Here is a 115,343-nt window from a genome sequence, read left to right on the forward strand (position 1 = left end):
GCTGTCGCCGGACGCGCTCGCGGCGCCGCCCGTTTCCAATGACTCTCCAACGGCGTGGGCGTGCACCATCGACACGCTTCGCGAAGGCAAGGAGTGTGTCTTCGAATCCGACGCCACGGCCAGCGCGGCCACCACCGAACAGGACACGGCGAACCGCAAGCTGCTCAAGGACATCTCCCGCGCGCTGTGCACGGAGTCCGTGGGCAACGCCCGCGACGGTCGCACCGACGCGACGCTCATCTCGCTGTGTGAGCGCCGCTATCTCACCGCGGCCGACCAGTGCGGACTCGGAGGCAACTCGCCCATCGTGGACGCGAAGGGCCGCTTCGCGCCGGGTGCCAGGACCTGCTACCGGGGCCTGTCCAGTGTCCTCCAGGAAGTGCAGCTCATGGCCACCGTGGCCGCGCCGTGCTGTGAGTGCGCCGCGCGCAAGGGCTGCCCCGGAGCGGCGGACCGGTGCTACGCGGACGTGTCCCAGCAACAGACCTCTCCCGCGACGCTCGCGTGCCTGAGCGAGCGCTGCGAGGACGCATGCTCCGTCGCGCTGCCCGCGCAGTCGGGAGCCTCCTCCGCGCCCACCGCCCATGAGCGGCAGCGCTCCTCGCGTTCCGGTTCCGCCTCGCTCTAGGAGTCAGCTCCATGCGCCACCATTCTTGGCCTCTTTCGACCTGGGCCCTGTTGGGCTCGCTCGCCGCCGGTTGCGGCGCGTCGCACTCCCACGTCACGTGGACGGAGGCCTCGCCTCGCGAGGAGGCCCCCCTCGTGACGAGCGCGCCGGAGGCCCCGCCGCTCCGCGCGTCGGCCGACCCCAAGGCCTTCGCCGCGCGCTATCCCAATCCGGCGCTGTGTGAGGCCGCCGCGCGCCGGCTCCAGGCGGAGTCGCGCGACGAGGGCTGGGCGGCGCTCAAGGCCTGCATCGAGCTGACGCCCTTCACCCAGATTCGCGCGCTGCTGGGAGGCGCCTGGGCTCAGGACCTCAGCGTGCGTCCCGACGCGGCCTCGCTCATCGCGCGCGTCGTCGCCCAGCGCGGAGGCAGCGTGTCCGGCGAGCTTCAGTATCTCCAGGAGCGCAAGATTCCCATCTTCTCGCTCGCGTCCGCGGTGGAGCGGCCCGACACGTACAAGGGCCGCTACGTCATGCTGCGCGCGCGCGTGGCGGATCAGCGCTCGGAAGGGGAGAAGCCCACCGTCTGGCTGGTGGAGCACACGCTGGCCTCGGTGGAGACGAACGCGCCGGTGGGCCTCGGTGAGACGTACGATATCTCCAGCATCTCTTCCGGGGACATGGGCGGGCAGACGCAGCTCACCGGGCCGGGGCAGTTGGGTGGCAGCGTGAGCACGCGGGAGCGCAGCAGCGTCACCACGACGCGCAAGCACTACGACAACATCTCCGACGAGACGGGCCGCGAGGCCCTGGGCAGGCTGCAGGGCGCGGATCCATTCCTGGAGGCCCGCCGCGACTACGTGTTCCTGGCGCGTTTCGACGGGGTGCGGCTCACGTCGGGCGGCACGGACGATGACGCCGAGGCGCCGCGCATCCCGGTGCTGACCATCGTCAGCTACCACTCGCCGCAGGCGCTCGTCGTCTACTGAAGGCCCCGGCGCTCCCGGCGCCGATAAAAAACGAGGCGCCGGGAACAGGTCCCGACGCCTCGCCTGGGGAGCTGGCCCCGCGCCAACCCCACCTGATTCGAAAACCCTCGGAGATACGGCAGGGCTTCAGCCGGTAGACCCCAGCACGTCGGGGTCGGCCACGGCTCCTCGTGGATTTCTTCTACCCGCGAGCGGGTTTGCCTGTGCGGTCGGGTGGGTGGAGGAAGGCGCGCGTGGGCCTACCGGGGCCGAGCACCGCTCACGACAGGCGAGAGCTTCCCGTCGACTCAGGGGCTGCCCGAGTCCAGCCCGTGCTTGCGCAGCAGTTTGCGCAGGTAGACGCGATCAATCCCCGCCTCGCGCGCGGCGCGCGACACGTTGCCTTCGCAGCGTTCGACGAGGTTGCGCAGGTAGTCGCGCTCGAAGCCCTCGATGAGCTGCTCCTTGGCCTCCTTGAACGGCAGGTCGAGCGTCAACGACTGCGTCGACTCCGGGTCCTCCTGCCGCGGAGGCACCGGCGCGGGCACGTCCGGGAGGTCCATGTCCGGCAGGGCCTCTTCACCCAGGCTCACCACGCGGTCCACCACGTTGCGCAATTCGCGCACGTTGCCGGGCCACGGGTACTGCGTCAGCAGCGCGCGGGTGACGTCCGACAGCGCGCTGGGCGGCTTGCCCAATCGCGACAGCACGGTGTCGATGAGCAGCGGGATGTCCTCGGGACGCTCACGCAGTGCCGGCAGGACGACGCGCAGCACCGCGAGCCGGTGGAAGAGGTCGCCGCGAAAGCGGCCCTGCTTCACCGCGCCCTCCAGGTCCTGGTGCGTGGCGGCCACGACTCGCACGTTGAAGGTGCGGTAGTCATTGGCGCCCACGCGCTTCACCTGTCGGCGCTCCAGCACGCGGAGCAGTCGCGGCTGCACCTCCAACGGAAGCTCTCCGACTTCATCCAGGAAGAGGGTGCCCCCGTGAGCCCGCTCGAAGGCCCCTGCGCGATCAGCCTGGGCCCCGGTGAAGGCGCCCTTCACATGGCCAAACAGTTCGCTTTCGAGCAACTGCGGCGGAATGCCCGCCAGGTCCGCGATGATGAACGGCCCCTTGTTGCGGGGGCCGTGTGTGTGGATGGCCTCCGCGCACAGCTCCTTGCCGGTGCCCGTGTCGCCTTGAATGAGCACGTCGGACTCGCCCTGGGCCAGTCGCTCCAGCAGCGTGAAGACCTCTCGCATGCGCCGGCTGTTGCCGACCAGTCCTCCGAAGCTGCTGCGAGAGGAGAGGGGAAGCGCCTTCGATTTCTCACCCTCCGGAACCAGCTTGAGCTCCGTGGTACCCAGGGTCAGGGTGGCCCCTGGACGAACCTCCAATTCGGAGAAGCGCATTCCCTCGCAGAAGGAGCCATTGCGTGATCCAGGGTCCACCGCGCGCACACCGTCCTCCCGGACTTCCAGGAGCAGGTGTTGCCGGGACACGGCGCGATCCGGCAGGACGATGTCCGCGGTGGCTTCCGAACCCACGCGATAACGCCCGGGGGCCAGCGGGTACACCTTGCCGGCGTCCGGCCCGGACAGCACCGCCAGCTTCACCCTGAAGCGGGGGCTCCGGAGTGCCGGCAGGGCATCGGTTCGAACCAGCGCGTCATCCCCGTCCTCGTCTCCCAGACTCGCCACGGCGCGCAACATAGCACACAGGGAGACCCAGGAAGTTCGGGCTCCCTGGAATGTGGGGTAGGTTGCGGATTGATATGGCCTTGCAGCCCGGCGACAAGTTCGGCCGATACGAGCTGGTGTCCTGGCTTGGTCGGGGGGGAATGGCGGAGACGTGGCGTGCCCGATGGATGGGCGACGCTGGCGTCACCAAGTCCGTTCTCATCAAGAAGGTGCTTCCCGAGTTCGCCGAGGACGACGCCTTCATCTCGATGTTCATCAACGAGGCGCGCATCTCCGCCACGTTGTCCCACGGCAACATCGCCCAGGTCCTCGACTTCGGGCGGGTGGAAGGCCAGTACTATCTGGCGATGGAGCTGGTGGATGGACAGCCGCTCCACCACGTCCTGAAGCGCGCGGTGAAGACGGGCCTGCAGCGGATGCCCATTCCCCTGGCCGTCTACATCGCCCTGGAGATGTGCCGGGGCCTGCACTACGCGCACACGCGCACGGATGACAAGGGCAAGCCCCTGGGCATCGTCCACCGCGACATCTCTCCGGACAACGTCCTCATCAGCTACGAGGGACAGGTCAAGATCGTCGACTTTGGCATCGCCAAGGCGGAGATGGCGCGCAACTTCAAGACCGAGCCCGGAGTGGTGAAGGGCAAGTACCACTTCTTCTCGCCCGAGCAGGCGCGGGGAAAAGAGGTGGATGCTCGCACGGATGTCTGGGCCACGGGCCTGGTGTTGTACGAGCTGCTGTGCGGGCAGCGCCCCGTCACCGGGACTCAGGCGGCGGTGATGATGCGCATGGCGCACGGGGAGTTCCCCTCACCCCGAGAGGTGCTCCCGGACCTTCCCGTCGAGTTGGATGAGCTCGTCATGAAGGCGCTGTCGGTGGACATCGAGGCGCGCTTCGAGTCGGCGAATGCATTCGCGGATGCGCTGGCGCAGTTCCTCTATTCGCATGCGCCCCGGTTCTCGACGATGAACCTGGCATACCTGGTCCGGGTGCTGTTCCGGGGAGACATGGCGGTGGAGGGGAGGGAGCTGTCGGTCCCCACCTCGTTCATCGACGAGCTGACGGTGTGGCGTGCGAGCGGGGCGCCGCCGGAGGTACCTGCGAAGAAGGAGCTGGCGAAGGAGGCCTCTTCCCGGGCCGAGACGGAGATGGAGCTGGATTTGAAGCCGGGTGCACAGCGGCCCACGCGCAAGCTGTTGCTGGCGACGGGGGCGGCGGACGACGCCCATCCCACGGTGGAGGCCCTGGAGTCGCACCGGCCCGCGACGAGCACGTCAACGCGTGGCGGCATGATGGGCTGGGGCGCGATGGCTGCGTTCGCTGCGGTGCTGGTGATTGTCTTCGGCACCTTCTATGCGTACGTCATCGCGCCTCCGAGAGCAGGGGGGCCACCCCCGCTGCCCTTGTCGAAGCTCGGACCGCGGGCTTCGGACGCTCCCGATTCACCGACTCCTCTTCTTGTCCGCCCGGAAGAAGATCCCCCGGGCGCGACCAAGGATGACGTGCGTCATGCCCGGAGATTGCTCGAGCGAGGCGATTACCAGTCGGCCTCCGCCATGGCGGAGAAGTGCCTGACTCTGGTGACGAACCATCCGGACTGTCTGTTCATCGCCGGTGCCAGCATGGCGCGCATGAAGAAGTTCGACGTGGCCGTCCAGCGATATCAAAGCCTCGCCACGAACCACCCCGGTCATCCTCTCGCGGGGGTGACTCGAACGTTGATAGAAGAGTACGAGCGGAAGCACGCGGAACAGGTGGCCTCCGCGCCGAGGACGACCTCCGAAAGCGCGCCATTGGACGCACACGATGTCGCGATTGTCGATGAGTGGGTCACCAAGTCGCGTGCACTCATCAAGAAGCAGAAGTACCGGGAGGCCGCGGCGATGGCCGAGCAATGTCTCAAGGTGTTCCCCTCGGTTTCCGACTGCCATCTGCTGATGGGGATCGCCAAGGCCCGGTTGGACAAGGTCGATGAGGGGGCCCGTCACTATCGACGGTTTCTCGAGCTGGCTCCGTCAGACCATCCCGCCCGAGGCGAAGTCGCCACGCTCCTCAAGCACTATGAGGACAGCAAGCGCGGGGGACGTTATTGAGGGACGGGTTCTCGCCGTCCGGCTGGGTGCTGCCCAGCGAGGCTTCCGAGCCCTCGCGGTACCGTCCGAGCACCGGCAGGCCTTTTGGACCAGTGCGTCATGCCCGGCCCGGCCACGGTGCACAACCGTCCACAGGGAGACCCATGAAGTTCGGGCTCCCAGGAAACTGGGGTAGGTTCCAGCTCGATATGGCCTTGCAGCCCGGCGACAAGTTCGGCCGATACGAGCTGGTGTCATGGCTCGGTCGGGGGGGAATGGCGGAGACCTGGCGCGCCCGGTGGGTGGGCGACGCCGGCATCACCAAGTCCGTCCTCATCAAGAAGGTCCTCCCCGCGTACGTGGAGGATGAGGCCTTCATCTCGATGTTCATCAACGAGGCGCGCATCTCCGCCACGCTGTCCCACGGCAACATCGCCCAGGTCCTCGACTTCGGGCGGGTGGGCGGTGAGTACTTCCTGGCCATGGAGCTGGTGGACGGGCGGCCGCTCCACCACATCCTGAAGCGCGCCGCGAAGACCGGCCTCAAGCAACTGCCCGTCCCCCTCGCGGTCTACATCGCCCTGGAGATGTGCCGGGGCCTGCACTACGCGCACACCCGCACGGACGACAAGGGCTCGCCCCTGGACATCGTCCACCGGGACATCTCTCCGGACAACGTCCTCATCAGCTACGAGGGCCAGGTCAAGATCGTCGATTTCGGTATCGCGAAGGCGCAGATGGCGCGCAACTTCAAGACCGAGCCCGGCGTGGTGAAGGGCAAGTACCTGTTCTTCTCGCCCGAGCAGGCGAGGGGACGCGAGGTGGACGCCCGCACGGATGTCTGGGCCACGGGGCTGGTGCTGTATGAGCTGCTCTGCGGGCAGCTCCCCGTCACCGGAACGCAAGCGGTGGTGATGATGCGCATGGCGCACGGGGAGTTCCCCTCACCCCGAGAGGTGCGCCCGGACCTGCCCGTCGAACTGGATGACATCGTCATGCAGGCGCTGGCGGTCAAACTCGATGAGCGCTTCGAATCGGCGAATGCGTTCGCCGACGCGCTGGCGACGTTCCTCTACGCCCACGCGCCCCGGTTCTCGTCGATCAACCTGGCGTACCTGGTCCGGGCCCTGTTCCGGGAGGACATGGCGGAGGAGGGACGCGAGCTGACCGTGCCGCCCTCGTTCATCAATGAGCTGACGGTGTGGCGTGCGAACGGGGTGCCGCCCGATGCGCTGACGCAGAGGGATCGGGGAAGGGTGGTCTCCTCGCGCTCCAACAAGGCGCTGGATCCTGACCAGAAGCCGGCGCCCAGGCGGTCGACGCGCAATCAGGTCCCCGTCGCGCCGGCGGAGGCCGCCAAGGCCGCGCAACCCGAGGCGACGGAGACGCCGAAAGCCAGTGGAGGGCTCCTGGGCTGGGGGGCGATGCTGGGGGGCGTGGCGGTGCTGGGGATCGCCGCTTTTGTGACCTACACGTACCTCATCGCCCCCAACATCCCCGCCGCGGGACCGCGCCCGCTGCCCGCATCGAGGCCCGGGCCGGGGATACCGCTTCGTCCCGTCACCCCGGACGAGAATCCCCCGGGCGCCACCAAGGCGGATGTGCAGAAGGCGCGCGCGGAGATAGAGCAGGGCGATTATGAGAAGGCCTCCGCCCTGGCGGAGAAGTGCCTGGCCGTCGTGCCGGACCATCCGGATTGCCTCATGATCTCCGGGGCCAGCCTGGCCCATCTCGAGAAGTTCGACGTCGCCGCGCGGCGCTATCAACGCCTCGTCGAGAAGCACCCCGGCCATCCCTTCGCCAAGACAGCGCGGACGCTGAGGCTGGAGTACGAGCGGAAGCACGAGCAGCAGTCCGAACAGGCCCAGGCCGATGCACCCGCGGCGCCACCCGTCGAGAGCCCGTCGACGACCACTCTTCCCGCCAATGTCACCGAACAAGGGAAGTCCCCCGACGTGAACGCCGAATCAAGGAGGCCCAAGATCTCCGACCTCCTCGGCAAGAAGGGCGGAATGACGTCGGAGAATGGCACGCTGTCGATGTCCGGTGTGTGGGTCATCCGGGCCAAGGACTTCATCACGAAGAAGAAATACCGCGAGGCAGTCGAGGTGGCCGAGGAGTGCGTCGCGACGTTCGCCACGACGCCGGACTGTCACCTGATGTTGGGTATCGCCAAGGCGCGGTTGAACAAGAACGTCGATGCGGCCAAGAGCTATCGCCGGTTCCTGGAGCTGGCTCCTCCCGACCATCCGAACCGCGAGGAGATCGAGAACATCGTCAAGGTCTACGCGGGGACCAAGAAGAGCCGGTGAGCTGAACTCCCCTGTCCTCCGGTAGGACCCTCGACAGCCCAGCCATGGCCCAGGACCGCAACGCACGCTTCGGTCGGTACGAACTCCTGGCCCTGCTGGGGCGTGGAGGCATGGCCGAGACGTGGCGCGCGCGACTGGTGGGCGCGGCGGGCGTCACCAAGCCCGTCCTCATCAAGAAGGTCCTCCCCGAGTTCGCGAACAACGAGGACTTCATCTCGATGTTCGTCCGCGAGGCCCGCATCTCCTCCACGCTGTCCCACGGCAACATCGCCCAGGTCTTCGAGTTCGGCCGCGTGGACGGCCAGTACTTCCTCGCGATGGAGTTGGTGGATGGCCAACCCCTCTACCGCGTGCAGAAGCGCGCGGCGAAGCTGGGCCTGTCGCAGTTGCCCGTCCCCCTGGCCACGTACATCGCCCTGGAGCTGTGCCGGGGGCTGCACTACGCGCACACGCGCACGGATGACAAGGGCACGGCCCTGAACATCGTCCACCGGGACATCGCGCCGGACAACGTCCTCATCAGCTACGAGGGTCAGGTCAAGATCGTCGACTTCGGCATCGCCAAGGCGCGCATGTCGCAGACCTTCAAGACCGAGCCGGGCATCGTGAGAGGGAAGTACCTGTACTTCTCTCCCGAGCAGGCCAAGGGCCACGAGGTGGACGCCCGCTCCGACGTCTGGTCCACGGGCCTGTTGCTGTACGAGCTGCTCTGCGGACAGCCCCCCATCACCGGCACGCAGGCCGCGGTGATGCTGCGCATGGCCTATGGCGAGTTCCCCTCGCCGCGACAGGTGCGAGCAGACCTTCCCGTCGCGCTCGATGAGCTGATCATGAAGGCGCTGTCGGTGGACCTGGGGAGCCGCTACGAGTCAGCGAATGCCTTCGCGGATGCACTGGCCGGCTTCCTGTACTCGGTGTCTCCGCCGTTCTCGACCATGGACCTGGCGCACCTGGTCCGGGTGCTGTTCCAGGAGGACCTCACCGAAGCGGGCCGCTCGCTGTCCGTGCCTCGCACCTTCCACGACGACCTGGCGGCCTGGCGCGCCCATGCCGCGAAGTCCCGCCCACCCCCGAAGACGCCTCCCGTTCAAACCGAGGAGCTTCCGTCCGCCCGGGACACCGCGCCTGCCTCGCCCCAGGACCCGGGGCGCAAGCGCAGACAATCGGAGGTCATGATTCCCTTGTCGGAGCGGCCCACCCAGCTCCACCTCGATGGCGCCACGGAGCTGCAACTCGAGAGCATTCCCCAACCCCGGCGCTGGAAGCGCATCGCGGCCCTCGCCGGGGGTGGCGTGGTCCTCGCGGGCCTCTGCTGGGGCGCCATCCTGGCGAGGAGCCCGTCCACGTCGTCCACGGGCTCGCCCGGCTCGGACGTGCGGGGCCGCTCGGAGCCCGGTGCGCTGCGTCCTCCCATCGTCATCCAGTATCCGGTGAAGGAGTTCCTGCTCGAGGCCGACCGCGACGTCATCATCGTTCCGCGGAGCCACAGGTCCTTCGGGCCGCTCAATCCCCAGAACACCTACGTCCTCTCCGACCTGAGTGCCGTCAAGCTGGGAGAGCCCGCCGTCCTCAGCCCCTCCTCGAGCGGGACTCCCACGGTCTTCTATCTCCTGTCCGGCGAGGCCTCGCGCCTGCCCGAGCAGGCCCGACTGGGAATGCTCTCCGGCGACCCCAGGACCTTCGAGAGTGTCCGCGAGCTGGCGATCTTCCGGCTCGGCCCCGGCAGCACCGAGGCGATGTCCGAGCGCTACCTCCGCATGACCGGAGCCGACGGCGCTGATCCGCAGTCACTCGTCTTCCACCCGGATGGGGAGGGACTGCTGTTGAAGCGCGCGCTCGTCCTCAAGGGGCTCGACCCGATGTCGACCTACACGCTCAATCTGGAGGCGACCGCCCAGGGCGCGTTCCTTCATGGGCGCGAGGCGGGCCCCGCCACCACGGTGGCCTGCGCGCAGTGGCTGCCGCCTCCCGAGGAGAATCCCTCCCTGCGGACGAGTCCCAGGGACCCGGACGCACTGATCCTCCAGTTCCTGCTCCGACAAGGAGAGGAGCGCCGCGTGCGGGGCGTCCTGGGACTGATGTGTGGCTTCGTCGACGACGGCGCCGATGGCAACTCGGGCGCGCTCCTCGTGCGCATCGACGCGGAGGCTCCGCCCAAGCGGCCTCCCCCCAGGAAGCCTCGCAACACGGACGCCACGCCCTGAGGGGCCGCCCTTTCGTGAGTGCCCTCCAGAACACTCACAACCGAACAACGCAGGGCACCTCCTGATGGAAATCGGGGGCGGATCAGGGCCGAAATGACGGCACGACGACGACACGCGCCGAGCGCCCGTCACGGGTTGCCCCCATGCCCCCTGATCCACATGAGAACCTTGGTCGCTACGAGCTCCTCACCCAGCTGGGCCGGGGTGGAATGGCGGAGACGTGGCGCGCCAGGCTGGTCGGCGCCGCGGGAATCACCAAACCGGTCCTCATCAAGAAGGTCCTCCCGCAGCACGCCCACGACGAGGACTTCATCGAGATGTTCATCAGCGAGGCGCGCATCTCCGCCACGCTGTCGCATGGCAACATCGCCCAGGTCTTCGACTTCGGACGGATGGAGGGTCAGTACTTCCTGGCCATGGAGTTGGTGGATGGGCAGCCGCTCCACCGCATCCTGAAGCGCGCGGCGAGGACCGGGCTCAAGCAGATGCCCATTCCGCTGGCGGTCTACATCGCCCTGGAGATGTGCCGGGGACTGCACTACGCGCACTCGCGGACGGACGAGAAGGGCGAGCCCCTGCACATCGTCCACCGCGACATCTCTCCGGACAACGTGCTCATCAGCTACGAGGGCCAGGTCAAGATCGTCGACTTCGGCATCGCCAAGGCGCGCATGCTGCGCAACTTCGACACCGAGCCGGGCGTGGTGCGAGGGAAGTTCCTGTACTTCTCTCCGGAGCAGGCGAGGGGCCGCGCGGTGGACGCCCGCACGGATGTCTGGGCCACGGGGCTGGTGCTGTACGAGATGCTGTGTGGCCAGCTCCCCGTCATCGGGACGCAGGCGGCGGTGATGTCGCGGATGGCCCACGGGGAGTTTCCTTCACCTCGTGAGGTGCGCGCGGAGCTGCCGTCCGCGCTGAATGAACTCGTGATGCGGGCGCTGTCCGTGGATGCCTCGCTTCGCTACGAGTCGGCGAATGCCTTTGGCGACGCGCTGGCCGCGTTCCTCTATCCCTTCGCGCCCCGGTTCTCGCCCATGAACCTGGCGTATCTCGTCCGTGAGCTGTTCAACCCGGACCTGCTCCAGGAAGGCCGCGAACTCACCGTGCCTCCCACCTTCGTCGAGGAGCTGAGTGCCTGGCGGGGAGTGGAGCCCGCTGCGCCTGTTCCCCCTCCCGAGCGGCGACGGACTCCGGGCCCCGCGCCCGCCTCATCCAAGGTGTCCCTCCCGAAGCGAGATGCGCTCCTGGCCCCCACCATGCGCATGCCCGCCGTCGCGAGCCCCCGGAAATCCCCCGCGTGGGCTCGACTGGCGCTGATCCTGGGCGGTGGGCTGCTCGTGCTCGTGGGCGTCCTTCACGACGGGCCCTCGACCGAGGAGGCGGCGCTTCAGCCCCCTCCTGATGACGGCGCTTCGCGGCTCGCGCGGTACCCGGAGCCGGGTGTCGTGGCCCCCCCCGGGGACTCGACACTGAAGGGCGCTGCCCCGGAGGTGGCCGTCGCGGGGGAGAGGTCCGCTCCAGGGGCCGGTCCCGAGGGCGCCAGCGAGGCCGAGCCCATTCCGGCATATCCCGCGATGACCACGTTCCGACTGGACTCCCGGCTCCATGTGCTGCGCGTACACGCGGACCTGGTTGCCTTCTCGCCGCTGGATCCGCTGGCCACCTACCGCCTCTGGGGAACGAACCCCATGGAGGGGGTGCCCCAGTCGTCCGCCATCCTGGAGCCTTCACCGAGCAGGGAGCTTCCGGTCTTCTTCCTGAGCTCCGGTGACTCCGTGCCCCCCGAGTCGCGCATGGGCACCGTCTCCCCTCGTCCCGTCTCCATCAGGGGCCCGCGGTCCATCATGCTGTTCACCCTGGGAGAGCCGACCAAGGACGACCTCGCGTCTCACACCGTCTACCTCAGGGAACTCAAGTCGAACACGGATCGTCGCTTCACCTTCCATCCCGAGCCCATGCGCATCTCCGGTCGCACGGGATTGCTCATCCGGGGCCTGGACCCGCGGCAGACCTATGGTTTGTCATTCAATCCGGTGGGGAAGGGCGTCTTCCTGCGCGGCCCAGGCGAGGGGCCCACGAGCCAGGTGGCCTGCCTCGAGTGGGATCCCCGGTCCACGACAAAGGGCCCGGTTTCGCGCGCCGCCACCGCCGGGAATCCCTTGCAGTTCCTCCTGACTCAGGGGCGCGACGTGAAGGTCCGGGGCATCCAGGGCCTGCGCTGCGGCTTCATCGACGATGCCGCCTTCGACAACGAGGGTGAGGCCGAGGTGAGCATCACCGCCTGGGAGCCCAGGCGCGCGAGGAGTCAGGGCGGCCAGGGGAACTTCCGCGTGCAGGAGGCCACGCGCCTGGCCACCCAGGCGCAGCGACTGGCCCGGTCTGGACAGCACCACGACGCGTTCCTCCTGGCCGAGGACTGTCTCTCCAACGTTCCGGAGCAGCCCGACTGTCTGCTCCTCTCCGGGGCCATGCAGCAGAGACTGGGCCGGATGGATGGCGCCCTGGATCGGTATCGCACCTTCGTCCAGCGCTACCCCAGCCATCCCCAGGCCGCCACGGTGACGACGTTCCTCAAGAGCCGGCAATAGACACCGCCCGGGGCCGCCGCTCATCGGCCGATTGGCTGACATTGAGTCCCGCATTCACGGAGCCCCCTTTTTGATCGGAATCCCCCGCGATACCCTACGCCTCAATGGCGAATGAGCAGCACGCACGGTTTGGCCGGTACGAGCTCCAATCCCGAATCGGCCGGGGGGGGATGGCGGAGACGTGGCGGGCCCAGTTGCTGGGGGCCGCGGGCGTCACCAAGCCAGTCCTCATCAAGAAGGTGTTGCCGGAGTTCGCCAACGACGAGGCGTTCGTCGCCATGTTCATCAGCGAGGCGCGCATCTCCGCCTCGCTGTCCCATGGGGCCATCGCCCAGGTCTTCGACTTCGGGCAGATGGACGGCGATTACTTCCTGGCCATGGAGTACGTGGACGGCCAGCCGCTCAATCGCATCATGAAGCGGGCGCTGCGCTCCAACTTCGCCAGCCTGCCGGTGCCTATCGCCACGTACATCGCGCTGGAGATGTGCCGGGGCCTGCACTATGCGCACACGCGCACGGACGACAAGGGCGAGCCCCTGCACATCGTCCACCGCGACATCTCTCCGGACAACGTCCTCGTCAGCTACGAGGGCCAGGTCAAGATCGTCGACTTCGGCATCGCCAAGGCGCGCTCGCTGCGCAGCTTCGACACCGCGCCGGGCGTGGTGAAGGGCAAGTACCTGTTCTTCTCGCCGGAGCAGGCGAGAGGCGAAGAGGTGGACGCGCGCACGGATGTCTGGGCCACGGCGGTGGTGCTGTTCGAGATGGTGTGCGGCCGGCTCCCGTTGGAGGGGCCGGAGTACGTGGTGATGCACAAGCTGCACACGCGCCAGCCCTTGCCGCGTCCGCGCGATATCAAACCGGACCTGCCGGTGCGACTGGAGGCCATCCTCCAGAAGGCGCTCGCGGTGCGGAAGGAGGACCGCTTCGAGTCCGCCCATGCCTTCGGCGATGCGCTGGCGGGATTCCTCTTCAAGGCGGCGCCGCGCTTCTCCGCGATGTCCGCGGCCTATCTCCTGCGGGAGCTGTTCCGTCCCGACCTGACGGAGCTGGGCAAGGACACCAAGGTGCCGCCGTCGTTCGTGGAGGAGCTGTCCGTCTGGCGCGCCACCACGAGCCTGCTGCCCAAGCCCACGGAGCTGTCCACCCCGGAGCTGCGCACGGAGCCGACGACGCTGGAGAGCGAGCCGGGGGACCTGCCGGACGGAGGAGAAGGCGCGGCGCTGGACGCGGACGAGGAGGAGGACGGCAACTCTCCGGACCGGGGAGGCTTCTTCGAGAACAGCTTCCGCATCTCCACGCACCACGTCGTGGTGACGGTGGGACTGCTGATGCTCGCGGGCCTGTTCTGGTCGTCCTTCGACAAGCTCAAGGCGGACTGGATGCCTCCCGAGCCGAAGGCCACCGGGCCTGTCAGGCCGCCGCTTCCCACGCAGCAGATCAAGGTCGCCGACGACCACCGCGCGCCGAACGGGGCCCCAGCCCAGCCCGTGCAGGAGCCGGCTTCGAGCAAGCCCTCCGGGGGCATGGATTCAGTGCATCTGCCGCTCGCGTCGTTCCGGCTGGAGGCTCGGAAGCACGTCTTCGGGGTGTCCTCCGGGCGCGCTGCGCTCGGGGCGTTGGATCCACAGGTGACGTACCGCATCTCCGAGTCGGGCCTCCTGTCTCCGGCGGATCGCGGCAAGCCCATGCCGAGCATCTTCTTCCTGCTGTCGGGGAAGGACGTCGCGGCGGACGCGGCGGTGGGACTGGTGACGCGCAGGCCAGAGCCGTTCCGAGGCGCCTCGGCGGTGATGTTCTTCACGGTGGGCGCGCCCACGCCGCAGGACGATCTGCCCGAGCGCATCGTCACGGTGCTGAACACCCGGACGAATGAAGAGCGCCGTCACACCATCCACCTGGAGTGGATGACCACGGACTTGAGCCGGAGTCTCTTCGTCGATGGGTTGAACCCGATGGAGGTCTACACGCTGACGCTGGAGCAGGTGGAGGGGGGAGCCTTCACCCGAGGAAGGGCCCAGGGCCCGGTGGTGACGGTGGCGTGCGTGCAGCAGGTGTCCGTGGAGCGGGATGGTCCGGGCACACCTCCCGCCCGGGCGCAGCGCTTCCTGCTGACTCGGGGCGAGGACATGAAGATCAGCGGCATTCATGGGCTCTACTGCGGGTTCATCGACGACGACCCGTCCGACAATCAGGGCGCGGTGGAGATCCGCATCGAAACGGCGCGGGAGCGGGAGGAGCGAGACAAGAGGGAGCGCGAAGAGGCCGCGACCGCGCAGGGCTCCGAGGAGACCATCCTGGAGCCCACCGATGCGGGGACTCGCCCCGCGGGCACGGGGCCGACGACGGTTCCCTCCAAGGTGACGACCGGCAAGCCACCGCCTCGACAGCCGGACCCGGTGGTGGCGCCGGACGAACCGCCCGACGCGAGCCGGGGGGACGTGGCGCTCCTGCAGGCGAAGAACCTGTTCAAGGCGAAGCAGTACGACGCCGCGAGGACGCGAGCGCGCGAGTGCGTCGCGATGGAGCCGGAGAACCTCGAGTGCCACCTGTTCCTGGGCTCGGTGGCGGCCAAGCTCGGGCGCAAGGAGGAGGGCGCGAAGCACTACCGCCTCTTCCTCGACCTGGCCCCGTCGTCCCATCCGCATGCGAGCGCGGTGATCAGGGCCCTGGAGGAGTACGAGTCCATGCGGAGCACACCCACGCAGCCGTAGGGAGCGCACCGGCTCGGAGGCCTGGACGCGCGGTCGCCGCGGCTCACTCCATGCGCTGGCCCTGGGCGCTGACGGTTCCCGAGGGAGGTGCCATCGCCCCGAGCAGCTCCCGGGCGCGCTCCGCCTGTCTCGGTGGAAGCGGAGGGAAGCCCCGCAGCGCCGCGTCCAGGTGAAGCCGGGCACCGTCCCGCTCGCCACTCGCCGAGGCGACGAGCCCCGCGACGTACTCCAACCTCGCGTGGCGTGTCCCCAGGCTCAGCGCGGCTTGCATCAGGGGCCGGGCCTCTTCCACCTTGCCCGCGCTGACGAGCGCATAGGCCAGCACCGCTTGCGTGAAGACATCCCGCCTGCGCGTCAGCTCACGCCGGGCGAGTTCCTCCGCCTGGGCCACATCCCGTCCCAGGTCCAGCAGCAGTCGCGCCTGTTCGCGGCCATCCTGGGCCGTGTCCTGGAGCGCCAGGACGTATTCCGCCTGGGCCTCCCGCTCGCGTCCCGCCGCCGAGAGCGCATCCGCCAGGAAGGCCCGGTGCCCCGCCTGAGGCCGCGCCGTCATCGCCGCCCGGTAGGCCTCGACGGCCGCGTCGGCCTGGCCTCGGGCGCGCAGGACATGGCCGCGTCCCGCGTGGGCCCGATCCAACTCCGGTGCATGGGTGAGCGCGACGGTGAAGTACTCGAAGGCCGTGTCCGGTTCGCCCTTCGCGAGGTACGCATCACCCAGCTCACACAGCGCCCGGGCCACCGTGTCTCCATCGCGAGGGTCCGCCGACGTCGCCGCGAGCTTGAGCACGGAGATGGCCCCGTCCACGTCCCCTCGCAGGAGACGCAGATATCCCACGCGGGTGTACGTGGCATGCGAGGGCTTCAGGTCCATCATCCGCGCATAGGCCGCCTCGCCCTCGTCGTAGCGCCCCAGCTCCAGTTCGGCGTCTCCGAGCAGTCCCTGGAAGAAGGCGTCGTGCGGGTACTGCTCCGTCAACCGCAGCGCGGCGTCGCGGAGGTCCTTGAACTGGTGGTCATGGTGGAGCAGCAGCAGCTCCACCTTGAGCGCATCCACGCGCTCGGGGTCCGCCAGCAACGCGCGCCGGGCCGCGACGCGCGCGTGCATCAGGTGCCGGGGATCCGCCGAGCGCAGCCCCTCTCGCATCCACTCCGTGGCGAGGCGTGCCTGCGCCGGAGCGTCGTCCGGCGGGGCCTCTCGCTGCATCCGGGCCAGTCGCTCCAGCGTGGATTCACGAGCCCGCGGGCCCGACGAATCCGGGCGCGCGGGAGCCAGCCACCACCGTGTGAGCCCGCCCACGGAGATCGCCACCACCGCGACGCCGAGGGCGAGCAATTGTCGAGAGGCCATGGCGCGGGGCTCAGGGGTTCGGATCGCCGGAGTGGGGCGGGGCTACATACGGGAAGGTGGTGAGGAACGCCTTGTCGTTGGCCGCCACACCGTCGCTGAGCCCGCTGGCCGCCGCCGCGAACGTGCCACCGCCGTCCGGAAGGATGGCGGGCCCGCCATCCGCGAACGTCGTGAAGAAGGCCCCGCCCACGGCCTTGAGCGCCACGTCCGTCACATCGTCGGTGAGCAGTCGACCATTCGGGTACGAGGAGTCCATGCCGGTGTTGATGTGCAGCATCTCGCCGGTGGGCTTGCCCTGGGTGTTGCGGGTGTAGATGGTGGCCAGGTCCGTGCGCGGCCCGGGTGGGGCCAGGGGGATGAAGCCCTTGGCCTGGAGGAGCTGGGGCAGCTCCGGGTTGGTGACGATGGCGACGATGGTGGGCGTGGCCAGGTCGTTCTGCGGCTTGGAGGCGTTGAAGAAGTCCTTGAACTTCAGGGGGACGACCACCTCGTTCACCAGGGGATTGCCCAACCGGGACACCTGCACCCAGGCGCCGCTCGTGTCCACGCCGCCATCCGCTCGGCGCGTGGTGACCTTCTGCCGGCTGGACGTGGTCCAGATGCCCAGGTGCGGGGAGCTGAACTCCGTCAGCGGCAGCTCGATGATGAGCGACAGCACGTTCAGCCCCGCCAGGTCATCGCGGTTCGGCTTGCCGTCGTAGTTGAGGAAGTCGAACGTCTTCGAGAGGTTGACGAAGAACGGGTCGTCCCGGGGGCCCGTGAAGACCTTGTACTTGGCCGCGGTGCCCAGGCCCGTCTGGATGGCGCTCTGGGTGATGGGGTCCAACGTGGAGCCCGTCGCCGTCTGCGGATAGGCCGGCGTCGTCAGCCGCCCCACGTTGTTGGGCGCCACCGGCGCATCCTTGACGATGACCTGGTTCGAGCCGCCCACCACCTTGGTGAGCGTGTACGTCTGGTAGCGGAGGATCTCCGGCGACGTGGCCGTCTTCACGCCCGCGAAGGCGTACAGGAAGGAGTCCTTGTACGCGTCATAGCCGGCCACCACGCCCACCGAGGGCAGGGGGCTCTGGCGAATCTGCGTGCGGAAGCGGAACTGGTAGCGGATGTCCGGAGCGCCGTCTCCCGTCTGGTCGATATTGATTTCGTAGAGGACGTTGTCGTCGAACAGGTAGAAGTTGGGGCCGCCGTAGGGAAGGCCGAAGGGCGAGTAGTTCGCCACCAGCACCAGGTTGCCCCCCTGTTTCCAGGCGTACATGTCCGTCCCGTCCGCCGCCGGGTCGTTGCTGATGAGCGGAGCCTCCCGATGGCTGGACGCCACCGCGACGCTGGCTGCGAGGAACAGCGGTACCGCGAGGAGACGCCACGCTGAATGGGGAGTTCTCATGCGTTTTCCTGTGAAGGGGAATCGCGAGCGCGGGTGCGGGACGAGACTGCGGGCTCGGTCGCCTGGGGGAGCCCTGAGTACCCAGCAGGTTGGGCTGGTGACTCCTGTCCCAAGGTACGAGGTGCCCTCCAGTGTCCACTGGGGGTCAACTCGGATTGTGATGCAGTGAGTCAAAAAGGTGTCGGTGGGGGGGTTGGAAAAGCGGAGGGGCCTCCCGTAGAAAGGCAGCCGCATGACGCACTCCCGCATCGTCCGTTCGCTCGCGCTTCCGGTGTTGCTCCTCTCCGCGGCCTGCGGTGACTCCGAGGACTCCATTCCCGTCCGGACCTGTGAGGTGACGCTGACGTACGCGCCACAGCAGTCGCTCCAGGGCACGGTGTCCCTCACCGGCGAATGGAATGGTTTCGCCAACAACCCCGTGGCCATGAAGGACCGGGGTGACGGCGTGTTCACCGCGCGCGTGGAAGGCCTGGAGCCGCGCGACTACGGCTACCGCTTCGTCGTGGGCAAGCAGGAGCTGATGGATCCGCAGAATCCATACTCCCGCTGGGTGCGCACGGAGGAGTACTCGCGCCTGACGGTGCCGGACTGCCGGCAGCCGGTGTTGGAGCTGCGGCGCTTCGTGGCCACGTCCGAGGGTGCGCTGGACGTCGACGTGGCGTACGTCGATGGGACGGACGAGGTGGGGCCGGACACCGACAAGGTGACGCTGTCGCTGGACGGAGAAGTCAGACAGGGCGCCTTCGACGCGAAGACGGGGCGCCTGCGGTTGCAGGTGGCGGGACTGGCCCAGGGCAAGCACCACGTGAAGGTGGTGGCCATGGACGCGTCCGGCCGCGCCGCGGAGCCGCTCTACCTGCCGTTCTGGGTGGAGCCCCAGAAGTTCCGGTGGGAGTCGGGGCTGATGTACTTCGCCTTCACGGACCGCTTCCTCAACGCGCGCTCGGAGAACGACGGCGCCGTGGCGGACGTGGACCCCATCGCCAACTACCAGGGCGGCGACTTCGCCGGCATCACCCAGAAGATTGAAGACGGCTACTTCGACGCGCTCGGCGTGCGCACCCTGTGGATCTCCCCGGTGGACCAGAACCCCGAGGGGCGCTTCATCGGCACGGGTGGCAAGTACTACGCCGGCTACCACGGCTACTGGCCCTCGGCGCCGCGCACCACGCAGCACCGCTTCGGTTCCATCGACGAGCTGCGCGCCCTCACCGCCGCGGCCCACGCCAGGGGCATCCGCGTCATCGCCGACCTGGTGCTCAACCACGTCCACCAGGAGCACCCGTACTGGGTCAACCACCGCAACGACGACTGGTTCAACACCTCCGCCAGCTGCGTGTGCGGCACCCAGGATTGTGACTGGGAAGAGAAGCGGCTGACCTGCAAGTTCACCGACTACCTGCCGGACTTCAACTGGCGCTCGTCGAACATGGTGGACCGGTTCATCGACGACACGCTGTGGTGGCTGGAGGCGGCGGACTTCGACGGCTTCCGCATGGACGCCGTGAAGCACATGGACCAGGTGGCGGGCCGCACCCTGCGTGGTCGCCTGCGCGACATCACCGCGATGACGGGCACCGAGTTCTACCTGGTGGGAGAGACCTTCGTCGGCGCGGATGGCCGCTCGCAGATCGCCCGCTACATCAGCCCGCGCGAGCTGGATGGCCAGTTCGACTTCCCCCTGTACTGGCCGGTGCGCGAGGCGTTCGCGGACGGCCAGGGCCTGGAGCGCGTGGACCAGGCGGTGCGGGAGAACGAGGTCTTCTACGCGCCGGGCACCATCAACTCGCCCTTCATCGGCAACCACGACGTGGCGCGCTTCATCTCCCAGGCGGCGAAGCAGTTGGACGGGGAGGGGGGAGACCCCTGGAGCAGCTCCCGCCCGTCGGCGACGGTGACGGACGCGGCGGCCTTCGAGAAGGCGAAGTTCGCCTTCACCTTCGTGCTGACGCAGCCGGGCGTGCCGCTCGTCTATTACGGCGACGAGGTGGGCCTGCCGGGCGCGGGAGACCCCGACAACCGCCGGCTGATGCGCTTCGGCTCCACGCTCACCCCGCTGGAGGCGGAATTGCTCACCGTCGTCCAGAAGCTGGGGCAGGCGCGCCGCGCCCATCCCGCGCTCCAGACGGGAGCCCGGGACACGCTGCGGATTGAAAGGGACTTGTACGTCTTCCAGCGCTCGCTGCCGGACGGGCAGGGCGCGATCATCGCCATCAACCGGAGCGACGTGGAGCGTCCGCTGGTGGTGGAGCCCCTGGGGAGCCTGGCGGCGAGCAGCGCCACCTACGCGGACGTCTTCAGTGGCCGCACGCTCCAGCTCGCCGGGACGGAGACCCAGATGGTGATCCCGCCGCGCAGCGTCGCCGTGTACGTGCCTGCCGCTGAGTAGTGCTCCCGCGGAGTCAAGGGAAGGGGAGGAGCCGCCCCCTTCCCACCGCGGCCCCGCGAACTACGGCTGCTGCGGGGGAGGCTGCTGCGCCGTCTTGTGCTTGTAGAAGAGCACGAGGGTGTAGCAGTGGAATTCGTTGTCGGACGACTGGGCCACCACGCGATCCACGATCTCCAGATCCGAGTTGCTCTTCATCCAACGGGTGACGTTCTCACCCAGCTCCTCGCGCTCCTTCGCCTTGGTGGCGGAGAAGACCTTCACGCCCGTGAACATCGCCTGCCACTCCTTGTGCGGTCCCGACTCAGGACAAGGGGCCATCCTCGCACGGCGTGTTCGGAGGTGTCAAAAACCCGGCTTCCTGGAGGCCAGGCCGGCGCGGGCCTCGCGACGGGGGTTTGCACGCGAAAGCGCATGCTTAGTTTGCTCAAGTCGCACCCGTTTGGGGGCGCTCGAGGCAGGGGCCACGAGTGGCGGCGTGTTGGGGAAGGGGGCAGGCCCGTGGACGTGAAGACCAAGAAGGATCTGGCGGTTGATTTCATCAACACCATCCGGACGATGGAGCCCACCGCGCTGAACGCGCTCATCGTCAAGGAGGCGGGGGAGGAGCTGGCGCAGTTCTTCCTGAACTACAGCGCCAATCTCATCTCCAAGGACCCGTCCCGGGTGCTGGAGAACACGTCCTCGCTGATGCTGATGGGGTACCTCATCCGCACCTACGAGGAGAAGAACACGCAGGCCAAGCAGGGGACCTTCCAGTCCTACGCCTTCGCCTGAGGGACGCAGGGGGGCAGCGCGGGCTCGACAGGCCCTGGGGAGCCTGTTAGGGAGCGGCGCCCATGCTCATCGACCTGCACGCCCATTCCCACCTGTCCAAGGGGTGCGAGTTGGACCCTCGCGCCGTGTTGGAAAGGGCCGCGCTGTTCGGCCTGGACGGGGTGGCCTTCACGGAGACCAATACCCAGGACGGCTGTGACGAGCTGTTCGAGATTGGCGCCAAGTCGAAGGTGAAGGTGTTCGTCGGGCTGGAGCTGGTGACGGACCGCGGCCAATACCTGTGCTTCTTCCCGAAGCCGGAGCTGGCCCCGGAGCCCGTGCAGATGTGGGGCAGCAACCGCGAGAAGCCCTGGAGCGCGGCGGAGTGTCTGCCCAAGGTGAAGGGGATGGGCGCCGCCATCATCGCGGCGCGGCCCTTCGACAGGGATTCGCCCAACCCGGCCATGGACTTCGTGCGCTCGCTCACCGTGCTGAGCGCCGTGGAGGGCTACAACGCCCGGGTGAAGCAGACCGCCAATGACCTGGCCGTGGAGGCCGCCGAGGCGCTCAAGCTGCCCTGCACCGGTGGCAGCGACGTGCGCGGCTCCCTGGACGAGATGGGTCGCGGCGCCACGTTCTTCAAGAACCCCGTGACGACGCAGGCCCAGTTGGTGGCCGAGCTGCTCAAGGGCGAGTTCTGGCCGGTGATGGCCGGTGAGCTGCCCCGCCTCACGCGCCCCGGCGAGGCCCAGGCGGCTCGCAAGCAGGGCGGCGGGGGTGGTGGCGGTGGTGGTGGCAAGCGCCGCCGCGGTGGTGGCGGCGGCGGTCGCCGGTAGTCGTTCAAAGCGGGCGCTACGGCAGGACGGAGGCGCCCGCCTCCTCGGCGCGAGCCAGGCGGCCATCCGAGATGAAGGCCTTGCGACGGCCTCCCGGATAGGTCCACTCCTCGTTCTTCGCGGTGCCCTCCAGCGTGCGCCGCACCAGCTCCGGCGGCCCCCAGGCCATGCGCACGGCGTCCGCGGACATGTTGGCCACCAGACGCTTCTCCTTCACGGCGTCGCGCACGGGCGGCGCCAGGGCCTCCAACTGGGCCTTGGGATTCTGGGGCGTGAGGTACTTCTCCACCTCCGCGCGGAAGTCGTTGGGCTGCTCCAGGTTGGGCGGCAGCACCAGCACGAGGGGCGGCGCGTCCGGCTTGCCGTCCTCGGCCAGGTAGATCCACGGCCAGGTGCGCGGCGTGTAGAGGACGCGCTCGGCCACCACCCACGCGGTGGGGAACTCCACCTTGGTGATGCGCAGCTTCGTGCCCACGGGCAGGGTGCGCTCCACGGCGCCGGGGTTGATGGGCTTGCCCTTGCTGTCATCCAGGAGGCGCACGTCGTCCGGCGCATAGGGCGTGAGCAGCCGCTTGGAGCCGTCCCCGAAGAAGGGGGTGACGTTGCCGGAGACGCGCAGGTACTGCTCCGCCTCCGGGCCGGTGAGCGTGCGTTGGAGCGACGCGCGGGCGTCCGGCGCCATGCGGGTGTAGTTGCCACAGCCGACCGCGACCGCGGCCAGCACGAGGAGGGACAGCGAGGAGAAGGGGTGTCGGGCGAGCATCGGGGCACCTTCCGCGACAGGGCGCGCGGGAAGTGCCTTGCTTAGCTCAGCGTGATGCCTGCGTCAGCGTCGTCGCGGCGGAGGCTTCCCGCTTGCCGCCACGGCAGCCTCGCTGTGGCGGACACACGGGCCCCCGGCCATGCGGGTCCGGCACCAACAGGAAGCGGCCGAGCCCTCGCGTATCCGTGAGCTCCGGGTGACCGCACAGAGCGCATTGGCGGGGAGGACGCTTGGAGGGGGGGAAGGGCACGGGGAGCGAGTGTGCGTCGCTCCCGGACCCCGCGCGAATTTTCCGCCCCTCCGCGTCCGACTACTTCTTGTCGCTCGAGGCCGCGGCCGGCGCGGGGGCGCTGCTCGGCGCCGCGGCGGCGGGCGTCGACGACGTGCCGCTGCTCGAGGAGCTCGATGAAGACGAGGAGCCGCTGGAACCCGAGGTGCTCGAGGAGGAGGACGAGGAGCCGTCCTTCTTCGTGGAGCTGTACAGGTCCGAGTACCAGCCACCGCCCTTGAGGACGAAGCTGGAGCGGCTGAGCATCTTGGTCAGCGGACCCTCGGCGCCGCACGTGGCGCACACGGCGGGCGGCGGGTCGGAGAACTTCTGCAGCACGTCGATGACTTTTCCACAGCTCTGACAGGCGTACTCGTAGATGGGCATGGTCGCGGTGCCTCTTCAGGGAGTTGAGGGGGGAGCGCCGGGGTAGAGCTGCTTGCGCAGCCCCTCCGCGAGCCCCAGGCGCTCGATGGCGCGGAAGATGAGCTCCGCGGGCGAGCCGTACTTGCGGCCCACGGAGTCGCAGAGTCCGTGCAGGTCCGTGGCGCCGGGCAGCTCGTCCCGCATCAGCCGCTCCAGGTCCTTGCGGAGCGACTCGTTGAACTTGCGCTGGATGCCCAGGTCCACGAGGTACTTCTCACGGCCCAGCAGATCCAACCGGTGCGTCAGGTGCGAGGTGGCCAGCGCCTCGCGGCGGAAGCGCTCGCGCAGCGCCTCCACGTCCTCGGACAGCCCCACGGAGGCCACCAGCCGCGCCAGCTCCGGCGGACTGACGCCCAGCGCCCAGCCCACCCGGCCCGTGGCGCCACGCTGCTGGGTGTAGGCGTCCAGGACCTGGAGCTTCTCCTTCTCCTTCAGCGCGTCGAGCAGGCCGTGATCGCGCAGCACCGTCTCCAGATCCACGAGCGTCAGGTCGCCGCGCGAGCCGTTGAAGCGGTGGGACATGTTGCGCAGCAGGGCGAAGCGGTGCTCGGAGCCCTCCAGGGAGGCCTCCAGGAGGTCCTTGCCGCCGGCGCGCGTCAGCTCCACGAAGGGCGTGCGGGGTGCCTCCACGCGGGTGAAGCGGCCCCGGGGACGGGGAAGGTCGCGACGCAGGAAGCTGGGCCCGTCATCCAGGGTCTGAAGCTCCTGCTCGGAGGGCGAGGTCGTCTCCTCGTCCACCAGGGTGGAGCGCTTCTTCGGAGCGATGCGCTCCTGGACGGTGGCCTCCTCGGCCGCCTTGGAGCCCTTCTTCGCCTTGCCGGAGGACTCGGCGGGCTTCGTGGCGGGCAGGGCGAAGGAGGGGATGGAAGGGTCCGCGGCCGGGGCGGGCTTGGGGGTCTTCTCCTCCCGCACGTAGGCCAGCTCGCGGGCCACGTCGTAGTAGCCACAGCTCTGACGCTGGGCGGCAACGGCGGGGGCGGTACCTCGGAGGATGTCCACGACGGCGAAGGGCCCCAGGGGGGTGGTCTCCGGCTCGGCGTCGGTGAGGGCCCGGACCCGGAAGTCGTCGTCCTCGAGCAGCAGGGCGAGTGCTTCACGGACTTCGGGAGCGGGTGCCGGCGACTTCGCGCGCCGGCAGAAATCCGAGACGGCAACCGCCACAGGGGTGGGGACGTCGTCGGGCTGTCGTCTTCTCTGCCAGGGGCTGGTCATGGAAAGGTGCGGAAAAATGCTCGTTTACGAGGGCCGATGCCTCTATCTTCGTGGCCAGACAGGTGTCAATGAGCCAGTCCGACTCCATTCTAAACAGTCAGCGGCTGCTGCAAGCCATGATACGGAGGCCGGCCAGGGGAGGGAGCGCTCCTTGACGCCGGCCGCTGGCGTTGCGGGCCGCGGAGGCGGGGGGTATCAGATGCCCCGCGTTCGGAGACCAACAGAGGTCGCTGACCGTTTACTTCGAAGATGAGCGGAGCTTGGGGGGGATGGGCGTGGGCGCGCGGTTCCGGGGCGCCGTTACAACAAGGATGAGAGGGCCAGTGCAGGGTTGGCCCCCTACCGAGGGATTTCATGCAGGGCCACGACCACGACCACGACGAAATCAAGGACAAGGACGAGGTGCTCGCCCGCTACATGGCCCAGCATGGGCTGAAGAGCACGCGTCAGCGCAGCCTCATCATCGACACCTTCTTCGCGGTGGGGGGCCACCTGTCCGTCGAAGAGCTGTGGAACAAGGTGCGGGCGCAGGACGCGAAGGTCTCCGTGGCGACGGTGTACCGGACCATGAAGCTGCTCAATGAGTGCGGCCTTGCCCACGCCCGGAACTTCGGCGACGGCCAGACGCGCTACGAGGCGGCGGCGGGGAGGGATCACCACGACCACCTCATCTGCACCCGGTGCGGCACCATCGTCGAGTTCGAGAATGATCGCATCGAGACGCTCCAGGACGCGGTGGCCAGGAAGCACGGCTTCACCGTGACGTCGCACAAGATGGAGCTGTACGGCCTGTGCCGGGACTGTCAGCGCGGCCTTCCCGTGGCCTCGGAAGCCTGAGATGGGCGCCGCCGCGCGAGCCCTGGCCTGCCTCGCCCTGCTGACGCTGGCCGGGTGCCGGGGGACGCGGCCGGTGGATGCGGGGCCCGCCTTCCTCCAGTCGCTGGCCCTGCCGTGGGTGGGCCCCACCCCCCACGACGTGCGCAAGCTCCAGGGCAAGGTGGTGCTGGTCTCCTTCTTCGCGACGTGGTGCTTCCCGTGTCTGGCGGAGATGCCGACGCTGGAAGCGCTCCAGCGCGACTATGGCGCCCAGGGGCTTCAGGTGATCTCCGTGGGGATGGACCTGGAGGGCGCCAAGGTGCTCCAGCCCTTCGCCAACCACTACGCGCTCAACTACCCGGTGCTGCTGGCCTCCCCGTGGATCATCGAGGGCCGCAGCCCCTTTGGCCCCATCAAGGGGCTGCCCACCACCGTCCTCTTGGATCGGCGAGGCCGCGCGGTGGCCGGCTGGCAGGGCGTGGAAGGGCATGACGACGTGGCGAAGGCGATCGAGAAGCTCTTGAAGCAGGACTGAGCGCCCCAACTCGCCGGACTTGCGTGGCGCGGCGCGTGCGCGCTCCCGGGTGCTACAGGTCTGGAGCGGATTTCTTGCGAGGGCGAGGCTCGCGGGTATCGTCGCCGCGTTCATGACGGCTCGCGGAAAGCTCCTGGTGGTGGCGGTCGGTGTGGCGGGGGCCTTGAGCCTGCTGTCGGTGGCGGATGCCAAGGGCTTCCGTCGCTACCTCTCCTTGCGACAGGACGTGGATGCGCTCCAGCAGCGCAACTCCTCCCTGTCCGAGCAGAACGAGGCGCTGCGACAGGAGATCGCCGCCTTGCGCAAGGACCCCGCGGCGCTGGAGCGGGCCGTGCGTGAAGAGCTCGGCTATGTGAAGCCGGGCGAGCTCGTCTTTCATCTGGAGTCACCATGACGTCGCTGAGCGCGTTTCCGTCGCCCGGAAGGTTGCTGCGTCATGTCGTGCGGCTGGTTCCCGCCGTCGCGGGGCTGGCCACCTTCCTCCACCTGGCGCGCGGCGGTTTCCGAGGCCTGCACACGCTGGGCTGGCCGGAGGCCGCGCTGGTGTTGTTCCTGCTGGTGGGCATCGCAGTGGCGGCGTGGCGCCGGGCCATGCGCGGCTCGGTGGGCGCCATCATCGACCTGCGGGATGACCTGGAGCTGGGTGGCGGGCTGGTCGCCGCGGGCTTCATCGTCGTGGCCATCGGGGGAGGGGAGCTGTTCCCCATCGTCTACCTCCTGATGGCGTTCCTGGTCGCCTTCCTGCCGCGCAACGCGGGGCTGACGCTCCTGGGCGTGGCGCTGGTGTTCGACGCGCTGGTGACGCTGGGCGGCCCGGTGCCGAACGCGGCGAGCTTCGCGATGCACTCGGCGTTCCTCGTGCTCTTCGCGGGCCTGTACCACCTGGTGCTGGCGTCGCGCATCGCCGTGGCGCGCCGGGCGGAGAACGACGCGGTGCAGAAGCGCATCCGCGAGGTGGAGGAGCGCGCGCGCACCTTCCGCCTGGTCAGCTCCGGCACTGCGGACAGCTTCAGCGGCATGAGCTCGGACGAGAAGTGGCTCGTCGCCTCGGTGAAGGAGATTGAGGGCGCGGTGCACGCGGCGCTGGAGATCGCCGAGACGGGCCTGCGCACCCACACCTGCGCGGCCTTCCTGCTCGCCTCCGACGACCGCAGCCTGAAGCTCTACGACTGCCGCTCCGGCTCCGAGCGCGTGCAGCGCGAGCGGTTCGGCGCGGGCGAGGGCATCATCGGCGGCGTGCTCAAGCGCCGCGCGCCGGTGCGGATGAACTCCGCCCAGGGCCTCAAGGGCGTGACGTACTACGAGGGCAGCGGCCCCCACGTGCAGGCCCTGCTGGCGGTCCCCATCATCGAGGGCAGCGGCCTGGTGCGCGGCGTGCTCGTGGCGGACCGGCTGGGCCATGAGCCGTTCAGCGACCAGGACGAGAAGCTCTTGAGCACCATCGCCGGCGAGGTGCTGCGCTCCATCGAAGTCGAGCGGGTGATGAGCTACATCCGCAAGACGCGCGACGAGAAGGACCGGTTCTTCAAGGCCATCGAGGAGCTCAACCGCGCGGGCAGCCCGGAGCAGGTCTTCGTGGCCGTGCTGGAGAGCACCCGGCAGCTCGCGGGCCTGGACTTCTGCGCGGTGACGCTGGTGTCGGAAGTGGACGGCAAGCGGATGCACCGCGTGGCGCGGATGACGGGCGTGACGGCGCAGGGCAAGGCGCTGGAGGGCCGCTCCTTCCCGGACAACAACGGGCTGGTGGCGAACGTGGTGCGCTACGGCGCGCCGCTGCCGGGACGAGACCTGAAGGCCATGGACCGCCAGGTCATCTTCGATGACGAGACGCAGATTCGCGGCCTGGGCGCGCTGAAGATCTTCCCGCTGGTGGCGGGCGACCGCATCCTGGGCACGCTGGTGGCGGGCTCGCGCAAGAAGGCGAACTTCGAGCAGGACGTGCTGCGGATGATCGAGGTCATCGCCATTCAGGCCGCGCAGGCGGTGCTGCGCGCGCAGCTCTACGAGCAGATGGAGCGGATGGCGACGACGGACGGGCTCACCGGCCTGTTCAACCACCGCACCTTCCAGACGAAGGCGGACGAGATTCTCGCGCAGGCGCGGCGCTACGAGCGCAAGTGCTCCGTCGTCCTCACGGACGTGGACCACTTCAAGAGCGTCAACGACACCTACGGCCACCCGACGGGAGACCAGGTGCTCAAGGGCGTGGCGCGCATCATCAAGTCCATGGCGCGCGACACCGACATCGTGGCGCGCTACGGCGGCGAGGAGTTCGTCATCGTCATGCCGGAGACGGACGCGAAGGGTGCGTTCACCATCTCCGAGCGGATTCGCGAGGCGGTGAAGGCGGAGGTCTTCCAGACGGAGATGGGGCCCCTGCGCATCACCATGTCGCTGGGCATCGCCACCTTCCCGGACCACGGGATGGAGAAGCAGCAGCTCATCGACCTCGCGGACCAGTGCCTCTACCACTCCAAGCGCAACGGCCGGAACCAGTCCGTCACCGTGGCGCAGATGCAGCAGGGTGGCCGGAAGCTCCAGGCGGTGGAGGCCTCGTAGTCCCCCGGCGCGGAGAGCCCCTGTCTTCGGGACTCCCCGAGCCGAAGTCGAACGACCCTGGCGGGTCGACGACTACAGCGACTGGAGGAACTTCAGCATCGCGGCGCGATCCGCGGCGTTCATCGCGGCGAAGGCGTTCTTCGCGGCGTTGCCCTCGCCCCCGTGCCAGAGGATGGCCTCCGTGAGGTTGCGAGCGCGACCGTCATGCAGGTACGCCTCGCCGCCGCTGACGCCGGCCGTCAGGCCGATGCCCCACAAGGGGGGCGTACGCCACTCGGCGCCAGAGGCGATGCCTTCGGGCAGGTTGTCCGCCAGGTCCGCGCCCATGTCGTGCAGGAGCAGGTCCGTGTACGGGCGGATGGTCTGCCCGCGCAGCTCCGCGTTCGGGTGGAAGGCGCTGGTGGTGAGCGAGGCCGTGTGGCACTTCGCGCAGCCCGCGTTGGCGAACAGCGTCTCGCCGCGCAGCGCCGTGGCGTCGCGCAGGTCACGCCGCGCGGGCACGCCGAGCAGCGCGATGTAGCGCACCATCTTGTCCAGGTCCGTGTTGTTCAGCTCCTGGCTCGATCCCGCGCACCCCTGCTGAGAGGGGCCGCAGTCACCCGTGGGGAACACGGCGCTGGTGACGCCGATGTCCCGGTTGAGGGCCTCGGCCACCTGGTGCTTGAGCCGGGCGACGCCGGCCTTCCACCCGAAGCGGCCCAGCCGCGTCTGGCCTGTCTCCGGGTCGACGACGGCCTGCATGCGGCCGGAGATGCCGTCACCGTTGCTGTCGTTCGGGTCGGCGAGCGCCGCGACGGCCGTCTCCGGTACCGCTTCCAGCAGGCCGAGGCCCACGAGCTGCGGGGTGATTCGCGCCGAGTGGTTCGTGGGGATGACGTTGAGGAAGCTGTAGTTGGGCCGGCGCAGCTCGTAGCCCGAGCCGTCCCCGTACTGGCCCGTCCGGGTGGTCCAGCTCGCGATGCGCACGTCCGCCTCCGGAGTGCCGCTGGTGCTGCGCGGCTGGAGACGGAAGCCCAGGAAGGGGTCCGCCGTCACCGTGGAGCCATTCACCCGTCCCACCTTGACGACGTAGTTGCCCAGGGTGGTGTTGACGGCGGGCGGCAGGCCGCGGCCGTTCTGCACGTGGCAGGAGATGCACGAGCGGGAGATGTAGTGGGGCCCCAGCTTGTTCACGGCCGACGACAGGATGGGGTTGCCCGGCTCCGAGTGGCTTCCGTCGCTGAAGTCGGTGTGGTGCAGGCGGCGGCCCTCGACGAAGGGCTGCGCGTTGACGGGCGCCATGTTCAGCGCCATCTGCAGGAACCGGTTCCTCGGCTCGTTGGAGTACGGGTAGTTCAGCGTGGTGCGGCCACCCGACCAGCCCGCCGCGGGCAGGGCGAAGGAGTCGTTGATGGCGCCCTGGCCCTCGAAGGGGACGATTCCCGCGCTGCCCACGATGTAGAGCATGGCGCGGCCGTAGTAGTTGAAACGCCCTTCCACCGGTTGCCGAAGGAAGACGCCGGCTTCAATCTCCATGCGGTCGCCCACGCGGATGGCCCGGCCTTCCTTGGCGTTGAAGTTGACGCTCGCGGTGTAGAGGAAGTCGTTCACCCGCTCGAACGTCCCGTTGTGGAAGTACTCCGCCACGGTGTTGAGGCCGCGGAAGAAGGCGCGGAAGTTCGTGCCGTCGTGCGGATAGACCGTGTGGAGGTTCACCCGGATTTGACTGCCGCCCTTGGCCACCTCGTCGAAGATTTCGAGCCAGAAGGTGCGGTTCTCGAAGTATCGCGCCAGGTAGTGGTCATACGCCTGGTATTGAGACTCGCGAGCGTGCCTGTCACGCACGCGGTCGCCTACGCGGGTGATGAGCGCGGCGGCCGTGTCCTGCGTCGTCGCGGGCTCCAGCGCGGTGCCGCTGTTGAAGAGGGGGATGATGTTGCCGACGTCGGGCGGGGGACCGGCGTCCTGGGGGCCCGGGCCAGCGTCCGGAGTCCCGGTGCCGGCGTCCGGTTGTTGCGGCGTGCCACCCGAGTGCGTATAGCGCGCCCACGCCGTATCAAAGGCGCAGTTACAGGCCACGTCCCAATACGTGAATGAGTAGTCGACGAAATCACCGGTGACGAGACCGCTCACCGTGAACTCGTTGCGGCCGCCGGTGACGACCATCCTCACGTTCTGCTGCAAACCGTTGTTCACCTTGAAGTGGATGTCTGCCCACGACGTGGTGTCGATGAAGAAGATGGCGGACGAGCCAGACGGCTGCGCGCCAGTGGTGGCGGCGCTCGCGGAACTGGCCGCGCAGGCCACCATCAACAATGCCACGGCCACTCCTGTTGCTCTTTTACTCATGCGTGTTCTCCAGGGGGATCCTCCGCATGGTGGCTTCGGCTTTCTCCACCATCCGAAGGAAGTGGAGTGTCAGCCGAGCAGCCAAGAATTCCTATGATGTTCGGAAAATTTATCTACTAGTGATATTTTCCGGACATCCGTGACAGCCCGGACTTGCGTCCTGATGCATTGCGTTGAATCGCGACTGGGGCAGGATGCGCGCCGCTCATGCCCCCCGTACCCCTGGCGGTGACGACCAGCACCAAGGTGGATGCCGCGCTGCTTCATGAAGCGCGAGCCGTGGCGGTGCGGTGGGGGCTGCCGTTCCTGCCGCGTCGCGCGAAGGAGGGCATCGCCCCCTGGCTCGGGACGAAGGTGGAGGCCCTGCTGGTGGTGGGTGGGGATGGGGTGACGCTGTGGGAGCCGGAGGGTTCCTTCGGGTTCCATGCGGGCATGGCGCACCTGCGGCTGATGCGCCTGCGGGCGGGGGAGCCGGACACCTTCGTGCGCGTGGCGGAGCTGCGTGCGGGGGACTCGGTGTTGGACTGCACGCTGGGCCTCGGTCAGGACGCGCTGGTGGCCTCACTGGCGGTGGGGCCGCCGGGACGCGTCGTCGGACTGGAGAAGAGCCTCGCGCTGTGCGTGGTGGCGGGGGAGGGGCTGCATCGGTACGAGCGCGGGGCTGACTCGTGCGCGGTGGAGGTGGTGCACGCGGACGCGCGCGAATACCTCAAGACGGTGCCGTCGGATTCCTTCGACGTGGTGTTCTTCGACCCGATGTTCGCCAAGCCGAAGAAGGCCCAGCCCGCGTTCGAGGTGCTGCGTCGCTTCGCGGAGCACGCTCCGCTGTCGGCGGAGACGTTGGAAGAGGGCCGCCGGGTGGCGCGCCGGTGGGTGGTGGTGAAGGGCGCGCGCTACACGGATGACCTGCGCAAGCTCGGACTCACTCCGGAGCCGCTGTCGCGCTTCTCCGATGTCGCCTGGGGGCGCGTGGCCGCGCATCCCCAGGCGAAGTAGTCGTTGCGCATTGCAACGGTGGGCCGTCCCTGTTTTCCCGGGCCCGCGCCAGATGGCGTCAATGACTCAGGGATGTTTTGCATTGCCACGCAGTGAGCCACCAGGACTTGTCGCGACGATGGACCCGGGCGAGTCTCGCCAAACCCATACATAGGTGAAAGCCCTTATATTGACAGACATGTGACGACTCCGCTGGCATGCGCGCGCTGTCGAGGCACGTTGGGATTGCTCAACAGCGTCACACCCCACACAGTTCGCAAGGAGTTGCCCCCGCAATGTCGCGTCCATTCAATGGATTGGCGGTGCTGTTGGCGCTGGTCGCACTGGGCCCCCCAGGCTCGGCGTCCGCGCGTCCCATGTTTTGGCCCAATGATCGGGTCGCGCTCGATGACGGATCCGCCGTGTACGGAGACACGTACACCCTGGATCAGATCTATTCCGAGGTGACCTACGAGAAGTACAGCAACTGCACCGGCGTGTGCCTTTCAGGCATGGAGGCGGGGGATACGGATGCCCACGTCTTCGTGGACGAAGGCGCGGATCCAGAGGCGTCGAACACGACGGAGCCTCCGGGCGTGCAGGTGAACCCCTCCACCGTGGACCCGGCTGGCCAACCCTTCAGCAAGGCATTCCACAAGGACTCAGGATTCGGAAACAGCCTCTTCGGCGCGGGCTACACCATCGACGCGACGTTGAATGGTGTTCCGTCCACACCCTCGACTGGCGCGACGCTCGACGCCGCGGCCGAGGGGAAGATCTGGGCGCAAGCCTTCGGCTCCGGCAAGCAGGATCTGTTGCGTGGCCGAGCCACCGCGAGCGGCCACCAGTCGGGGGCCTTCAACGCGGCGGCGAACGTCTATGTCCTGGGCACACAGATCTACGAGAAGAAGCTGTCGGTGGGCACGCTCACGCTGGTGGACGAAGTGCTCTTCAACCGCGAGTTCATCAAGGCGCAGAAGAGCTTCAACATCATGTTCATCACGGTGACGGTGAAGGCCGCGCTCGCGGGCAATGCCGGCGTCAAGGTGACGGCCTCCGTGGGCCCCACCGCGGCGAAGCTGCTGGCGACTCCCAAGGGTGGCGTCTACGCCACGGCCAGCGCGTCTGCTTCCGTCTTCGTGGTCAGCGTGGGCGTGGAAGGCAGTCTGACGCTCATCGAGGCCTCGCTGCCTGTCAGCGGACAGCTTGTCTCCAGCGGTTGCAGCACGCTGGGCTGGGACCTCAAGTCCTCGTTCTCGGTGACGACCCTCTCCGGGAAGCTGAAGGCCTTCGTGAAGATCAAACTGTTCTTCATCAAGAAGAAGGCCTCCGTCACGGTGGCCTCGTGGAATGGCAACCTGACGGGAAGCACCACGACGTGGAACCTCTACAACGCCACGGGCACCGCGCCGATGTACTTCACGTGCGTGGGCGGCGCTCCGGTGGGAGGGATCTCCACGCTGAACCCCGTGCCCAGTCCTCCCTCGGGTGGCGGAGGGACCACGACCCCACCGCCTGGGCCGGGTGGGGGTGGGGGTGAATGCCTCATGGCCACGGTGGCGGGCGAGGGACTGCGCCCCATGCCCTGCCTCTAGTTCGAAGCAGGCCGCAATGGCCCATGTAGGAGACCGCGCCACGTGACGCGGTCTCCTCGCATCACTCCCGGCGGTGGACCTCGCCGCCGGACTCCCTTCGCTTCCTCCAGGACCTCCCGTGCCCCGTCGCCACTGGCTTACAGCCACTGTCTTCCTCGTCCTCGCCCTGGGACTCGTCGCGCTCCTCGCCAGGAAAGAAGCGTCGCAGCCCCATCCCCCCGCCGAAGTCGCCGTGTCCCCACGTCCCTCGGCACCCATGCCGCCGCCGATGCCTGCTCCGATCCCCACGTCCACGGACCGGTGGCGACGCGCGTGGGTTCCTGGCACGCAGTTCGTCTACACCGTCTCCACCGAGCAGCGGCTCTCGTTCGGTCAGCCCGCCCGGAATGCGCCGCCCACCGTGCGCATGGGCCTGACGGGCGAGCTGAGCCTGGGCGTGGTGGGCGTCCACGGCGACCAGGTGGACCTTCAGGTGTTGGTGCGCGCGGGGAGCATCACCTTCGAGTCCGAGGGACAGGACTCACTGGACGACAAGCGCCGCCCGGAGATGCTCGGCCACCTCCAGCAGCCGTTCTACGTGACGCTCAACGCGCAGGGAGCGGCCTTGGTGACATACTTCGAGTTGGGCGTGAATCCCGTGGCGCAGAACTTCCTGCGCTCGCTCGTCGCGTCGACCCAGTTCGTCATGCCGGATGCGCCCCAGGACACCTGGCAGGCCCAGGAACTGGATGTGACCGGGCAATACGTCGCGGACTACCAGGGCTCCGCCGGCCAGCCCTATGTGAAGTCCAAGGCGCGCTACCTCCGGCTGGCGTCCCCCGAGGGACTGCGCGCGATTGCCGCCTCCGTCCAGGTCGCGACCCGCTCCCGCACGACCATCATCCTGGGGGACGAGCTCTGGCCGAAGTCGCTCGAGGGCCAGGAGCGACTGGAGCTGAACTCGAATGACGGGGCGCCTCCCATCCTGGGCGAGGTCCAGGTATCCCTGCTGCGCACGTCCGTACGTCGCGTGCCCACGCTCATCGGCATGCTCGACGCGAGACGCAAGCACCTGGGGAAGGCGTCGCTGGCCACGCAGGTGTTCGCTCCGGCGGATCCTCGCGAGGAGCTGCGGCGACAGGTCGCGGGCGCCCGGTTGGAGGACCTCGCCGGCAAGCTCCGACAGCTTCCTCGGGAGGAGGGCGCGAATGGACAGGCCACCGCCCAGCTCATGGCGCGACTGAAGGCCCTGTTCCAGTTGGAGCCGGCGTCGGCATTGGCCGTCCCCGGACAGCTCCGAGGCGAGGAGGATCGCAACACCTACAGCAGCATGCTCGGCGCGCTGTCGGCCGCCAGCACGCCCGAGGCGGTCCGAGCCCTGGGCCAGGTCGCGAGCGATGGCACCCTGGCGTTGCCCGTCCGAGTCGATGCAACGGCGGCGCTCGGCGCGGCGGAGGCCCCGACGGCCGAGGGCATCGATGCACTGCGAGCCCTCTCGGGCAGTACCCAACAGGAGCTTCGCGGCACCGCGACGCTGGCCCTGGGCAATGCGACGAGGAACGCCCTGGCCCAGGGAGGGGCGCAGGGAGAATCACTGATGAGGGAGTTGATGCGATCCGTGGCGACCGCGCAGACACCTCAGGCGCGTGCGCTCCAGCTCCGCGCGCTGGCCAACACCGCCGATGTGCGGGTGCTGCCCACGCTCCAGGAAGCGCTGAGAGATCCATCGCCCATCGTCCGCGAGGCGGCGGCGGAGGCGCTGCGACTCATTCCAGGCCCTGACGCGGACCGGATGGTGTCCGCCGTCATGCTGGGCGACATGGCCCCGGAGGTGCGTCGCGCGGCCATCTTCGCGACCAGCTTCCGCGCCCTGGCACCCCAGATTCCGGCCCTGGCGCAGGTGATTCGCCAGGACGCGGTGGAGGCGGTGCGAATCGAAGCAGTGCGCCTGCTCGGAACGAACCTCCGCAACGCTCCGGGCGTCGCGGAGATCCTCGCCTGGGCGGGGCAGAACGACCCGAACAGCGACGTCCGCCACACCGCCATGGCCTTCCTCGGCACCCGCGCACCCGTCCGGTAGCGGGTGCGCGGAGGGGAGGGCGCTTCAGTCCTTCCCAGCGCCCTTGGGCGGCCCTTCTCCACCCATGGGAGACAGTCGCGCGGACAGCGCGCCGGCCTGCTCGTGCGGCATCTGATCTCTCGGCGAGCGGTAGTACTGCATGGGCGAGTGGTGCAGGAAGTTGGAGACGCGGCTCGTGTAGAGGCACGCGTACTGCTCCACCTGGTAGCCGAAGCGGCTGTTCTCGTTGCCTTCCTTGAACAGCAGGCCCCAGTACGGGTTGAAGCCCTCTTCGACGTCCTCCTCCAGCGTGTCGGCGATGCCCGTCGCGTCCTTCAGCGCGCGACGCATCTTGTCCAGCTCCGCCTTCAACAGCCGGCGCTGCTCCTCCACGGACTCGCGATCCTCCGGCGTCAGCGGCTCGCGCTCCAACCGCCGCTCCAGGAGGTTGAGCAGCGTCTTGTGGTGGTTGACCTCGTCGTCCAGGCGCTCGCGGAGGATCTCCATCTGGGTGAGGGTGCCGATCTCCTCGCGCCGCGTGGCGGTGTAGGTGATCTCATCTTCAATCTCCTGCACCACCATGCACGTGCGCCACAGCGACGACTTCTTCGACTTGAGGATGTCGCCGTAGATGTGGTCGCCGACGTACAGGATGTTCTCACCCCGGTAGCCCGTGAGCTCCTCGAAGCGCGCCAGGTTGCCGCCCGAGTATGCCTTCCCCCGGTCCAACGACGTGGCCTCGCCCACGGAGCGACCTTCCTCCGTCGACGTGTCCAGCTCCAGGAACGGCCGGGCATCGGTGAAGAAGCCCGGCTTGCCCGCGGCCGTCACCACGACGTCGAAGTAGTTGCGCCAGCTCGGGTACTCCGGCAACTGCCCGTCCAAGAGGTACTTCATCACCGCGTCCGTGTAGTCCCACGCGGAGTTGGTCAGCAGGAACAACCGCTTGCCGCCCGAGCGCAGCTTGTGCAACGCGGGCCCCAGCTCTGGATCCAGGAACACGTACCGGCCCAGATCCTTGCGCACCTCGCGCTTGAGCGAGTTGTCCCGGTGCACCGCGTCGATGGCCTCGCGGATGTCGTCGTAGAGCTTGCCGTAGTTCACGCTCTGACCCAGCGACTCCAGCAGCTCGATGATGCCCGCGAACAGGCACGTCTCCGGCAGCGCGAACAGCGTGTCGTTCCACGCGAACTGGGGGTTGCGCAGCCGCACGCGCTTGTTGCGGTACAGCTCCCGCTGCACCTCCGACTTCAACGGACGCAGCCCGTGGTACGCGCGGCCCACGTGGCCGAAGCGGTCCATCTTGAGGATGTTTCCGTTGAGGCGGTCCACCGCGAGCCCGCGCATCACGAAATGGTGGTCGTAGAGCAGGTTCCCCACCAGCGGAGGGTAGTGGTACTCGCTGATGAGCTTGGCCAGCGTCATGTCGAACGACAGCTGCTCCAGCCGGCGCATGTGGTAGATGGCCAGCGTGTAGTCCATGTCGAAGCCGATCAACTCGACGCCGGACATGCGCAGGTTGCGATTGACGAAGACCTCACGCGCCCTCGGCACGGTGTCCCGGGTGGGGGCACGCGGCGTGGTGAGCAGTCGCGTCAGCGCCTCGTCGTCGAGGAGTTGCTGGGCGTGCTGGGCCGCTGACTCCGCGCGCGCGCGGTTCAGAGGTGAACGAAAGCTCCCATGCAGCGGGTCCGGAGAGGGCCCGCCGGGGATCGGACGGAAGGGGGACAGGGTTGGAGCCACGGGACGTCCACACATAACACGCGTACGTGTCCGCGGCTCGGTCCTTGAGGGCCCAGGACGGGCATGGCACGCTCTTGGACCGCGATGCGTTCGCCCGTTCGACGTCAGCCCTCGGAGACTCCCGAGGAAGTCCATGCGCGCCTGGCCACCCGGGTCGCCGCGCTCGAGGACCGGGTGCGACGCCTGGAGGCACGGCTTCGCGCCGCGGCTCCTCGTCCTGGCGCGGGCCCGCGGAGCACTGCTTCCGGGCGAGCGGCCGAGCCCTCGACGACGGTGTCCCGGCGAGCGCGCCCGCGCTGCCCGGGCTGTACCCTGGAGCTGCCACCAGGCCGACGCGGCGAGTCGTGCGTCTGGTGTGGCTTCGTCTTTTCCGCAGTGACTCGCCGCCGCCCGGCGCGAAAGAAGCGATGAGCGCCACGTATCGTCTGACGGGTCGAATCGAGACCGGAGAGCTGGCGGAGCTCTACGAAGCCATCCAGGCCCCTTCGGCCGAGGTGGTGGTGAAGCTCTTCCACCCCAAGACGTCGGACCCCGCCTACGCGCTGGACCTGGCCGAGACGACCCGCCTGCTCCAGTCCGTGCGCCACCCGGGCATCCTCCACGTCATCGACATGGGCGTGGCGCGTCAGCGGCTCGCCGTGGTGCGCGAGGACGTGGACGGCGCGCTCCTGGGCACCGCGCTCCAGCGCCTCCACACCAAGGAGGTCGTCCTCCCGTCGGCGGTCGCCCTCTACATCATCATCCAGTTGCTGGACGCCGTGCAGCACGCGCACGACGCGGGCGTCCTCCACGGGGCCATCACTCCGGGCAACGTGGTGCTGAGCCGCAATGGCCTGCCCGCCATCTGTGACTTCGGCGCGATGCGCGCGCTGCTGGCGGTGCCGCAGCTGCGCAAGTCCTTCGCGGGCCGGGGCCGTGGGACGTACCGAGCGCCCGAAGTCACGCGCGGAGAGGACGCCACGGAGTCCTCCGACGTGTACTCGCTGGGGGCCATCGCCTACGAGCTGCTCACGCAGCGCGAGCCGGTGATTCCCGGCAGCGGCGTCTCCACCCGCCGCAGCGAGGGACTGCCTCCGCCCAGCCGGTTGGACCGCCGCATCAACGCCCGGTTGGATCCGCTGGTGCTCCGCGCGCTGGAGCCCAACGCGGGGCGGCGGTTCCGCTCCTGCGCGGAGTTCTCGAACGCACTGCGCAACTTCCTCTCCGCCAGCGGCGGCATGCCGGGCGCGGATGACGTGCGCCGCTTCGTCACCGAGCTGTTCCCCAACGAGGTCAGCATCGCGAGCCTCGCGGCCCCGCCGTTCAAGGAGCCCTTCTCGCTGGAGGCCATCTCCGGCGCGGAGATGGATGACCTGGGCCTGGGCGCCGAGGAGCCCGAGGCATCCATCGTCCAGCGCACGCCCTACAGCCGCGCGCTCAGCGAGACGGAGGCCCGCGCGGAGACCGTGGAGTCGACGCCCGGCTTCGAGGAGTACCGGCCGGAGGACTACGAGCCGGATATCGCTCCGTCCGCCGCGAGCGCTCCGGAGTCCGAGGCGCGCCTGCCTGAAGGAGACTGGACGGAGGGGACGCGGAGCGCCGAGGTCGAGCAGAGCTGGGAAGCGCCTCCGGGCGCCGCTCCCGCCAAGCCGCGCCGTCCCTATGGCGCCCAGGGTGGCGGAGCGGGGCAGGGGGCCGCGCGTCCTCAGGCTCGCAATCCGCGCATGCGTGTGATGGAGGACTTCTCTTCACCGAGCCCTCCCGCCGACGATGACGAGGAGTTCTCCGTCGCGGGCCGCCGCTCCGCCGCCCGCGCCAAACGCGCGCCGCCCGTGGAGAAGGGGCCGCGCACGCTGGCGGACCCGATCCCCGCGGTGGCCCACCCGGGACAGCGCGACGACATCGCGATGCCGCCGCCTTCCGCGCCCGCGCTCCCCGCGCAGCAACTCCCTCGGGTGAACACCCAGCAGGCGCGGAGCATCCGCGAGACGGAGCATCGCCGCGGGAGGCTGGTCGCCATCGCGGGAGTGCTGGCGCTCGTCGGACTCACCACCTTTGTCATCGCCGCGTGGCGCCTGGGCGGCGAGACGCCCCAGGAGCCGGAGACGCCCGCCGACGTCCTCGTCCTCCCGCCGGACCCGACGCCGATTGCCCGCCCCGCGGCACCGCCCCCGAAGGCCACAGCCCCTCGCGCGCCGGAGCCTCGGGAGGAGCTGGAGGAGACGGTCGTCTCGCTCAACAAGCCCCCCGCCAAGGTGCGCGGCTACCTGACCGTCGAGTCCAACATCCCCGCGAAGGTGTTCCTCGATGGTGACCTCATCAGCCGCACGACGCCCGTGAAGCGCTACCCGGTGCGCACCGGCTCCTACGAGGTCTTGATGATCGCGCTGTCGACCGGTGAGGTGAAGAAGACGCCGGTCCGCATTGTGAAGGGAAAGACCCACGAAGTGCACGTGCTGGACTTCCGCGTGCCCCCCCGACGGTGACCATGGACCGCACTCGCATCTTCGTCGTCGAGGACCAGCCGCAGCTGCTCAAGAACCTGCTCAAGGTGCTGAGCACGTTCGACGAGCTGGAAGTCGTGGGCAGCAGCCAGGAGGGCGAGTCCGCGGTGGAGGACATCGTCCGCCTCCGGCCGCAGCTCGTGCTGCTGGATTTGGAGCTGCCGGGCATCAACGGCATCCAGGTGACGCAGAAGGTGAAGCGCCGGGCGCCGGAGGTGGAGATCCTCATCCTCACCTCGTTCGACGACGAGCAGAAGGTCTACGAGGCCATCCAGGCCGGCGCGTCCGGCTACCTGGTGAAGCGCGTGGGCCCGGAGAAGATTCGCGCCGGCATCCACGAGGTGATGGCGGGTGGCACCGTGCTGGAAGCCATCATCGCCCGTCGCTTCTGGAACTACTTCCAGTCCATCCAGGGCAAGCCCGCCACGCCCGAGAAGAAGGCGGACAACCCCTGGAAGCTGACGCCCACCGAGTTCGAGGTGCTGGGCTACGTGGCCAAGGGACTGTCCAACGCGGAGGTGGGCCACGTGATGACGCTGGAGCGCCGCACCGTCCGGACACACCTGTCACATATCTACCGGAAGATGGGCGTCAACTCTCACGTGGAAGCCGTCGTGATGGCCCTGCGTGAAGGTGTCGTGGACCTGTAGCCCCGCCCTGTATACGTTGGGGGCCTATGCGCAAGGCTTCCCCGAAGACCCCCGCTCCCGCCCGCGCCGCGGACCCCGCCCTCCAGTCCCTGTTCGACGTGCACGAGGCCACGCTTCCCAATGGCCTCCAGGTGCGACTGCTCGCCAACCACCTGGCCCCCGTCGTCAGCCTCTACACCTTCTTCAACGTGGGCAGCCGCAACGAGCGCCCCGGAATCACCGGCATCAGCCACCTCTTCGAGCACATGATGTTCAACGGGGCCAAGAAGTACGGCCCCAAGATGTTCGACAAGACGCTGGAGTCCAACGGCGGCAGCTCCAACGCGTACACGTCCCACGACATGACGGTGTACTACGACGACTTCGCCTCCGACGCGCTGGAGACGGTGCTGGATTTGGAGTCGGACCGGATGCGCTCGCTGCGCATCTCCCAGGAGATGCTGACCAGCGAGCGCGAGGTGGTGAAGGAAGAGCGCAGCGTCCGCATGGACAACGACATCGGCGGGATGATGGGCGAGGAGCTGGACTCGCTCGTCTACAAGGCGCACGCGTACCGCTGGCCGGTGATTGGATGGCTGGCCGATATCGAAAACATCTCCCGCGAGGACTGCCAGGCGTACTTCCGCACCTACTACGCCCCCAACAACGCGATGCTCTACATCGCGGGTGACATCGACCCGAAGAAGACGCTGGCGCTGGTGCGCCGCTACTACGGCGACATCCCCCGAGGCCCCGCGCCGCTGCCCGTCATCAACGCGGAGCCCGAGCAGCGCGGTGAGCGCCGCGCCACCGTGCGCCACCCCGCGCAGTCTCCGGCGGTGATGATCGGCTACCGGGGTCCGGCGGCGCGCGACGAGGACACGCTGGCCCTGGACGTGGCGCAGTACGTGCTCACGAAGGGGGAGGGCAGCCGCCTCACCCGCTCCATGGTGTACGAGCAGAAGGTGGTGGTGGGCGTGGGCCTCGACTGGGGCTGGCGCATCGACCCCGGCACCGTCCTCTTCTTCCTGGAGCTCAAGCCGGGCGCGGACCCGCAGAAGGCGGAGGCCTCGCTGTACACGGAGCTGGAGAAGCTGGCGCGCGACGGAATCACGGACCGCGAGCTCCAGAAGGCGCTCAACAACCTGCGCTCGGACCACCTGCGCGAGCTGGGCACCAACAACGGCCGCGCGCATGCCATGGGCAACTACGAGGCGTTGCTGGGCGACTGGCGTCACGTCCTCACGCTGCCCTCGGCCTATGCCGCCGTGACGAGCGAGCAGGTGAAGGCCGCCGTCGCGAAGTACCTCCTCCCCGAGCGGCGCTCCGTCGTGACGCTGCTGCCCGCGCCTTCCGCAGAAAGCTGATTGCCTCCCATGGCCTCCCGCAAGAAGAGCCGAACCCCGAAGTCCTCCCCCCGCCGCGCCGCGAAGAAGCCGGCGGCCCGGGCCACGAAGTCCGCGCCTCGCAAGACGGCCTCTCGCAAGGCCGCGCCCGTCACCAGTTCGGCCAGCCGCGCCCTGGTGTTCCCCACGTTGCACGAGAGCCTCACCTCCAGCGGGCTGCGGGTGGTCGCCGCCGAGCGCGGCCCTTTGCCCATGGTCTCCATGCGGCTGGTGATTCGCGCCGGCAGCGCCACGGACCTCGCGGGCAAGCACGGCATCGCGGACTTCGCGGGCCGGCTGCTGCGCCGGGGCACGCGCCGCCTGAGCGCGGAGGCCATCGACGAGGCCGTGGAGTTCGTCGGCGCCAGCCTGGGCGTGGGCGTGGGCGAGGACACCCTGTCCGTCGCCATCACCACCCCGGCCGAGCACTTCGCGCAGATGCTGGGCATCATGGGCCAGCTCGTGAAGGAGCCCAGCTTCCCGGAGTCGGAAGTGGTGGACGCGCGCGAGCGGGCGCTGGCCCAGTTCGCCAATGATTTGGACGAGCCGTCCGTCATCGCCGACCGGGCCCTGGTCCAGGCGCTGTGGGGGAATCATCCCTACGGGCACGACGTGAGCGGCTCGGCGAAGACGGTGGCGACCTTCACGCGGGACGACGTGGTCCGCTTCCACCAGCAGCGCATGGGGCCGAAGGTCGCCATGCTGGTGGTGGTGGGCTCGGTGGACCCCAAGCGCGTGGCCGCCGCGGCCGAGGAGGCCTTCGCCGGTTGGACGGGCGGCCCCGATGCGCCCCTGGTCATCCCGCCGCTGGCCAAGGTGGCGAAGGCCGGCAAGGTCATCGTGGTGGACAAGCCGGACCAGACGCAGTCGCAGGTGCGCATGGGCGGCCCGGGCTACCGCACGGGCCACGAGGACTACTTTCCGTCCACCGCGATGAACGTGGCCCTGGGCGGCGGCTTCACGTCGCGCCTGATGAACGAGGTCCGCGTCAACCGGGGCCTCACGTACGGCATCGGCTGCTGGTTCGACGCGATGAGCGCCGCGGGCATCTTCGCGCTGTCGACCTTCACCAAGACGGAGTCGACGCGGGAGATCATCGACGTGTCACTGGCGGAGATCGCCAAGATGCGCGACTCCGGAATCAAGCCGGGCGAGCTGCGGGATGCGCAGGCGTACATGGGCGGCCTCTACCCGCTGCGCACCGAGACGAACGAGTCCATCGCCAGCAGCATCGCCGACATCCGCCTGAACGGGCTCGGTGATGACTGGGTGGTGAACTTCCGCGACAGGCTGCGCGCGGTGACGCCGAAGCAGGTGGCCGCGGTGGCGAAGAAGTACTGCTTCGCCGAGCCGCCCACCATCGTCGTGCTGGGCAAGGCGGACGCGGTGAAGAAGCAGCTTCGCGGGCTCGGCCCCATCTCCGTGGTGCAGGCCTCGGAGTACGAGTGACGGAGGTTCGCATCCTCTTCGAAGGGGGAGGACTGCTGGTGGTGGACAAGCCGCCCGGGGTGCCGGTCATCCCCGGGCGTGATGGCGGCCCCTCCCTGAGGGACGCGCTGGAGACGCAGCGCGGGCAGAAAGTCTTCGTGGTGCATCGGTTGGATCGCGACACGTCCGGCGCGCTCGTCTTCGCGCTGGACGCCCAGGTGCACCGCTCGCTCTCCGTGGCCTTCGAGGGCGGCAAGGTGCGCAAGCGCTACGTGGCGCTGGTGGAGGGACGCATCGATGCGCCCGCCCTCGTGGACGCGCCGCTGGTGGCCGCTCGCAAGGGCCGCATGCGCGTGGCCCGTCCCGGAGAAGCGGACGCGAAGGCGTCCCGCACCCGCGTGAGGCCGGTGGAGAGCTTTGACGCCGCCACGCTGGTGGAGGCCGAGCCGCTCACCGGGCGCACGCACCAGATTCGCGTGCACCTGCTCTCGTTGGGACACCCGCTGCTCCTGGACCACCAGTACGGCCGGGACACCCCATGGCTCGAGAAGGAGCTGGGAGGGCAGGGGGACGCCGTCGTCCTCGCGCGCACGCCGCTGCATGCCGCGCGCGTGGAGTGGCCCGCGCTGCCCGGTGTGGAGGCCCGCGCGGTGGAGGCGCCCCTGCCGCCGGACATGAGCCGCGTCCGGGAGCTGCTGCGCCTCACGCTGGCCTGACGACGACGCGGGTTACTTCACCCTGAAGCTGTTGGACGTGCCCTTGACGCCGAAGCGGTCCGTCACCGTCAGCGTCACGTTGGCGCCCTGGGCGTTCACGGAGATGGACTGTGCGCAGACGCCCGCGACGAACATGTCCAGGGAGGTGGGGCTGACGCCGCCGTTGGAGCTGCTCACGGTGAGGTCCAGCTTGTCCTCGAACTCCTCCGCGCGCGGGCCCAGCGCGCGCACCGTGACGACGAAGGGCTGGCCCCGGGTCTGCTCCGGCACCACGTCGAACTCGAAGCCGGTGATGTCGCCTTCCTTCATCGGCGTGCCTGGAGTCGGACCGCCGTCCGGCGCGGAGGTGCCCCCGTCGACCTCAGGACCACCATCCGCGACGAAGATGCCCCCGTCGGGCACCTCCTCGACACCTCCATCCTCGTCGAGGACGACCTCCTCGATGACGGTGAAGCCGTCCACGCGGAGCGCCTCGCGCCCATCCGCCAGGACGACGCGGACATCGTGCGTGCCCGGCTCAAGTCCCGAAGGCACGTCCGCGGAGAGCGTGCCCTCCGCATCCAAGTCACGCAGAGGGGCTTCCACTTCACCGAACCACAGCCGCACGCCGGTCCCCGCGCTCGCCTCCTGCCGCGAGTAGTCCACGCGGATGGGGAACACCACGTCGAGCGTCACGCGGATGGTGCCGAGATAGCCGACATGGGCCTCCTGCGGACTCACCGAGCGGATGGTGGGCGCGGGGAGCACCGCGCTCGAGCCGCAGGCCGACAACAGCAGCGCGAGGAGCACGGTGAGGCGCGTCATGGCTCGAACCTCATTCCCAGCAACGCGGACACACCGCCGAGCTGCGCATCCAGCAGGGGCGTGCTCGCCGGTGCCCAGGCGCCCCGCAGCTCTCCCAGCGCGCTCCAGCGCCCGAATCGGTACGCGCCCTGGATGGCCAGAAACCCCATGCCCGAAAGCTTGCTCTCTTTCACCTCCGCCTGGAAGTCACTGCGGAGTCGATGGCGGAAAGGCGCCAGTCCTCCTCCTGCTCGGCCGTACAGGGTGAACGCCGCGACTTGGAGCACCTCCGCGCGCACCGACACGAGAAGGGGCACCGCCAGCACCCGCGAGCGCACCGCGCCCAACGCGCCCACCGTCCCGTTGAACGTCGCGCCCCGCACGCCCACCTCGAGCTCCGCGGCGAGCCTGCCGCTCCACCACGGCGAGGCCACCGACCCGCCCAGCACGCCGAAGGGCCCCGTGTTGTCGCCGCTCGCGAACGAGGCACCCGCGAGCACGTGAAGCGCCGGACGCCACATGACGACAGGCGCGACGACGACGGGCGGCGCGGGCACCACCGGCGGCGCCGCGGCCACGGGCGCGCGCTTCACCTCGGCCCGGGTGCGGGCCTCGTCCGTGCCAGGCGAGTGGACGACCGCGGTGACGGCGGTGGCCTGGGGCTCGGGGATGATTCGGAAGCGCGCGACGTCGGCGTCTCCCGGCACGGGCTCGAACCGGGCGCCGTCGACGGACAGGCTCAGCGTGTCCACGTCGATGGGGCCGTCTCCAGCGACAAACAACCACCCTCCGTCAGAGGGGAGGGGAACCGGCGTGAGCACCACCACGCGGGGGCTCGCGTGGGGCGCATCCAGGGGCGTGGCCGCGTCCGTGCGCAGCTCGCCTCGGGTGGCGAGGACGCGCGCGGAGGCGACGCCGGGAGGAACCTCCACCGGAACGCGAGCCTTGCCCCGGGCATCCGCCTGGATGGGGCCGAAGCGCTTGTCCCCGAGAAGCACTTCGACGGTGGCGCCAGGCGCGGTGACCACGTCGAGCGTCGTCTGGCCGAGCAGCGCGAGCCGGAACAGCGTCACCTGGGGAGGGCCGTCACCGGCCTCGACCCAGAACGCGAACACCGCCACCAGGGGATATCGGACGGGAGGCGGCGTCCAGCGGAAGATGCGTCGGGCGCCTCCGTCCAGGCGCTCCTCGGAGAACCGGCCCGAGGAAGCCACGGCTCGCACCGGCCCCGCGCCCGAGGGCACGCGGACCTCCAACGCGACGGCCGTGTCCCGCCCGAGGACGACACGGGCCGGGGTGACGAGCACCTCCAACCCGGAGTCCTGGGGCTCCGCCGCCATGGCCGTCGTAGCGACCAGGGCCAGCAGCACGAGGAACGTCGGGAAGGGCGGCGGGCGGGTGCGCACGAGCAGTACCGCCAGACTTCACCCTCCCAGCGGACCTCGGTCAATCCCCGTTGACAGGGGATTCCCCGACAGGCGCGTCCGCGGGGGCATCCGAGGGAGCGAGCTGGGGCTTGTCCGCGGGGCCGGTGACCTGCCGGACGGGCGGGCTGAAGGCCGGCTTCTCCGAGGGGGCGCCGCCACGGCCGTGCACCAGCGTCTTGGTGTCGGTGCGGAAGGTGAGGTCCACCTTGTCTCCCCGCACCGCCGTCACCAGCCCCACGCCGAACGTCGGGTGCTGGATGACCTGATCCACGCTGTACGTGTCCTTCGGGCTGTAGCGAGGCGCGTTGGCGACGTCCTTGCCCGCGAGCTGCTCCTCGAAGGAGATGATGATCTTCTCCGCCTTGGACAGGCCAGAGGACCGGCGCGGGGCCGGAGCGGGGCGGTCCGTCGTGCCCGGGGCGCCTCGGTAGGCGTGGTCCCCGTTGCAGGTGTTGCAGCGCACCCGAGCGATCTTCGTTCCCACAATCGCCAGGATGATGTGCGCGAGGGTGAGCTTGCAGCGGGTGCAGTATGCGTCCACCTCGCCGCCGACCTTATGAGTTGCCATGTTCGTCTGAGTTCTCGGCCCGGTGCGCCTCGCGGGCACCGGGCTTGGAAAGAAAGGGGCGCGGAACATAAACGCATCGCTCCGAAGTGAGGTAGTCCCTTCGTCGCCCGCCCGCCTGGTGACGTAGCACTGAGGCCGGGGAGGGAACACTTCGCTTGTGCCCTCCATCGGGTCACGTAAGAGTAGGCGTCTGAGCGCATGACCACGCAGACCCCCAGCAAGCCGGCCCCCCCCGAGCCCGGGATCCTCGCCCAGTCGGTGGCCAGCTTCGGCAAGGGCCTCATCGACGTCGTCAGCACCATTGGCGGCGTCGTGACGCTCGCCTTCGACGTGGCCCGCTGGAGCGTCAGGCGCCCTTTTCGCCTCCAGAACCTGTTCGCCCAGCTGGACTTCGTGGGGGTGGGCTCCATCTTCATCGTCGGCCTGACGGGCCTGTTCACCGGCATGGTGTTCGCCCTCCAGACGTCGGAGGCCTTCGCGCTCTTCGACGCGGAGAGCCTGGTGGGCCCCACGGTGGCGCTGACGCTGACGCGCGAGTTGGCGGCGGTGTTCTCCGCGCTGATGGTCACCATGCGCGCCGGCTCCGCCATGTGCACGGAGCTGGGCACCATGCGCGTCACCGAGCAGGTGGACGCGCTGGAGACCATGGCCGTCAACCCGGTGCAGTACCTGCTGGTGCCGCGCGTCCTGGCCGGGCTGTTCATGGTCCCCATGCTGACCATCCTGTTCAGCACCGCCGGCATGTCGGGCGCCTACTTCGTCGCGGTGGGCGGGCTGGGCATCTCCCCGGGCACCTTCCTGACGCGCACCCAGCAGTGGCTGGAGCCCATCGACATCTACGAGGGCGTCATCAAGGGCGCCGTGTTCGGCGTCTCCGTGGCGCTCATCTGTTGCTACAAGGGCTTCAACGCGTCTGGCGGTGCCAAGGGCGTGGGTCAGGCGACGACCGAGGCGATGGTGGCCAGCGCGCTGTCCATCTTCATCCTCGATTTCATCGTGGGCGTCGTGATGCACTGATGGCTGCCTCCGCTCCTCCGTCCAGACCCGAAGCCGGCGCGTCCACGAAGCCGATGATCGACATCGTGGACCTGCACAAGACGTTCGGTGAGAACAAGGTCCTCACCGGCATCAACCTGAGCGTGCCCGCGGGCAGCACGTGCGTCATCCTCGGCGGCTCCGGCTCCGGGAAGACGGTGCTGATGAAGCACATGATCGGCCTGCTCCATCCCGACAGCGGCAAGGTCATCATCGACGGCGAGGACATCGTCCCCATGGGCGTCGATGACCTGCAGCGCGTGCGCAACAAGTTCGGCATGGTGTTCCAGGCCGCGGCCCTCTTCGACTCCATGACGGTGTTCGAGAACGTCGCCTTCCCCCTGCGCGAGCACACCCGCCTCTCCGAGGACGAGCTGTACGCCAAGGTCCGCTCCAAGCTGGACTTGATGGGGCTCAAACGGGAGGTGGAGTCGAAGTTCCCCGCGGACTTGTCGGGCGGCATGCGCAAGCGGGTGGGGCTGGCGCGCGCCGTCGTGCTGGACCCGAAAATCGTCCTCTACGACGAGCCGACGACGGGGTTGGACCCGATCACGACGGACTACGTGGACGAGATGATATTGGCGGCGCAGAAGGGGCTGGGCGTCACCAGCGTGGTCATCAGCCACGACATCTCCTCGGCGTTCAACGTGGGGGATCAGATCGCCTTCCTCTCCAAGGGCGTCATCGTGGCGCACGGGACTCCGGAGGAGCTGCGCGAGTCGCAGCACCCCGCGGTGAAGGTGTTCCTGGAGACGTGGTTCGGGAAGAACTGAGGGCGGGCGCCCCGGCAGGGGTGCGCTTTCAGGAAAATGTGGCACTCCAGATGCAAAACGTTAGAGTCGCGCCCGGCCGGTAGCCCTCGGAGTCACATCAGGTGAAGAAGCTCGTTACGCCCTTCCGTGTTGGCCTGCTGGTCATCGCCGCGGGGGCTTTTTTCGTCTCCTTCGTGCTGTTCGCGCGAGAAGGCGGCCTGAGCGACAGTGACTCCACGCGCGTGTGGGCCTATTTCCGGGACGCGTCGGGCCTCGCGGTGCGCGGTCGGGTGCAGATCGCCGGCATCCGGGTGGGCGAGATTGACGACATCATCCTGGAGGGAACGCGCGCGCGGGTCGTCCTGAAGATCCGCAACGACGTGGACTTGCGCGAGGACGCGGTCGTCACCAAGCGCTCGGAGTCGCTCCTGGGCGACTACCTGTTGGACTTGAATCCCGGCACGGAGAACGCCCCCAAGCTGGAGAACGGCGGGCAGATCCGCCGGGTCATCGACACGCAGGGCATGGAGGCCATCTTCGAGTCGCTGTCGCAAATCACCTCCGACATCCAGCAGGTGACGGGCGCGCTGCGCGAGGTGCTCGGCGGAGAGCGCGGCGCGGGCTCGCTCCAGCGCATCGTCGAGAACCTGGTGCGGCTGTCGGACTCGGTGGACGCGACGGTGCGCCGCAACGCGGACCGGCTGGACGTCATCCTCGCGAACTTCGAGGGCGTGTCGACCGACGTGCGGACGATCACCCAGAGCAACCAGGCCGACGTCGGGCGCATCGTCGACAACATCGAGTTCATCACCCGCGACGTGCGCGAGGTGCTCGCCAGCGTCAAGAACATCGTCGGGAGCGGGGAGGGTGACTTCAAGGAGAGCGTCGCCAGCCTGAAGCAGACGCTGACCAAGCTGGACAGCACGTTGGGCAACCTGGAGGAGATCACCCGCAAGGTGAAGGACGGCGAGGGCGCCGCGGGCGTGCTGCTCACCGACGAGAGCGTGGGCCGCGAGGTCCGCGAGACGGTGCAGGATGTGGCGCGCTTCGCCTCCAAGCTCACCGACCTCCAGACGGAAGTCGGCATCCAGAGCAGCTACCTGGCCGCCCAGGGCCGCTCCAAGAACGTCTTCTCCGTGCGGCTCATCCCCAAGCCGGACAAGTACTACCTGCTGGAGCTGGTGGACGACCCGCGCGGCACGGTGTCGACGGAGGTGGTGCAGACCAACCCGCCGTCCGAGGGTGACCCGGTCATCCAGACCCGCAAGGTGACGAAGGAGAGCCTGAGGATCAGCGCCCAGTTCGCCAAGCGCTGGTATTTCACCACGCTGCGCGTGGGTCTCATCGAGTCCACCGGCGGCGTGGGCGCGGACCTGCACCTGTTCGACGACGCGCTCACCCTGAAGATGGACGCCTTCAACTTCGCGGCGGACGAGCTGCGCTATCCCCGGCTGCGCGCCACGCTGCGGGCTCAGGCGTTCGACCATCTGTTCGTCGTCGCGGGCATGGATGACATGCTCAACGCCCAGCAGCGCGACACCGCGACCCAGCGGCTCATCGCCGGTCGCGACTTCTTCGTGGGCGGCGGCTTGTTCTTCACCGACGACGACCTGAAGGCCATCCTCACGGCCACGGGCATCCCCACTCCCTAAGCGGGTTTTCACGGCCGCGCGGCTTGACGCCAGCCGTGAAACCGCGTACCCGGCACGGGCACGGGGTTCCTGGCAGGGCACCGTGCCCCCCTCTGTATTTCCAGGAAGCTCGCAATGTCCCTCCTCGTCGTCGGCTCCGTCGCTCTGGACTCGGTGGAAACCCCCTTCGGACAGAAGGAGGACGTCCTCGGCGGGTCCGCCACCTACTTCTCCACGTCGGCGTCGTTCTTCACCCCCGCGCGGATTGTCGCCGTGGTGGGCGAGGACTTCGACGAAGCGCACCTGAGCTTCCTCAAGGGGCGGGGCATCGACCTGGAGGGCCTCACCCGGGTGCCCGGCCGCACCTTCCGCTGGAAGGGCCGCTACGGGTACGAGCTGAACGAGGCGAAGACGCTCGACACCCAGCTCAACGTCTTCCAGACCTTCTCGCCCGAGCTGCCCGACGCCTACCGCGACACGCCCTACGTCTTCCTGGGCAACATCCACCCGGAGCTGCAGTCGCGCGTGGTGGATCAGGTGCGCTCGCCCAAGCTGGTGGCCGCGGACACGATGAACTTCTGGATCCAGGGCAGCCGCGAGGCCCTGCTCAAGACGCTCCAGCGCGTCAACCTGCTCTTCGTCAACGACTCGGAGGCGCGCCAGCTCGCCGGCGAGCACAACGTCGTGAAGGCCGCCCGCGCCATCCTCGGCATGGGCCCGCAGCGGGTCGTCATCAAGCGCGGTGAGTACGGCGCGCTCCTCTTCGAGAAGGACCACGTCTTCGCCTGCCCCGCCTTCCCGCTGGCCGAGGTCTTCGACCCCACGGGCGCGGGTGACACCTTCGCGGGTGGCTTCATGGGCGCGCTGGCCACGGCGACGTCGGACATCGATTCGACGGTGCTGCGCCGGGCGATGGTGATGGGCAGCGTCATGGCCTCGTTCACCGTGGAGAAGTTCAGCCTGGAGCGCCTGCGGGAGGTGACGCACCCGGAGATCCGGGCGCGTTTCGCGGAATTCAGGAAGCTGACCCATTTCGACGACTTGGGGCCCCTGGAGCGTTGAGCGCCTGGACGGTCGGGTGGGGTCCTTGCCCACCCACGAACTTGACGGTGGATTCAGGCCGTCTCTAGGCTTCCACCCTTTGGTGCTCGGGGAAGGAAGAGGGTTGAGCGATAACCGAAAGTCAGCACGGGTACCCACCTTGCTGCGCTGCTGGTGCGAGGGAGACAACGTCACCCTGTATGCCCGCATCACGAACCTGAGCGAGGGCGGTCTCTTCCTGCGGACGAGCACGCCGCTGGCGCGTGGAGCGCGAGCGGTCCTCCGGCTGACGCCTTCGGATGATCCTGAAGTACAGGCGGCGGCCACGGTGGTATGGCTGAGGGAAGAGGAGGACCGTGCGTACCCGCCGGGAATGGGTCTCCAGTTCGAAGCGCTGGATGCGGAAACCCTGGGGCGGCTCCGGCGGATCATCTCGCAGCAGCAGAAGAACCCCGTGAAGGCGGTCTGGGCCGGCTGAACGCGGCGCCACCGACCGAGGCATCCATGCGCATCGCCGTCATCTCCGACATCCACTCCAACATCGAAGCGCTCACCGAGGTGCTCCGCGTCTGCGAGCACCAGAAGGTGGACCGCATCGTGTCCCTGGGGGACATCGTCGGCTACGGGGCGTCTCCCAACCCCTGCTGTGAGCTGGTGCGTTCGGTGGCGGAAGTGACGCTGCTGGGCAACCACGACGCCGCCGTCGCGGGGCGGATGGACTACTCGTACTACTACGACGCCGCCCGGCACGCGCTGGACTGGTCCGCCAACGTCCTCACGGACGAGAACATGGCCTGGCTCAGGAGCCTGCCGTACACGTATCGCATCGGCGAGGTGGGCTTCTGCCATGGCTCGCCCATCGACCCGAAGGCGTACGAGTACATCTTCGCGCTGGAGCAGGCGCGGGAGCTGACGCCCTACGTGGAGGAGCTGCCGGAGGTGACGTTCATCGGCCACAGCCATCTGTGCCGGGCGTTCGCCATCGGCAATGGCGAGGTGAACGACGTGGTGGCCCAGAAGTTCGGCATCCGCAAGGGCTACAAGTACATCATCTCCGTGGGCAGCGTGGGCCAGCCGCGCGACTACGACAACCGCGCGTGCTTCGTCATCTGCGACACGGATGCGCGCACGGTGGAGTACGTCCGGGTGGAGTACGACATCGAGACGTCCGCCCAGAAGATCTTCGACGCGGACCTGGCGCTCAACTTCGGCAAGCGTCTGTTCCTCGGCGTTTGACGCGGCGCCTTCTGAAAACTGGGCAGGGTGGGGGGAAATGAAATAAACCGGGTCCGTGCGCCCCCAGGTCCTCCGAGCTTCCCTCCGGCCCTTCGCGGCCCTTGTCTCCGCCCTCTTGCTGGTGCTGTCGGCCTGTCGTCGCGAGCCGCCACCTCCCTCGGCGGAGTACGAGCAGGCCACCCGTCAGTTCCGCGAGCTGTACGCGCAGAAGCTGGATGAGGCGTATCTGGACCCGAAGATGGGGTCCATCGAGGCGCAGCTCCAGCGCGTGCCCCAGGACAGCCTGGACGCGCCCTCCGCGCAGGAGCTGCTCCAGCGCATCCAGACCAACCGCAAGCGCATGCAGGACGGCGTCGCCGCGCGCGACAAGGCCGTGGCCAGCGCCCACGAGGTCGTCCCGAACGCGCCCTCCACGACGCTGGCGCCGCCGCCTCCTCCGCCGCCTCCCGAGCCGGTGGACGCGGGTCCTCCGGACGCGGGCCCGGTGAATGGCCCCCAGATTGGCACCCCGGCGAACGAGCTGGTCGCCGGCTTCCGTGGCTGCTTCAAGCGCGGCGCCCCCATCAACGTGGAGGGGCGCGGCATCCGGGAGTCCTGGGAGATGACGGACGGCACGGCCTGCCGCCTGGAGTTCCCGGGTCATGCGGACACGGTGCTGCTCGTCGAAGAAGGACGGGTGTTGATGCTGTTGCCCAAGAGCTCCGTGCGGTCGGTGCAGAGGCCGCAAGAAACCGGGACGGTGCCCCCCGCGGGGACCGACGCCGGCCGTTAATCAAAGACGCCCCATGAACGAACAGACCTTCATGAAGTTGATGCGCGTGTTGCCCAAGTCCGCCCTGTCGACGGCGGTGGGAATGGCCACGCGAGTGCCCATCCCCGCGCCCGTGCACCAGGCGGCCATGCGGGCGTTCGCCAGGTCCTACAACGTGGACATGGCGGAGGCCGAGCACCCCATCGAGCACTACCCGACGTTCGCCCAGTTCTTCACGCGCGCGCTCAAGCCGGGCCTGCGGCCCATCGACCCGGACGAGAAGGCCGTGGTGTCCCCGGTGGACGGCCGCGTGTCGCAGGTGGGCTACTCCGAGCACGGCCGGTGCCTGCAGGCCAAGGGCATCGAGTACACGGTGGACGAGCTGCTGGGTGACTCGGAGGCGGCGAAGCCCTTCCACGGTGGCGCCTGGACGACCATCTACCTGTCGCCGCGCGACTATCACCGCATCCACTCGCCGCTGGCGGGCACGATTACCGGCTACGCGTACATCCCCGGTGAGTTCTGGCCGGTGAACCCGGCGTCGGTGAAGAACAAGCAGGCTCTGTTCTGCGTCAACGAGCGGCTGGTGACGTACCTCCAGACGCCGGCGGGGCAGTGTGCCGTCGTGAAGGTGGGCGCCACGTGTGTGTCGCGCATCAAGGCGTCCTACGAGGACATCACCACGCACACGGGCCAGCCGGGCAAGGTGCACCGGTACCAGGACGGCTACAAGGTGGAGAAGGGCGGCGAGCTGGGCCGCTTCGAGATGGGCTCCACCGTCATCCTGTTGTTCGAGCCGGGCCGCGTGAAGTGGGACCCGGTGATGCAGGACGAAGCGGTGCTTCGCCTGGGGCAGCGCATTGGAGTGCTCCCGTGAGCCAGACGCTCAGCGCCGTCAAGGGCATGAACGACCTGCTTCCAGGGGAGATTGAAATCTGGCAGCACGTGGAGGGCCTGGCGCGGGAGCTGTTCGGCCGCTACGGCTACGGAGAGATCCGCACGCCCATGCTGGAGGACACGGCGCTGTTCGTGCGCAGCGTGGGCGAGGAGACGGACATCGTCGGCAAGGAGATGTACACCTTCGACGACAAGGCTGGCCGCAGCCTGTCGCTGCGTCCCGAGGGCACTGCTCCGGCGGCGCGCGCGTACATCGAGCACTCCATCCTGAACCAGGAGCCGCTGACGCGCTGGTTCTACACGGGGCCGATGTTCCGGTACGAGCGGATGAAGACGGGCCGCTACCGGCAGTTCTATCAAGTCGGCGCGGAGGCCTACGGCTCGAAGGAGCCCGCCCAGGACGTCGAGGTGATGGACATGGTGGCCCAGTTCCTCCAGAAGCTGGGGCTCCAGGACATCGCGCTCAACCTCAACTCGCTCGGGGACGAAACGTGCCGGCCCGCGTACCACGCGAAGCTGGTGGAGTACCTGCAGGCTCACATCGAGGAGCTGTGCACCGACTGTCACCGGCGCATGGAGAAGAACCCGCTGCGGGTGCTCGACTGCAAGAACCCGACATGCCAGGCGGTCGCCTCCAAGGGACCCAACGTGCTCGAGTTCCTCTGTGAGCCCTGCAAGGCGCACTTCGATGACGTGCAGCGCAAGCTGACGGCGCTGGACATCAAGTACGTCGTCAATCCGCGCATGGTTCGCGGCCTGGACTACTACACGCGCACCGTCTTCGAGTTCATCGCCTCGCACCCCGCGCTGGGCACCGCCAGCACCGTGGGCGGCGGAGGCCGGTACGACAAGCTGGTGAAGAGCCTGGGCGGACCGGATGTGCCCGCCGTCGGCTTCGCGTGTGGACTGGACCGGCTGGTGCTCCTGCTCAAGGAGAGCCAGCAGAAGTTCGGCGCGACGCCGGACCTGTTCATCGCGGTGGCGGACGCGGGCTCGCACGACGTGGCCTTCACCCTGGCCAGCCGCCTGCGGCGCGAGGGCCTTCGCGTGGACTTCGACACGCGCGGCGGCAGCCTCAAGAGCCAGATGAAGCGCTCGGACAAGAGCGGGGCGCGCTTCACGCTCGTGCTCGGGGAACTGGAGCGCACCAGCGGGCAGGCCAAGCTCAAGCAGATGGCCGGAGGGGAGCCCATCCCCGTGGCCCTGGACGATATCGCGCGGACCGTGCGGGCCCACTCGGCCGCTCCTCGGGCGGACGCTACCGGCGTCTCCTGAGACAGAAGGCTCGGAATTTCCGCATTCCGAGCCTTCTGTTTAAAACCAGAGGAACCTCGTAACCTCCTGGAAATTCAGGGGGAACCCCCTGGGACTCATTCGCGCCGCTCGGAGCGCTGCGATACACTCACGTGGCAATGTCGGGTGAGTCCCCCACCTTCTCTTCACCTTCGGCCTTTCGCTGGATTCCCGTACGGGGAGACAGCATGTGGCCGTCGTTGCGGGCAGGGGACTTCGCCGGGGTGGAGCCGCTGTCGGGCGAGCCTCGGCCGGGTGAGGTGGTGCTGGCGCGGTTCGACGACGCGCTCGTCCTGCATCGAGTCCGTTCAGCGGGCGAGGGCGTGCTGTCGCTGCGCGGGGACAATGCGCCGGCCGAGGATCCTCCGATTCCGGCCTCGCGCATCCTCGGGCGGGTGACGTGTGTCAGGCGGGGCGAGGTGGAGCTGGGCGCGGAGTGGGACCGGGGGCCGTCGCGGCTGGGGCGCGTGCGAGCGGTGGTGCGGGGCAGGGTGGCGCGGTGGCTGGGGCGGGGAGGGCGGCCATGAGCGGCGACTTCCCGGCGGACCACCTTCCACGGCGACGGGCGGGCGCGGAGGGACAGCGCTTCGGCGCGGACTATCTTTTGCTGGATGCGGAGGGGCGCACGCTGCGCGGCCTCAACGCGACGGCGGTGCGAATCTGGGAGCTCTGTGACGGGACGCGCTCGGCGCGCTCGGTGGCCGAGGTCGTGGCCCGCGAGTTCTCGATGGACGTGGGGCAGGTGCTCACGGACACGGTGCGGTTTCTCACGGACCTGGCCCGCCTGGGCCTGGTCGACGAGCTTCAGGAGGTACGGTGATGCGAGCGCGCATTGCAGGCGTATCGGCGGCGGCGCTGCTGCTGACGGCCTGTACGGAGGGCGGTATCTCGCCCCGGGTGTTCGACTGGACGGATTCACCGGGCGGTGGGACGCCCGTCGTGGAGCCCGTCTCGCCGACGGACGTGCTGGGTGAGGAGAGCGAGGCCGCCCGGCCTCCGGCCCCTGAAGCCGTCGCGGAGGGCGAGCCGATGCCCGCGCCTGTCTCCGGACGCGCCGAGGTGGTGGGGCTGGACGCCCACGGCCTGTCGGATGTGTCCCAGGTGGACGTAGACCTGACGGTGAGCGGGGTGAACGGCAAGGGCCGCGTGGAGGTCGAGTTCGTCTCGCCCACTGGCCATCCGTATGAGCGGCGCACCTCCGTGGTGGAGGCGAAGCCGGAGATGACTCGCACCGTGCGCTTCTCGTTGCCCGTGGCCGGGACGACGGTGGCCACCTCCGGCATGAGCGGGACGTGGCAGGTTCGCTTCTTTCTCGACGGCGCGCCGCTGACCACGGCCGCCTTCACCCTGGAGCCGTGACGTGAGGACCGCCGCCATGATGCCCCTCAACGCCCGCCTCGCCGCGCTCGTCGCGGTGCTCGTCCTTCCCGCCGCCGCGCTGGCGCAGAGCACGACGCGCGCCGCCGTCTTCACGACGCTCGCGGAGCCTGGAGAGACCCAGGCGACCGTGGTGATGGACGAGGCCTCCGAGCTGCGCGTCCAGGTGCGCAACAACACCCGGAGCACGTCGCCGCAGTTCCGCCCCATCAACCAGGTGACGTTCGTTCTGCCCACCGGCTACACGTTGCTGGAGAGCCCGCCGCCCCCAGGTTGGGTGGTGGACCACTTCATCGCGGCGCGACAGGTGACGTACAACCTCCCCGTCAACTGCGCGCTGGCGGATGCCGGGTTGATGCAGAACGAGACGGCGACCTTCACGCTGCGGATGATTCCGCAGGTGACCGCGACGACCAATGCCACGGGCCAGCGGTTCACGACGCTGACGGCTTTCGAGGCTTGCGGAAACCTGTCCTTCACCACGAACCGGACCGACGCCATCGCGGAGTGGCGTCGCGTGGGCCTGTCCACGCGGGCTCAGATCCAGCCGCGTGTACTGCCCGTGGGCGACGACGTCACCGCGCGCCTCGTCATCGAGAACCGGACCAGCCTGACGGCGACGCAGAACAACATCACGGCGGAAGGTCCCAGCACCGGCGCGGGCGGTGTCTCGTTCCAGGTCGTCGAGCTCCAACCCGCCAACTTCATGGTGAACCTTCCGCTCCGAAGCGCGGGCATCCTCTCCGCGCGAGCCACCACCCAGACAGGTGGGACGATGGTGGCCAGCGTCCGCGCCACCAACGCGAACGGCACGCTCACCTCCGCCGTGGCGGACACCCCCATGGTCAACGTGGGCGTGCTCGCGGCTTCCGCTGACGTGGACAATGACCAGGCCTTCACGGGCGAGGCAGTGAAGCTGCGCCTCAGCGTCACCAACACGTCCACCACCGCGTCCTATCTGAACGTGACGCCCCGGGCTCCCATCCTCGTGGGCACGGCCGTGGCGACCCTGGCCTCGGGCCCCAGCCCCACCAGCGTGACGCGACTGGCGCCCGGAGTCTCCGCGCACTTCGTCTGGACGTACACCCTCTCCGGCACCGAGTTCTCCTCGTATGCCTTCGACCTGCAGGCGGACGCGACGTTGAACGGGAGCGCCGCGACGACGCAGGTGGTTCGTTCAGGAGAGGGCCGCATCGTGTCGCATCGCGTGCGCGTGAGTCCGTCCGTGCTGGTGCCGGGCACGCCCAACCAGGCCGTCGTCTACACCGTGCAAAACCGGGGGGCGCTCCCGCTCGACGAAGTCACGCTGCTCCGGCCCGCCGTGAACTTCTTCACGTTCGTCGGCGGCAACCCGGCTGCTCCCACGGGGTGGTCGGTGTCGAGCAACGCGACGAGCTTCACCTGGATGACGGGCAACGCGGCCCAGCGCATCATGCCCAACCAGGAGCGCTCCTTCACGGTGACGTATGCGAGCGTCGGCACCGTCACCGCGCCCACGACGTTCCGCCATCGGATGCACCTGCCCCTCGCGTATGCGTCCGACTCGGCCGCGCGCATCGAGGCCCCTGTGACTCTCGCCACGGGCACCGCGCCGGAAGTCGAGCGCCTCACCGCCGTGGCTCGGGACGGGAGCGTGACGGTGACGTGGGACAACCCCGCCGCGCACAACGGCGTGCTGGTGCTTCGCACCGCCGGGGCAGCGCCCAACACACTGCCCGTTGCCGGTCGCGCCTACGCCGCCGGCTCGACGCTGGGCAACGCCACCGTTATCGCCTCCGAGAGCTTCGGCTCGACGTCCTCCGTCACCGACACCTCCGTCGTCAACGGCACCACGTACCAGTACCGGGTGTTCAACACGGATGAAGTGGGCCGGTACTCTCCGGGCAGCCGGCCCTCGGCCTCGGCGGCGCTCATCGCGACGCCCCAGGCCCGCGTGGGCGCGGCACCGCTGTGGTGCTACTCGGTGGGCATCGACGCGCGCCTCCAGCCCATCACCGAGCTGGGCGTGGGCATCTTCAGCTCCTACAACGACTCGGTCGTCGCCAACCTCACCAACGTCACCACGCCCTCGACCGACGGCGCCGAGCGTTGGCGTCCGCTTCCCCTGTCCGGCCTCATTGGCAGTCGCTTCCCGGTGGTTCCGCTCAATGGTCTGGCCGGCCAGTACATCCTCACGGCCGACCAGGCGGGAGTGGCCTACGCCATCAACGCCACCACCGGCACGGTGCTCTGGCGCTGGGACAACACGGGCGCGCCCATTGGCATCATCCAGTCCTTCCCCGTGACGCAGCTCCACGACTTCGCGAACCCCGCGTACAAGGCCGCGCGGCCGAACGTGGACCTGGTGTTCTACGCGACGCGGCTGGCGAACCCGGCCCTCAATCGCGTGGTGGCGCTCAACGCCCGGACAGGCACGTCGGTCTTCACCTACCAGCCCGGAGACCTGGGCATGGTGAGCGGCGGCATGGTGGTCGACTACACCACCAACCGCCTCTTCATCGGTTCGAAGACGCATGGCGGCTCGACGGCCTCGCTCCGCGTCCTGAACACGCTGACGGGTGCGGAGGTGGCGCGGCTGTCGCTCGGTGACCTGGACCACAGCCTGGTGCGCAATGCCGTGGCGAATCAGATCTTCGCGACCAACAGCGACGGCGTTGTCCACGCCATCGACGCGGGCACCCTGGCGCCCGTGTGGAATGTGAACGTGGGCACGCGCCCCTCGCCGAGCACACCCGCGTTCACCAGCTTCGTGCGCCCCCTGGGCGGCGGCTTCGTGGCCAGCCTCGCCAGCGGGCAGGTGGCGTTCTGGGACTACGCGGCGCCTGGGGCGACGACGCCCACGCAGGTGTGGTCCACCCCCATCGCGAATCCGTCAGGCACCTTCACCCTCAACTCCGCCGGCGTCGTCCGCATCTACGTGGGCAGCTCCGATGGGAAGGTGCATCAGCTCGAGATGATTGGTGGCGTGGACTCGCGGCAGGTGTCCATTGGCGCCGCACAGCTCATCGGCACTCCGACCGTCGACAACACCGTCTCCCGACTGCATGTCGGCTCTCAGGACGGCCGCATCTGCGCCTTCCCGGTACCGTTCCCGTGAAAAATCCCTCGACTCCCTCGTCCTCTCCGTCGCCGACGACGGAGGCTCCTCGGGCCGCTCCGGCCCAGGCCGCTCCGCGCTACGAGGCTCCCGCCATCCTGTGGGAGCAGCCCTTCGTCGCGCTCGCGGCCATGTCCCAGTGCAACATCCCCGGCGAATCGGAGTGCACGCCCTGAACACGCCGGGAGCCGGCCCGTCCGGTCCCCAGCGCCCCGGCGGTTCCGGCGACGATGGCCTGGAGCTGTCCGGCCCGTGGCTCTCCATCGCCGGCTGGACGGTGGGCCTCGATGTCCCGGACTCCCGTGTCCGGGAGCTCTTGCTCCGCTCCCTCTCTGGCTTCGTGACAGGTCCACCGCGGGCCGGAGCCCGTTGCTCCCGGCTGCGTGTCGTGGCCCCCTCTGCGGTTCGCCCCGAGCCGCCGACTCGTGAGTTGCCCCGGCCCTGGCGTGAGCAGGATGGCTCGCTCCGGTTGGAAGGGGAGGACTACTCGGCGCGAATCGATGCGGACGGCCTTCGCGGTGAAGTGTCGGGCACGGGCCGCTTCCCTGTTGAGGTAGTGCTGCGGGTGATGCTGGCGGCGGAGCTGGCCCGACGCGGCGGCCTGCTGGTGCATGGCGTGGCGCTCGTGCTGGGAGAGACGGCGGCGCTCTTCACGGGACACTCGGGCGCGGGCAAGAGCACCTTGGGTGGGCTGTGGATGGACGCGGGCGAAACGGTGCTCTCGGATGAGCTGGTGGCTGTGTGGCCCGATGCGGTGGAGGGCTCGTGGCGAGCCTCGGGCACGCCTTGGAACCTGGGCTTCCCCCGTGAGGCGCGGCTTCGTGCCGTGGGGACGTTGGCCTGGGATTCGGGCTCGCGTTGGGAGCGACAGCGCGCGGGGGACGTGGGCCGGGTGCTGGTGCACAATGCGCTGCTGTCGGAGGCCTCCTCGGTGGGCCGCGCGGCGCTGCTCGCCTCGGCGGGGAGGTTGTTGTCGGAGGTGGAGCCGGTGCGACTGGTGTTCGCGAGAGATGCGTCCGCCGCCACCGTGGTGCGTGAGGCCCTGGGAGTGTCGGGACATGGGTGAGGGACAGGAGGGGAGACCGACGTTGACGGTGCTGGCCGGGCCGACCGCGTCGGGGAAGTCGGCGCTGGCCTTGGAATTGGCTCGGCGATTGGGTGGCGAGATTGTCAGCGCGGACTCGCAGCAGGTGTACCGGCACTTCGACGTCGGCACCGCGAAGCCTTCCGCGGAGGAGCTGACGGCGGTGCCGCACCACCTCGTGTCGGTGGTGGACCCGATGGAGACCTTCTCCGCCGCCGAGTACCAACGTCGCGCGGACACGGCCATCGCCGACATCACCGGACGAGGTCGGCCCGTCGTCGTGGTGGGCGGCACGGGGCTCTATCTGCGCATCCTGCTTCACGGCGTGGTGGACGCTCCGGGGGCACTGCCGGAGCTGCGCGCGGAGCTGGAGACACTCGCGGCGGAGCAGGGCCGCGAGGCCGTGCACCAGCGACTGGCCCTGGTGGACCCGGAGACCGCGGCGAAGCTGCCCGTTCAAGACCTGGTACGCGTGGTCCGAGCGCTGGAGATTCATGCGCAGACAGGTGTGGCCGCGTCCGAGTTCCGCAAGGCCCACGCCTTCGCGCCGGACCGATATCCCTTCCGGTTCTACGTGTTGGACCCGCCGCGCGAGGAGCTGTACGCCCGCATCAACACGCGCACCGAGGCCATGTTCGCCGCCGGGCTCGTGGAAGAGACGCGGGCACATCTGGAGCGGGGCCTTGGCGACGCGGCTCCCATGCGGAGCGTGGGCTACGTGCAGGCGCGCGCCGTGGTGGAGGGCCGCATGTCCGTGGACCAGGCCATTCAAGACACCGCCCAGGAGACTCGGCGGTACGCCAAGCGCCAGCTCACCTGGTTCCGGAAGGAGCCCGGCGCCGTCTTCATCCAGCCCCCGTATGAGGCCCTGCGCGGAAGCACGCCAAGCCTTCCGGGCTGAAGCCGCCCTTCAGGGAGGGGCGAGGAGGGGAGGCGCGGGAAGCGAGGCCGTTGTCCCCGTGCTCGGAGGCACCCATGTTCGCCACTGAATCTTTCCTCCAAGGAGGCGGACCGACATGGACACCAGCTTCAAACGTGAACCCCTGACAGGTGACCGAAGCAAGGCCGCCTCGGCTGCCTGGGGCCCCCCCTTCGTGTTGGGGCTGTTGATGGCCGTTCTCGGCTTCGTCGCGCTGGGCGCCTCGTTCCTCACCAGCCTGGTCTCGGTCATCCTCTTCGGCGCGCTGCTGGCCGGAACGGGCATCGCTGAGATTGTCTCCTCGTTCCGCGTCCGCAAGGCCGGCGGCCCTTTCTGGCTCTACCTGCTCAGCGGCGTGCTCTCCACGGTGGTGGGGTTCTTCGTCCTCGTGTACCCGGCGGCGGGCCTGGGGGCGCTGACGCTCCTGCTCGCTGGCTACTTCTTCGCCAGCGGCCTCTTCCACGTGGTGACGTCGCTGATGGACCGCTACCCGCAGTGGGGCTGGGACTGCGCCTATGGCGTCATCTCCATCGCCCTGGGTGTCATCGTCATGGCCCAGTGGCCCGTCTCCGCGGTGTGGCTGGTGGGGACCCTGGTCGGTATCTCCATCCTCATGCGTGGCATCGCGCTCATGGCCGGCTCGCTGGAGCTGCGCAAGGGCCTGCGTCGCGTCACCACGTGACCGGTGCGTCAGGAGAAGGACGAAAGGGCACGGTGGCCATCAGGCACCGTGCCCTTTGTCTAGCTGTCTGCTGACAAATCCTCATCCAGTTCCTCTGGCGGAATCTCCGTCAACGCGCCCTTGCATGCCTCGTTGAGCATCGCGGTGTCGTTGACGCGGAATGCAGTGACCTCTGCCGCCACATTCGACTCCCGCAGACCGCTTGCGCGGCTATCAGGAAAGGCCCAATGGATGACGAGCCCCACGCGATAGTTGCGACCGCCGGGCTTCAGGACGAGGTGCTCTCCGACGAGCGGTACGCGGTCGAACGGGCGGAAGCCGCTAAACACCTCCAACCCATCAACCGTGTCGAAACAATGAAGCCACACCTTGGAGCGAGGAGCTGCCCGAGACGGGGGGCTGGACCGGGTTCGAGAGGAACGGGGCGTCTTTGGCATGTCGCCCACCGTATCGCCAGGTTCGCGCGCCCTGCGCCCCTTTCAGCGGAGCCTTTCTGGACCAACCCGTCAGCCTCTCATCGGACTTCCCTGAAGGAGGTCAGGAAGCGGCGTAACGGTCCGAGCCTCCCGCGTCGCTCGGCGCTGGGGTCGCCGCATCGGGAGTGGTGCTCGAAGAGGTCAACCGTCCGGTCAGGATGCGCAGCAGCCGCTCGGGGTCCACGGGCTTGGGCATGAACGCCTCCGCGCCCGCGTCGAGCGCCCGCTGACGGACGTGAGGACGATTCAATCCGCTCATCACCACCACGCGCGTGTTCCGGGTGAGGGGATGCTGCTTCAAGCCCTCGCACAGCCTCAGCCCATCCACCCAGTGCAGCACGACGTCGAGGATGATGGCCGTGGGCGGCCTTCGCGCCACGGCGCAGAACAGCGCCAGTTCGTCCGCGAACGACACCACCTTCGCGCCCGTGCTCTCCAGCAGCGCCGTCAGCGCCTCGCGCGCATCGGGGTCATCGTCCACGACGTAGTACAGGTCCGGCTCCAGCTCCGGCACCGCCATGGGCACCGGCTCCATCGTCGTCCTCAGCCAGGAGCCCACCACCTCGCGCAGGCCCGCCCAGCGCATCGCGCCCAGCAGCGCCAGCGGCGTGGGGGCACTCAGGCCCAGCACGCCCCCGCCGTAGACTCCCGCCGACGTGCGTCGCCCCTTCGCCGCGACGAAGGCCCCGGGCGCTCGCTTCCCCGCGCGTCGCAACCAGGACGCCGCACGGGCGCCCGCCGCCGCGTCCTCCATCAGCTCGCACAGCCCTTCGCGGACATACCGGCGCTCCAGCGCGGAGCCATCCAGGCCCCCATCCAGCAGCGCCACCGCCGCGCGGCTGCACGAGGCCAGCGTCTCAGACAACCCCACCTGGAGCGGATGACCGAAGGCCGCGGGGCCCACGGCGATCTGCCCCGGCGCCACCAGCGTGCGCCCCGGCCCGTAGGGCAGGCGCGTCGTCTCCAACGCCGCCAGTTCGAACCCTTCCTCCAGCAGCCCGTCGCGCGCGGCCATCATCAGCGCCTGGCACAGGTCGGCCGGCGTCACCGCGGGGCCGAAGGCCAGCGCATAGACGGAGTCCGCGCCCGGCAGGAGGAACAGCCCATCCACCGTGGGCAGCGGCGCCACCCACAGCCGCGCCACGGGGGCGATCTCCAGCCGAGGCGACGCATGCCGCAGCCGCGCCTGCACGGCCGCCACCGTGGGCGCGGGGCGGAAGCCCGGGAAGAACGCATCGCCCATCAAGGGCCCCGCGCCGCCCGCCAGGGCCACCGCATGGAAGCGCTCGCCACCGCCCTGCGCGCGGACCACCAGCGGACCCGCGCCTCGCACGGCCGCCGGCGCATCCGGGGCCGGGGGCTGCCGCTCCACGCGGTCCACATGCCGCTCCAGGAACCGTGCCCCCTGCGCGCTGGCCGCCGTGGCCAGCACGTCCCGCACCTGCGCCAGGCCGCCTTGTCCCTGGGGCCAGCCGTCCACCACCCAGAGCCCACCGGGGGCGGAGGTCAAAAGCTCGCGACGTCCCTCGGCGATGATCTCCACGCCCCGCAGCTCGTGGGCACGCCACTCGGCGGGGATGCGACAGCCCAGGGCGGCGAGCCGGGAGCGACACTCGGGCGTCAGCACCGCGGGAGGCGCGGTGCGCTCCGACAGTCCTCCGGAGTAGACGCGCACATCGAGCGTCAGCCCCCGTGCCCTGGCGTTGAAGAGCAGCGAGGCCGCCAGCCCCGCTCCCGCGATACCGCCCCCGACGACCGCCACCCTCGAACCGCTCGTCAGCCTGTTGCCCAGAATCATCCGCGCCCTCTAGCTTCCCACCGTCGCCTGCTTCGTCGCGTCCCGCGCTCAGTGTCTCTGCGCGGGCGGCTCGAGCGCCGGACGGCCGAACACCACGACCCGGTCCCGACCTTCACGCTTGGCCTCGTAGAGGGCCGCGTCCGCCGCCTTCATCAGCGCATCCGTGTCGTCCCGGGGTGTCTCCAATGTGTGGTCGGCGATGCCGACGCTCACGCTCAACCCGAAGGAGGCAGGGCGGCCGTCGCTCTTCTGCACGCCGACGGAACGCAGCCCGGTGCGGATGCGCTCGGCGAACACCGCTGCTTCCAATGCCGTCTGGTGGGGCAGGAGCGCCACGAACTCGTCGCCGCCGAAGCGCGCCGCGAAGTCCGACTCGCGCAGATTGCCCTTGAGCTGGTTGGCCAGCGCGAGGATGGCCCGGTTGCCCACGTCGTGCCCCATCCCGTCGTTGATGGCCTTCAGGTGGTCCAGGTCGATGACCACCACGCTGAGCGGGTAGCCGTAGCGCTGGGCCCGGCGCAACTCCTCTTCGAGCCGAATGGTGAGCGCCCGGAAGTTCGCCAGCCCCGTGAGGGCATCCGTCTGGGCGAGGATCTGAAGCCGCCGCTGCTGTTCACTCTGCCGCAGCGCCCGGTCGATCCGTGCCATCAGCTCCCTCGCGCTCGCCGGCTTGTGGATGAAGTCCACCGCGCCCATCTCCAGGCAACGCTCCAGGGTGGCCTCGTCCGCGTCCCCGGTCAGGAAGATGACCGGCGTGGACTCCGTGCGGGAGTCCTTCTGGAGCGCCTCCAGCACCGCCAGCCCATCCCCGCCGGGCAGGAATCTGTCCAGCAGCACCAGGTCCGGACGATGTTCGCTCGCCAACTCCAACCCCTCGCCCACATCCGCCGCGCCCAGGACGTCGAAGCGCGAGGCGAGCAGGTCCGACAGGCTCTCCAGCACGCTCACGTCATCCTCGATGACCAGGAGGAGGGACCGCTCCGAGGTGCGCCCTCGCCGTTGCATGAACCTCTCCGCTTCGTTGATCTCCCGGTGACTCGCGGTCCAGAGGTCTCGGACGCCACGCTCCACCAGGTGCTCTCGCCGCCCATGCGCCTCGTGCGCACCCGCCACCGCCCGGTCCTGCGAGCACCCACCGCCACCCGCAACCTTCACCCGAGACCTCCGGCCGCCAAGCCCGACTGACGCGCCCCACGGGTGTTCAGCCCCATTGGCGCGCGTGGGCGAAGAGCAAGCGGCATGCCCTTGGAGCAGGCATCCGGGCCTGGAGTCATTTCAGGGGGTTGTGGCGACAACGCTTCCTCGCGACAGAGGCGAAGCGGAAGTCGTTCCAGCGTCAGGGCAGGGGAGGCGGTAGGAATTCCCGGCGAAGGAGGGCGCGAACGCCCTCCACGCGCGTGGATCAACGTCGGGTAACGAACTGCATGCGGCGTCCACCACCGCCCATGGGCGGCATCGTCGGCGGGGCCTCGAGCCCGAACTGCCACCACAGGGGCTCGTACGGCTTCATCTTCAGCCGCTTGTCATTCTGGAGCTGGGCGAGGCTGGCCTTGAGCTTCTCGTCCTTCGGGTTCTCCTCCACGCCCCGGCCGAGCACCTTGAGGGCCTCGTCCTTCTCCTTGTTCTGCAGGAGGCACCAGGCATAGACGGCCCAGACGATGGCTTCCTTCTTCCCGCTCTTGGTGGCGGACTCGAAGGCGGTCTTCATCCCCGTGAAGTCCTTGCGCTGGTAGCGCAGGGCGCCCTCCATGGCCTTCGCCATGTAGTTGCGGGAGCTGCCCTTGCTGAAGGCCGCCTGCGCCCCGTCATGGTCCTTCACCATGTACTTCAGCATGCCGATCTGCGCCTGGATCTCCGGGCCCACCATGAACTGCCACTTGTCGTAGACGAGCCCCTTCTCGAGCGTCTTCACCGCCCGGTCGACCCGGCCCTGGGCGTCCTTCTGACTGGTGGGCTGGGACTGGAGGTCCTGTTGCACCGTCGTCATGAGGGCCTGGATGCGGGTGGCGACCCTCCGGGCGAGGAAGACGAAAGCGCCGAGTGCGGCGATGAGGCCGGGCACCAGGCCGGCCCAGATGGAGAAGCCGGCGAACTTCACCAGCAGCGCGACCACGATTCCCACTGCCAGCGAGATGAGCAGGTTGTACATGCGGGGCCCCTCATAGCGATGTGCGTCCGGCACCGCAATCTTCGGATGCATCCTTGCGACCGTCGCGGTATACGTCTGGCCGCTTCCGTAACAAACGGCCCTCTGTCGAAATTGGTAGACGAGGCGGACTCAAAATCCGCTGCGGCTGACCCCGCGTCCCGGTTCGAGTCCGGGGAGGGCCACTTCCCGAAAGGGGTGGGTGACTGGCATGGCACCGCCGGTTCCCCCGCCTGGGACCGTGGAGGACGTGCTCCGGTCAGGGGCGTTGGAGATACCCCGAGATGAAGGTTCTGCTGGTCGAGGACGACGCGAGCCTCCGTGAAGGAATGGGTGAGCTGATCTCCGACCTGGCGGAGGTGCGCTCGGTGGGTGACGTGAGCGCCGCGCTGGCCGCCCTGGGCGAGGAGCGCTTCGAGCTCGTCGTGACGGACCTGCGCATCGGTGGTGGAGAAGCCGGCGGGCGCTCCGTGCTGGAGGCGGCCCGGAAGGGGCTGCAGGCGGTGGCCATCGTCAGCGCCGCGGCTCCAGAGGAAGTGGCCCGGGCGCTGCGGCCCTCGGTTCCGGACGGCGTGCTGGTGAAGCCCTTCCAGATCGAGGACATCCTCGGGCTGGTGGAGCGCTTCCTGGCGGTGCACCGGAACGTGGAGCTGGCCTCGCGAGGGCAGCTCCCCGCGGAGGGCGACTGGGTGCAGTGCGCGCCCGGAGTCCACCTGGCCTCGCCGGGTGGTGGGGCGGGCGGCGCCATCTGGGTGCGAATGGCGGCGCAGGGCCAGTGGGACTGGGCGGCCCGGGCCCGAGGGCGGGAGGCTGCCCTGTTGCTGGAGGGCGAGCTGGAGTTCGAGGGGACACGCTTCGTGGCCCCGGCGACGTTCTTCGTGGGTGCGGACGAAACGCCCGAGGCGCGCACGCCCACCGGGTGTCTCGTCATCACGCTCGGCCTGGACGGTTGAAAGGGCAGGTAGGCACCCGTGGACACTGTTTGGCCTACAACGCCGCATGATGCGGCACGTCTGGGTCGTCCCTCGCGCAGGGCGGCGACGGCGGCCTTGGAAGCACACATCGCCGTGCTGCAGGGGGATCCGCTGAAGGCCGCGCTGGCCAATGCGCTGCGGGACGCGGATGGGCTCGGGGGGCAGGAGCGGCGCTTCGCCGCGCTCGCCGTGCGTGAGCTGTCCCGCCATCAGCGCCTGCTGGACCTGGCCGCGAAGCTCCTGGGCCACCCGCCGGGGAAGCTGGTGATGACGGAGGACCAGGCCCTGGTGCGGTACGTGCTGTGGCGGCGCATCTTCTGTGGTGAGACCTGGACGCGCATCGGCCCGGAGGTGCGGCTGCCCGGACCGGTGAGGCCGCGCACCCTCAAGGACGAGGTTCTCCAGAAGGTGGCGGAGTCGGAGCTGCCGGAGGCGCCGCTGCCGGACGCCCATGTGGACCGGCTCGCCATCCGGTACTCGTTCCCCAACTGGCTGGTGCAGAAGCTGGCGCAGGCGTACCCGGACGAGGCCACGCTGGAGGGACTGCTGTCGTCGCTCGACGAGGAGCCGGGCCTGCACTTCCGCGTCAGGCCTCCGGGCACGCGGGACGAAGTGCTGGCGGCGCTGGTGGCGGAGGGCGTCGCCGCGGAGGCGGTGCTCGCCGCGCCGGACGCGGTGCGCGTGGTGGATTCGAGCCATCGCGTCTTCGAGACGCGGATGATGAAGACGGGGCGCCTTCAAGTCCAGGACGTGGGCAGCCAGCTCATCTCAGAGGTCTGCCGTCCTGCGGGCGGCTCGCTGACGGGGCTCACCGTCGCGGATGTCTGCGCCGGTGCGGGCGGCAAGACGCTGGCGCTGGCGGACTTCGTCGGTCCTTCGGGTCGGGTGCTCGCGGGAGATCGCTCCCGACGCCGGCTGGCCGAGGCCCGTGAGCGGGTGCGTCACTTCTCGCTGCGGCAGGTGGCCTTCCCGCATCCGCTGCCCCTGTCCGACGCGGACGTGCTGCTCATCGACGCGCCGTGCAGCGGCACGGGCTCGCTGGCGAGAGAGCCGGATCAGAAGTGGAAGCTCACCGCGCAGGAGATCGCCAAGTACCAGACGACGCAGTCCGAGCTCCTGGAGGAGGTCTCCCGCCAGGCGAAGCACGGGGCGCTCATCGTCTACGCCACCTGCTCGGTGCTGCCGGACGAGGACGAGGCCGTCGTCGAGGGCTTCCTTGCCAGGCACCCGGAGTTCACTCTGGAGCCTGTCTCGGACGTGCTCGGAGCGGAACGGGCCGCGCTGGCGGCCCATGGGCCGTACCTCAAGGCCCTGCCGCCGAAGGTGCCGGGGGGCGGGTTCTTCGCCGCGCGGCTGCGCCGGACGACGGGGCAGGGTTGACAGTCGGCGAGCCCACACGCTACGCCAGTATTGGTTCTTCAAGGGGTGTCACCCACGTGGCGGCCGACGCGAAGCAGTCCGAGGTGGTGAAGCAGATCAACGAGGCCTTCCAGGCGGCGCAGGCCCGTCTGGCGCAACTGCGCGAGGCGGTGGAGCGCAACACCGACCTGGCCCGTGCGAACGCCAAGGCCACCGTGCTGAAGGATCAGAAGGAGCGCGCCCTGAAGGAGCTGGGCGACCTCGTCTATCGGCAGATCCAGAAGGGCAAGCTGCTGCTTCCCGCGGGCTTCGCTCCCGCGCTCAAGGCCATCGAAGCGGCCGAGCAGGCAGCCGAAGCGCACGCTCGCGAGCTCACCGATATCTTGAAGGAAGGTGAAGAGGTCGCCGAGCGGTTGAAGGTTGGAAAAAACGCACCGAAGCCGCAAACAGTTCTTGGCCCTGGGAACAAGAAACGGTAGAAGGCACCCACTTTCGACGTCGGGCCGCAACCCAAGGCGGCCAGCAGCAAAAGACGGGGCTATAGCTCAGCTGGGAGAGCGCTTGAATGGCATTCAAGAGGTCACCGGTTCGATCCCGGTTAGCTCCACACTGAAGTAGAAAGGCCCGCCCGGGAAACCTGGCGGGCCTTTTTCGTTTCCGATGGGTTCGTCGCGGGCTTCTCGGATATGGGGCCTGCGAGAGGCCGAGCAATGCGCAGACACCTGGATCGAGGCGTGACAGTGGCGCTGGTGCTCGCGGCGGGGCTGTCAGCCGCGCAGTTCACACCAGGCTCCACGGGGCAGGGCGGTGGCGCGACGCCGGGAACGACGGGGACCACCGGAGGCTCGACCACCGGCACCACCGGAACGGGAACCAGCGGCCAAACGGGGACGGGGACGGGGACGGGAAGCTCGACACCCACGCCCGGCACGGGGACCGCGGTTCCCACCACGCCGAGCACCTCCGCGCCGCAAGGGCCCTCTCCGACGCGAGGCGGGAGTGGTGATGCGAGCCTTCCGCCCGGTCCGCCGACGATTGCCCCGGAGACGGTGGATACGTCGACGAATCCCTCGGGCGGTGGCCGCACGGTGTCACCAGCGCCCATGCGCGAGACGGCGCGAGAAGCCCAGCAGGCCAAGGACGACGTGGCGAAAGTGCCGGACTCCGAGGCACCTGCCGCCAAGGCCGCGCCCCTGACGCTGGAGCAGTTGGTGGAGCGTGCGCGCGCGACGGACTCCCGTGTCGAGGAGGCGAGCGCGGAGCTGCGCAAGTTCGAGGCGCTCTACAAGCAGGCGCGTTGGGCGTGGTTCCCCAAGTTCGAAATCTCCGTGGGCGCCGGAGGCCCGATTCCCGAGGCGCGCAATGACGGCCTCGGCGGGCCCCCCACCACCGAGGCGTCCCTCGAGGGCGACACCAACTTCGGCAAGGTCGGCATCACCGTCTTCTCCTCCGGCAACGCGGTGCTGCCGCTCTTCACCTTCGGCAAGCTGACCGCGCTGAAGAAGGCAGGTGCGCAGGGGCCCATCCTCGGCGCGGCGCTGCGTGAGCGTGCCCGGGACGAAGCGGGGTTCCAGGCCGCGCAGGCGTACTTCAGCTACCAGCTCGCGCGCTCCGGTGTGCAGCAGCTCGAGGATGTGTCCAAGCGACTGGAGGACGCCGCCGAGAAAATCGCCGCGCTCCTGAAGGACGAGTCCCCCCAGGTGTCCCAGGTGGACACGTACAAGGTCCGCTTCTTCCGCCAGATAGTGGAGGCCCAGAAGGCGAACGCCATCCAGGGGCGCGCGCTCGCGATGACGGCCATTGGCGTGCTGGCCAACGCGGCCCCGGGCGTGGCGGTGGACGTGGTGGAGGAGGACCTGGCGCCCGAGTCGGAGATTCAGCCCCCGTCACTGGAGCGGGCGCTGGCGTTGGCCGAGCAGTACCGGCCGGAGCTGACCGCCATCGCCGCCGGCATCATCGCCCGCGAGTCCGAAGTGCTCATCCGTGAACGGGCCTACTTCCCGGACCTGGGCCTGGCGGGCTTCTACGACGTGCGCTTCACCACCAGCGCCACGCGGCAGCGAAGCCCCTTCGCGTATGACCCGTACAATGACCGCACCGCCGGCCTGGGCCTGGTGGTGCGCGGGACGTTCGACATCCCCATCAAAGACGCGCAGTTGGATCAGGCGCGGGCGGAGCTCGACAAGCTGCGCGCGCAGGAGAAGCAGATCCACGCCGGCATCCGCCTGGAGGTGTCCAAGGTGCATGGCGAGCTGGTGGCCGCGTGGGCTCGCGCCAAGGCCTATACGGACGCGGAGAAGAGCGCGCGCCGCTGGGTCACCGCCGCGTTCGCCGCTTTCGATTTGGGAACGGGAGAAACGCGCGATTTGGTGGACGCCTTCACGGCCTATGCGCAGGTTACAGGCGACCGGTCGAAGAGCTGGTTCGACGTCCGGTTGGGAATGGCGGCCCTCGCCCGTGTCACGGGGACGCCACCCGCCCCGGGTGAATAATCGGGGCGCCGCGTCTGTCCGCTGTACCGTCCTCCTTCACGGAGTCGAAAAGCCATGATTGCTTCCCTGCTTGCCGCCACCCTGCTTGCCGCGGCGCCTGGTCCCCTCTCAGTCGTGAAGTCCGGGAACGCGGATGTGCAGAAGGCCGCCAACGCGCCCGGCGCCACCGTCGAATCCCTCGCCTCCGTCGTCGAGAAGTTCGTCGACTTCCAGGAGCTGGCGAAGCGAGCCCTCGGAGACAAGACGTGGGCCACGCTCACGCCCGCACAGCGCAAGGACTTCTCCGAGACGATGACGGGGCTCCTGCGCGCCTCCTACGCCCAGAAGGCCATCGGCCAGGCCCAGGCCGAGGTGAAGTACGGCAAGGAGTCGGTTGAAGGCGCCGAGGCCACCGTCGATACGACGCTCACCCTCAAGAAGGACCAGATTCCCGTCGACTACCGCCTGTACAAGTCGAACGCGAAGAGCGACTGGCGCATCTACGACGTCGTCACCGACGAGGTGTCCCTCGTGGACACGTACAAGGGCCAGTTCCAGAAGCTGCTGAGCACCAAGGGCTTCGACGGCCTGCTCTCCACCCTGAAGACCAAGCGGGCTCAGCTGGAGAAGGAGAACGCCGCGCAGTCCGCGAAGGGCGCCTCCGGTGCGGCGGGCTCGGCCACGGGTGGCTCGGCCGGTCCGACGAAGTGAGCTGAGCCGGACTTCGCTTCACCAAGACACTCAAGGGCCGGGGCTCCCATGCGAGGGGCCTCGGCCTTCGTCTTTTCAGGTGCGCGCGAGCTGCTGATACGACGCGAGCGTCCCCACGAGTCCCTGGGCCAGGGAGATGGTGGGAAGGAAGCCCAGCTCGCGGGAGGCGCGCTCGGTGGTGCACGTCCACGCGGCGCACGTCATCTCCCGCACCTTGTCGCGGTTGAGGATGGGGGTGATTCCGCGCAGCCGGGCAATGACCTCTGAGCCCAGGCCAATCATGTAGCCCACGCTGTCGGGCACTGGCAGCACGGTGGGCGCCTTGAGTCCCATCGCCAGGGCCACCGCGGCGCACAGCTCCTCCCAGGTGTACTCGACGCCGTCGGACACGGTGTACACGCCGCGCGCCGGGTCCGCCTTGTCCAGCGTGGGGCCTCGCTCGGCCGCCGCGAGCAGCGCGGTGTTCAGGTCATCCACGTGGATGAGCGAGTAGCGCTTGGGCCCGAAGCCGCTCTTGAGCGCCAGGCCTCGCTCCGCCATGGGAATCACGGAGGGGATGAACTCCACGTCGCCCGGGCCGTAGACCATGGGGGGCCGGACGATGACGGAGGGGACCCGGTCCGCCAGCTCGCGCACCGCGTCCTCGCCGCCCAGCTTGCTGCGGCCGTAGATGGAGACGGGCGCGGGAGGGTCCTCCTCACGGCGCGGACGCTGCGGCGTGGACGGCCCCGCGGCGGCCAGCGACGAGCAGTAGACGAGCCGGGGAGGGCGGGGGAGCGACGCCATGGCTTCCGCGACGCGGCGGGTGCCATTCGCGTTGCCCTCGAAGTAGCCCGCGGGCTCCCGGGCCTTGGTGACGCCGGCCAGATGCAGGACGCAGTCGACGTCGCGCACGGCCTCGGCCAGGCCCTCGCCCGTCGTCAAATCCCCCACGGCGAACCGGGCGCCAAGGGATGCGAGCGCGTCGCGACGGGAGCTCGCGCGCACGAGCGCCGTGAGCGAGTCACCCCGCTCGACGATGCGGCTCGCGAGCCGCTGGCCGATGAAGCCAGTGCCACCGGTGAGGAGGAAGCGCACGAGGAGACTCCCGGGGGATTACAGCGAGCGCTGATAGATGCGGTACGCCTTGGAGCGCTTGCCACCCATCGACTCGATGGCGCGGTTGACGAGGTGGTTGTCCTCGAGCGTCCAGGAAATCTCTCCACCGGAGTATCCGAGACGGTGCGCGGTGCGCAGCGTGTCCAGGTACAGGATGGCGTCCAGCCCTCGGCGTCGGTAGCCCTCCTTGATGCCGAGGGTGATGAGGCGCAGGCGGCGGATGCTTCGCGAGGCGAGCGCCAGCTTCACCAGTCCGATGGGCAGGCCGAACGTCGTCAGGCGCCCGTTGGCGGCCTTGAGCGCGTGGTTGGCGTCCGGCAGCGTCATGGAGAAGGCCACCGGCTCGCCCTTCACCTCGGCGATGAGCACCAGCTCCGGCCGGACGATGGTCTTCATGTCCTTGGCCAGGTGGTCGAACTCCTTGTCGGTGAAGGGGACGAAGCCCCAGTTCTTCTCCCAGGCCGAATTGTAGATGTCTCGGATGCGGTCGACTTCGTTGGCGAAGTCCTTGAGGTTCACCGCGCGCACGGTGATGCCCTCGCGCTGGCGCATCTTCTCCGCGATGCGCACCACCTTCTCCGGCGGCTGCGCGGACGCGGACAGCTCGTAGGCGAGCAGGTCCTTCGCCTTCACCAGCCCGCACGCCTCCAGCAGCGCGGCGTAGTAGGGCGGGTTGTACGGCATCATGATGGCCGGCGGCACGTCGTGCCCGTCGACGAGCAGGCCCCAGTCCTGGTTGGACGAGAAGTTGGCCGGCCCGAGCATGGCATCCAGCCCGCGCTGCTTCAGCCACGCCCCCGCCGCGTCCAGCAGCAGCCGCGCGACGCCCGCGTCATTCACGCACTCGAAGAGGCCGAAGAAGCCTTCCTTGGTGCCGTGGATCTCCTGGTGGCGCGGGTTGCGGATGGCGGCGATGCGGCCCACCACGTCCTGGCCCCTCCGGGCGAGGAACAGCTCCACCTCGCCGTACTCGAAGAAGGGGTTCTTCTTCGGGTCCAGGAAGTCCTTGCGCTCCATCTCCAGCGGCGGGACCCAGTTCGGATCATTCGCGTACAGCGAGGCCGGGAAGCGGATGAACGTCATCCGCGCCGTGGCGCCCCGCACGGGTGTCACCAGGACATCCGCGGGAAGGGGAGGGAGGACGGCTTGCGTCGCGGGCGGCTCGGCGGGTAGGGCCATGGTGGATCAGGACCTCTCGGCGGGATTGCCGTCGGTGCCGTTGCGCATGAAGAAGTGGGCGCCCTTCTCCAGGAGAAGACCGGGCAGCGCGCCGCGCTTCTCCCACAGCTTCATGGGCGCGGAGCGGAGCTGACGCAGGTCCTCCGGCTGGAGGTTGGCCGCGCGCCAGGTGAGCTGCTCCACCGCGTCGAAAATCTTCCCGGCCACCTCGCGCGACGACATGCGCTGCAACTGCTCCAGGGTGATGCCGCCCTTGTCCGCGAGCAGACCGGCGGAGCCCGCCGCCCACTTCTCGCTCGCCTTGTTGGAGCGCACGGACGTGCCCGGGCGGGCGATCTGCACCGGCTCGTACACCGTGGGGCGCGTCTCCGGAATCACGCCCAGCTTGCGGCCGATGGTCTCGAAGGTGTCCAGCACCCGGTCCAGCTGCGCGTCGGTGTGCGTGGCCATGTACGAGGTGCGGATGAGCGCGTGGCCCGCCTCCACCGCCGGCGGAATCACCGGGTTGGCGAAGACGCCCGCCTCGTGCAGCGCGCGCCAGAAGCGGAAGCACTTCACCTGGTCGCCGATGTGCACCGGGACCACCGGCGACACCGATACGCCGGTGTCGAAGCCCATGGCGCGGAAGCCGTTGTGCATCTTCTCCGCGATGTCCAGCAGGCGTGCGCGGCGCTGCGGCTCCGCCTCGATGATCTCCAGCGCCTTGAGCGCCGAGGCGATGGACGCCGGCGTCATCGACGCGGAGAAGATGACCGAGCGGGACTTGTGGCGGATGTAGTTGATGACGTCGAACGGACCGGACAGCACGCCGCCCAGCGACGCGAAGCTCTTGGAGAACGTCCCCATCACGAGGTCCGTCTCCTTCTCCAGCCCGAAGTACTCCGAGGTGCCCCGGCCCTTCTCACCGAGCACGCCCATCGCGTGCGCGTCATCCGTCATCACCCGGGCGTTGTACCGCTTCGCCAGCTCGGTGATGCGCGGCAGGTTGCAGACATCTCCCTCCATGGAGAAGACGCCGTCGGTGATGATGATCTTCCCCGCGTTCGGATCCGCCTGGGAGAGCAACTGCTCCAGGTGGTCCATGTCGTTGTGGCGGAACTTGCGCTCGGTGGCGAAGGACAGACGGATGCCGTCCACCAGCGACGCGTGGTTCTGCCGGTCGCTGAAGACGATGTCGTGCCGGCCGAGGATCGACGCCAGCGCCAGGTTCGTCTGGAAGCCCGTGGAGATGACCAGCGCCGACTCGCGGTTGAGGAACTTCGCCAGCCGTCCCTCCAGCTCCTCATGCAGCGCCAGCGTGCCGTTCAACAGACGCGAACCCGAGCACGTCGTACCGAACTTCTCCGTCGCCTTGATCGCCGCTTCCTTGACGCGCGGATCCGCCGACAGGCCGAGGTAGTTGTTGGAACCGACCATGATCACCCGCTTGCCCTCGATCTCCACCTCCGTGGCGCCGTGCGACGCCTCGATGACGCGGAAGTAGGGGTAGAGGCCGGTGGCCTTCGCGATGCGGTAGTCCTTCCAATTGCTGCACTTGTCGAAGACGTCGCTCATGGTGTTCTGTGGTCTTTCTGTATGTCTGCGTCGGGGGAGGGTTTTTCGCCTGTCAGGCGGATGCGGAACTCCGGTCGCCACTCACCATGCAGGGCTCATTCCGAGCCGGGGGCAACCTTGCGTCCGTCGACCTCCCTCGGGGGACGCGGGGCGGTGAATAAAGAGGCCGAGCGGCAGTGTCAAGGCGCGGACTGTCGCTTGAGTCCCATGCGAGAGTCCCTTTGAGGCCCATGCCTTGACAGCACCATCGCTTTGGTGGCACCCCGCCGCTTCACACCGTCTTCCAGTGGATAATGGAAAGCACCGTGTGTACTCGGCCGCACGTCCGGCGGCACCTGATTGACGGGCGGAAGGCTTTCTTGGCGCCCGTTGTTTGCGGGGGCCAAGAATGGCCGGGAATTTGCTAAGCCCGGCATTCATCGAGGAGTGGACGGTGTCCAGGTCTCTGCGGCAACGGTGGTTCGAGGGATTCATCCAGACGGCGGTCTCCCGGCCCTGGTACGTGCTGCTGATCTGCGCATTGCTCGCCGCGGGCGGTATGGCACTGGCGTCGCGGTTGGAGTTTCGTGGTTCATTCGTGGAGCTCCTTCCGCAGGGAGCCCGTGAAGTCCAGGACCTGACACGCGTGTCGCGGAAGGCGGGCGGGGACGGGTACCTGGTCATCGTCGCGAAGGGAGACACGCCCGAGCGGCTGAAGGCTTACGCGAGCGAGCTGAAGTCGCGGCTGGAGGCGCTCCCGGAGGTCCGCTACGTCGAGCACGACTACGACGTGGAGTTCTTCCGTCGTCACGGGCTCTTGCTGTTGCCCGCGGAGAAGCTGGCGGAGCTGCGCACGGAGCTGGCGGCGCGGGTGCGCTACGAGCGACAGCGGGCCAATCCCTTCTACATCGACCTGGGGGCCACGCCTCCGCCTCCGACTTTCGAGGAGATTGCCCGCAAGCACTCGCCCAACGCGCCGGTGAACGAGTACCTGGCCAACGCGGATGGCACCGAGGTCTACCTCATGCTCAAGCCCATGGGGACGGCGGGAGACCTGGACTTCGCGCGCCGCTTCGTGGAGCTGGCCATGGGCACCGGCCGGACGCTCGCCTCGGAGCGCTTCCCGGCCGTGAAGCTGGAGGCCACGGGCAACTTCCAGAACCGCATCGAAGAGGACGCGGTGATGCGCAGTGACTTGTCGCGCGCCGGTACGCTGTCCGCGCTCATCGCCATTGGCCTCATCCTCCTGGCCACCCGGCGCATCGCCGCGCTGGCCGTCGTCGGAGTGCCCGTCGTCGTCGGCCTGCTGGTGACGTTCGGCGTCGCGCAGCTCGCCATCGGCCACCTCAACGTGGTGACGGGCTTCCTGGTCGCCATCCTCATCGGTCTGGGCATCGAGTACGGCGTGCACCTGTGCATGCGCTACTGGGAGGAGCGCAGGACGCGCTCGTCGCGCGACGCGCTGGCCACGGCGGTGCGAGGCACGTTCAGCGGCGCGCTCACCTCCGCGGTGACGAACGCGGCGGCCTTCTTCGTGCTGCTCCTGGCCCAGTTCCACGCCTTCAACCAGTTCGGCTTCCTGGCGGGCCTGGGCGTGCTGCTCGCCGTCATCGCGGCCTATGCGCTGGGTCCGTCGCTGCTGGCCATCGCCGAGCGGCTGCGCCCCGCGCGCAAGGACGGCGAGCCCGCGCCGTCGGAGGTCGTCCCGGACGCGCCGGTGGCCCCCTCCGCTCCGGCGCGTGAGTGGCGTCGCTGGCCCACGTCGGTCATCGCGCTGATTGCCCTGGCGGTGGTCGGCTTCGCCGCGTTCTCCGTCTCCATCGCCTCGCGCCTGGGGTTCGAGACGGACATGCGCAAGCTCAAGGGCGACTCGCCGGCCTCGCGGCTGGATGACCACGTCACCGAGCAACTCGGGCAGCCGCTCAATCCGGCCATCTTCCTGGTCGACGACCTGACCCAGGCGGCGAAGGTGGAAGAGGTCATCGCAGAGGTGAAGCAGCGCAACGGCGCCGACTCCGTGTTCCTGCGCACCACGTCCTTGAACGACCTGGTGCCTTCGGACCTGGAGCGCCGGGAGAAGGAGATCTCCGGCATCCGGACGCTGCTCCAGGGGCTGCCCGAGGCGGCGCACGAGGACCCGCGCCTCAAGGACTTCGAGCAGATGGTGGAGGCGAAGCCGTATGGCCTGGACTCGCTGCCGGCGGAGGTGCGCCATCGCTTCCTCGCCACCGATGGCCAGGGCACCTTCCTGCTCTTGTTCCCCTCGGTGTCCAACTACGACACGGCGGACTTGAAGCGCTGGGCCGCGCAGATCGACCAGGTGGTGGAGGGCGCGACGGCGCGGGGCGTGGAGATGTCGGTGCTGGACAGCAACCGCATCGCCGCGCGCATCTTCGCGCTGGTGCAGGGCGACGGCACGCTCATCCTCGGCGCCGCGGCGGCGGTGGTGTTCTTCGTCATCCTGCTGAGCCTGCGCAGCCTGAAGCGCGCGCTGCTGGTGACGGGCCCGCTGTTCCTGGGCATGACGTGCCTCGCGGGCGGCATGTACCTGTTCGACGTGCAGCTCAACTTCATCAACGCCGTGGTGCTGCCGAATCTCCTGGCCATCGCCGTGGACAACTCCATCCACCTGTACCACCGGTACGAGGAAGAGGGCCCCGGCTCGCTCGGCAAGGTGGTGCGGCACACGGGCCTTGCGGCCGTGGTGGCCACGCTGTCGAACGCGGCCGGCTATGGCGCGCTGCTCGTGGCCAACCATCAGGGCCTGCGCAGCATCGGACAGATTGCGCTACTTGGGGTCGTGTGCACCTTTTTGGGGACCACGGTCTTCTTCCCCGCGCTGCTTGCCCTCTTGGAGCGCTGGAAGGAGAGGGGGGGCTCGGTCGGGCGGGAGGTCGCCGTCGTCCAGAGTCTGGAGCTCGACATGGCCGGCCAGGCCGCCGCGCCATCAGGGGAGCGGAAATCGGCGTGAGTCTCGTGACCTTCCAGAGCCTCCGTGGCTGGGTCTCCTCCCATGGCCCTCGTGGTGCGCAGGTCCGACTGGGGCCGGTGGACCTCATCATCGTGATTGCGTGCTCGCTCGGGGCCTTTGTCCTGCTCGGACCGGGCCGGTGGGCACCGCAAGCCATTCCCAACGCGGGGATGTTCGCCTCCATGGCCGCCGGTCCGCTGGTGCTGCGGACGCTGGAGTCCTGGTTCCCTCGCCAGCGCTGGCTGACGGTCATGGCGGACTTCTGGCTGCTGCCCGTGGCGGTGCTGACGCACTCCTGGCTGTCGCCGGTGGTGGACACGCTCAACCCGTTCCTTCGTGACGCGCAGCTCGTGGCGGCGGACGAGCGCATGTTCGGATTCCAGGCGGCGGTGGTGTTCGCGCACGTGGTGCCGCCCTGGCTCAACGACGTGCTGATGCTCTGCTACTACGGTCACTTCGTGTGGCCGCTGGTGCTGGGCATCGGCCTGTATCGCCGCGCGCACGGAGCCTCGGCGGAGTTCGACGAGTACCTGCTGGGCCTGGGCCTGCTCTTCATCTTCAACTACTCGGCGTACTCGCTGGTGCCCGCGGTGGGGCCTCGCTACTTCCTCATCGACTCGTTCGCCGCCCCCCTGCAGGGCACGTTGACGCCGATGCTGGACTCCATCATGCGCCGGCCGCTGTTCGGGCGGGACTGCTTCCCGTCGGGCCACACCGGCACCACGCTGGTGGTGCTGTTCTACTCGTGGCGGTTCTCCCGGAAGCTGTTCTGGGTGATGTTGCTGCCGGGCATCGGCCTCATCGTCGCGACGCTGGCCGGGCGCTTCCACTACGCCACCGACCTCCTGTGCGCGGTGCCGCTGGTGATGGTGGTGGTGGGCATGTCCGCGGCCCTGTCCCGAGCCGCCCGTCAGCGCGAGAGCGAGAGGGCCGCGCGTTCCGTCCCGGTCGACGCTATCTTGCGCCCCTGAGCCCGGTCCGGCGACTGACGCCGGCCGCCAGGAGCCCCCATGTCCAGGCCCGTGTTGTCGCAGCGCGTGTCCCGGTTCGGCACCACCGTCTTCTCGGAGTTCAGCGCGCTGGCGCAGAAGCATGGCGCCGTGAACCTGGGGCAGGGGTTCCCCGACTTCGACGGGCCCGACGCCGTGAAGGAGGCCGCGCAAAAGGCCATCCGCGACGGCGTCAACCAGTACGCCATGAGCATGGGCGCCCGCGACTTGCGCGTGGCCATCGCCGAGCACGCCGCGCGCTTCTACGGCCAGACGGTGGACCCGGACACCATGGTGACGGTGACGAGCGGCGCCACCGAGGCCATCCTCGACGTGATTCTGGGCCTCGTGGACCCGGGCGACGAGGTGGTGGCCTTCGAGCCGTTCTACGACTCGTACGACGCCAACATCACCTTCGTCGGCGCCACCGCGCGCTGGGTGCCCCTGCGTCCCCCGGACGAGGCCCATTCCCAGTGGTGGTTCGACTGGGACGAACTCCGCGCCGCCTTCGGGCCTCGCACGCGGCTGCTCATCCTCAACACGCCGCACAACCCCACGGGCAAGGTCTTCACCCGCGAGGAGCTGGAGCGCATCGGCGAGCTGTGCGCCGAGCATGACGTGAAGGTGCTGTCCGACGAAGTCTATGAGCACATCACCTTCGCGCCCGCGCGCCACGTGCGGCCGGCCACGGTGCCGTCGCTCGCGGACCGGACGGTGACGGTGAGCAGCGGCGGCAAGGCCTTCAGCCTCACGGGCTGGAAGGTGGGCTGGGTGATAGCGCCGCCCGCGCTGCGTGACGCGATTCAGCGCGCGCACCAGTTCGTGACCTTCGCCACGGCGTCTCCCTTCCAGGCGGCCATGGCGGCGGCGCTCCGCCTGCCGGACGCGTACTTCGCGGAGCTGGCGGCGACCTACCTGGCGAGACGGGAGCGGCTGCTCGGCGGACTGCGCGAGGCGGGACTGCCGGCGTACACGCCAGATGGCAGCTACTTCATCCTCGCGGACATCCGGGGCTTCGGCTTCGCCGACGACGTGGCCTTCTGCCGTCACCTGGTGACGGAAGTGGGCGTCGCGGCCATTCCCCCGAGCGTCTTCTACGGGCCCGAGCACCGACACCTGGGACACGGGCTCGCCCGCTTCGCGTTCTGCAAGACGGATGCGGTGCTGGATGAAGCGGTGCGCCGCCTTCGCGCGAAGCTGTCGCCTCGACGCTGACGGACGTCAGGCCTCCGGCTCGGGGCCCACGCGCGTTGCGAGCCCCGGACGGGGTTGCTACATCCCCTCGCAGGAGGGCGGCCCGGCACTTCCCGGCCGCCGCGCGCGTCCGTGGACTTCTTCGGCGAGCTGTACCTGCGCAGCACGTTGCCGTTCCTCTCCGAGTCGGTCACGGCGAGGGAGGTGGACTACCTGTCGCGCGTGTTCGCCGACGTCCCCGGCTCCGGGCCCGTGGTGGACCTGGGCTGTGGCCATGGTCGCCATGCCGCGCGACTCCAGGCCTCCGGTCCCTTGGCGGGTCGCGTCATCGGGTTGGAGAAGGACGCGCTCTCTCTGGCGATGCGACGCCCGGGCTTCCCCGTGGTGCGTGGTGACCTGCGGGCCTTGCCCTTTCGGGAGGGAAGTCTGTCCGGTGCATACGCGTGGTATTCCACGCTGTTCGCCTTCACGGACGAAGAGCACGTACACATCCTCCGGGAGCTGGCGCGAGCCATGAGACGGGGAGGGCGCCTGGTGTTCCAGACGGTGCCCCACGAGCGACTGGCTGCGTCACCGGGCGCCGCGTTCCAGCGCGGGCTTCCCGGCGGTGGCGTGCTGGAAGAGGAGAGTCACTTCGACATGGTGACGGGACGCGACATGGGACGCCGGACGCTCACGCTCCCGGACGGGCGCGTCCTCTCCGCGTCCTACGCCCTTCGTTACTATCCCCTTGCGGATCTCGCCGCGCTGTTGGAAAGCACGGGGTTTTCAATCGCCTGGGTGCATGGCGGGCTCGACGGTGAGCCGCTGACGCATCTGTCTGCCGACCTGATTGTGGGAGCGGTGCCGCGAGATGGCTGAGAATTCACGAGCGCGTGGAACCCTGCTGAGCCAACTGCCGAAGCGGGTGGACGTGTATGAAGTCGGCCCTCGGGACGGACTCCAGAACGAGCTGCGCACGCTGCCCACGAAGGACAAGGCGCGGCTGATCGACGCGCTCGTGACGGCCGGCGAGAAGCGCATCGAGGTGACGTCGTTCGTATCACCCAAGTGGATTCCCCAGCTCGCGGACGCGGAGGAGTTGCTGCGGTTGGTGGGGCGGCGCGAGGGCGTGGTGTTCTCCGCGCTGGTGCCCAACCTCAAGGGGCTGGAGCGCGCGAAGGAGGCGGGGCTGCAGGAGGCCGCGGTGTTCATCTCCGCGTCCGAGGCCCACTCCAAGAAGAACATCAACAAGACCATCGCCGAGGCCATGGCGGGTGCCCGCGAGGTGACGTCCGCGGCACTCCAGGCCGGGATGCGCGTGCGCGGCTACCTGTCCACCGTGTGGGGCTGCCCCTATGAGGGCCATGTCCCGGTGGAGCGCGTGGTGGACATCTGCCGGTACCTGGTGGATGCGGGCATCTACCAGCTCAGCCTCGGCGACACGATTGGCGTGGGCACGCCCCGGCAGACGGAAGAGATTCTCGAGGCGCTCCTCAAGCACCTGCCGGTGGAGAAGCTGGCGCTGCACCTCCACGACACCCGGGGCACCGCGCTGGCCAACTCACTGGTGGGCCTGTCCGCGGGCGTGACGACGTTCGACGCGAGCATCGGCGGACTGGGCGGCTGCCCCTATGCGCCCGGGGCCGCGGGCAACCTGGCCACCGAGGACGCCGTCTTCATGTTCCATGGCATGGGCGTGGACACCGGCATCAACCTGGACCGGCTGGTGGAGGCCGGGGAGATTGCCCAGGAGCTCATCGGCCGGAAGCTCGCGGGCAAGTACCTTCAGGCCGCGCTGGGCGAGCGCGAGAAGAAGGCCTCCCGTCGCTTGCAGACCTGAGCCAACCCGGTATGGCGTCCCCCTGGGCTTCGCTCGGAGGACGCCCCGGGGCGGCCGGTCCGCGAGGGGTAGCAAGCCTGTAATCTTTTGACGGTGGTTCCGATGTGAGTGAGGCGCTGGTAGCCTGGGTAGCAGTCGACCCTGCTTTCACACCTGGACTTGCTTCATGACCCACTCGGTCGACGCGACGGCCCTCGCGCGACGCTCGCTGGAAATCTTCGACGAGCATCAAACCGCTCTCAACCGCCGGACGGACCGGATGTTCGCGGCGCTGATGGGCCTTCAATGGTTGGGGGCACTCCTCACCGCGTGGGTCTTGTCGCCAAGGACGTGGGCGGGGACCTCCAGTGAGGTGCACCCCCATGTCTGGGCTGCCGGAGGGCTCGGTTTCGTGGTGGCCAGCCTCCCGGTGACGCTGAGCCTGCTGCGTCCCGGGGGCACGTCCACGCGGTTCTCCATCGGCGTGGCGCAAGCGCTGATGTCCGGGCTGCTGATCCACATCACCGATGGCCGCATCGAGACTCACTTCCACATCTTCGGTTCGCTGGCCTTCCTGGCCGTCTATCGGGACGTGCGCGTGCTGCTCGTCTACTCGGGTGTCGTCGTGGTGGACCACCTGGCGCGCGGGCTGTTCTGGCCGCAGTCCGTGTTCGGCACGGACCTGGTGAGCATCTGGCGTCCGCTGGAGCACGCGGGCTGGGTGCTGTTCGAGAACGTGTTCCTCATCCTGACGTGCCTGAGCGGACGGAAGGACTTGCGGGAGCTTGCCTCGCGACAGGCCCGTCTGGAGCTGTCCCAGGCACAGCTCCAGACGAAGGTGGTGGAGCCATTGATGGACTCCGCCCGCGAGCTGACGGAGGCGATGCTCTCCCTGACCATCACCACCGAGGACCAGCGCCGGATGCTGTCACGGCAGGCGCAGGCGCTGTCGGAGACGCAGGTGACGGCGACGGAGATTCAGCGCACGTCGGAGGAGACGTCGCGGCGGGCGGAGGCCATCCTCGCGTCCACGACGCAGGCGGGCGATGCGGGGAGCACGGCCCAGTCGATGATTGGCAAGAGCATGCTCGGACTGGAGGGCATCCGCGCCCAAGCCGCGGAGCTGTCCGGGCAGTTGGAGGAACTGGGCTCTCGGGCCCGCCGGCTCACGGCCATCGCCGCCACCGTCAAGGACCTGGCGGACCAGTCGAACATGGTGGCCCTCAACGCGGCGATTGAAGCGGCGCGCTCGGGCGAGATGGGCAGGGGGTTCGCGGTGGTCGCCTCGGAGATGCGTCGGCTCGCGCGCCAGTCTCAGAAGGCCACGAGCGAGGTGCGCGTCATCCTCGACGACACGATGAAGTCCATCAACGCGGTGATGACGGCGAGCAAGCGAGGCTCCGAGCGCATGGCACTCGACCTGGAGACAGTGCGAGCGTCAGGCGAGAGCCTCCAAGGACTCACCGCGATGATGGAGAGCAGCACCGACAGCGTGCGCCGCATCTCCGCGGCCGTGGGACAGCAGTCAGCGGGCGTCTCGCAGCTCTTCGGCGCGGTGAATGACCTGTCCGCGATGATGACGGAGACCCTGGGCCGGCTGGATGCCGCGACCTCCGCCACCAGTGCCCTGCGCACCGTCACCGACCGCGTGCAGAACGTCATCCAGACCTACCAACCCGACTCACATCGACCTTCCTGAGCCCTCGGGCCGGGGCCGGACTTCACTCTGGGTAATCATACTCGGAGTGTGCCCGGGCGGGATTTTCAGAGGGGGCGGACTCCACGGCCCGCCCCCAGGCTCCAGACTCACCGGTCGCCGATCATCGACGCCAGCTTCTCCTGAAGGCCCAGGTGCGCCGCCGCGGACTCAAGCATGCGGCGCTCCTTGCGGTCGATGCGGCCATCCACCAGGGCCATCTCGACGATGTTGCGCAGGAAGACCTCGGCCTCGGGGCTGCCCCGGACGACCAGTCGCTCGAAGAGCTGCGGCCCCGCGTTGAGGGCCATCTCCACCTGGGCCCACTCGACATCCCAGCGCTCGGAACACAGCTTCAGCAGCTTGCGCTCAGCGGGAGTCACCGTGCCGTCGGCGGCGGCGATGGCGGCCATCATGTAGAGCAGCCGTTGGCGCTCCTGGACATCCATCACCGCGTCCGTGCCGTTCCCCGCCGGAGCCACCGCGGGCGCACCACCATTCGACGGCCGAGCCATCGGCGCTCGGGCGGGCGGGGCCCGGTAGCTGCTGGCACCCTCGCGGACATTCCACGCCTCGAACGGCAGCGCGGACGCGAGCACCCAGTCCCGTTCACCGGTGGCGAGCTGCGTGCCGCAGAACTCGCAAGCCGTGGCGGCGCTGTCGGTGAGCGGCGCGTTGCACTGGGGGCAGCGGTCCGTGGACACGCCATTCGCCGTGTTCGTCCGCGCGCCATGCTTGCGCACCAGCGTGAAGACGAAGCGCTGGGGCAGGGTGGGAATCTGCGGCGGGCGCTCGTTGACGGGGCCCACGCCCATGCGCGCGCTCCAGCGAATCTCCGCGTGGGCGCGATCATACCCGCGCGGGTCCACCTCCAGCAGCCGCACGTCCACCGAGCCCACCGCGCACTCCAGGAACACGCGCCGCCGGCCCTGACGACGCAGCCCGTCCAGCTCGGAGTTCAACGTCCCGAGCGCCTCCGGAGTCGCCACCTTGGACAGGCCCTTCGTCTCGCCCCGGCTCTGCGCGTCGATCCACTTCCAGAACAAGAGCGACGCACGGTCCTCCAGGACCTCCAGGTTGAGCGCCGGGTCCTCCTGGCGCGCCTGCATCAGCCCATCCACCGTCCGGTGGTAGCGCGAGTGCTCCACGCCCTGGGTAATCTCCGTGAGCGTCCAGTCGTAGTTGCCAGAGTTCACCACCGCGTTGCAGAACTCGCAGCGGTTGGCCGCGCCGCCCTTGTACGGGGCGCCGCAGTTGGGGCACTTGCCCTGGAACAGGTCCGCGCCGATGCGCGTCTGCGCGCCCGGCTTGCGCACGAAGGTCCACACCTCCGTGAAGGTCTCCATCGGGGCCCGGCGCGCGGCTTCGACGGCCTGCGCATCCGTGTCGTTCGCCGACACATCCGTGTCCCGCATCCGCGCCTGCACGCGGACCTGGATGCTGTCGAACCACTCGCTCTGCTCCAGGCCGATGAGCTGGACATCGAGCACTTCGATGTCGGTGATGGCATCGCGCACGCCCTGCGCATCCAGCAGCTTGAGCTGCACGTCGAAGCGCTGCCACGTCGCGTCCGACAGGAAGGGCCGCACCGGCGTCATGTCGCGGCGGAACCAGGCCTGCTGCAGGTCCATGAACAACCGACGCACCTTGCCGAGCACGGGCTCCAACTCGAACGCGGAATCCTTCAGCTTGAGCGCGTTGACCCAGCCGGACACATCTCGGGAAGTCACCTGGGTGCGCTGGTCCGCCTCGTACTGGTCCAACGCCTTGCGCGTGGTGGCCGTCGGGTGGAGGTTGCGCTTGTAGAGCCAGTACCCGACGCCGCAGATGACCAGCAGCGGAATCATCACCTTCGGGTAGCGGAACACCAGCCGGAACGCCTCGAAGAGGATCCAGATGGGAATCCCATCGCCACCGCCGTCGCGGTCGGAGGAGGGACGCGTGTAGTGCTCGCCACCGCCGCCTCGGGCCAGGGCGTCGAGCGGAACGAGGGCCAGGGCCACCAGGGGGAGGGCCAGGGGCCACCGGGAGGCCCATGGGGAGAGCTGTCGGAGCACGGTGCGCGGCGAAGGCATGAGGGGATGCTAACCGTTTCCGCCTTGCCAGACCCGCCTTCCCACCGCACTCTGCCGCGTCCCAGAGCGGCCCGCCGGGCGGGCCCTGGAAGGGGAGCGGATATGCCGGAATTCAAGGTCGACGCACGCGGTGCCATCGAGATCTGGACCATCGACGGCGAGGGCCGCCGCAACGCCATCAGCCGCGCCATGCTCCAGGAGCTCGGCGCGCTCGTCGCTCGCGTGTCCTCGGGGCACCAGGTGCGCGCCGTCGTCATCACCGGCGCGGGCGACAAGGCCTTCTGCGCGGGCGCGGACCTCAAGGAGCGCGCGGGCATGGCCGAGGACGAGGTGCGCTTCTTCCTCGACGGGCTGCGCAAGACGTTCCGCGCGATTGAGAAGAGCGACTGCGTCTTCATCGCCGCCATCAACGGCGCGGCCTTCGGTGGAGGCACCGAGCTGGCGCTCGCCTGTGACTTGCGCGTGGCGGCCCCGGCGGCCGAGCTGGGCCTCACCGAGGTGAAGCTGGGCATCATCCCCGGAGGAGGCGGCACGCAGCGGCTGGCGCGGCTCGTGGGCCCCGGCCGCGCCAAGGACCTCATCCTCACCGCGCGACGCCTCAACGCGGCGGAGGCGTTCGCCGTCGGACTCGTCAACCGGCTCGCGCCCGAAGGGCACCTGTTGGAAGTGGCGCACGGGCTGGCGGAGTCGGTGGTGGACAACGCCCCCATCGCGGTGGCCACCGCCAAGCACGCCATCGACGAGGGCACGGGCCTGGAGCTGGATGACGCGCTCGCGCTGGAGCTGCGCAAGTACGAAGAGGTCCTCAAGACGGAGGACCGCCTGGAGGGCCTGCGCGCCTTCGCCGAGAAGCGCCCCCCCGTCTTCAAGGGACGCTGAGGAAACACACGAAGGGCGGTGGCTCGCGACTCGCGAACCCCGCCCTCGTGACCTCATGTCGGGTCGGACCCTTCGTCAACGGAAGTGGCCCGCGCGATGAGGCGGCCCATCAGCTAGGCGTTGGCGCTCTTCTCCGGCGCCAGGCCGATGTTCTGCTTGTTCATGTAGCCCATGGCCTTGTCCTTCACCTGGGTGCGCAGGTCGTCGCCCGTCTTGGGCGTGAGCAGCAGGGCCGCCACGCCGCCCGCCACCGCGCCGATGAGGAACAGCCCCAGGCCGCCCAGGCCGGTCCGCCCCGGCTTGTAGGTCGTCAGGCCCACGTGCCGCAGTGCATCATCCGGCTCGAAGTCGTCCCAGCGATCGCGGGCGACCCGGGGGAGCTCGTCGAGGAGCTTGTGGGCCATCCACTTGCGGTACAGCTCGCTCTTGGCCAATCCCTTCGCCGTCCACTTCGCCTTCTTCTTCGCGAACATGCTTCCCTCCTGGGCCAGTGTTGGTCGGGGACGCGCCGCACTACGGAGCGTCTCCTTCGAGCTTTGAAGGTAGGCAGGGGAGCCCGTGGCGGCATCCCCCGGGCCCTGGGGTTCGCACGACGCGTCATCAGATGGACGACAAGGTGTGTTGGACCCCTCGGTGAGTTAGCAGCCAGCCGGGGACCTTTCTGCTATGTCGCCCGGGCCATGTCCCAAGACACGAAACTGCTCGAGAAGATCGCCCAGGTGGAGAAGGGTGGCGCGTCCAAGTACCACGCGAAGAACCAGGAGGCCGGCAAGCTGTTCGCGCGTGAGCGCATCCGCCTGCTCGTCGACGAGGGCTCCTTCGTCGAGGACGCGAAGCTCGCCAACAACCTGGACGCGGAGCTGCCCTCGGACGGCGTCGTCATCGGCCTGGGCAAGGTGGCCGGACGCACCGTGGCCATCATGGCCAACGACTCCACGGTGAAGGCCGGCAGTTGGGGCGCTCGCACGGTGGAGAAGATCCTCCGCATCCAGGAGACGGCCCGCTCGCTGCGCTGCCCGCTGCTCTACCTGGTGGACTCCGCCGGAGCCCGCATCACCGACCAGGTGGAGATGTTCCCCGGCCGCCGGGGCGCGGGCCGCATCTTCTACAACGAGGTGCACATGTCCGGGGACGTGCCCCAGGTGTGCCTGCTCTTCGGACCTTCCGCCGCCGGTGGCGCGTACATCCCCGCGTTCTGCGACCTGGTCATCATGGTGGACGGCAACGCCTCCATGTACCTGGGCAGCCCGCGCATGGCGGAGATGGTGATTGGCGAGAAGGTGACGCTGGAGGAGATGGGCGGCGCGAAGATGCACTGCTCCATCTCCGGCTGTGGCGACGTGCTGGTGAAGACGGAGCAGGAGGCCATCGCCGCGGCGAAGAACTATCTGAGCTACTTCCCGGAGAACTGCAGCCAGCTTCCGCCGCGCGCGGAGTCCAAGGCGCCCAAGGCCAGCGGGAAGAAGGTCGAGGAGATCGTCCCCGTCGACCAGAACAAGCCCTTCGACATGCACGCCCTCATCACCGAGCTCATCGACGAGGGGAGCTGGTTCGAGGTGAAGAAGCTCTTCGCCCAGGAGCTGATCACCGGCCTGGCTCGCATCGACGGCCGTCCCGTGGGCATCATCGCCAACCAGCCCAAGTACAAGGGCGGCGTGCTCTTCGTGGACAGCGCGGACAAGGCCGCCCGGTTCATCTGGCTGTGTGACGCCTTCAACATTCCGCTGCTCTACATGGCGGACGTGCCGGGCTTCATGATCGGCACCAAGGTGGAGCGCGCGGGCATCATCCGCTCCGGCGCGAAGATGATCTCCGCCGTGTCCGAGGCCAGCGTGCCCCGCATCTGCCTCGTCGTCCGCAAGGCGTACGGCGCCGGCCTCTACGCCATGAGCGGCCCGGGCTTCGCGCCCGAGGCCACCCTGGCGCTGCCCGGGGCGATGATCGCCGTGATGGGCCCGGAGGCGGCCGTCAACGCCGTCTACTACAACAAGATTCAGGAGCTGCCCGAGGCCGAGCGCCCCGCCTACGTCCAGAAGCTGCGCGACGAGTACAAGGCGGACGTGGACATCTACAAGCTGGCCAGCGAGCTCATCATCGATGACATCGTCCCTGGTGAGCGCCTGCGTCACGAGCTGACCCAGCGGTACGGGCTGTACGCCTCGCGCCAGACGCCTCGGGCCGAAAAGAAGCACGGCGTCTATCCCGTTTGAGTAGAGAATCTTGCCCTGCCCGGAAGGCCCGCTGCCTTCCGGGACCCTTTGCTATAGATCCACCCGACCATGGACTTTGAACTCCCCGAAAGTCATCGCGCCCTCCAGTCCTCCCTCCGCGACTTCTGCGAGCGCCAGGTGAAGCCCTTCGCCAGCCAGTGGGACAAGGAGGAGAAGTTCCCCATGGCGGTGGTGAAGGAGCTGGGCCAGCTCGGCGTCATGGGCATCCTCGTCTCGGAGAAGTACGGCGGGGCGGACATGGACTCGCTCGCCGTGGCCGTGGCCGTGGAGGAGATCGCCCGCTACGACGGCTCGCTCGCCCTCACGGTGGCCAGCCACAACGGCCTGGGCACCAGCCACCTGCGCGTCTTCGGCAACGAGACGCAGCACGCGAAGTACCTGCCCAAGCTCGCCTCCGCGGAGGCCCTGGGCGCCTGGGGTCTGACGGAGCCCGGGTCCGGCTCGGACGCGTCCGGCATGAAGACGACGGCGGTGCGCCAGGGGAAGAACTGGGTGCTCAACGGCACCAAGATGTTCATCACCCAGGGCACCGTGGGCGATGTCTTCGTCGTCCTCGCGGTGACGTCACCCCAGAAGCGCCAGAAGGGCGTCACGGCGTTCCTCCTGGAGAAGGGGATGCCCGGGTTCAGCCAGCGCGCCATCCACGGCAAGCTGGGCATGCGCTCGTCGGACACGGCGGAGCTGGTGCTGGAGAACGTGGAAGTGCCGGACGAGAACCGCGTCGGCGAGGTCGACCACGGCTTCATCGACACCATGAAGATCCTCGACAAGGGCCGCATCACCATCGGCGCGCTGGCCGTGGGTCTGGCCCGGGGCGCGCTGGAGGAGTCGGTGCGCTACTCCAAGGACCGCACCGCCTTCGGCCAGCCCATCTCCGAGTTCCAGGCCCTGCGCTGGATGATGGCGGACATGAAGACGGAGACGGACGCGGCCCGGCTGCTCGTCCACCGCGCGGCGCGACTGGCCGATGCGGGTCAGCCGTACTCCAAGGAAGCCTCCATGGCGAAGCTGTTCGCCTCCGAGGTCGCCATGCGCGCGGCCTCCAAGGCGGTGCAGATCCACGGCGGCTACGGCTACACCCGTGAATTCCCCGTTGAGCGCTACCTCCGCGACGCCAAATTGTGTGAAATTGGAGAGGGAACGAGCGAGATCCAACGCACCATCATCGCGAGAGAGACCTTCAAAGGGGCTTGATGGACACGGCACGGCTGGAGGGACTCGGGCTTCAAGTACGTGAGGATGTGGCCGGCATCGAAGCGGTGCTGGACCTGGAGTCGTCGCCTCTCGTCAATCCCGTGACCAAGGCGTTCATCGCCGAGGTGACCTTCCAGGTGATGGGGGATCGGCTCATCCCCATCTCCCCGGCGGCGGTGGTGGGACTCGCGCCCATCCTCATCGGCGCCCTCAGCGACGTGGCGGATATCGAAGCGCTGCTGTCGGACGCCTTCAACGAGCACATCTTCCACGTCCAGCGCCGCTCGGCGGAGCTCCAAGTGCTTGGGCTGGCCCCGCGTGTGGACCAGGACACCCTGGAGCTGACCACCGAGGTGGTGGAAGGGGACCTCACCGTCCTGCTCGCCGCGGACCGGCTGGGCAACTTCCGGATTGCCCGCGCCCAGCGGGAAAAGGGCGGCGACGTGTCCGGCGGTGCGGGGCACACGCTGGAGCTGTCGGAGTTCCGGGAGCGCGCGGCGCTGACGGGCTACCTGGCGGCGCTCCTTGGAGAGCCGGCGAGCCGTCCCCAGCCGGCGGGCGCGGGGCTGGTGCGCTTTTCGGACATCGTGGAGAAGTTTGGCGCGGAGTCGTTGGTTCCGCCCCGGAGCAGCCTGGAGCTGCTGGCGCAGTTGCAGGTAGAGGGCAGGCCGTACCGCTTCGCCGCCGCGAGGGTGGCGGGGCGCACCTTCCGGGGGCTCCTCGCGGGGGCCCAGGGCAAGGTGTGGGCGGGCCGGTTCGAGCTGGATGAATTCCCGGGCATTGCCCGGATGGTGGCGGCGCTGCTGAAAGTTCGTCCCGAAGCCGTGAGGCTGGTGGGACCGGACGCGCCTCAGGAGTGAGAGACGTCCGTGGAGAAGCTGAGTCCGTCGGAGCGGGTGGAGTCCCTGGAGAAGCGTCTGGGGCTGGGGTTCTCGCGCAGGGAGGTCGCCCTCGAGGCCCTGACCCACAAGACCTACGTCAACGAGACGCGGGATAAAGACCTCAAGGACAACCAGCGGTTGGAGTTCCTGGGCGACTCGGTGGTGAACCTGGCCGTCGGGCACCGGCTGATGGAGCGCTTCCCGGGGATGCCCGAGGGCGACCTCACCAAGATGCGCGCCCGCATCGTCAACGAGGACGGCCTGGCCCGGGTGGCCCGCATCATCCCCCTGGGGGACCTGCTGCTCCTGGGCCGGGGGGAGCTCCTGTCCGGCGGCCGGGAGAAGAACTCCGTGCTGGCGGATGCGCTGGAGGCCGTCTTCGGCGCCGTCTTCCTCTGCGCGGGCCTGGAGTCCGCGGCGGCGCTGGTGGACCGGTACTTCGCGGAGCTCCTGGACGAGGTCTCCAGCGGCCAGGGGCGGCTGGACTACAAGACGCTCCTCCAGGAGATGGCTCACGAGAAGCTCAAGCTGTCGCCGCGCTACCGAGTGGTGTCGGAGACGGGCCCGGAGCACTCCAAGGTGTTCGAGGTGGAGCTGTCGCTCGGAGAGGCGCCCTTCGCCAGGGCCTCCGGCCGCAGCAAGAAGGAAGCGGAGCAGTGCGCGGCGCAGGCCACCCTGGAGCGAATCAAACAGGACGCCGCCGCCGCGAGCGCCGCCCCGCCCACCCCCGAGGGAGGACCCGCCCCGGTGGAGCCTCCCACCCCGGAAGTGCCACCGGACGACACCTCGGCGTGAAACCCCTTGGTGGGGAAGGGGGTGGGGAATAAGGTGCCGCGCCCATGCGCCCCTCCTCCCCCCTCCGTCTGACGTTCGCGCTGGTGGCCTGCCTTCTGGCGGGAACCGCTGTCGCCGCGGCGCCGACGGGCAAGTGGACGAAGAAGGTGGCGGCCGGCAAGGACCTCTACGCCACGCTCAAGACGAGCGAGGGCGACATCACCGTCCGCCTCTTCTCCAAGGGCGCCCCGAAGACGGTGGCGAACTTCGTGGGCCTGGCCACGGGTGAGAAGGAGTGGAGGGACCCCAAGTCCGGGGACATGTCGAAGAAGCCGCTGTACGACGGCACCGTGTTCCACCGCGTCATCCCGGGCTTCATGATTCAGGGCGGAGACCCGACGGGCACTGGCTCTGGTGACCCGGGCTACCGCTTCGAGGACGAGTTCAACAACGGGCACTTCTTCGACAAGCCGGGTCAGCTGGCCATGGCCAACCGGGGGCCGGGCACCAACGGCAGCCAGTTCTTCATCACCACCAGCGCGCCTGACCACCTGACGAACAAGCACACGCTCTTCGGCGAGGTGGTGAAGGGCTACGACGTCGTGGAGAAGATTGGCGCCGTGGCGCGTGACAACCGGGACCGGCCGCAGACGCCGGTGGTCCTCACCCGGGTGGAGCTGAGCGAGAAGGCGCCCCCCGGCGTCGTCATCCCGAAGAAGGGCCGGACGGCGGATGTCCCGAGGGCGCCGAAGTCCGAGGGCGCTCGGCCCGAGTCTCCCCGGTAGAGCGGCGGGACTCGAGGGGCAGTGGATTTGAAACGGGCTCGCTGCTTCAGCGGGCCCCACCAGCAGGACGGGAGGGCAGCATGGGAATGACGGACGAGGCCCGCGCGGGCAATGACCTTTACGCCACCTTCGACACCACGCAGGGGCAGATTGTCGTGAAGCTGTTCCCGAAGGACGCCCCGGATTCGGTGGCGAGCTTCGTGGGACTGGCGACGGGGGAGCTGGAGTTCACGGACCCGAAGACGCAGCAGCCGACGAAGCGGGCGTTCTATGACGGCACCATCTTCCACCGCGTCATTCCGGGCTTCATGATTCAGGGCGGCTGTCCGCTCGGCTCCGGCCGCGGCAACCCCGGCTTCAACGTGAAGGACGAGTTCCAGTCCGGCCGGAAGTTCGACAAGAAGGGCCTGCTGGCGATGGCGAACATCGGCCGGCCGCACACCAACGGCAGCCAGTTCTTCCTCACCACGTCGCTGCCGACGTACCTCAACAACAAGCACACCATCTTCGGCGAGGTCGTGAAGGGCTACGACATCGTGGAGACCATCAGCAACGTGGCCCGGGATGGTGATGACCGTCCCCGCACGCCCGTGACGGTCAACAAGCTGACCATCTCGACGACCCAGCCGTAGGCCGCCCGCCTGACCACCGCCCCGGGCAGATGCCGGGGGTGGTGGTCTGTTATAGGGCGCTGTTGGAAGTTCCCCCTCAGGGGCTCCCAGCCACATAGGGACTCCCAGACCACCTTCGAAGCAATGGCCTCTCCCAAGAACCACCGCAGCGGCTTCGCCGCGCTCATCGGACGCCCCAACGTGGGCAAGAGCACCCTGCTCAACGCACTCACCGGTGAGAAGATCGCCATCGTCTCCGGCAAGCCGCAGACGACGCGCAACCGCATCCTCGGAGTCGTGACTCGCCCCGAGGGGCAGGTCGCCTTCCTCGACACCCCCGGCATCCACCAGGCCAAGGGGGAGCTCAACCGCTACATGGTGGAGAAGGCCCTCCAGGCGGCCGAAGAAGTGGACCTGGTCCTCTTCCTGATTGAACCGCCCGCGGGCGAGAAGCTCGAGGTCAGCCCCGGCAACCGCATCATCCTCGAGCGACTCCAGAAGCTGGGCAAGCCCACCTTCCTGGTCATCAACAAGATCGACTCCATCACCAAGGCGGCCATCCTTCCGCTCATCGAGCTGTACCGCCAGGAGTTCCCCTTCGCGGAGGTGATTCCCATCTCCGCGCGAGAGAAGGACGGGGTGGAGCGCCTGTTCAACACGGTGCTGAGCCACCTGCCGGAAGGCGAGAACCTCTTCGACGAGGACATGCTCACCGACCAGCAGGAGCGCACGCTGGTGAGCGAGTACATCCGCGAGCAGGTGCTGCGGCACTGCCGCCAGGAGATTCCGTACTCCACCGCGGTGATGGTGGACATCTTCGACGAGTCCGAGCGCGAGCCCCGGCCGGGCACTCCTCCGGGCCAGCTGGGCGGACTCATCCGCATCGCCGCCTCCATCTTCGTGGAGCGCGACAGCCAGAAGGCCATCATCATCGGAAAACAGGGGCAGATGCTGAAGACGATTGGCACGGACGCACGCAAGTCCGTGCAACGCCTGCTGGGCGCGCATGTGTACCTGGACCTGCGTGTCCGGGTGGAGCCGCGCTGGAGCGAGCGCCCCGAAGGCCTCAAGAAGCTGGGATACGACTGAGATGAAGCCCCTGGTAGCCATTGTCGGACGCCCCAACGTGGGCAAGAGCACGCTGTTCAACCGCCTCATCGGCCGGCGCCTCGCGTTGGTGGAGGACCAGCCGGGAGTGACGCGGGATCGCCACTACGCGGACGCGGAGTGGGGTGGACGCGCGTTCACCTTCATCGACACCGGCGGCTTCGTCCCCGGCGAGAAGGACTCGCTGCTCAAGCAGGTGCGCGAGCAGGCGCAGCTCGCCGTGGAGGAGTGCGACGTCATCATCTTCGTCACCGACGGCCGGGAGGGCGTGACGGGCGCCGACGAAGCGGTGGCGAAGTACCTGCGCAAGAGCGGCAAGCCGGTGATTGTCGCGGTGAACAAGCTGGACACCACCAGCGGGCAGATGCAGTCGCTGACCGCGGACTTCTACAAGATGGGCCTGGGCGAGGTGCATGCCATGTCCGCGGAGCACGGCCTGGGCGTGCCCGGCCTGTTCGACGAAGTCGTCGAGAAGCTGCCGCCCAAGCAGGAGGGCGAGGACGCCGAGTCCCCGCCGGACGACGGCATCATCCGCGTGGCCATCATCGGCCGGCCCAACGTGGGCAAGAGCACCCTGGTCAACGCCATCCTGAAGGAGAAGCGGGTGGTGGCCAGCGAGATTCCGGGGACGACGCGAGACCCCATCGACTCGCCGCTGACGTACAGGGACCGCAAGCTGCTGCTCACGGACACCGCGGGCATCCGGCGCAAGAAGACGATTGCCCACCAGATCGAGAAGTACTCGGTCATCGCGGCGCTCAAGGTGATGGAGCGCAGCGACGTGGCGGTGCTGCTGATGGACGCCACGGAGCCCGCGGTGGACCAGGACGCGAAGCTGGCGGGCCTGGCCGAGGAGCGCGGCAGGGCGCTGATCATCGTGGTGAACAAGTGGGACCTGATCGACGCGGATCAGCGCCGCCAGGAGGCGTTCCGGGAGTCGCTCCGGCACTCGCTGAAGTTCGTGGGCTACGCGCCCATCATCTTCACGTCCGCGCTGACGGGCTCCAAGGTGGAGAAGGTGATGGACGCGGCGGTGGAGCTGGCCGAGCAGTTCCGGTTCCGGGCGCCCACGCCCCAGCTCAACCGCCTGCTGGAGTACATGGTGGACAACCATCCGGCGCCCATCGTCCGGAGCAAGCCGCTGCGCCTGTACTACATGACCCAGGTGACTTCGGCGCCTCCGACGTTCGCGCTGACGTGCAACCATCCGGAGGGCGTGCCGGACATGTACAAGCGGTACATCACCAATCAGCTCCGGAAGACCTTTGACTTGCGCGTGCCCATCCGGCTGGTGTTCCGGGACAGGCCCGGACAGGCGAAGCGGGCGGCTCGAAAGAAGCCGCACCTCCAGCACAAGCACTGAAGCGTCCGTGCGTTGACACTCGCGGCGCGCGCTCCGTACAGTGCGCCGCTCTTCCGCCCTCCGACAGGGTAGAGCATCGAAGCGCAGAGAGAGGTTGACCGACGTGGCTGGAACCAAGACCGAGAAGATTCGCCAGCAGGAACTTCGTCAGCCGGACACCTTCCAGAAGGTCGGCGCTGACGCGCGTGACTGGCTCATCCAGCGGCAGAAGTTCATCGGCATCGCCGTGGCCGTCCTCATCCTGGGCGGTATCGGCGTGGCCATCGCCAGCGAGGTATCCAAGCGCGGCGAGGAGGAGGCCTCCCAGGCCCTGGGGCAGGCGCTCGCCGTCCTGGACCGTCCCGTGGAGGGCGTGCAGCCCGCGCAGCCCGGCGACACCGAGACGCCCTTCAAGAGCTTGAAGGAGCGCGACGAGGCGCTGGTGACGGCGCTGACGGAGTTCCGCAAGGCGCACGCTGGGACGCGCTCGGCGACGACGGCCGCGCTGTCGCTCGGCGAGGCGCAGTTCCGCCTGGGCCACTTCGCTGAAGCGCAGACCGCGTTTGGCGACTACCTGAAGGGTGCCGCCCAGAACGACCCGCTCCGCGCGGGCGCGCTGGAGGGTCAGGGTTACGCCCTGGAGGCGGAGAAGAAGTTCGACGAGGCCACCAAGGCCTTCGAGCAGATGGGCGCGGCCGGCGGTGGCGAGTTCCTGGCGGGCATGGGCGACTACCACAAGGGCCGGATGCTCATCGCGCAGGACAAGAAGGACGAGGCCGCGGCCGTGCTGTCGAAGGTTTCGACGGACCACGCGAACACGACGGCGGCGCGGCTGTCGAGCGAGCGGCTGGCGGTGCTGGCCTCGCAGGGCGTGAAGATCCCGGCCCCGGCGCCCGCGCCGGCCGCCGTCACTGACGCGGGGTAGCACGCACGCTATGAGGAAGCAGCTCGTGAGCTGGAAGCATTGGTTGGGAAGTGCCGTGGCGGTCGGTCTCCTGGGCGGATGCAGCACCCTGCCGCGCTACGGCAATCCGGAGCTTCCCCGCACGGAGCAGGCGCCTCCGGTGGACTACTTCTCGGTGGACTGGTGGGCGCCGCTGGTGCAGCCCACCACCCTGGAGTATGCGCCGCGCGAGGTGGCCTCGCCGGCGTATGACGCCAAGAGCAAGACGGTCATCGCCCTGACGCGGGACGGTTATGTCCGCGGCGTGGGTCCGGATGGCCAGGTCAAGTGGTCCAAGCGCACGAGCACCCGCTTCGCGGCGGGCGCCCAGGTGAGCGACGGCGTGGCCTTCATCCCCGGGGGTGATGGCACGCTGTACGCGCTGGACGCCGCCACGGGCGAGCAGAAGTGGCAGTACGCGGCCGGCGAGTCGCTGGCCACGGTGCCGGTGATTGCCGAGGGCCTGGTGCTGGTGGCCTCGGAGAGCGACACGCTGTTCGCGGTGAAGGTGGAGGACGGGGTCTGGGCCTGGCAGTACCGCAGGGACCCGCCGTCGGGCTTCACGGTGCGGGGCGCGTCCACGCCGCTGGTTCGCGACGGCAACGTCTACGTGGGCTTCTCCGACGGCTACATCGTCTCGCTGAACATGAAGGACGGCGGCGCCAACTGGGAGAAGTCCCTGTCTGGCAGCGGCTCCGAGTTCCTGGACGTGGACACCACGCCCGCGCTGGATGACCACGGGCAGCTCTACGTCGCGTCGTACAAGAACGGCCTGTTCGCGCTGGAGGCGGAGTCCGGCGATCTGGTCTGGACGAGCGCGGTGGGTGGCATGACGGCGCTCCTGGCGAAGGGGCAGATGCTCTTCACCGTGGGCGACGGCCGGGTGGACGCCTATCTGGCGGAGGACGGACGGCTCCTCTGGTCGCACCCCCTGGGCGAAAGGGCTGGCCATACGCCGGTGTTCGCCAAGGGAATGCTGATTGTCCCCATCCAGCGCTCGCTGCTGTTCCTGGACCCGAAGACGGGGCAGGCGCGCGTGTCGTGGAACCCCGGGGACGGCATCTCCGCGACGCCGTTCGTGGCGGGCTCGAAGCTGTTCGTGCTCTCCAACAACGGCTGGCTCTACTCGCTGCAGTTCAACGGGCTGAAGGGGTGACGACGGTGGCGACCCGGACGGTCCGCGTGGTGGCGGCGCTGATTCCAGGTCGCCTCGACGCCCAGCGCTTCCTGGTGCAGCAGCGGCTTCCCGGTGGAAGCCGCGCGCTCCTGTGGGAGTTTCCTGGTGGCAAGGTGGAAGCCGGGGAGACGGATGAGGCGGCGCTGGCTCGCGAGTGCCGCGAGGAGCTGGACGTGGAGCTCTCCGTGGGCCGCCGGATGTGGGAAGGCCGCCACGAGTACCCGGACCTGACGGTGGAGCTGGTGCTCTACGGGGCTCGAATCGTGTCGGGTGAGCCGAAGCCGTTGGGCGCGCATGCGCTCGAGTTCCGGACGCCCTCGGAGATGAAGTCACTGCCGTTCTGCGAGGCGGACATTCCGCTCCTGGACGAGTTGGTGGCGGGAAGGTTGGGCGCGCTCGATTGATGCTTCAGCGGACGTTCCAGCACATCCCCGGCGTGGGCCCCTGGCGCGAGAAGGACCTCTGGGCACGAGGCTTCAAGACGTGGGACGACTACCCCGCGGCCGGCGAAGGGATTGCCATCACCCGGAAGACGGACGACATCGCCCGGGAGCGGCTCGCGCAGGGCCGTGAGGCGCTGGAGCGCAGGGACTTGCGTCGGCTGGCGGAGCTGATTCCGCCCCGTGAGCACTGGCGGCTGTATCCCGAGTTCCACCAGGACGCCGTCTACTTCGACATCGAGACGGACGGCCGCGAGGCGCAGGCGCCCACGGTGGTGAGCCTGTTCGATGCGACGGGCCTGCACGTGTTCATCCAGGGCCGGAACATGGATGAGCTGCCGGAGGCCATGGCGGCGCGGCGGTTGTGGGTGACGTTCAACGGGTCCACGTTCGACGTTCCGGTGCTGCGCAACTACTTTGGCGCCGGGCGGTTTCCGGTGCCGGACGCGCACATCGATTTGCGCTTCGTCACGCGGCGGCTGGGGTTGGGCGGCGGGCTGAAGGAGATTGAAGGAAAGATTGGCGCCGAGCGCCCGCAGCACATGAAGGGCGTCAACGGCTACGACGCGGTGCTGCTGTGGCGGGCGTATACGCGGCGTGGGGACGTGGAGGCGCTGCGCTTCCTGGTGGAATACAACCTCTACGACTCCTTCCAGCTCCGGACGTTGATGGACGTGGCCTACAACCGTGGCGCCGACGATTTGAACCAGGACGTGCCCCGGCTGCCCGTGTTCGAGCGCGGCGAAGTGCTCTACGACGTGAGCCGCATCCTCATGGACCTGAGTCCCACGGAGAGAGACTTGGAGACACTCGCGCGCGTCCGGGCCGAGGAACAGGGGCCCTGAGTCGCTGAGCAGGGCGGGCGGGCAGGGTGGCGTGCCGATTCGGCCCCCTTTGCCCCTGGGAGTCTCTTCCGGTGAACAACCGGGCTCCGGGGATGCATCGTGCCCGTGGAATGCGTCCGGGAGTCGTTTGTAGGGTGAGACGACCCCGAGACGGAGGACGCACGCATGAGCGACCCGATGGACCCGACGCAGAGCCCCGAGGAGCCCAAGCGCGGCTCGGCCGGAAAGAAGGCCGCCCTGGCTGGCGGTGCGCTGGTGGCGATTGGCGTGGGTGCGGCCGTGGCGCTGGGGGTCTTCGAGAAGGAGCCTGAGCCCGTGTACGCGGAGATTCCGAAGATCGAGGATGCAGGCGTGGCCGCGCCGCCTGCGCCGACTGCTTCGCTGCCGGAGAGCGATGGTCGAGTCCGGGAGATGGCGAGCCGGATGTCCGAGGAAGCGGAGCTGCAGCGCTGGCTTCAGGAGAAGGACCTGGTGCGCCGGGTGACGGCGGCGGTGAACAACATCGCGGAGGGCGCGAGCCCGCGGATGGTGCTGGGCTTCATGGGCCCAGCCGACAAGTTCCAGGTCGTCGAGGGCAAGAACAAGTCGGTGACCATCGACCCGCGAAGCCATGCTCGCTACGACCTGGTCGCGCGAGTGGTTGGAACGTTCGACGCGCAGGTCGCCAGGAGCATGTACCGCGACTTGAAGCCGCTCATCGACCAGGCGCATGGCGAGATTGCTCCGCCGGGACAGACCTTCGATTCGACGTTGAGTCGCGCCATTCAGCATCTGCTCGCGGTGCCGGTGCCGGAAGGCGGCGCGCTGGAGGTCCAGCCGCAAGGGGCGCTCTATGTCTATGCGTCACCGGAGCTGGAGGGACTGAGCCGGGCGCAGAAGCACTTGCTGCGGATGGGGCCGCAGAACATTCGAATCATCCAGGCGAAGCTCCGGGAGCTCCAGAGCGCGCTGGGGCTTCCTTCGGTGGCCGCCGAGGGCCCGTAGTCACAGGCCCCAATGTCCATGGGAGGCCCTGCGACGGGGCCTCCTGTAAGCATTCGGGGCCGCTGGGCCTGGGCTTAGCGACGCTTCTTCTTGGCCGACGCCGGGGGCGGTGCCGGCTTTTCCTTTTCGCCGGCGATCAGGAACGTGGTGCGGAGTTCTTCGACGTCACGGCCCAAGGTGTCCGTGAACGCGGTGCCAGTCTGGGCGTCGACGACCAGGGTGTACTCGAAGCCAGTCTTGAGAGGCTGTGGCAGGACGATGCGGTAGACGAGCCCGGTCTCGGATTCCTCGGCGACGTCATCGGAGACCATGGCGCGCTCGGCGGCGTCGAAGAGCCGGACCCGGTAGTTCCGAAGGCCCCGTGAAGCGGTCAGCTCCAGGGTCGTGGTCGGCTCGATGACCGGCTTCTCTCCAGGCTCCAGGGAGATCTCCACCAAGCCGGCATCGGGGGCCAGGGAGCGAAGCGCGAAGGTGGTCGGCGGCGGAGGCTTGGGTACCTCGGGAGCATCGGCGACGCCGGAGTCAGGCGACGGGCCCGAGGTCTTGTCCGGGCATCCCGTCAGCGCCAGCAGACCGCAGCAAAACGCGGTCGCGACCGCGGTTCGTTGGAGGAAACGCATGCCGGGCACGGTACGCGGCCACGGTGGCGCGGAGAAGCGAGGACTCAACGAGGACGTCCGGGCAACCAGGCCCACGGGCGGAAGGCCGAGAGGCCCAGGACCCTAAGATTCGGGCATTCGGGCTACGAGTCGGACGGGCCCTTCAGGCTGGCTGGCTCAGCCAAGCTCCGTCTTCAGGTGCAGTGGGCCGGCGGGGACGCCGACGTCCTTGCCGGCGGGGTCGTCCTGCTCGGTCTGCCAGGCGTTGGCCTCCGTCACCGTGTGGCCGTTGGCGACGTTGGAGATGGACATCTTGCCGTTGTGGCCCGCTGGAGCGATCTGACTGGTGTCGTAGCCGCTCCAGCCGGTGCCGGAGTTGGCGAAGGTGGCCTCGCCCCAGGTCTGGCCGGAGTTGGCGCCGGGCTTCGCGGAGCCGTCCTTGGACACGGCCCAGGCGATGCTGGTGTTGCTGTCGAACGCCAGGGTCTGCGACTGGCCGGGCTTGAGGGTGAACGTCACGGGCGAGCTCTTGTCGAAGTTCTGCCCGTCGTTCGGGTTGCCGTTCTGACCGGTCTTGTTCCAGAGCGTGATGGTCTGGGGCTCGTTCGTCGTGTTCTTGAAGGTGTTGGTGTACTTGAACTGGTCCTTCTGGCCCGCGTCGATGAGTTGGATGTTGCTGTTGTAGGGCGAGCCGACGTTGTTCTTGGCCAGCCAGGGCGCGTTCGAAGGAGCGGGCTCCGTGGATCCGGCCGAAGGAGGACCGAAGCCCGGGCCCGCGTCGCTGTTGTAGGTCGGGTGCGAAGGCTTCCCGGTGCGGCCCGCCTGACCCGTGGCCGAAGCGTCGCCCGGAATCGAAGGAGCAGGGGCCGCGTCAGCCGGAATCGCCGAAGCGCCGCCACGGGGGGCCTTGCCTGATCCGGAGACGTCCAGGGTGCCGCCTTCACCGCCTTGCGCGCCCGGAGCCTGGCCGCCCAGCGTCTTCAGCATCTGCGTGGCCTGCATGATCATCTGGACCAGTTGCTCCAGCGCCTTCTCCGGGCCGGCCGCCTGGGCGCCGCTCCCCGCCTTGCTCGGCCCGGCGTCGAAGGCGTCCGCCATGAACATCTGGCGCAGGTCGTTCCCTGGCTTCCGCGCCTGCGTACCCGCCACGCATGGGGCCGGAGTGGAGACCGGCTTGATGGCGGAGGAGTTCGAAACGGAGGGCGAGCAGGAGCGGCTGGGGATGGAGAGGGACATTGCGGACTCCGAAGGACCGAGGTTGGGAGCGGGCCGGAGAAGCAGGGCCGCCGTCGAACGACTTGCCCGGACCCAAGGCAGGGTCCGTGCAAGCCGCAGGTGCCCTCATGAGGCACACCGTTGCTTGGGAAATCAGTCACTTGGAGGGCCGGAGCTCCTGCCGCGTCCCGCGTCTCACGGTGACGCTGATCATCACCTGGTGTCACCAGTCACCAGGGAGCGCGAGTTCGGACTGCGCTACCAAGCGATGTAGCCGACCCTGAGCTTCCAGCGGAGAAGCCCCCCGCCTTGATCGCCCACGCAGTACGACCGGGTTCGCTCACGAGGGACAAGATGACGAGGGTAGGGTAAGCAGATTTTTCATGGCTGCCCGGTTACGAGTGCTCGCTGTCCTGGCTCTTTCTGCATGTGGCTCGGCAACCGTTGGCAGTGTCGGGCCGCCAGCGTCCGCCAAGTGGGTGGGTCCTGCCGTGCCGACTCCCGACGGCGGACAGGTGACCACGAGCATCTACTACGGCCCCTGGAGCTGCTCGGCCGCTTGGTGGAACCGCTGCGAGGCGCGGTGTGCAGGCGAAGGGCACACCCTCAAGGGATGCATCTGGCTGGCGGACATCAAGGGCGACTGGCGCGGCCGGTTCCTGGCGCTACCAGCCGAGGCCGGTGGACGGCTCGCAATCACGCACTGCTGCTGCGACTACGCCGCAGTGCCCAACGTGCCGGCGCTCCGGCGCATCTGGGACAGCGCGCGGCGGGGCTACCGCAACGCCTGGGCCCAGGAGTTCGGGGCATGGCCGCGCGTCCCTGGTGGCGACAACTGGCCCGGCCACCACATCCATGACTTGCTGCATGGCGGTCATCCCACGGCGCGCAACAACGTGCTGCCCATGCCACCCGAAGTGCACGACGTGGCCAACAAGGCATATCCTCAATGCTACGCGGGTGACGCGCGGTGGCGGACCATCGGACTGGATAGCCCGTATGCCGATTAGCCACCTGCAAAAGCTGCTCGACGAGGTCGCCGCGAGCCACTACCCGAACGCGCCCGCGACGCTTGAGCAGATAGCTGCGTTTGAGGCCAGCGCTGGCTGGCGCCTGGATGACGAGCTGCGCGCGTTCTACCTGCGCACCAACGGTGCATGCCTCTTCGAGCCACAGCCGGAGCAAACATTTCGCATCCTCGGGCTGCACGAAATCCAGCCGGTGCGAGTCGCCAAGCCTCGGCAGGAGGAATCGGCGGGAGCCGCGTCCTGGTGGACGCTCGTCTACCTACAGGACTCCGACTACAACCTCGTGGACGTGGCGCGGCCCGCGCCGTACCCCATCCTCGACGCCTACCACGAGACCTACCCGCAGCAGATCGTGGAGATTGCGTCGTCGTTCGCGGTATGGCTGGAGCGCACGTTGCGCAGCGGCAATCAACTCTGGTGGCTCCCCGCAGATTGATGGAGAGGGAATAGAAGCTGCCGAAAACCAAGGGCTGCAGCCAATATTGAGATGGTGCCGGCGAGGTCAAAACCGGGCTGGGAGTCCTCGGGCCGTTCAGGCTTGTCCGTGGCGACTGATTCCATGATGCCGACTCTCGACCAGCTTCTAGATACCGTGCACAGGTCGCCACGCAGCCTTGGACTTGCTGGTGGAGCTTGGCTCCAAGGCAAAGGCAACTGAAGCCGCAGCGCCCGGTGAAGGGCACCGGTCGGACAGGCCGCGCGCAAACCCCGGGATGGACCCGCGAGGACCGCCGCACGCCCCTGGCCTCCCTCTATCGTTACGTCCGATAACATGCGTTATGTAAACTAAGCGAATGGGAATCCAGGGGTCGTTTTCCCACGGTTCTTCCCCGCCGTTCCCAGGCCTCCGGCACGCCGCTGTCGGCCAAGATGCGGGCTCTTTCGAACCCCCAACCGGCGACCTCGAATGTTCGACAACTTGATCATCGCGGATGCGCGCTTCGCGTTCCGCACGTTCCGACGTGCCCCCGGCTTCGCGTTCGCCGCCATCCTCTGCCTGGCGCTGGGCATCGGCGCCAACGCCGTCATCTTCAGCGTGGTCAACGGCGTACTCCTCCGGCCCCTCCCGTACGCCGAACCCGAGCGGCTCGTTTCGCTCGTCGAGCTGCGCGCTCAAGGCAGCGGCGGCCCCGTCTCCTGGCTCACATTCTTCGACTGGCGGGACCAGACCCGGGCCTTCGAGCACCTGGCCGCGTTCACCGTGGGCGGCTCCATCCTCCGCACCGACGACGATTCCGAGCGCCTCGAGGCCACCCGAGGCACCGCCGACTACTTCTCCGTGCACGGCGTGCCTCCGTTGCTCGGACGGACCTTCGCGCCCGGCGACGACCAACCCGGTCACGAAGCCGTCGCCGTCCTCAATGAAGCCGTCTGGCGTCGCCGGTTCGGCGCGAATCCCGCCGTCCTCGGCAGCACGGTGCTCCTCGACAATGTCCCCCATACCGTCGTCGGCGTCATTCCTGAGTCCTTCGACCCGAACATGGATGTCTGGCTCCCGCTGGTGGCTCCGCCCGATGCCCGCGGCGCTCGCTATTCCACGGTGCTCTCGGTACGCGCCCGACTGGCGCCCGGAATCACCCTGGACACGGCGAACGAACAGCTCAAGGCCGTCACCGCCGGCATCGCCGCCGCGGGCCCCGAGGCCCTCAAGGACCGCACCGCCCGCGTCGACTCGCTCGCCGAGGCCCAGACGCGGCTCTGGAGCGGCCCCCTGAAGCTGCTGCTCGGCGCCGTGGCCCTGGTCCTCCTCATCGCCTGCGCCAACGTCGCGAACATCCTGCTCGCGCGCGCGGGAGGCCGCCGGCAGGAACTCGCAGTTCGAGTGGCACTGGGCGCGACCCGAGCCCGAATCATCCAGCAACTCCTCGTGGAGAGCCTCCTGCTCGCGCTCACGGGAGGCGCCCTGGGCGGACTGCTCGCGCACTGGGGCCTGGACGCGCTGCTCGCCGTCGCCCCCGAGTCGATGCCTCACCGGGCCGCCGTGTCCCTCGACGGGACGACCTTCCTGTTCCTGGCCGCCATCTCCATCGGCAGCGGCCTGGCCTTCGGGCTGCTTCCCGCGCTCCAGGTCTCCCGACTCGACCTTCGCGGAGCCCCGGTCTCCAGCGGCCGGCGGCTCCGGTCCACGCTGATTGTCGTGGAGTTGGCCGTCTGCCTCGTGCTCCTCATGGGCGCGGGCCTCCTCGGTCGAGGCTTCTTCCAACTCCTCGGCACATCTCCCGGACTCGCCCCCGAGCAGCTCCTCACGCTGCACATCGCCATCCCCGACACCCGGTTCTTCAACGACCAAGGGCTCGACGCGAACGTGCCGAGCACCCTGTTGGAGCCCATCCTCGACGAGGTCCGCGCGCTGCCCGGCGTGAGCGCCGTGGGAATGACGTCATTGCTTCCCATCCAGCGCGCATGGAACAACGCCCGCTACGTCATCGAGGGCGAACCGCCTCCAGAGCCCGGCACCGAGCATCGCGCCGAACGACGCTCCACCAGCCCCGGCTTCTTCGCCACCCTGGGCATCCCGCTCAAGCAGGGCCGCGACTTCACGACCCACGACGCGGCCCCCGGCCAGCCCGCCACCGTCATCATCAACGAGACGCTCGCGCGACGGCACTTCCCGGACGGCAACGCCCTGGGCCGACAGCTCCGCCTCGGCACGGGTGCCCACACCATCATCGGCGTCGTCGGCGACGTGCGGCAGGCCGGCCTGGACAAGACCCCTCTGGCCGAGCTCCATGTCCCGTACGGCCGTCCCTGGGGCGATGACAGCCTCGTCCTCGTCGCGCGGACCTCGGTGCCACCAGAAACCCTGCTGCCCTCGGTCCGCCAGGCCGTTCGCCGGGTCGACTCGAGCCTGCCCGTCTTCCGAGCCCTCACCATGGACCAGGTCATCTCCCAGTCACTCGGCTTTCGGCGGCTCGTGCTCTGCCTGCTCGGCGGCTTCGCGACCCTGGCCCTGGTGCTGTCCACCTACGGCCTCTACGGCGTCATCTCGCTGCTCGTCACACAGCGCACCCGAGAACTGGGCATCCGCATGGCGCTCGGGGCCCGGCCTGGAGACGTCCTCCGGCTCGTCCTCGGCCAGGGCGCGAGGCTCGCGGGAGTGGGCATCGCCCTGGGCCTCATGGGCTCGCTGGCGCTGAGCCGATTGCTCACAAGCCAACTCCACGGCATCACCGCCACGGATCCCCTCACCTTCGGCGCCGTGGCCACCCTCTTCGCCGTCATCGCCCTGCTGGCCTGCTGGTTCCCCGCGCGCCGCGCCACCCGCGTGGACCCGCTCGTGGCCATGCGAAGCCCCTGAGTCCCGACAGGACCGACGCGCGAGGTCGCCTCGACGCACCGCGATACCAGACGACCTGGCGCGGCGGCCTCCGCGCTCAGCTAGAATCCCCGCTTCACCACTCCTTAGCGGTTTTCCGACAAAGGCCCTGGCTGACGATGCGCTGGCTCGCGAAACTTCTCTTCCTGCTCCTTTCCACGCCGGTGAACCTTGCCAGTAGCTTTTCCAAGTGGGGCCGGGATGCGCTGAGCCCCCTTCGCTGGCGCCTGGACTTCCGGCCCCGGCCCGGGGACGTCTACATCGCGACGTACCCGAAGTGCGGCACCACCTGGCTGCAGATGATCCTCGTTCAGTTGGTCAATGAGGGGCGCGGCGAGTTCGGCCACATCTCCCAGGTGTCGCCCTATCTGGAGGAACTCAGCCTGAAGGCCCGCCTCGGCCACCTGGAGCGACTGCCGTCACCGCGGCTCATGAAGACGCACATGCTGTACGAACATCTGCGGCCGGCGAAGAGCTCACGCATCATCCTGGTCACTCGCGACGTCCGCGACGCCCTCATCTCCCACTATCACCATCACCAGTTGGCGACGCGGTTCCTCATGGACTTCGACGCCTTCATGGGGGCCTCGCTGCGAAGCGATGGCAACGCTGACTGGTTCGCTTATATGCGCTCGTGGTTGCCGCACCGCCATGACGACAACGTGCTGTGGGTTCGCTACGAGGACCTGCGCGACGACCTGGAGGCCCAGGTGCGCCGCATCGCCGCCTTCTGCGGCATTCCGCTGCGGGAAGAGCGCCTGGGCGACATCCTCCACAAATGCAGCTTCGCGTACATGAAGCAGCACGAGATGAAATTCGACTTCCGTCTGTCCATGTACGAGCAGCCCGAGGGCGGCTTCATCCGCAAGGGCGGCTCTGGCGGCGAGCGTCAGCGCATCCGCGAGGAGCACTCCGCTGAGCTGACACGGAGGCTGGAGCGGCTCCGCGACGAACTGCGCCTGAAGGACTCGGAGCGCATCTAGGCAGAACCGGCGGTTGGCGACACGTGCCGCCGTGCCTTCAATGCGGCCTGGCGCGCCGGCGCGAGGGTTACCTTCAGTCCGCCCTGCACATGGTAGGTGGCGCCCGCCCGCGGAACGATCGGCTGCCCCGGAACCAGGGACACCCGATAGCGCTGCACCATCATCGCCAGCGTCAGCGTGCCCTCCATCAGCGCCAGGTTGTTCCCCATGCACAACCGCTGTCCCGCTCCGAAGGGCACGTAGAGGAAGCGCGAAATCTTCTGCTCCCGCTCCCGGGAGAAGCGCTCCGGCAAGAAGCGCTCCGGCTCCTCCCAGAACTCAGGGTGCCGGTGCAGCACGTAGGGCACCGCGATGACGTTCGTTCCCGCCGGCACGTCGAAGTCCATCATCCGATCCGCCGCCAGCGCCGTCCGTCCCAGCACCGGCGCCGGAGGGTGCAGGCGCATCGCCTCCTGGAACACCTGGGTGAGGTAGCTCAACTTCGGCAGGTCCTCTCCTGTCGGGGGGCTGTCCCCCAGGCTCTGCTCCACCACCGCGCGCACCTGCTCCTCGATCTCCGGGTGACGCGCCAGCTCGACCCAGGTCCACACCAACGCGGACGTGGTCGCCTCGTGCCCAGCGAAGAAGAGGGTAAAGAACTCGGCCCCCAGCTCCGCATCGTTCAGGCCCTCGCCCTCCTCGTCGCGGGCCTCCATCATCGCGGTGAGCAGGTCCTGCGTGCCCCCGCCCCCTTGCCGCCGCCGGGCCACCTGCTGGCGGCCCACCTCCCTGAGCAGGGCCATCGCCTCCTGCCGCTTGGGCCGGCGCCGATCCAGGAAGGGTAGCGCCTGGAGCAACAACACCAACGGCAGCGGCCGCCGATCGTTGTTGAAGTCCAGCATCTGCCGGGTCGCGGCGAACACCTCCTCGCTCGCCTCCTCGGAATACACGGCCTGGGCCATGTGGGAGACAGTCACCCGGGAGAGCGCCTCCGTCAGATTGAAGGGCTCGCCCGTACGCACCAGCGCCTCCCACCAGTTGTCGAAGGTCCACTGGGTGCTCCGCACCAGCGCCGGCACCTGCGCCTCCATCCGCTGGCGATGGAACCCCGGTTGCATCAGCCGCCGGTGCCGCTTCCAGGGCTCCCCGGAAAGGGTGAACAGGCCCCCACTCTTCTGCCGCTTCGCGCCGGGGGCGTGCCTTGGGTAGTTCGCCGCGTTGTCCGCCAGGAAGTGCTTCACGGACTGGGGGTGGCTGACCAGATAGAACGGGGTCCGGCCCAGCCGGAACCGGACGATGTCCCCGTACTGCTTGAAGTAGCGCAGGTACATCCCGATCGAATCGGCCCGCTCCTCGAACGCACTCCCGACCAGCCAGTCACCCCTGGGTCCTGGGGGCAACGCCAGCGACCTACCCGAAGCCATTGTTGCCCTCTCCGAGCTACGCCCGCTCCGCCATTACCGGGCAGGCAGACGCCTCGTCATGACGAAGGTCTCAAGATAGCGTTCCCACCTAGCCATGGAAAGTTGGACAAAGTAGCATAGGTTGAAAGAGGCTCTGGCGTGACCATCGTTGAAAGGAATAAGTTCATGGCGCCCCCGCAGTACGTCGTTGGTGCGCCTACCGTCCTGGTGTTCGCGCTGCTGCTCTCCAGCGGACTGGCGACTCCTGGCGCCCACGAGGCTTCCGTCGGGGCGGAGATGTCGCGCAATCACTCTCAATTGCCGCGGCGCGCCCAATCCCTGTTCTGGCCGATGGGCGGGGAGCCGCTCGTCATGACCGCTACCGCCCTCACCGCTGGAGTCTAGCTTGCGCGTCGGGCCGGAACTGCCCGGCGCGGGCCTCGTTCCGCATGCCGGGTTCGTGGAGGCCGGTGCCACGCGCTAGAGGCACTGCCCGACGTACCCCGGTGACACGTCCTTGTTTCTCAACGTCCGACTGCTCTCGGGCTTCAGGGGGCCCCCTTGAACCAGCCTGCTCTGCTTCATCCTCGGTGCGACACCCTCGTCGAGCTGCTGCGCATTCGCGTGGAGGCGCAAGGCGCCCGGCTGCTGTACCGCTTCCTGGAAACCGGCGACCTGGACGGCGGGATGGAGGAGTGGAGCTACGCACAGCTCGATGCGCGCGCGCGCGCCATCGGCGCGGCCCTGCAGGCGGAGGGAGCCCGGGGCCAACGGGCGCTGCTGCTGTTCCCTCCGGGACTGGAGTTCATCTCCGCCTTCATGGGCTGCCTCTACGCTGGCGTGGTGGCCGTCCCGGCCTACCCGCCGGACCCGATGCGGCTCGAGCGCACCCTGCCCCGCCTGCGGGCAATCGCGCGTGATTGCGAGGCGGGCTTCGTCCTCACCACCTCGACCATCCTGGAGCTGTCCGGAGCGCTCCATGAGCTGGCACCAGAGATGGCGGTGCTGAAGTGGATTGCCACCGACGCCACCCCCGCGGACGCCGCCCAGTCCTGGCGCAGGCCAGACATCTCCGGCGACACGCTGGCCTTCCTCCAGTACACCTCGGGTTCCACGGGTACGCCCAAGGGCGTGATGCTCACCCACGCCAACGTGCTGCACAACGAGCGGCTCATCGCGCAGGGGTTCGGTCACACCCCGGAGTCGGTGGGCGTCGGTTGGCTCCCGTTGTTCCACGACATGGGGCTCATCGGCAATGTCATCCAGCCGATGTACGTGGGCTTCCCCTGCACGATGATGTCGCCCATCGCCTTCCTGCAGCGCCCCGCGCGCTGGCTGCAGGCCGTCTCACACTTCCGCGGCACCACCAGCGGTGGTCCCAACTTCGCCTATGCCCTGGTGGCGCGGAAGATGACCGAGGCGGAGCGGGCCGAGCTGGACCTGAGCCGCTGGGATCTGGCCTTCAACGGCGCCGAGCCCATCCGCCAGGAAACGCTGGAGCACTTCGCCCGCACCTTCGCCCCGTGCGGTTTCCGGCGTGAGGCCTTCTACCCGTGCTACGGCCTGGCCGAGGCCACGCTCATCGCCTCCAGCGGGGACAAGGAGGAGCTGTTCACCTCCCTGGCGGTGGACCCCCAGGCGCTGGAGCACGGGAAGGCCGCCGCGGTGCCGGAGGGCACCCAGGGCGCCCGGGTGATGGTGTCCTCGGGCCGACGCCCGTCCGAGCTGCGCATGCTCATCGTGCGCCCGGAGACGGGGAGCGCCTGCGCCGACCACGAGGTGGGTGAGATCTGGCTCTCCGGTCCGAGCGTGGCCCGGGGCTACTGGAACCAACCGGAGGCGTCGGCACGCACCTTCGACGCGCGGCTGGCGGATGGCTCGGGGCCGTTCCTGCGCACGGGAGACCTCGGCTTCTTCTCCGGCGAAAGGCTGTACATCGCCAGCCGGTTGAAGGACCTCATCATCATCCGGGGCCGCAACTTCTACCCCCAGGACATCGAGCTGACGCTCGAGTCGGCCCACAAGGCCGTGCGCCAGGGCTGCATCGCCGCCTTCTCCGTGGAGGTGGAGGGCGAGGAGCGGCTGGGCGTGGCCGCCGAGGTGGACCTGCGCGACGCCGACGCGGACGCGGTGACCGACGCCATCCGGAAGAAGGTGGCCGAGGAGCACGCGGTCCACGTGCACGCGGTGGTGCTGCTCGAGCCGCGCTCAATCCCCAAGACTTCCAGCGGGAAGATCCAACGTCACGCGTGCCGCATCGGCTTCATGACCGGTACCCTCGAGACGGTGGGCCGCTCGGTCGTCTCGGAGCAGCCGGAAGCCGTGACGCAGGGGGCGCTCCCCATCGCGGAGCTCCTGCGCGCCACGGCCCCCGAGGAGCAGCTTTCCCGGTTGGAGAGCTACCTGCGCGACGTGCTCGCCCGCGTCGTGCACCTGGAGTCCTCGGGCATCCACGCTCACTCCGCGTTGGCGGAGCTCGGCCTCGACTCGCTGATGCTCCTCGAGCTGCAGGGCCGGCTCGAGGCCGAGTTGGAGCTGTCACTGCCCCCGGCCTTCCTGTGGCGGTACCCGACGCTGGCCGCCACCGCCGACCAGCTGCTGGCGCGTTGGCGTGAGAAGAAGGCCCGCGTCTGCATCCCCCGCCGCGAGGAGCGCGGCCCGGCGCCGCTGACCCTCGCCCAGCAGCGGATGTGGCTGCTCGAGCAGCTCGAGCCAGGCAGCCTCGCCTACCACCTGTCCGCCGCGCTGAAGCTCGCGGGTGCGCTCGACGTCACGGCCCTGGAGCACAGCCTGGGCGAGCTGGTGCGCCGCCATGAGGTGCTGCGGACGACCTTCCATTCCGAGGCTGGCGAGCCCTTCCAGGTCAGCTCGTCCCCCGCCGTCTTCACGCTCACTCCGGTCGACCTGGGGGCACTGCCCGCCACCGAGCGTGAGGCCGAGGTGCGGAGGCTGCTGCGCGAGGACGCGCACCGCCCGTTCGACCTCGCGCGCGGTCCACTGCTGCGCGTCACCCTGCTGCGGCTGGGCGAACGTGAGCACGTGCTGCTGGTGACGCTGCACCACCTCATCGTCGATGGCTGGTCCGCGGGAGTCCTGGTCCGCGAGCTGGGAGCGCTCTACGCGGCCTTCCACACGGGCGCGAAGCCGGCCGTGGCCGAGCCCTCCCTCCAGTACTCCGACTACGCCGCCTGGCAGCGCGCCACGCTCCATGGCGAGGCGCTGGAGGCTCAACGCTCCTGGTGGCGTCAGCACCTGGCGGACGCGCCGCTGTCGCTGGAGCTGCCCACGGACAGGCCGCGCCGCGCGGGCACCGGGAGCGCCGGGCTGCGCAAGGTGCTGCTGCCCCCCACGCTGGTGCGGGGCCTGGAGGCGCTGGCCCGCCAGGAGTCGGGAACCCTGTTCATGACCGTGCTGGCGGGCCTGAAGGTGCTGCTGTCGCGCTACAGCGGGCAGGAGGACTTCCTGGTGGGCTCGCCCTTCGCAAACCGCGGGCAGGCGGGCCTCGATGGCGTCGTGGGCCTCTTCTTCGAGCCCCTCGTCTTCCGCGCCCACCTGGCCGGAAACCCCACGTTTCGCGAACTGCTCGCGCGCACCCGCCACACGGTGCTGGAGGGCTTCGCCCATCCGCACGTGCCCTTCGAGACCCTGGGCCGCCGCGCGCCGCGCTTCCAGGTGCTCTTCAATCAGCTCGACGCCCCCCTGTCGCGGCTGACCCTTCCGGGCCTGCACGTGGAGGCGCTGGAGACGGTGCCCGCCACCACGGAGCTGGAGCTGACGATGACGCTCGTCCGCGCTCCCGAGGGGGTGTGGCTGGAGGCCCTCTACAACGCGGACCTCTTCGACGCGTCCACCCTGGAGCGCCTGCTGGGCCACCTGCAGGTGCTGCTGGAGGGCGCCGTCGGGGCACCGGAGACGCGGGTGAGGACGCTGCCCCTGCTGTCCGCCGAGGAGCAACAGCGGGTGGTGGTGGAGTGGAATGCGACGCGCGAGGGACCGGCCGGCGACACCCGCATCCCCGCGCTCATCGAGGCCCAGGCGGCGCGCACGCCCGATGCCCTGGCGGTGGTGGCCGCGGAGGGCGGCACCCTCACGTACGCGCAGTTGATGGAGCGGGCCCATCGGCTCGCCCACTTCCTGCGGGCGCGCGGCATCGGCCCCGAGGCGCGGGTCGGCCTGTGCCTGGAGCGCTCTCTGGACATGGTGGTGGCGCTCCTGGGCATCCTCGAGGCGGGCGCCGCCTACGTGCCGCTGGACAGTGCCTATCCGGCCGAGCGACTGGCCCACATGGTGGTCGACAGCGGCATCCGCGTGCTGCTGGTGCATGCGCCTACGCGCGGGAAGTTGTCAGGCCTCCAGGTGGAGCAGGTGTGCCTGGACGACGCGCGCGAGGCCATCGCCCTGTGCGGCGCGGAGGCGCCGTCCGTCGAGCTTCCTCCCGAAGCGGCCGCGTACGTTCTCTACACCTCGGGCTCCACGGGCCAGCCCAAGGGCGTGGTGATGTCGCACCGGTCGCTGGTGAACTACAGCCGGGCCGCCTCGCGCTTCTCGCCCATCTCCCCGGGAGATCGGCTGCTGCAGTTCGCCTCCATCAGCTGGGACACCAGCGCGGAGGAGCTCTACACGTGCCTCACCCAGGGCGGCACGCTGGTGTTGCGGCCTTCCGCCCAGGTGGAAGCACCCGAGGCCTTCCTGGCGTGGTGCGAGGCACAGGGCATCACTCAGCTCAACCTTCCCACCGCTTTCTGGCATGAGCTGGTCGCCTGCCTCGAAGAGGGGCACGGGCGGATGCCTCGCGGGCTGCGCTGGTTGATCATCGGCGGCGAGCGCGCGGTACCGGAGCGCGTGGCGCAGTGGATGCGGCGCGTAGGTCCGGCCGTGCCGCTGCTCAACACCTACGGCCTCACCGAGGTGATGGCGGTCGCCACGGCGATCAACCTGTCGGCACGGGAGCAGCCGGAGGGCCGCGAGGTGTGCATCGGTCGGCCGGTGCTCAACGTGCGCACCTACGTGCTGGGCGAGGAGCAGCAGCCCGTCCCCGTGGGTGTGACGGGCGAGCTGTACGTGGGCGGCGAGGGCGTCGCGCGCGGCTACCTGCACCAGCCGGGGCTGACGGCCGAGCGCTTCGTGCCGGATCCATTCGCCTCCGAGCCCGGGCAGCGCCTGTATCGCTCGGGAGACAAGGTCCGCTGGCGATCCGACGGGACCCTCGAGTACCTGGGCCGCGGTGACTCGCAGGTGAAGGTGCGCGGCTTCCGCATCGAACCGGGCGAGGTCGAAGCCGCCCTGCTGCGCCACCCGCGGGTGCACGAGGTGCTGGTGCTGGTGCGCGAGGACGTGCCCGGTGACAAGCAACTGGTGGCCTACGCCGTGCCTCGTGCCGGACAGACGCTCGACGTGGCGGAGTTGAAGGGGTGGCTCACGGAGCGTCTGCCCACCTTCATGGTGCCGCAGGCCCTGGTGGCCCTGGCGGCCCTGCCGCTGCTGCCCAATGGCAAGGTGAACCGGCGCGCCCTGCCCGCGCCCCAGGTGTCACGTGGCGCGGCCGGGGCCGAGGGTCCGCGCACTCCGTGGGAGGAGAAGCTGGCCGCGCTCTGGAAGGAGTTGCTGCGCCTGGAGCACGTCGGCGTACACGACGACTTCTTCGAGCTGGGCGGCCACTCCCTGCTGGCCACGCGCCTCGTCTCGCGCATCCGCTCCACCTTCCAGGTGGAGCTGCCCCTGCGCGCCCTCTTCGAGTCCTCCACCCTCTCCGCGCTTGCCGCCCGTCTGGAGTCCTCGCTCAAGGCGGGCCAGGGCGTCTGGCTGCCTCCGCTCACCCGGGCGCCCCGGA

General features: G+C 68.8%; 93 protein-coding genes, 2 tRNA genes and 1 pseudogene (2 of these 96 running past the window's edge). 72 read left to right on the top strand and 24 right to left on the bottom strand.

What is annotated here, in order from left to right; all coding sequences use genetic code 11:
• Positions 1–628 carry the 3' portion of a hypothetical protein gene (locus tag G4D83_RS37885; RefSeq protein ID WP_163869794.1) on the top strand. The gene continues 68 nt to the left of window position 1, outside the view, so only the last 628 of its 696 coding nucleotides appear in the window; its start codon lies beyond the left edge, outside the window; its stop codon occupies positions 626–628.
• Positions 629–639: 11 nt separating this feature from the next.
• Complete coding sequence (locus G4D83_RS37890; RefSeq protein ID WP_163869795.1) at positions 640–1,593, top strand: hypothetical protein; 954 nt, start codon at positions 640–642, stop codon at positions 1,591–1,593.
• Between the two features lie 287 nt (positions 1,594–1,880).
• Here the strand turns inward: G4D83_RS37890 and G4D83_RS37895 are convergent, their stop codons facing one another.
• Positions 1,881–3,266: a sigma 54-interacting transcriptional regulator gene (locus G4D83_RS37895; RefSeq protein WP_163869796.1), complete on the bottom strand. Its 1,386-nt coding sequence runs from the start codon at positions 3,264–3,266 to the stop codon at positions 1,881–1,883.
• 62 nt (positions 3,267–3,328) lie between these two features.
• On the opposite strand from G4D83_RS37895, the gene G4D83_RS37900 reads away from it, so the two are divergent.
• The 5 genes from G4D83_RS37900 (at position 3,329) to G4D83_RS47130 (ending at position 15,144) form a co-directional block, all read left to right on the top strand.
• On the top strand, positions 3,329–5,347 hold the full coding sequence (locus G4D83_RS37900; RefSeq protein ID WP_163869797.1) for a serine/threonine-protein kinase: 2,019 nt from the start codon (positions 3,329–3,331) through the stop codon (positions 5,345–5,347).
• A gap of 188 nt (positions 5,348–5,535) precedes the next feature.
• The gene (locus G4D83_RS37905; protein WP_163869798.1) at positions 5,536–7,638 is read left to right on the top strand and encodes a serine/threonine-protein kinase; all 2,103 of its coding nucleotides are present in this window, start codon (positions 5,536–5,538) and stop codon (positions 7,636–7,638) included.
• Positions 7,639–7,682: 44 nt separating this feature from the next.
• Entirely contained in the window at positions 7,683–9,842 is a 2,160-nt protein-coding gene (locus G4D83_RS37910) for a serine/threonine protein kinase (protein ID WP_163869799.1), read from the top strand.
• 143 nt (positions 9,843–9,985) lie between these two features.
• Positions 9,986–12,430 carry a serine/threonine protein kinase gene (locus G4D83_RS47125; RefSeq protein WP_338041964.1) on the top strand — a complete coding sequence of 815 codons (2,445 nt, stop codon included), beginning with the start codon at positions 9,986–9,988 and terminating at the stop codon, positions 12,428–12,430.
• 104 nt (positions 12,431–12,534) lie between these two features.
• Complete coding sequence (locus G4D83_RS47130) at positions 12,535–15,144, top strand: protein kinase domain-containing protein (protein WP_163869800.1); 2,610 nt, start codon at positions 12,535–12,537, stop codon at positions 15,142–15,144.
• A gap of 43 nt (positions 15,145–15,187) precedes the next feature.
• Here the strand turns inward: G4D83_RS47130 and G4D83_RS47020 are convergent, their stop codons facing one another.
• Positions 15,188–16,492: a tetratricopeptide repeat protein gene (locus tag G4D83_RS47020; protein WP_163869801.1), complete on the bottom strand. Its 1,305-nt coding sequence runs from the start codon at positions 16,490–16,492 to the stop codon at positions 15,188–15,190.
• 10 nt (positions 16,493–16,502) lie between these two features.
• Positions 16,503–17,876: a DUF4331 domain-containing protein gene (locus G4D83_RS37930; RefSeq protein ID WP_163869802.1), complete on the bottom strand. Its 1,374-nt coding sequence runs from the start codon at positions 17,874–17,876 to the stop codon at positions 16,503–16,505.
• Positions 17,877–18,108: 232 nt separating this feature from the next.
• Here G4D83_RS37930 and G4D83_RS37935 point away from each other — a divergent pair, with 232 nt between their 5' ends.
• Positions 18,109–20,265 carry an alpha-amylase family glycosyl hydrolase gene (locus G4D83_RS37935; protein WP_163869803.1) on the top strand — a complete coding sequence of 719 codons (2,157 nt, stop codon included), beginning with the start codon at positions 18,109–18,111 and terminating at the stop codon, positions 20,263–20,265.
• 60 nt (positions 20,266–20,325) lie between these two features.
• Here G4D83_RS37935 and G4D83_RS37940 read toward each other — a convergent pair whose 3' ends face one another.
• A complete protein-coding gene (locus G4D83_RS37940) occupies positions 20,326–20,538 on the bottom strand; it encodes a hypothetical protein (protein ID WP_141648720.1) in 213 nt (70 codons plus the stop codon).
• 225 nt (positions 20,539–20,763) lie between these two features.
• Between G4D83_RS37940 and G4D83_RS37945 the strand changes: the two genes are divergently transcribed.
• Positions 20,764–21,039, top strand: coding sequence for a hypothetical protein (locus tag G4D83_RS37945; protein WP_046713894.1), 276 nt, complete (start codon positions 20,764–20,766; stop codon positions 21,037–21,039).
• A 62-nt stretch (positions 21,040–21,101) separates the two neighbouring features.
• Positions 21,102–21,854 carry a PHP-associated domain-containing protein gene (locus G4D83_RS37950; protein ID WP_163869804.1) on the top strand — a complete coding sequence of 251 codons (753 nt, stop codon included), beginning with the start codon at positions 21,102–21,104 and terminating at the stop codon, positions 21,852–21,854.
• 16 nt (positions 21,855–21,870) lie between these two features.
• Here the strand turns inward: G4D83_RS37950 and G4D83_RS37955 are convergent, their stop codons facing one another.
• The 3 genes from G4D83_RS37955 to G4D83_RS37965 all read right to left on the bottom strand — a co-directional run bounded on the left by G4D83_RS37955 (position 21,871) and on the right by G4D83_RS37965 (position 24,472).
• The gene (locus G4D83_RS37955) at positions 21,871–22,617 is read right to left on the bottom strand and encodes a hypothetical protein (protein WP_163869805.1); all 747 of its coding nucleotides are present in this window, start codon (positions 22,615–22,617) and stop codon (positions 21,871–21,873) included.
• A 310-nt stretch (positions 22,618–22,927) separates the two neighbouring features.
• Positions 22,928–23,272, bottom strand: a complete 345-nt coding sequence (locus G4D83_RS37960; protein ID WP_163869806.1) for an FmdB family zinc ribbon protein — start codon at positions 23,270–23,272, stop codon at positions 22,928–22,930.
• Between the two features lie 15 nt (positions 23,273–23,287).
• Complete coding sequence (locus G4D83_RS37965; RefSeq protein WP_338041965.1) at positions 23,288–24,472, bottom strand: hypothetical protein; 1,185 nt, start codon at positions 24,470–24,472, stop codon at positions 23,288–23,290.
• Between the two features lie 405 nt (positions 24,473–24,877).
• Here G4D83_RS37965 and G4D83_RS37970 point away from each other — a divergent pair, with 405 nt between their 5' ends.
• The 4 genes from G4D83_RS37970 to G4D83_RS37985 all read left to right on the top strand — a co-directional run bounded on the left by G4D83_RS37970 (position 24,878) and on the right by G4D83_RS37985 (position 28,433).
• Positions 24,878–25,360: a Fur family transcriptional regulator gene (locus G4D83_RS37970; RefSeq protein WP_176437756.1), complete on the top strand. Its 483-nt coding sequence runs from the start codon at positions 24,878–24,880 to the stop codon at positions 25,358–25,360.
• A 1-nt stretch (position 25,361) separates the two neighbouring features.
• Complete coding sequence (locus G4D83_RS37975; protein WP_163869808.1) at positions 25,362–25,874, top strand: TlpA family protein disulfide reductase; 513 nt, start codon at positions 25,362–25,364, stop codon at positions 25,872–25,874.
• 112 nt (positions 25,875–25,986) lie between these two features.
• A complete protein-coding gene (locus G4D83_RS37980; RefSeq protein ID WP_163869809.1) occupies positions 25,987–26,268 on the top strand; it encodes an FtsB family cell division protein in 282 nt (93 codons plus the stop codon).
• Complete coding sequence (locus G4D83_RS37985; RefSeq protein ID WP_163869810.1) at positions 26,265–28,433, top strand: sensor domain-containing diguanylate cyclase; 2,169 nt, start codon at positions 26,265–26,267, stop codon at positions 28,431–28,433. Before G4D83_RS37980 ends, G4D83_RS37985 begins: the two co-directional genes overlap by 4 nt.
• A gap of 72 nt (positions 28,434–28,505) precedes the next feature.
• On the opposite strand, the gene G4D83_RS37990 is transcribed toward G4D83_RS37985, so the two are convergent.
• The gene (locus G4D83_RS37990; protein WP_163869811.1) at positions 28,506–30,761 is read right to left on the bottom strand and encodes a di-heme oxidoreductase family protein; all 2,256 of its coding nucleotides are present in this window, start codon (positions 30,759–30,761) and stop codon (positions 28,506–28,508) included.
• A gap of 207 nt (positions 30,762–30,968) precedes the next feature.
• Here G4D83_RS37990 and G4D83_RS37995 point away from each other — a divergent pair, with 207 nt between their 5' ends.
• From G4D83_RS37995 to G4D83_RS38005, 3 genes are all read left to right on the top strand, one after another.
• A complete protein-coding gene (locus G4D83_RS37995) occupies positions 30,969–31,757 on the top strand; it encodes a class I SAM-dependent methyltransferase (RefSeq protein ID WP_163869812.1) in 789 nt (262 codons plus the stop codon).
• Between the two features lie 275 nt (positions 31,758–32,032).
• Positions 32,033–33,331 carry a hypothetical protein gene (locus tag G4D83_RS38000; RefSeq protein WP_163869813.1) on the top strand — a complete coding sequence of 433 codons (1,299 nt, stop codon included), beginning with the start codon at positions 32,033–32,035 and terminating at the stop codon, positions 33,329–33,331.
• Between the two features lie 268 nt (positions 33,332–33,599).
• Positions 33,600–35,390 carry a HEAT repeat domain-containing protein gene (locus tag G4D83_RS38005; RefSeq protein WP_240357048.1) on the top strand — a complete coding sequence of 597 codons (1,791 nt, stop codon included), beginning with the start codon at positions 33,600–33,602 and terminating at the stop codon, positions 35,388–35,390.
• 24 nt (positions 35,391–35,414) lie between these two features.
• On the opposite strand, the gene G4D83_RS38010 is transcribed toward G4D83_RS38005, so the two are convergent.
• The gene (locus G4D83_RS38010) at positions 35,415–37,127 is read right to left on the bottom strand and encodes an HAD-IG family 5'-nucleotidase (protein WP_163869814.1); all 1,713 of its coding nucleotides are present in this window, start codon (positions 37,125–37,127) and stop codon (positions 35,415–35,417) included.
• 392 nt (positions 37,128–37,519) lie between these two features.
• Here G4D83_RS38010 and G4D83_RS38015 point away from each other — a divergent pair, with 392 nt between their 5' ends.
• Genes G4D83_RS38015 through G4D83_RS38035 form a run of 5 tightly spaced genes read left to right on the top strand, consistent with a single transcriptional unit; the run spans position 37,520 to position 43,753 of the window.
• The gene (locus G4D83_RS38015) at positions 37,520–39,577 is read left to right on the top strand and encodes a serine/threonine protein kinase (RefSeq protein ID WP_205522817.1); all 2,058 of its coding nucleotides are present in this window, start codon (positions 37,520–37,522) and stop codon (positions 39,575–39,577) included.
• A 2-nt stretch (positions 39,578–39,579) separates the two neighbouring features.
• Positions 39,580–40,245 carry a response regulator gene (locus G4D83_RS38020; RefSeq protein WP_176436687.1) on the top strand — a complete coding sequence of 222 codons (666 nt, stop codon included), beginning with the start codon at positions 39,580–39,582 and terminating at the stop codon, positions 40,243–40,245.
• 26 nt (positions 40,246–40,271) lie between these two features.
• Entirely contained in the window at positions 40,272–41,591 is a 1,320-nt protein-coding gene (locus G4D83_RS38025) for a M16 family metallopeptidase (RefSeq protein WP_163869817.1), read from the top strand.
• 9 nt (positions 41,592–41,600) lie between these two features.
• Entirely contained in the window at positions 41,601–43,058 is a 1,458-nt protein-coding gene (locus tag G4D83_RS38030) for a M16 family metallopeptidase (RefSeq protein WP_163869818.1), read from the top strand.
• Positions 43,055–43,753: an RluA family pseudouridine synthase gene (locus tag G4D83_RS38035; RefSeq protein ID WP_163869819.1), complete on the top strand. Its 699-nt coding sequence runs from the start codon at positions 43,055–43,057 to the stop codon at positions 43,751–43,753. The genes G4D83_RS38030 and G4D83_RS38035 overlap by 4 nt, the downstream gene beginning before the upstream one ends.
• 12 nt (positions 43,754–43,765) lie before the next feature.
• Here the strand turns inward: G4D83_RS38035 and G4D83_RS38040 are convergent, their stop codons facing one another.
• The 3 genes from G4D83_RS38040 to G4D83_RS38050 are packed head-to-tail and all read right to left on the bottom strand — an operon-like array spanning position 43,766 to position 46,531.
• On the bottom strand, positions 43,766–44,557 hold the full coding sequence (locus G4D83_RS38040; RefSeq protein WP_163869820.1) for a hypothetical protein: 792 nt from the start codon (positions 44,555–44,557) through the stop codon (positions 43,766–43,768).
• A complete protein-coding gene (locus tag G4D83_RS38045) occupies positions 44,554–45,942 on the bottom strand; it encodes a hypothetical protein (RefSeq protein ID WP_163869821.1) in 1,389 nt (462 codons plus the stop codon). The genes G4D83_RS38040 and G4D83_RS38045 overlap by 4 nt, the downstream gene beginning before the upstream one ends.
• Positions 45,943–45,982: 40 nt before the next feature.
• Positions 45,983–46,531 (bottom strand): hypothetical protein, encoded by a 549-nt coding sequence (locus G4D83_RS38050; protein ID WP_163869822.1) that lies wholly within the window; start codon positions 46,529–46,531, stop codon positions 45,983–45,985.
• Between the two features lie 198 nt (positions 46,532–46,729).
• Between G4D83_RS38050 and G4D83_RS38055 the strand changes: the two genes are divergently transcribed.
• The 17 genes from G4D83_RS38055 (at position 46,730) to G4D83_RS38135 (ending at position 62,326) form a co-directional block, all read left to right on the top strand.
• Positions 46,730–47,548 (top strand): MlaE family ABC transporter permease, encoded by an 819-nt coding sequence (locus tag G4D83_RS38055; RefSeq protein ID WP_163869823.1) that lies wholly within the window; start codon positions 46,730–46,732, stop codon positions 47,546–47,548.
• A gap of 53 nt (positions 47,549–47,601) precedes the next feature.
• Positions 47,602–48,339, top strand: coding sequence for an ABC transporter ATP-binding protein (locus G4D83_RS38060; protein ID WP_163869882.1), 738 nt, complete (start codon positions 47,602–47,604; stop codon positions 48,337–48,339).
• Between the two features lie 101 nt (positions 48,340–48,440).
• The gene (locus G4D83_RS38065) at positions 48,441–49,970 is read left to right on the top strand and encodes an MlaD family protein (protein ID WP_163869824.1); all 1,530 of its coding nucleotides are present in this window, start codon (positions 48,441–48,443) and stop codon (positions 49,968–49,970) included.
• A gap of 114 nt (positions 49,971–50,084) precedes the next feature.
• A complete protein-coding gene (locus G4D83_RS38070; protein WP_163869825.1) occupies positions 50,085–51,011 on the top strand; it encodes a PfkB family carbohydrate kinase in 927 nt (308 codons plus the stop codon).
• Between the two features lie 103 nt (positions 51,012–51,114).
• Positions 51,115–51,468: a TIGR02266 family protein gene (locus tag G4D83_RS38075; RefSeq protein WP_176436692.1), complete on the top strand. Its 354-nt coding sequence runs from the start codon at positions 51,115–51,117 to the stop codon at positions 51,466–51,468.
• 26 nt (positions 51,469–51,494) lie between these two features.
• On the top strand, positions 51,495–52,226 hold the full coding sequence (locus G4D83_RS38080) for a metallophosphoesterase family protein (protein ID WP_163869826.1): 732 nt from the start codon (positions 51,495–51,497) through the stop codon (positions 52,224–52,226).
• 55 nt (positions 52,227–52,281) lie between these two features.
• Positions 52,282–52,998, top strand: coding sequence for a hypothetical protein (locus tag G4D83_RS38085; RefSeq protein ID WP_163869827.1), 717 nt, complete (start codon positions 52,282–52,284; stop codon positions 52,996–52,998).
• 13 nt (positions 52,999–53,011) lie between these two features.
• Positions 53,012–53,854, top strand: coding sequence for an archaetidylserine decarboxylase (gene asd / locus G4D83_RS38090; protein WP_163869828.1), 843 nt, complete (start codon positions 53,012–53,014; stop codon positions 53,852–53,854).
• A 26-nt stretch (positions 53,855–53,880) separates the two neighbouring features.
• On the top strand, positions 53,881–55,149 hold the full coding sequence (gene hisS / locus G4D83_RS38095; protein WP_240357056.1) for a histidine--tRNA ligase: 1,269 nt from the start codon (positions 53,881–53,883) through the stop codon (positions 55,147–55,149).
• Between the two features lie 137 nt (positions 55,150–55,286).
• Complete coding sequence (locus tag G4D83_RS38100; RefSeq protein WP_240357057.1) at positions 55,287–55,694, top strand: S24 family peptidase; 408 nt, start codon at positions 55,287–55,289, stop codon at positions 55,692–55,694.
• Positions 55,691–55,987: a PqqD family protein gene (locus G4D83_RS38105; RefSeq protein ID WP_163869831.1), complete on the top strand. Its 297-nt coding sequence runs from the start codon at positions 55,691–55,693 to the stop codon at positions 55,985–55,987. The genes G4D83_RS38100 and G4D83_RS38105 overlap by 4 nt, the downstream gene beginning before the upstream one ends.
• Positions 55,987–56,526 (top strand): hypothetical protein, encoded by a 540-nt coding sequence (locus tag G4D83_RS38110; RefSeq protein ID WP_205522818.1) that lies wholly within the window; start codon positions 55,987–55,989, stop codon positions 56,524–56,526. Before G4D83_RS38105 ends, G4D83_RS38110 begins: the two co-directional genes overlap by 1 nt.
• Before the next feature lies 1 nt (position 56,527).
• Positions 56,528–59,641: a PQQ-binding-like beta-propeller repeat protein gene (locus tag G4D83_RS38115; protein WP_240357049.1), complete on the top strand. Its 3,114-nt coding sequence runs from the start codon at positions 56,528–56,530 to the stop codon at positions 59,639–59,641.
• Positions 59,638–59,817, top strand: coding sequence for a hypothetical protein (locus G4D83_RS38120; protein WP_163869750.1), 180 nt, complete (start codon positions 59,638–59,640; stop codon positions 59,815–59,817). Before G4D83_RS38115 ends, G4D83_RS38120 begins: the two co-directional genes overlap by 4 nt.
• A complete protein-coding gene (locus G4D83_RS38125; RefSeq protein ID WP_240357050.1) occupies positions 59,805–60,707 on the top strand; it encodes a hypothetical protein in 903 nt (300 codons plus the stop codon). The genes G4D83_RS38120 and G4D83_RS38125 overlap by 13 nt, the downstream gene beginning before the upstream one ends.
• The gene (gene miaA / locus G4D83_RS38130; protein WP_163869833.1) at positions 60,700–61,626 is read left to right on the top strand and encodes a tRNA (adenosine(37)-N6)-dimethylallyltransferase MiaA; all 927 of its coding nucleotides are present in this window, start codon (positions 60,700–60,702) and stop codon (positions 61,624–61,626) included. The genes G4D83_RS38125 and miaA overlap by 8 nt, the downstream gene beginning before the upstream one ends.
• Before the next feature lie 115 nt (positions 61,627–61,741).
• Positions 61,742–62,326: an HdeD family acid-resistance protein gene (locus tag G4D83_RS38135; RefSeq protein WP_163869834.1), complete on the top strand. Its 585-nt coding sequence runs from the start codon at positions 61,742–61,744 to the stop codon at positions 62,324–62,326.
• Positions 62,327–62,385: 59 nt separating this feature from the next.
• Here the strand turns inward: G4D83_RS38135 and G4D83_RS38140 are convergent, their stop codons facing one another.
• The 4 genes from G4D83_RS38140 to G4D83_RS38155 form a co-directional block, all read right to left on the bottom strand.
• Complete coding sequence (locus G4D83_RS38140; RefSeq protein WP_163869835.1) at positions 62,386–62,655, bottom strand: hypothetical protein; 270 nt, start codon at positions 62,653–62,655, stop codon at positions 62,386–62,388.
• Positions 62,656–62,863: 208 nt separating this feature from the next.
• Positions 62,864–64,600 carry a response regulator gene (locus G4D83_RS38145; RefSeq protein WP_163869836.1) on the bottom strand — a complete coding sequence of 579 codons (1,737 nt, stop codon included), beginning with the start codon at positions 64,598–64,600 and terminating at the stop codon, positions 62,864–62,866.
• A gap of 48 nt (positions 64,601–64,648) precedes the next feature.
• A complete protein-coding gene (locus G4D83_RS38150; RefSeq protein WP_163869886.1) occupies positions 64,649–65,605 on the bottom strand; it encodes a diguanylate cyclase in 957 nt (318 codons plus the stop codon).
• Between the two features lie 397 nt (positions 65,606–66,002).
• Entirely contained in the window at positions 66,003–66,749 is a 747-nt protein-coding gene (locus tag G4D83_RS38155; protein ID WP_163869887.1) for a tetratricopeptide repeat protein, read from the bottom strand.
• 96 nt (positions 66,750–66,845) lie between these two features.
• Here G4D83_RS38155 and G4D83_RS38160 point away from each other — a divergent pair.
• From G4D83_RS38160 to G4D83_RS38190, 7 genes are all read left to right on the top strand, one after another.
• Positions 66,846–66,931 (top strand) — tRNA-Leu (locus G4D83_RS38160).
• A 99-nt stretch (positions 66,932–67,030) separates the two neighbouring features.
• Complete coding sequence (locus G4D83_RS38165; protein WP_163869837.1) at positions 67,031–67,699, top strand: response regulator; 669 nt, start codon at positions 67,031–67,033, stop codon at positions 67,697–67,699.
• A 96-nt stretch (positions 67,700–67,795) separates the two neighbouring features.
• Complete coding sequence (locus G4D83_RS38170; protein ID WP_420826690.1) at positions 67,796–69,100, top strand: RsmB/NOP family class I SAM-dependent RNA methyltransferase; 1,305 nt, start codon at positions 67,796–67,798, stop codon at positions 69,098–69,100.
• Between the two features lie 56 nt (positions 69,101–69,156).
• Positions 69,157–69,558 (top strand): hypothetical protein, encoded by a 402-nt coding sequence (locus G4D83_RS38175; RefSeq protein WP_176435392.1) that lies wholly within the window; start codon positions 69,157–69,159, stop codon positions 69,556–69,558.
• 55 nt (positions 69,559–69,613) lie between these two features.
• A tRNA-Ala gene (locus tag G4D83_RS38180) sits at positions 69,614–69,686 on the top strand.
• A gap of 103 nt (positions 69,687–69,789) precedes the next feature.
• Positions 69,790–71,571 carry a TolC family protein gene (locus G4D83_RS38185; RefSeq protein WP_163869839.1) on the top strand — a complete coding sequence of 594 codons (1,782 nt, stop codon included), beginning with the start codon at positions 69,790–69,792 and terminating at the stop codon, positions 71,569–71,571.
• A gap of 54 nt (positions 71,572–71,625) precedes the next feature.
• Positions 71,626–72,261 (top strand): MlaC/ttg2D family ABC transporter substrate-binding protein, encoded by a 636-nt coding sequence (locus G4D83_RS38190; RefSeq protein WP_163869840.1) that lies wholly within the window; start codon positions 71,626–71,628, stop codon positions 72,259–72,261.
• Between the two features lie 75 nt (positions 72,262–72,336).
• Here G4D83_RS38190 and G4D83_RS38195 read toward each other — a convergent pair whose 3' ends face one another.
• Genes G4D83_RS38195 through G4D83_RS38205 form a run of 3 tightly spaced genes read right to left on the bottom strand, consistent with a single transcriptional unit; the run spans position 72,337 to position 76,092 of the window.
• Positions 72,337–73,338 (bottom strand): NAD-dependent epimerase/dehydratase family protein, encoded by a 1,002-nt coding sequence (locus G4D83_RS38195; RefSeq protein ID WP_163869841.1) that lies wholly within the window; start codon positions 73,336–73,338, stop codon positions 72,337–72,339.
• 18 nt (positions 73,339–73,356) lie between these two features.
• Positions 73,357–74,538 carry an N-acetyltransferase gene (locus tag G4D83_RS38200; RefSeq protein ID WP_163869842.1) on the bottom strand — a complete coding sequence of 394 codons (1,182 nt, stop codon included), beginning with the start codon at positions 74,536–74,538 and terminating at the stop codon, positions 73,357–73,359.
• Between the two features lie 6 nt (positions 74,539–74,544).
• The gene (locus G4D83_RS38205) at positions 74,545–76,092 is read right to left on the bottom strand and encodes an aminotransferase class I/II-fold pyridoxal phosphate-dependent enzyme (RefSeq protein ID WP_163869843.1); all 1,548 of its coding nucleotides are present in this window, start codon (positions 76,090–76,092) and stop codon (positions 74,545–74,547) included.
• Positions 76,093–76,525: 433 nt separating this feature from the next.
• On the opposite strand from G4D83_RS38205, the gene G4D83_RS38210 reads away from it, so the two are divergent.
• From G4D83_RS38210 to G4D83_RS38235, 6 genes are all read left to right on the top strand, one after another.
• Entirely contained in the window at positions 76,526–79,042 is a 2,517-nt protein-coding gene (locus G4D83_RS38210) for an efflux RND transporter permease subunit (protein ID WP_176435395.1), read from the top strand.
• A 5-nt stretch (positions 79,043–79,047) separates the two neighbouring features.
• Positions 79,048–80,013 (top strand): phosphatase PAP2 family protein, encoded by a 966-nt coding sequence (locus G4D83_RS38215; protein WP_240357058.1) that lies wholly within the window; start codon positions 79,048–79,050, stop codon positions 80,011–80,013.
• A gap of 39 nt (positions 80,014–80,052) precedes the next feature.
• Positions 80,053–81,246 carry an aminotransferase class I/II-fold pyridoxal phosphate-dependent enzyme gene (locus tag G4D83_RS38220; protein ID WP_163869846.1) on the top strand — a complete coding sequence of 398 codons (1,194 nt, stop codon included), beginning with the start codon at positions 80,053–80,055 and terminating at the stop codon, positions 81,244–81,246.
• 111 nt (positions 81,247–81,357) lie between these two features.
• Positions 81,358–82,086: a methyltransferase domain-containing protein gene (locus G4D83_RS38225; RefSeq protein ID WP_163869847.1), complete on the top strand. Its 729-nt coding sequence runs from the start codon at positions 81,358–81,360 to the stop codon at positions 82,084–82,086.
• Complete coding sequence (locus tag G4D83_RS38230; RefSeq protein WP_163869848.1) at positions 82,079–83,047, top strand: hydroxymethylglutaryl-CoA lyase; 969 nt, start codon at positions 82,079–82,081, stop codon at positions 83,045–83,047. The genes G4D83_RS38225 and G4D83_RS38230 overlap by 8 nt, the downstream gene beginning before the upstream one ends.
• Before the next feature lie 166 nt (positions 83,048–83,213).
• Positions 83,214–84,725, top strand: a complete 1,512-nt coding sequence (locus G4D83_RS38235) for a methyl-accepting chemotaxis protein (protein WP_163869849.1) — start codon at positions 83,214–83,216, stop codon at positions 84,723–84,725.
• A gap of 107 nt (positions 84,726–84,832) precedes the next feature.
• On the opposite strand, the gene G4D83_RS38240 is transcribed toward G4D83_RS38235, so the two are convergent.
• Positions 84,833–86,797 (bottom strand): TIM44-like domain-containing protein, encoded by a 1,965-nt coding sequence (locus tag G4D83_RS38240; protein ID WP_163869850.1) that lies wholly within the window; start codon positions 86,795–86,797, stop codon positions 84,833–84,835.
• Between the two features lie 102 nt (positions 86,798–86,899).
• Here G4D83_RS38240 and G4D83_RS38245 point away from each other — a divergent pair, with 102 nt between their 5' ends.
• The gene (locus tag G4D83_RS38245) at positions 86,900–87,676 is read left to right on the top strand and encodes an enoyl-CoA hydratase-related protein (protein ID WP_163869851.1); all 777 of its coding nucleotides are present in this window, start codon (positions 86,900–86,902) and stop codon (positions 87,674–87,676) included.
• 113 nt (positions 87,677–87,789) lie between these two features.
• Here the strand turns inward: G4D83_RS38245 and G4D83_RS38250 are convergent, their stop codons facing one another.
• Positions 87,790–88,149: a YtxH domain-containing protein gene (locus G4D83_RS38250; RefSeq protein WP_163869852.1), complete on the bottom strand. Its 360-nt coding sequence runs from the start codon at positions 88,147–88,149 to the stop codon at positions 87,790–87,792.
• Positions 88,150–88,356: 207 nt separating this feature from the next.
• On the opposite strand from G4D83_RS38250, the gene G4D83_RS38255 reads away from it, so the two are divergent.
• The 13 genes and pseudogenes from G4D83_RS38255 (at position 88,357) to G4D83_RS38315 (ending at position 100,990) form a co-directional block, all read left to right on the top strand.
• Positions 88,357–89,886, top strand: a complete 1,530-nt coding sequence (locus tag G4D83_RS38255) for an acyl-CoA carboxylase subunit beta (RefSeq protein ID WP_163869853.1) — start codon at positions 88,357–88,359, stop codon at positions 89,884–89,886.
• A 69-nt stretch (positions 89,887–89,955) separates the two neighbouring features.
• Positions 89,956–91,101, top strand: a complete 1,146-nt coding sequence (locus G4D83_RS38260) for an acyl-CoA dehydrogenase family protein (RefSeq protein ID WP_163869854.1) — start codon at positions 89,956–89,958, stop codon at positions 91,099–91,101.
• Positions 91,101–91,961 (top strand): hypothetical protein, encoded by an 861-nt coding sequence (locus G4D83_RS38265; protein WP_176435398.1) that lies wholly within the window; start codon positions 91,101–91,103, stop codon positions 91,959–91,961. Before G4D83_RS38260 ends, G4D83_RS38265 begins: the two co-directional genes overlap by 1 nt.
• Before the next feature lie 9 nt (positions 91,962–91,970).
• Positions 91,971–92,727, top strand: a pseudogene (rnc, locus tag G4D83_RS38270) (ribonuclease III); the annotation flags it as partial.
• Between the two features lie 94 nt (positions 92,728–92,821).
• Positions 92,822–93,541 carry a peptidylprolyl isomerase gene (locus G4D83_RS38275; RefSeq protein ID WP_163869857.1) on the top strand — a complete coding sequence of 240 codons (720 nt, stop codon included), beginning with the start codon at positions 92,822–92,824 and terminating at the stop codon, positions 93,539–93,541.
• Between the two features lie 80 nt (positions 93,542–93,621).
• On the top strand, positions 93,622–94,173 hold the full coding sequence (locus G4D83_RS38280; protein WP_163869858.1) for a peptidylprolyl isomerase: 552 nt from the start codon (positions 93,622–93,624) through the stop codon (positions 94,171–94,173).
• A gap of 123 nt (positions 94,174–94,296) precedes the next feature.
• Positions 94,297–95,241 (top strand): GTPase Era, encoded by a 945-nt coding sequence (gene era / locus G4D83_RS38285; RefSeq protein WP_163869859.1) that lies wholly within the window; start codon positions 94,297–94,299, stop codon positions 95,239–95,241.
• A 1-nt stretch (position 95,242) separates the two neighbouring features.
• Positions 95,243–96,622 carry a ribosome biogenesis GTPase Der gene (der, locus tag G4D83_RS38290; RefSeq protein WP_163869860.1) on the top strand — a complete coding sequence of 460 codons (1,380 nt, stop codon included), beginning with the start codon at positions 95,243–95,245 and terminating at the stop codon, positions 96,620–96,622.
• 103 nt (positions 96,623–96,725) lie between these two features.
• Positions 96,726–97,526, top strand: coding sequence for a tetratricopeptide repeat protein (locus tag G4D83_RS38295; protein ID WP_163869861.1), 801 nt, complete (start codon positions 96,726–96,728; stop codon positions 97,524–97,526).
• A gap of 55 nt (positions 97,527–97,581) precedes the next feature.
• Positions 97,582–98,700 (top strand): outer membrane protein assembly factor BamB family protein, encoded by a 1,119-nt coding sequence (locus tag G4D83_RS38300; protein ID WP_476703754.1) that lies wholly within the window; start codon positions 97,582–97,584, stop codon positions 98,698–98,700.
• Positions 98,697–99,125: a (deoxy)nucleoside triphosphate pyrophosphohydrolase gene (locus G4D83_RS38305; RefSeq protein WP_176437893.1), complete on the top strand. Its 429-nt coding sequence runs from the start codon at positions 98,697–98,699 to the stop codon at positions 99,123–99,125. The genes G4D83_RS38300 and G4D83_RS38305 overlap by 4 nt, the downstream gene beginning before the upstream one ends.
• On the top strand, positions 99,125–100,006 hold the full coding sequence (locus G4D83_RS38310; protein ID WP_163869864.1) for a ribonuclease H-like domain-containing protein: 882 nt from the start codon (positions 99,125–99,127) through the stop codon (positions 100,004–100,006). Before G4D83_RS38305 ends, G4D83_RS38310 begins: the two co-directional genes overlap by 1 nt.
• A gap of 165 nt (positions 100,007–100,171) precedes the next feature.
• Positions 100,172–100,990, top strand: a complete 819-nt coding sequence (locus G4D83_RS38315) for a DUF3014 domain-containing protein (RefSeq protein ID WP_163869865.1) — start codon at positions 100,172–100,174, stop codon at positions 100,988–100,990.
• A gap of 74 nt (positions 100,991–101,064) precedes the next feature.
• Here G4D83_RS38315 and G4D83_RS38320 read toward each other — a convergent pair whose 3' ends face one another.
• Positions 101,065–101,610 carry a C40 family peptidase gene (locus G4D83_RS38320; protein WP_163869866.1) on the bottom strand — a complete coding sequence of 182 codons (546 nt, stop codon included), beginning with the start codon at positions 101,608–101,610 and terminating at the stop codon, positions 101,065–101,067.
• A 156-nt stretch (positions 101,611–101,766) separates the two neighbouring features.
• Positions 101,767–102,825, bottom strand: a complete 1,059-nt coding sequence (locus G4D83_RS38325; RefSeq protein ID WP_163869867.1) for a hypothetical protein — start codon at positions 102,823–102,825, stop codon at positions 101,767–101,769.
• A gap of 470 nt (positions 102,826–103,295) precedes the next feature.
• Between G4D83_RS38325 and G4D83_RS38330 the strand changes: the two genes are divergently transcribed.
• The 4 genes from G4D83_RS38330 to G4D83_RS38345 all read left to right on the top strand — a co-directional run bounded on the left by G4D83_RS38330 (position 103,296) and on the right by G4D83_RS38345 (position 108,131).
• Positions 103,296–103,814 (top strand): hypothetical protein, encoded by a 519-nt coding sequence (locus G4D83_RS38330; protein ID WP_240357052.1) that lies wholly within the window; start codon positions 103,296–103,298, stop codon positions 103,812–103,814.
• Positions 103,804–104,268 carry an SMI1/KNR4 family protein gene (locus G4D83_RS38335; protein WP_163869869.1) on the top strand — a complete coding sequence of 155 codons (465 nt, stop codon included), beginning with the start codon at positions 103,804–103,806 and terminating at the stop codon, positions 104,266–104,268. The genes G4D83_RS38330 and G4D83_RS38335 overlap by 11 nt, the downstream gene beginning before the upstream one ends.
• 471 nt (positions 104,269–104,739) lie before the next feature.
• Complete coding sequence (locus G4D83_RS38340; RefSeq protein ID WP_163869870.1) at positions 104,740–107,130, top strand: ABC transporter permease; 2,391 nt, start codon at positions 104,740–104,742, stop codon at positions 107,128–107,130.
• Positions 107,131–107,267: 137 nt separating this feature from the next.
• Positions 107,268–108,131 (top strand): sulfotransferase domain-containing protein, encoded by an 864-nt coding sequence (locus G4D83_RS38345; protein ID WP_163869871.1) that lies wholly within the window; start codon positions 107,268–107,270, stop codon positions 108,129–108,131.
• On the opposite strand, the gene G4D83_RS38350 is transcribed toward G4D83_RS38345, so the two are convergent.
• The gene (locus G4D83_RS38350) at positions 108,128–109,534 is read right to left on the bottom strand and encodes a cytochrome P450 (RefSeq protein WP_163869872.1); all 1,407 of its coding nucleotides are present in this window, start codon (positions 109,532–109,534) and stop codon (positions 108,128–108,130) included. The genes G4D83_RS38345 and G4D83_RS38350 overlap by 4 nt on opposite strands.
• Positions 109,535–109,672: 138 nt before the next feature.
• Here G4D83_RS38350 and G4D83_RS38355 point away from each other — a divergent pair, with 138 nt between their 5' ends.
• Entirely contained in the window at positions 109,673–109,918 is a 246-nt protein-coding gene (locus tag G4D83_RS38355; protein ID WP_163869873.1) for a hypothetical protein, read from the top strand.
• Between the two features lie 156 nt (positions 109,919–110,074).
• Positions 110,075–115,343 carry part of the coding region annotated (locus G4D83_RS38360) for a non-ribosomal peptide synthetase (protein WP_163869874.1) on the top strand (this coding region is incomplete at its 3' end). 5,032 nt of the annotated region lie beyond the right edge of the window, so 5,269 of the 10,301 annotated nt are shown.

Source organism: Myxococcus eversor (genome assembly GCF_010894455.1).
GTDB lineage: Bacteria > Myxococcota > Myxococcia > Myxococcales > Myxococcaceae > Myxococcus > Myxococcus eversor.

Excerpts from the sequence above, each read along its gene's own strand:
- G4D83_RS38345 (WP_163869871.1), top strand. The coding sequence starts at position 107,268 with ATGCGCTGGCTCGCGAAACTTCTCTTCCTGCTCCTTTCCACGCCGGTG.
- G4D83_RS38030 (WP_163869818.1), top strand. The coding sequence starts at position 41,601 with ATGGCCTCCCGCAAGAAGAGCCGAACCCCGAAGTCCTCCCCCCGCCGC.
- G4D83_RS37930 (WP_163869802.1), bottom strand. The coding sequence starts at position 17,876 with ATGAGAACTCCCCATTCAGCGTGGCGTCTCCTCGCGGTACCGCTGTTC.
- G4D83_RS38055 (WP_163869823.1), top strand. The coding sequence starts at position 46,730 with ATGACCACGCAGACCCCCAGCAAGCCGGCCCCCCCCGAGCCCGGGATC.
- G4D83_RS38255 (WP_163869853.1), top strand. The coding sequence starts at position 88,357 with ATGTCCCAAGACACGAAACTGCTCGAGAAGATCGCCCAGGTGGAGAAG.
- G4D83_RS37990 (WP_163869811.1), bottom strand. The coding sequence starts at position 30,761 with ATGAGTAAAAGAGCAACAGGAGTGGCCGTGGCATTGTTGATGGTGGCC.
- G4D83_RS37890 (WP_163869795.1), top strand. The coding sequence starts at position 640 with ATGCGCCACCATTCTTGGCCTCTTTCGACCTGGGCCCTGTTGGGCTCG.
- G4D83_RS38220 (WP_163869846.1), top strand. The coding sequence starts at position 80,053 with ATGTCCAGGCCCGTGTTGTCGCAGCGCGTGTCCCGGTTCGGCACCACC.
- G4D83_RS38230 (WP_163869848.1), top strand. The coding sequence starts at position 82,079 with ATGGCTGAGAATTCACGAGCGCGTGGAACCCTGCTGAGCCAACTGCCG.
- G4D83_RS38100 (WP_240357057.1), top strand. The coding sequence starts at position 55,287 with ATGTCGGGTGAGTCCCCCACCTTCTCTTCACCTTCGGCCTTTCGCTGG.
- asd (WP_163869828.1), top strand. The coding sequence starts at position 53,012 with ATGAACGAACAGACCTTCATGAAGTTGATGCGCGTGTTGCCCAAGTCC.
- G4D83_RS38165 (WP_163869837.1), top strand. The coding sequence starts at position 67,031 with ATGAAGGTTCTGCTGGTCGAGGACGACGCGAGCCTCCGTGAAGGAATG.
- G4D83_RS37955 (WP_163869805.1), bottom strand. The coding sequence starts at position 22,617 with ATGCTCGCCCGACACCCCTTCTCCTCGCTGTCCCTCCTCGTGCTGGCC.
- G4D83_RS38080 (WP_163869826.1), top strand. The coding sequence starts at position 51,495 with ATGCGCATCGCCGTCATCTCCGACATCCACTCCAACATCGAAGCGCTC.
- G4D83_RS38235 (WP_163869849.1), top strand. The coding sequence starts at position 83,214 with ATGACCCACTCGGTCGACGCGACGGCCCTCGCGCGACGCTCGCTGGAA.
- G4D83_RS38200 (WP_163869842.1), bottom strand. The coding sequence starts at position 74,538 with ATGGCCCTACCCGCCGAGCCGCCCGCGACGCAAGCCGTCCTCCCTCCC.
- G4D83_RS38190 (WP_163869840.1), top strand. The coding sequence starts at position 71,626 with ATGATTGCTTCCCTGCTTGCCGCCACCCTGCTTGCCGCGGCGCCTGGT.
- G4D83_RS38060 (WP_163869882.1), top strand. The coding sequence starts at position 47,602 with ATGATCGACATCGTGGACCTGCACAAGACGTTCGGTGAGAACAAGGTC.
- G4D83_RS38010 (WP_163869814.1), bottom strand. The coding sequence starts at position 37,127 with ATGTGTGGACGTCCCGTGGCTCCAACCCTGTCCCCCTTCCGTCCGATC.
- G4D83_RS38185 (WP_163869839.1), top strand. The coding sequence starts at position 69,790 with ATGCGCAGACACCTGGATCGAGGCGTGACAGTGGCGCTGGTGCTCGCG.
- G4D83_RS38260 (WP_163869854.1), top strand. The coding sequence starts at position 89,956 with ATGGACTTTGAACTCCCCGAAAGTCATCGCGCCCTCCAGTCCTCCCTC.
- G4D83_RS37970 (WP_176437756.1), top strand. The coding sequence starts at position 24,878 with ATGCAGGGCCACGACCACGACCACGACGAAATCAAGGACAAGGACGAG.
- G4D83_RS37900 (WP_163869797.1), top strand. The coding sequence starts at position 3,329 with ATGGCCTTGCAGCCCGGCGACAAGTTCGGCCGATACGAGCTGGTGTCC.
- G4D83_RS38335 (WP_163869869.1), top strand. The coding sequence starts at position 103,804 with ATGCCGATTAGCCACCTGCAAAAGCTGCTCGACGAGGTCGCCGCGAGC.
- G4D83_RS38205 (WP_163869843.1), bottom strand. The coding sequence starts at position 76,092 with ATGAGCGACGTCTTCGACAAGTGCAGCAATTGGAAGGACTACCGCATC.
- G4D83_RS37895 (WP_163869796.1), bottom strand. The coding sequence starts at position 3,266 with ATGTTGCGCGCCGTGGCGAGTCTGGGAGACGAGGACGGGGATGACGCG.
- G4D83_RS47020 (WP_163869801.1), bottom strand. The coding sequence starts at position 16,492 with ATGGCCTCTCGACAATTGCTCGCCCTCGGCGTCGCGGTGGTGGCGATC.
- G4D83_RS37935 (WP_163869803.1), top strand. The coding sequence starts at position 18,109 with ATGACGCACTCCCGCATCGTCCGTTCGCTCGCGCTTCCGGTGTTGCTC.
- G4D83_RS37985 (WP_163869810.1), top strand. The coding sequence starts at position 26,265 with ATGACGTCGCTGAGCGCGTTTCCGTCGCCCGGAAGGTTGCTGCGTCAT.
- G4D83_RS37975 (WP_163869808.1), top strand. The coding sequence starts at position 25,362 with ATGGGCGCCGCCGCGCGAGCCCTGGCCTGCCTCGCCCTGCTGACGCTG.
- G4D83_RS38340 (WP_163869870.1), top strand. The coding sequence starts at position 104,740 with ATGTTCGACAACTTGATCATCGCGGATGCGCGCTTCGCGTTCCGCACG.
- G4D83_RS38315 (WP_163869865.1), top strand. The coding sequence starts at position 100,172 with ATGAGCGACCCGATGGACCCGACGCAGAGCCCCGAGGAGCCCAAGCGC.
- G4D83_RS38150 (WP_163869886.1), bottom strand. The coding sequence starts at position 65,605 with ATGCAACGGCGAGGGCGCACCTCGGAGCGGTCCCTCCTCCTGGTCATC.
- G4D83_RS38265 (WP_176435398.1), top strand. The coding sequence starts at position 91,101 with ATGGACACGGCACGGCTGGAGGGACTCGGGCTTCAAGTACGTGAGGAT.
- G4D83_RS38050 (WP_163869822.1), bottom strand. The coding sequence starts at position 46,531 with ATGGCAACTCATAAGGTCGGCGGCGAGGTGGACGCATACTGCACCCGC.
- G4D83_RS38250 (WP_163869852.1), bottom strand. The coding sequence starts at position 88,149 with ATGTTCGCGAAGAAGAAGGCGAAGTGGACGGCGAAGGGATTGGCCAAG.
- G4D83_RS38135 (WP_163869834.1), top strand. The coding sequence starts at position 61,742 with ATGGACACCAGCTTCAAACGTGAACCCCTGACAGGTGACCGAAGCAAG.
- G4D83_RS47130 (WP_163869800.1), top strand. The coding sequence starts at position 12,535 with ATGGCGAATGAGCAGCACGCACGGTTTGGCCGGTACGAGCTCCAATCC.
- G4D83_RS37905 (WP_163869798.1), top strand. The coding sequence starts at position 5,536 with ATGGCCTTGCAGCCCGGCGACAAGTTCGGCCGATACGAGCTGGTGTCA.
- G4D83_RS38240 (WP_163869850.1), bottom strand. The coding sequence starts at position 86,797 with ATGCCTTCGCCGCGCACCGTGCTCCGACAGCTCTCCCCATGGGCCTCC.
- G4D83_RS38155 (WP_163869887.1), bottom strand. The coding sequence starts at position 66,749 with ATGTACAACCTGCTCATCTCGCTGGCAGTGGGAATCGTGGTCGCGCTG.
- G4D83_RS38040 (WP_163869820.1), bottom strand. The coding sequence starts at position 44,557 with ATGACGCGCCTCACCGTGCTCCTCGCGCTGCTGTTGTCGGCCTGCGGC.
- G4D83_RS37950 (WP_163869804.1), top strand. The coding sequence starts at position 21,102 with ATGCTCATCGACCTGCACGCCCATTCCCACCTGTCCAAGGGGTGCGAG.
- G4D83_RS38005 (WP_240357048.1), top strand. The coding sequence starts at position 33,600 with ATGCCTGCTCCGATCCCCACGTCCACGGACCGGTGGCGACGCGCGTGG.
- era (WP_163869859.1), top strand. The coding sequence starts at position 94,297 with ATGGCCTCTCCCAAGAACCACCGCAGCGGCTTCGCCGCGCTCATCGGA.
- G4D83_RS38015 (WP_205522817.1), top strand. The coding sequence starts at position 37,520 with ATGAGCGCCACGTATCGTCTGACGGGTCGAATCGAGACCGGAGAGCTG.
- G4D83_RS38025 (WP_163869817.1), top strand. The coding sequence starts at position 40,272 with ATGCGCAAGGCTTCCCCGAAGACCCCCGCTCCCGCCCGCGCCGCGGAC.
- G4D83_RS38020 (WP_176436687.1), top strand. The coding sequence starts at position 39,580 with ATGGACCGCACTCGCATCTTCGTCGTCGAGGACCAGCCGCAGCTGCTC.
- G4D83_RS37960 (WP_163869806.1), bottom strand. The coding sequence starts at position 23,272 with ATGCCCATCTACGAGTACGCCTGTCAGAGCTGTGGAAAAGTCATCGAC.
- G4D83_RS38275 (WP_163869857.1), top strand. The coding sequence starts at position 92,822 with ATGCGCCCCTCCTCCCCCCTCCGTCTGACGTTCGCGCTGGTGGCCTGC.
- G4D83_RS38145 (WP_163869836.1), bottom strand. The coding sequence starts at position 64,600 with ATGATTCTGGGCAACAGGCTGACGAGCGGTTCGAGGGTGGCGGTCGTC.
- G4D83_RS38310 (WP_163869864.1), top strand. The coding sequence starts at position 99,125 with ATGCTTCAGCGGACGTTCCAGCACATCCCCGGCGTGGGCCCCTGGCGC.
- G4D83_RS38350 (WP_163869872.1), bottom strand. The coding sequence starts at position 109,534 with ATGGCTTCGGGTAGGTCGCTGGCGTTGCCCCCAGGACCCAGGGGTGAC.
- G4D83_RS38245 (WP_163869851.1), top strand. The coding sequence starts at position 86,900 with ATGCCGGAATTCAAGGTCGACGCACGCGGTGCCATCGAGATCTGGACC.
- G4D83_RS38110 (WP_205522818.1), top strand. The coding sequence starts at position 55,987 with ATGCGAGCGCGCATTGCAGGCGTATCGGCGGCGGCGCTGCTGCTGACG.
- G4D83_RS38000 (WP_163869813.1), top strand. The coding sequence starts at position 32,033 with ATGTCGCGTCCATTCAATGGATTGGCGGTGCTGTTGGCGCTGGTCGCA.
- G4D83_RS38320 (WP_163869866.1), bottom strand. The coding sequence starts at position 101,610 with ATGCGTTTCCTCCAACGAACCGCGGTCGCGACCGCGTTTTGCTGCGGT.
- hisS (WP_240357056.1), top strand. The coding sequence starts at position 53,881 with ATGAACGACCTGCTTCCAGGGGAGATTGAAATCTGGCAGCACGTGGAG.
- G4D83_RS37910 (WP_163869799.1), top strand. The coding sequence starts at position 7,683 with ATGGCCCAGGACCGCAACGCACGCTTCGGTCGGTACGAACTCCTGGCC.
- G4D83_RS38070 (WP_163869825.1), top strand. The coding sequence starts at position 50,085 with ATGTCCCTCCTCGTCGTCGGCTCCGTCGCTCTGGACTCGGTGGAAACC.
- G4D83_RS38280 (WP_163869858.1), top strand. The coding sequence starts at position 93,622 with ATGGGAATGACGGACGAGGCCCGCGCGGGCAATGACCTTTACGCCACC.
- G4D83_RS37995 (WP_163869812.1), top strand. The coding sequence starts at position 30,969 with ATGCCCCCCGTACCCCTGGCGGTGACGACCAGCACCAAGGTGGATGCC.
- G4D83_RS47125 (WP_338041964.1), top strand. The coding sequence starts at position 9,986 with ATGCCCCCTGATCCACATGAGAACCTTGGTCGCTACGAGCTCCTCACC.
- G4D83_RS37940 (WP_141648720.1), bottom strand. The coding sequence starts at position 20,538 with ATGTTCACGGGCGTGAAGGTCTTCTCCGCCACCAAGGCGAAGGAGCGC.
- miaA (WP_163869833.1), top strand. The coding sequence starts at position 60,700 with ATGGGTGAGGGACAGGAGGGGAGACCGACGTTGACGGTGCTGGCCGGG.
- G4D83_RS38325 (WP_163869867.1), bottom strand. The coding sequence starts at position 102,825 with ATGTCCCTCTCCATCCCCAGCCGCTCCTGCTCGCCCTCCGTTTCGAAC.
- G4D83_RS37980 (WP_163869809.1), top strand. The coding sequence starts at position 25,987 with ATGACGGCTCGCGGAAAGCTCCTGGTGGTGGCGGTCGGTGTGGCGGGG.
- der (WP_163869860.1), top strand. The coding sequence starts at position 95,243 with ATGAAGCCCCTGGTAGCCATTGTCGGACGCCCCAACGTGGGCAAGAGC.
- G4D83_RS38105 (WP_163869831.1), top strand. The coding sequence starts at position 55,691 with ATGAGCGGCGACTTCCCGGCGGACCACCTTCCACGGCGACGGGCGGGC.